The 88733-nt window shown below is 48.8% G+C and carries 81 protein-coding genes, 4 tRNA genes and 2 riboswitches (1 of these 87 cut by a window edge); of the genes, 57 read left to right on the top strand and 28 right to left on the bottom strand.

Annotation, left to right across the window (positions count from 1 at the left end; translation table 11 throughout):
* Nucleotides 1-696: 696 nt before the first annotated feature.
* The 5 genes from rpmH to K6T23_RS22055 all read left to right on the top strand — a co-directional run bounded on the left by rpmH (nt 697) and on the right by K6T23_RS22055 (nt 3209).
* A complete protein-coding gene (rpmH, locus tag K6T23_RS22075; RefSeq protein WP_079513904.1) occupies nt 697-831 on the top strand; it encodes a 50S ribosomal protein L34 in 135 nt (44 codons plus the stop codon).
* Between the two features lie 109 nt (nt 832-940).
* On the top strand, nt 941-1315 hold the full coding sequence (gene rnpA / locus K6T23_RS22070; RefSeq protein WP_053429909.1) for a ribonuclease P protein component: 375 nt from the start codon (nt 941-943) through the stop codon (nt 1313-1315).
* Nucleotides 1316-1458: 143 nt separating this feature from the next.
* Nucleotides 1459-2253, top strand: coding sequence for a YidC family membrane integrase SpoIIIJ (gene spoIIIJ / locus K6T23_RS22065; RefSeq protein ID WP_053429908.1), 795 nt, complete (start codon nt 1459-1461; stop codon nt 2251-2253).
* A complete protein-coding gene (gene jag, locus K6T23_RS22060) occupies nt 2250-2867 on the top strand; it encodes an RNA-binding cell elongation regulator Jag/EloR (protein ID WP_238283357.1) in 618 nt (205 codons plus the stop codon). Before spoIIIJ ends, jag begins: the two co-directional genes overlap by 4 nt.
* 183 nt (nt 2868-3050) lie before the next feature.
* Nucleotides 3051-3209, top strand: a complete 159-nt coding sequence (locus K6T23_RS22055) for a hypothetical protein (protein ID WP_238283356.1) — start codon at nt 3051-3053, stop codon at nt 3207-3209.
* Between the two features lie 151 nt (nt 3210-3360).
* Here K6T23_RS22055 and K6T23_RS22050 read toward each other — a convergent pair whose 3' ends face one another.
* Entirely contained in the window at nt 3361-3912 is a 552-nt protein-coding gene (locus K6T23_RS22050; RefSeq protein WP_238283355.1) for a GNAT family N-acetyltransferase, read from the bottom strand.
* 416 nt (nt 3913-4328) lie between these two features.
* Between K6T23_RS22050 and mnmE the strand changes: the two genes are divergently transcribed.
* From mnmE to K6T23_RS22015, 7 genes are all read left to right on the top strand, one after another.
* Entirely contained in the window at nt 4329-5714 is a 1386-nt protein-coding gene (gene mnmE, locus K6T23_RS22045; protein WP_238283354.1) for a tRNA uridine-5-carboxymethylaminomethyl(34) synthesis GTPase MnmE, read from the top strand.
* 45 nt (nt 5715-5759) lie between these two features.
* Nucleotides 5760-7652, top strand: coding sequence for a tRNA uridine-5-carboxymethylaminomethyl(34) synthesis enzyme MnmG (gene mnmG, locus K6T23_RS22040; RefSeq protein WP_238283353.1), 1893 nt, complete (start codon nt 5760-5762; stop codon nt 7650-7652).
* A 14-nt stretch (nt 7653-7666) separates the two neighbouring features.
* On the top strand, nt 7667-8383 hold the full coding sequence (rsmG, locus tag K6T23_RS22035) for a 16S rRNA (guanine(527)-N(7))-methyltransferase RsmG (RefSeq protein ID WP_053429903.1): 717 nt from the start codon (nt 7667-7669) through the stop codon (nt 8381-8383).
* Between the two features lie 104 nt (nt 8384-8487).
* Nucleotides 8488-9351 (top strand): nucleoid occlusion protein, encoded by an 864-nt coding sequence (gene noc, locus K6T23_RS22030; protein WP_048004577.1) that lies wholly within the window; start codon nt 8488-8490, stop codon nt 9349-9351.
* A gap of 166 nt (nt 9352-9517) precedes the next feature.
* A complete protein-coding gene (locus K6T23_RS22025) occupies nt 9518-10279 on the top strand; it encodes a ParA family protein (protein ID WP_053429901.1) in 762 nt (253 codons plus the stop codon).
* Nucleotides 10272-11111, top strand: coding sequence for a ParB/RepB/Spo0J family partition protein (locus K6T23_RS22020; RefSeq protein WP_238283352.1), 840 nt, complete (start codon nt 10272-10274; stop codon nt 11109-11111). The genes K6T23_RS22025 and K6T23_RS22020 overlap by 8 nt, the downstream gene beginning before the upstream one ends.
* Before the next feature lie 71 nt (nt 11112-11182).
* Nucleotides 11183-11890, top strand: a complete 708-nt coding sequence (locus K6T23_RS22015; RefSeq protein WP_053429899.1) for a DUF554 domain-containing protein — start codon at nt 11183-11185, stop codon at nt 11888-11890.
* 299 nt (nt 11891-12189) lie between these two features.
* On the opposite strand, the gene K6T23_RS22010 is transcribed toward K6T23_RS22015, so the two are convergent.
* On the bottom strand, nt 12190-12366 hold the full coding sequence (locus K6T23_RS22010) for a hypothetical protein (RefSeq protein WP_156450693.1): 177 nt from the start codon (nt 12364-12366) through the stop codon (nt 12190-12192).
* 88 nt (nt 12367-12454) lie between these two features.
* Nucleotides 12455-13072: a spore protease YyaC gene (gene yyaC / locus K6T23_RS22005; protein WP_053429936.1), complete on the bottom strand. Its 618-nt coding sequence runs from the start codon at nt 13070-13072 to the stop codon at nt 12455-12457.
* A gap of 214 nt (nt 13073-13286) precedes the next feature.
* Between yyaC and K6T23_RS22000 the strand changes: the two genes are divergently transcribed.
* The 6 genes from K6T23_RS22000 (at nt 13287) to rpsR (ending at nt 17171) form a co-directional block, all read left to right on the top strand.
* On the top strand, nt 13287-14210 hold the full coding sequence (locus K6T23_RS22000) for a mechanosensitive ion channel family protein (protein ID WP_053429898.1): 924 nt from the start codon (nt 13287-13289) through the stop codon (nt 14208-14210).
* Between the two features lie 14 nt (nt 14211-14224).
* The gene (locus tag K6T23_RS21995) at nt 14225-14422 is read left to right on the top strand and encodes a DUF951 domain-containing protein (RefSeq protein WP_048004584.1); all 198 of its coding nucleotides are present in this window, start codon (nt 14225-14227) and stop codon (nt 14420-14422) included.
* Nucleotides 14423-14702: 280 nt separating this feature from the next.
* Nucleotides 14703-15803, top strand: a complete 1101-nt coding sequence (gene ychF / locus K6T23_RS21990; RefSeq protein WP_048004585.1) for a redox-regulated ATPase YchF — start codon at nt 14703-14705, stop codon at nt 15801-15803.
* A 208-nt stretch (nt 15804-16011) separates the two neighbouring features.
* Nucleotides 16012-16299 (top strand): 30S ribosomal protein S6, encoded by a 288-nt coding sequence (gene rpsF / locus K6T23_RS21985; protein WP_053429896.1) that lies wholly within the window; start codon nt 16012-16014, stop codon nt 16297-16299.
* A gap of 55 nt (nt 16300-16354) precedes the next feature.
* Entirely contained in the window at nt 16355-16891 is a 537-nt protein-coding gene (gene ssb / locus K6T23_RS21980) for a single-stranded DNA-binding protein (RefSeq protein ID WP_056539912.1), read from the top strand.
* A gap of 43 nt (nt 16892-16934) precedes the next feature.
* Entirely contained in the window at nt 16935-17171 is a 237-nt protein-coding gene (gene rpsR / locus K6T23_RS21975; protein ID WP_048004588.1) for a 30S ribosomal protein S18, read from the top strand.
* Between the two features lie 108 nt (nt 17172-17279).
* On the opposite strand, the gene K6T23_RS21970 is transcribed toward rpsR, so the two are convergent.
* Nucleotides 17280-18239: an MBL fold metallo-hydrolase gene (locus K6T23_RS21970; protein WP_238283351.1), complete on the bottom strand. Its 960-nt coding sequence runs from the start codon at nt 18237-18239 to the stop codon at nt 17280-17282.
* Between the two features lie 139 nt (nt 18240-18378).
* Between K6T23_RS21970 and K6T23_RS21965 the strand changes: the two genes are divergently transcribed.
* The 5 genes from K6T23_RS21965 (at nt 18379) to dnaB (ending at nt 25507) form a co-directional block, all read left to right on the top strand.
* Complete coding sequence (locus K6T23_RS21965; RefSeq protein WP_238283350.1) at nt 18379-20418, top strand: methyl-accepting chemotaxis protein; 2040 nt, start codon at nt 18379-18381, stop codon at nt 20416-20418.
* A 191-nt stretch (nt 20419-20609) separates the two neighbouring features.
* A complete protein-coding gene (locus tag K6T23_RS21960; RefSeq protein ID WP_162244171.1) occupies nt 20610-21545 on the top strand; it encodes a YybS family protein in 936 nt (311 codons plus the stop codon).
* Nucleotides 21546-21572: 27 nt separating this feature from the next.
* The gene (locus K6T23_RS21955; protein ID WP_238283349.1) at nt 21573-23546 is read left to right on the top strand and encodes a DHH family phosphoesterase; all 1974 of its coding nucleotides are present in this window, start codon (nt 21573-21575) and stop codon (nt 23544-23546) included.
* The gene (gene rplI / locus K6T23_RS21950; protein WP_056539898.1) at nt 23543-23989 is read left to right on the top strand and encodes a 50S ribosomal protein L9; all 447 of its coding nucleotides are present in this window, start codon (nt 23543-23545) and stop codon (nt 23987-23989) included. The genes K6T23_RS21955 and rplI overlap by 4 nt, the downstream gene beginning before the upstream one ends.
* Before the next feature lie 165 nt (nt 23990-24154).
* The gene (gene dnaB, locus K6T23_RS21945; RefSeq protein WP_048004594.1) at nt 24155-25507 is read left to right on the top strand and encodes a replicative DNA helicase; all 1353 of its coding nucleotides are present in this window, start codon (nt 24155-24157) and stop codon (nt 25505-25507) included.
* Between the two features lie 602 nt (nt 25508-26109).
* Here dnaB and K6T23_RS21940 read toward each other — a convergent pair.
* The gene (locus tag K6T23_RS21940) at nt 26110-27837 is read right to left on the bottom strand and encodes an ABC transporter ATP-binding protein (protein ID WP_238283348.1); all 1728 of its coding nucleotides are present in this window, start codon (nt 27835-27837) and stop codon (nt 26110-26112) included.
* A 212-nt stretch (nt 27838-28049) separates the two neighbouring features.
* Between K6T23_RS21940 and K6T23_RS21935 the strand changes: the two genes are divergently transcribed.
* From K6T23_RS21935 to rlmH, 15 genes are all read left to right on the top strand, one after another.
* Nucleotides 28050-29342: an adenylosuccinate synthase gene (locus K6T23_RS21935; RefSeq protein WP_053429889.1), complete on the top strand. Its 1293-nt coding sequence runs from the start codon at nt 28050-28052 to the stop codon at nt 29340-29342.
* Nucleotides 29343-29710: 368 nt separating this feature from the next.
* Nucleotides 29711-30682 carry a nuclease-related domain-containing protein gene (locus K6T23_RS21930; RefSeq protein ID WP_238283347.1) on the top strand — a complete coding sequence of 324 codons (972 nt, stop codon included), beginning with the start codon at nt 29711-29713 and terminating at the stop codon, nt 30680-30682.
* Between the two features lie 154 nt (nt 30683-30836).
* Nucleotides 30837-30912 (top strand) — tRNA-Lys (locus tag K6T23_RS21925).
* 10 nt (nt 30913-30922) lie between these two features.
* Nucleotides 30923-30994: transfer RNA gene (locus K6T23_RS21920), tRNA-Glu, on the top strand.
* A gap of 280 nt (nt 30995-31274) precedes the next feature.
* Nucleotides 31275-31351 (top strand) — tRNA-Asp (locus K6T23_RS21915).
* 12 nt (nt 31352-31363) lie between these two features.
* Nucleotides 31364-31436: transfer RNA gene (locus K6T23_RS21910), tRNA-Phe, on the top strand.
* Nucleotides 31437-31752: 316 nt separating this feature from the next.
* Complete coding sequence (locus tag K6T23_RS21905; RefSeq protein WP_238283346.1) at nt 31753-33183, top strand: peptidoglycan DD-metalloendopeptidase family protein; 1431 nt, start codon at nt 31753-31755, stop codon at nt 33181-33183.
* Nucleotides 33184-33346: 163 nt separating this feature from the next.
* Nucleotides 33347-34054: a response regulator YycF gene (gene yycF, locus K6T23_RS21900; protein WP_053429886.1), complete on the top strand. Its 708-nt coding sequence runs from the start codon at nt 33347-33349 to the stop codon at nt 34052-34054.
* A 4-nt stretch (nt 34055-34058) separates the two neighbouring features.
* Nucleotides 34059-35882: a cell wall metabolism sensor histidine kinase WalK gene (walK, locus tag K6T23_RS21895; RefSeq protein WP_056539883.1), complete on the top strand. Its 1824-nt coding sequence runs from the start codon at nt 34059-34061 to the stop codon at nt 35880-35882.
* Complete coding sequence (locus K6T23_RS21890) at nt 35879-37240, top strand: YycH family regulatory protein (RefSeq protein ID WP_056539880.1); 1362 nt, start codon at nt 35879-35881, stop codon at nt 37238-37240. The genes walK and K6T23_RS21890 overlap by 4 nt, the downstream gene beginning before the upstream one ends.
* Nucleotides 37227-38039, top strand: coding sequence for a two-component system regulatory protein YycI (locus K6T23_RS21885; protein ID WP_056539877.1), 813 nt, complete (start codon nt 37227-37229; stop codon nt 38037-38039). The genes K6T23_RS21890 and K6T23_RS21885 overlap by 14 nt, the downstream gene beginning before the upstream one ends.
* 7 nt (nt 38040-38046) lie before the next feature.
* On the top strand, nt 38047-38841 hold the full coding sequence (locus tag K6T23_RS21880; protein WP_056539874.1) for an MBL fold metallo-hydrolase: 795 nt from the start codon (nt 38047-38049) through the stop codon (nt 38839-38841).
* 470 nt (nt 38842-39311) lie between these two features.
* On the top strand, nt 39312-40550 hold the full coding sequence (locus tag K6T23_RS21875; RefSeq protein ID WP_079513928.1) for a S1C family serine protease: 1239 nt from the start codon (nt 39312-39314) through the stop codon (nt 40548-40550).
* A gap of 111 nt (nt 40551-40661) precedes the next feature.
* Complete coding sequence (locus K6T23_RS21870) at nt 40662-40820, top strand: CxxH/CxxC protein (RefSeq protein WP_238283345.1); 159 nt, start codon at nt 40662-40664, stop codon at nt 40818-40820.
* Between the two features lie 98 nt (nt 40821-40918).
* The gene (gene rlmH / locus K6T23_RS21865; RefSeq protein ID WP_056539869.1) at nt 40919-41398 is read left to right on the top strand and encodes a 23S rRNA (pseudouridine(1915)-N(3))-methyltransferase RlmH; all 480 of its coding nucleotides are present in this window, start codon (nt 40919-40921) and stop codon (nt 41396-41398) included.
* An 81-nt stretch (nt 41399-41479) separates the two neighbouring features.
* On the opposite strand, the gene rluF is transcribed toward rlmH, so the two are convergent.
* Nucleotides 41480-42187 carry a 23S rRNA pseudouridine(2604) synthase RluF gene (rluF, locus tag K6T23_RS21860; protein WP_238283344.1) on the bottom strand — a complete coding sequence of 236 codons (708 nt, stop codon included), beginning with the start codon at nt 42185-42187 and terminating at the stop codon, nt 41480-41482.
* Between the two features lie 333 nt (nt 42188-42520).
* On the opposite strand from rluF, the gene K6T23_RS21855 reads away from it, so the two are divergent.
* Together K6T23_RS21855 and K6T23_RS21850 are read left to right on the top strand one after the other, a co-directional pair.
* Entirely contained in the window at nt 42521-43624 is a 1104-nt protein-coding gene (locus K6T23_RS21855) for a hypothetical protein (protein WP_238283343.1), read from the top strand.
* Nucleotides 43625-43642: 18 nt separating this feature from the next.
* Nucleotides 43643-44275, top strand: a complete 633-nt coding sequence (locus tag K6T23_RS21850; protein ID WP_238283342.1) for a copper homeostasis protein CutC — start codon at nt 43643-43645, stop codon at nt 44273-44275.
* Nucleotides 44276-44339: 64 nt separating this feature from the next.
* Here K6T23_RS21850 and K6T23_RS21845 read toward each other — a convergent pair whose 3' ends face one another.
* From K6T23_RS21845 to K6T23_RS21835, 3 genes are all read right to left on the bottom strand, one after another.
* Nucleotides 44340-44642, bottom strand: coding sequence for a nucleotide pyrophosphohydrolase (locus tag K6T23_RS21845; protein ID WP_048004609.1), 303 nt, complete (start codon nt 44640-44642; stop codon nt 44340-44342).
* A gap of 52 nt (nt 44643-44694) precedes the next feature.
* A complete protein-coding gene (locus K6T23_RS21840) occupies nt 44695-45276 on the bottom strand; it encodes an SMI1/KNR4 family protein (RefSeq protein WP_238283341.1) in 582 nt (193 codons plus the stop codon).
* A gap of 124 nt (nt 45277-45400) precedes the next feature.
* Nucleotides 45401-46399, bottom strand: coding sequence for a tRNA dihydrouridine synthase (locus tag K6T23_RS21835; protein WP_056539810.1), 999 nt, complete (start codon nt 46397-46399; stop codon nt 45401-45403).
* Between the two features lie 409 nt (nt 46400-46808).
* On the opposite strand from K6T23_RS21835, the gene K6T23_RS21830 reads away from it, so the two are divergent.
* Nucleotides 46809-48824 (top strand): alpha/beta fold hydrolase, encoded by a 2016-nt coding sequence (locus K6T23_RS21830; RefSeq protein ID WP_238283340.1) that lies wholly within the window; start codon nt 46809-46811, stop codon nt 48822-48824.
* A 236-nt stretch (nt 48825-49060) separates the two neighbouring features.
* A complete protein-coding gene (gene yiaA / locus K6T23_RS21825; RefSeq protein WP_056539805.1) occupies nt 49061-49531 on the top strand; it encodes an inner membrane protein YiaA in 471 nt (156 codons plus the stop codon).
* Between the two features lie 73 nt (nt 49532-49604).
* On the opposite strand, the gene K6T23_RS21820 is transcribed toward yiaA, so the two are convergent.
* Genes K6T23_RS21820 through K6T23_RS21810 form a run of 3 tightly spaced genes read right to left on the bottom strand, consistent with a single transcriptional unit; the run spans nt 49605 to nt 53751 of the window.
* The gene (locus K6T23_RS21820; RefSeq protein ID WP_238283339.1) at nt 49605-50453 is read right to left on the bottom strand and encodes a PRD domain-containing protein; all 849 of its coding nucleotides are present in this window, start codon (nt 50451-50453) and stop codon (nt 49605-49607) included.
* Nucleotides 50454-50473: 20 nt separating this feature from the next.
* Entirely contained in the window at nt 50474-51886 is a 1413-nt protein-coding gene (locus tag K6T23_RS21815) for a glycoside hydrolase family 1 protein (protein WP_238283338.1), read from the bottom strand.
* Nucleotides 51886-53751 carry a beta-glucoside-specific PTS transporter subunit IIABC gene (locus tag K6T23_RS21810; protein ID WP_238283337.1) on the bottom strand — a complete coding sequence of 622 codons (1866 nt, stop codon included), beginning with the start codon at nt 53749-53751 and terminating at the stop codon, nt 51886-51888. Before K6T23_RS21810 ends, K6T23_RS21815 begins: the two co-directional genes overlap by 1 nt.
* Before the next feature lie 283 nt (nt 53752-54034).
* Here K6T23_RS21810 and K6T23_RS21805 point away from each other — a divergent pair, with 283 nt between their 5' ends.
* Both K6T23_RS21805 and K6T23_RS21800 read left to right on the top strand, forming a co-directional pair.
* Nucleotides 54035-55390 (top strand): FAD-binding oxidoreductase, encoded by a 1356-nt coding sequence (locus tag K6T23_RS21805; protein ID WP_238283336.1) that lies wholly within the window; start codon nt 54035-54037, stop codon nt 55388-55390.
* Nucleotides 55391-55734: 344 nt separating this feature from the next.
* Nucleotides 55735-56268 (top strand): hypothetical protein, encoded by a 534-nt coding sequence (locus K6T23_RS21800; RefSeq protein WP_238283335.1) that lies wholly within the window; start codon nt 55735-55737, stop codon nt 56266-56268.
* A 49-nt stretch (nt 56269-56317) separates the two neighbouring features.
* Here the strand turns inward: K6T23_RS21800 and K6T23_RS21795 are convergent, their stop codons facing one another.
* Genes K6T23_RS21795 through K6T23_RS21785 form a run of 3 tightly spaced genes read right to left on the bottom strand, consistent with a single transcriptional unit; the run spans nt 56318 to nt 60061 of the window.
* On the bottom strand, nt 56318-56914 hold the full coding sequence (locus K6T23_RS21795) for a pyroglutamyl-peptidase I (protein ID WP_238283334.1): 597 nt from the start codon (nt 56912-56914) through the stop codon (nt 56318-56320).
* Between the two features lie 14 nt (nt 56915-56928).
* Entirely contained in the window at nt 56929-58893 is a 1965-nt protein-coding gene (locus K6T23_RS21790) for a S9 family peptidase (RefSeq protein ID WP_238283333.1), read from the bottom strand.
* A gap of 31 nt (nt 58894-58924) precedes the next feature.
* Nucleotides 58925-60061 (bottom strand): amidohydrolase, encoded by a 1137-nt coding sequence (locus tag K6T23_RS21785; RefSeq protein ID WP_238283332.1) that lies wholly within the window; start codon nt 60059-60061, stop codon nt 58925-58927.
* A gap of 151 nt (nt 60062-60212) precedes the next feature.
* Here K6T23_RS21785 and K6T23_RS21780 point away from each other — a divergent pair, with 151 nt between their 5' ends.
* From K6T23_RS21780 to K6T23_RS21745, 8 genes are all read left to right on the top strand, one after another.
* Entirely contained in the window at nt 60213-60704 is a 492-nt protein-coding gene (locus K6T23_RS21780; protein WP_222115318.1) for an Lrp/AsnC family transcriptional regulator, read from the top strand.
* A 22-nt stretch (nt 60705-60726) separates the two neighbouring features.
* On the top strand, nt 60727-61575 hold the full coding sequence (locus K6T23_RS21775) for a M55 family metallopeptidase (protein ID WP_238283331.1): 849 nt from the start codon (nt 60727-60729) through the stop codon (nt 61573-61575).
* Between the two features lie 31 nt (nt 61576-61606).
* Nucleotides 61607-62533 (top strand): ABC transporter permease, encoded by a 927-nt coding sequence (locus K6T23_RS21770; RefSeq protein ID WP_238283330.1) that lies wholly within the window; start codon nt 61607-61609, stop codon nt 62531-62533.
* Between the two features lies 1 nt (nt 62534).
* A complete protein-coding gene (locus K6T23_RS21765) occupies nt 62535-63476 on the top strand; it encodes an ABC transporter permease (RefSeq protein WP_238283329.1) in 942 nt (313 codons plus the stop codon).
* A 13-nt stretch (nt 63477-63489) separates the two neighbouring features.
* A complete protein-coding gene (locus K6T23_RS21760; protein WP_218246810.1) occupies nt 63490-64506 on the top strand; it encodes an ABC transporter ATP-binding protein in 1017 nt (338 codons plus the stop codon).
* Nucleotides 64506-65453, top strand: a complete 948-nt coding sequence (locus tag K6T23_RS21755; RefSeq protein WP_238283327.1) for an ABC transporter ATP-binding protein — start codon at nt 64506-64508, stop codon at nt 65451-65453. The genes K6T23_RS21760 and K6T23_RS21755 overlap by 1 nt, the downstream gene beginning before the upstream one ends.
* A 21-nt stretch (nt 65454-65474) precedes the next feature.
* Nucleotides 65475-67088 carry a peptide ABC transporter substrate-binding protein gene (locus K6T23_RS21750; RefSeq protein WP_238283326.1) on the top strand — a complete coding sequence of 538 codons (1614 nt, stop codon included), beginning with the start codon at nt 65475-65477 and terminating at the stop codon, nt 67086-67088.
* Between the two features lie 64 nt (nt 67089-67152).
* Entirely contained in the window at nt 67153-67524 is a 372-nt protein-coding gene (locus K6T23_RS21745) for a DUF3899 domain-containing protein (protein WP_238283325.1), read from the top strand.
* Nucleotides 67525-67572: 48 nt separating this feature from the next.
* On the opposite strand, the gene K6T23_RS21740 is transcribed toward K6T23_RS21745, so the two are convergent.
* On the bottom strand, nt 67573-68262 hold the full coding sequence (locus tag K6T23_RS21740; protein ID WP_238283324.1) for an FTR1 family iron permease: 690 nt from the start codon (nt 68260-68262) through the stop codon (nt 67573-67575).
* Nucleotides 68263-68524: 262 nt separating this feature from the next.
* Nucleotides 68525-68603, top strand: a riboswitch (glycine riboswitch).
* A gap of 124 nt (nt 68604-68727) precedes the next feature.
* On the opposite strand from K6T23_RS21740, the gene K6T23_RS21735 reads away from it, so the two are divergent.
* Both K6T23_RS21735 and K6T23_RS21730 read left to right on the top strand, forming a co-directional pair.
* Nucleotides 68728-70080, top strand: a complete 1353-nt coding sequence (locus tag K6T23_RS21735; RefSeq protein WP_238283323.1) for an amino acid permease — start codon at nt 68728-68730, stop codon at nt 70078-70080.
* A gap of 188 nt (nt 70081-70268) precedes the next feature.
* Nucleotides 70269-71915, top strand: coding sequence for an alkaline phosphatase (locus tag K6T23_RS21730; protein WP_238283322.1), 1647 nt, complete (start codon nt 70269-70271; stop codon nt 71913-71915).
* Nucleotides 71916-72224: 309 nt separating this feature from the next.
* On the opposite strand, the gene ahpF is transcribed toward K6T23_RS21730, so the two are convergent.
* From ahpF to K6T23_RS21685, 9 genes are all read right to left on the bottom strand, one after another.
* Nucleotides 72225-73751 (bottom strand): alkyl hydroperoxide reductase subunit F, encoded by a 1527-nt coding sequence (gene ahpF / locus K6T23_RS21725; protein WP_056539735.1) that lies wholly within the window; start codon nt 73749-73751, stop codon nt 72225-72227.
* Between the two features lie 13 nt (nt 73752-73764).
* A complete protein-coding gene (gene ahpC, locus K6T23_RS21720; protein WP_048004644.1) occupies nt 73765-74328 on the bottom strand; it encodes an alkyl hydroperoxide reductase subunit C in 564 nt (187 codons plus the stop codon).
* Nucleotides 74329-74735: 407 nt separating this feature from the next.
* Nucleotides 74736-76631, bottom strand: a complete 1896-nt coding sequence (locus tag K6T23_RS21715) for a PhoX family protein (RefSeq protein ID WP_238283321.1) — start codon at nt 76629-76631, stop codon at nt 74736-74738.
* A 216-nt stretch (nt 76632-76847) separates the two neighbouring features.
* Complete coding sequence (locus K6T23_RS21710; RefSeq protein ID WP_056539727.1) at nt 76848-77564, bottom strand: 3-ketoacyl-ACP reductase; 717 nt, start codon at nt 77562-77564, stop codon at nt 76848-76850.
* Between the two features lie 119 nt (nt 77565-77683).
* Nucleotides 77684-78679, bottom strand: a complete 996-nt coding sequence (gene pdxA / locus K6T23_RS21705; RefSeq protein ID WP_238283320.1) for a 4-hydroxythreonine-4-phosphate dehydrogenase PdxA — start codon at nt 78677-78679, stop codon at nt 77684-77686.
* Nucleotides 78672-79970, bottom strand: coding sequence for a four-carbon acid sugar kinase family protein (locus tag K6T23_RS21700; protein WP_238283319.1), 1299 nt, complete (start codon nt 79968-79970; stop codon nt 78672-78674). The genes pdxA and K6T23_RS21700 overlap by 8 nt, the downstream gene beginning before the upstream one ends.
* A 29-nt stretch (nt 79971-79999) precedes the next feature.
* A complete protein-coding gene (locus K6T23_RS21695; protein ID WP_048004649.1) occupies nt 80000-80998 on the bottom strand; it encodes a 2-keto-3-deoxygluconate permease in 999 nt (332 codons plus the stop codon).
* A gap of 165 nt (nt 80999-81163) precedes the next feature.
* The gene (locus tag K6T23_RS21690; RefSeq protein ID WP_238283318.1) at nt 81164-82840 is read right to left on the bottom strand and encodes a sigma-54-dependent transcriptional regulator; all 1677 of its coding nucleotides are present in this window, start codon (nt 82838-82840) and stop codon (nt 81164-81166) included.
* 84 nt (nt 82841-82924) lie between these two features.
* Nucleotides 82925-84055 carry a GGDEF domain-containing protein gene (locus K6T23_RS21685; protein WP_238283317.1) on the bottom strand — a complete coding sequence of 377 codons (1131 nt, stop codon included), beginning with the start codon at nt 84053-84055 and terminating at the stop codon, nt 82925-82927.
* A gap of 190 nt (nt 84056-84245) precedes the next feature.
* Nucleotides 84246-84429, top strand: a riboswitch (Lysine riboswitch).
* Between the two features lie 108 nt (nt 84430-84537).
* Between K6T23_RS21685 and K6T23_RS21680 the strand changes: the two genes are divergently transcribed.
* The 3 genes from K6T23_RS21680 to K6T23_RS21670 are packed head-to-tail and all read left to right on the top strand — an operon-like array spanning nt 84538 to nt 86896.
* Entirely contained in the window at nt 84538-85368 is an 831-nt protein-coding gene (locus K6T23_RS21680) for a transporter substrate-binding domain-containing protein (protein WP_238283316.1), read from the top strand.
* A gap of 40 nt (nt 85369-85408) precedes the next feature.
* Nucleotides 85409-86134, top strand: coding sequence for an amino acid ABC transporter permease (locus K6T23_RS21675; protein ID WP_056539710.1), 726 nt, complete (start codon nt 85409-85411; stop codon nt 86132-86134).
* An 18-nt stretch (nt 86135-86152) separates the two neighbouring features.
* Nucleotides 86153-86896 carry an amino acid ABC transporter ATP-binding protein gene (locus tag K6T23_RS21670; protein WP_238283315.1) on the top strand — a complete coding sequence of 248 codons (744 nt, stop codon included), beginning with the start codon at nt 86153-86155 and terminating at the stop codon, nt 86894-86896.
* A 168-nt stretch (nt 86897-87064) separates the two neighbouring features.
* Here K6T23_RS21670 and lepB read toward each other — a convergent pair whose 3' ends face one another.
* The 3 genes from lepB to K6T23_RS21655 all read right to left on the bottom strand — a co-directional run.
* Nucleotides 87065-87607 carry a signal peptidase I gene (gene lepB, locus K6T23_RS21665; RefSeq protein WP_238283314.1) on the bottom strand — a complete coding sequence of 181 codons (543 nt, stop codon included), beginning with the start codon at nt 87605-87607 and terminating at the stop codon, nt 87065-87067.
* 153 nt (nt 87608-87760) lie between these two features.
* Entirely contained in the window at nt 87761-88150 is a 390-nt protein-coding gene (locus K6T23_RS21660; protein ID WP_048004656.1) for a MerR family transcriptional regulator, read from the bottom strand.
* Between the two features lie 5 nt (nt 88151-88155).
* A protein-coding gene (locus K6T23_RS21655) for a DMT family transporter (RefSeq protein WP_238283313.1) crosses the window boundary here: on the bottom strand, nt 88156-88733 show its 3' portion. Its footprint extends 319 nt past the window's final position; the window shows 578 of its 897 coding nt (coding positions 320-897); the start codon falls outside the window, past its right edge; its stop codon occupies nt 88156-88158.

Below are 88733 nucleotides of genomic sequence, written 5' to 3'. Positions count from 1 at the left end.
CCCTGATCCCTCCTTTTCTCTCTTTGTATAACTTCTGTACAACATGTATAAGTGCTAAATCGCTAGTGTTCATAAAAATACAACGCTTTGAATGTGGAGAAAATATATTATAAGGAAGAAACTCGGTTTTTCGACATTATCCACCACTTGTGGACAACGTTTTACAAAGCCTCTGAATAAGTTACCCACAAACTATCCACAAATTGTGGATAAACATATTTGGTCATTCACGTTATTAAGAGTGAAAACACAATAATCATATCAAAATATCCTAAGCGGTGCAATGCTTTAAAAATTTTATCCACAACCCCTTTCCCTTGTGGAATAAATTTGTCCACAGGCAAAGAATATGTGAAAAAGTTGTCAGTATGTGTTGTGGATAATTTATAAGGGTGTCGAAATCTATCCACAGAGGCGTTTTAGAGGAATCGTGGATGATGTTTGTAGAAGGAGAAAAAGATCATCCTTTCTGGAGGAGATAGAAGTTTTTTCATTACATGCTGCTCGCAGAAAATGAATGTTTGGGTAGGAGGATCTCATCGGAACTCGCGTGAAGATTTTTTCGGGGAAAATCGATGCCACATTTCCCCACTATAAAATAATATGAGAACGGTGTTGACTTTTGATGGGGGGCATCTTTATAATGGTGAAGAATGTCTTTAACTTATAAAGATATCCTTCAGGGAGGTGTCATAGATGAAAAGAACGTTTCAACCAAATAAGCGTAAAAGAAGTAAAGTACACGGTTTCCGCGCACGTATGAGTTCTAAAAACGGCCGTAATGTTTTAGCTCGTCGTCGTAGCAAAGGAAGAAAAGTATTATCTGCTTAGACCACTGAACTGACTCAGTGGTCTTTTTTTCTCTATCCATGTGATTGAAAGGCCATGTAGTTGGGCAAGATTGAGCAGGGAAAACCATTTAGAAAATTAGGTGTGATTCATGCGCAAAGAACAACGAGTGAAAAAGAATGAAGAGTTTCAGGACATCTTCAAAAAAGGAACGTCATTTGCCAATCGGCAGTTCGTTTTGTATTTTTTGAAAAAGGATGAGCCTCAGCCATTCCGGATCGGGATCTCGGTGAGCAAGAAAATCGGCAATGCCGTATGCCGGAATCGGATCAAACGGTATGTGCGCCAGTCGTTCCTTGAATTGAGGGAAGAAGTGAAAGATCAGTACGATTATTTAATCATCGCCAGGAAACCGGCGGCCGACATGAACTTCCATGAGGTGAAAAGCAGCCTCACGCACGTTCTTAATAGAGGGAAAGTATTGAAGCGGGGTTCTTATGGCAAAAATGTTCGTAAAAAGTCATAAACTATTTGCGGGATGCACAGGATTGCTCAGCACAAACCTGTGAAAAGATGTTACAATACGAAAGATTCTATCTTTTGTCATAATAGGATGTAACCGCATCCTTTATCACACTTGATTACTTATTAGTTGGGAGGAAATAGAGGGTGAAAAAGAGAATAATAGCCCTGATGTCAATTGTTGGGCTAATGGCTATTCTATCTGGTTGTACAGAATATAATAAGCCAATCAACTCAGATAGTACCGGTTTTTGGAACGAGTACATTGTTTATCCTTTGTCACAATTAATTACATTCTTCGGAGAAAAATTGGACGGGTTCGGATCCTATGGTCTGGCCATTATCATCGTCACATTGATCATCCGTTTAGCGATTCTACCATTAATGATCAAGCAAACGAAAAATTCTAAAGCAATGCAGGCACTGCAGCCGGAAATGAAAAAGCTGCGTGAGAAATACAGCTCCAAAGATGCACAAACACAGCAAAAGCTTCAACAGGAAACGATGGCGTTGTTCCAGTCACATGGCGTCAATCCACTGGCAGGATGTTTCCCGCTGATCGTCCAGATGCCGATCCTCATCGGTTTCTATCACGCAATCAGTCGTACAGCAGCCATCAAGGAACACAATTTCCTATGGTTCGACCTTGGAAGCCCGGATCCGATCTATGCGCTTCCGTTGATTGCCGGTTTGACAACCTTCATCCAGCAGAAGCTGATGATGGCTGGAACAGCTGATCAAAACCCACAAATGGCCATGATGCTTTATATCATGCCGGTCATGATCATCATCTTTGCCATCAACTTCCCTGCGGCCCTTTCCCTATACTGGGTTGTAGGTAACCTGTTCATGATTGCTCAAACGTATTTCATCAAAGGTCCTGATATTAAAGAAGTCAAAGCGGCCAAGGCCACTGCCCAATCAGGGGGCAAGAAGAAGTGAGAGAAGTGAATGTGACAGGTCCAACGGTGGAAGAAGCCATTGAATCAGCCTTGTCTCAACTGAACATCACAAAGGACCGTGCTGAAATCACGGTCATCGATCCCGGAAAGAAAGCCTTTTTCGGCCTTTTCGGAGGAAAACCTGCCGTCGTGGCAGTGAAGGAAACAATTGATCCCGTGGAAGAAGCGAAGAACTTCCTGATAGCTGTCGCCAAAGAAATGGGCGTGGAAGCGTCGATTGAAGAGAAGCGCAGCGGGAGAGAAGTTGAATTCAATATCTCCGGTGAGAAAATGGCCCTCCTGATTGGCAAAAGGGGACAGACCCTGAACGCCCTTCAGCATCTTGCCCAGCTAGTGGCGAATCGCTCGTCTGACCAATTCGTCACCATCCTGCTCGATGCGGAGAATTACAGGGCCCGCCGCAGGGAAACTTTATCGAATCTTGCGAAGCGCCTTGCCGACAAGGCCCTCCGCATCAATCGTCCCGTTTCCCTCGAGGCCATGCCATCCTACGAGCGCAAGGTGATCCATGCTGCCCTCGTGGACAAGACCGATGTGGAAACCCACTCGGAAGGCCGTGAACCCAATCGATATATTGTGATTTCACCGAAATAAAGAAAAAACGACCCCGTTGGGACGCACTCGTTGGAGTGGGTGTCCCGATGGGGTCGTTTTTTGATTGGATGGCTGGTGGAGGAGCGAGTGGGGAGTGTGGGAGTTGGTCATAAACGTTGGAAGTTGGAAATAAACAGTGAAAGTTGATCGGAAAGGCTGAAAGTTGAAAAAAAATCCGGAAAGTTGGCAGTAGAAACGGGTGAAAAGGTGAGAGTTGGTAGAAAAAAGGCGAAAGTTGATAGAAAAACTCGAAAAGTTGATAGCAAAATTGAAAAAGTCGGTAATAAAATCTTAGCTATTCCGAAAAAAGTAGCCGAATGGGACGAAATCTCCCTTTTTTAACCTGTTCAATGGTGCAAACCCCTAAAAATCGTCTTCGCTACATCCCGTTTCAACCCTTTCGACAAATTTCGCCACCACCCCTTCCCATCAAACGTCCCCAATCAGTCAAAAAGCCGCCCGGATCAACAACCCGAGCGGCCTTTCTACCTTATCATTCACTCTTTTCTTTCCATTCATCTGAAAGAATTCCGTAAATCACATGATCCACGTACCTGTCATAAAGCCATTCTGCTTGGCGGATTGTCCCTTCTTTGATATAGCCGAGTCGTTCCGGGATTCCCCGGCTTTTTTGATTTCCGACGGCCGCGCGGATCTCGACTTTGTCGAGTGCATAGTGCTCAAAAGCATAGGTCGTCAACGTACTGATCACCCGGGTCATAATTCCTTTCCCCTGGTTGCCTTCACCGAGCCAGTATCCGATATAGGCGGTTTTATTGGACCAGTTGATGTTATTGAATCCGGCCGTGCCGACCACTTCACCTTGATAGAGGATGGCAGCGGATAGACTGCTGCGGTTGGCATATCCCTTCATCGTTCCGGCAATGAATTCTTCTGTGTCGCTCACCTTGGTGCTGAAGTCCAGCCATGGTAGCCACTCTTTCAAGTGGGAGCGGGATTTGTCGGTCAGCTCAAAAAGCGCCTGAGCATCCTGGGGTTCAAGTAGTTTCAATGATAGATCGTGATCGATTTTGTAGGTGAACATGATGTGTTGCTCCTTTCCTGGTTGGCTATAATATCGGTTCGGCCGTAGGGATATTTAGTGGTCTGAAAAAATACGATCTTTCTCGGCAACATACGTCGGGTTCCCTATGCCTATATTTTACCAAACCACAACAGAAGGAGCTGAATCTTTTTGCGTCTGCCCTCTGGATAAGTGACAATCCTGCCAATTTCACCTGCCGTTTATTGTTATTCACATGTGGATAAGTTAAAATGAGAGGGATGAAAGAATGGGGCTGTGGATAATTTGACGTATCTGCCAGTTTTCCGTTCTTTAGGTTTAAATCGGTTTGTGCTATTCTAATAATTTGGGGAAACACTGCTTAATGATAGAGGCTGCTAGAACGAGACAGCCATTTTTTTATAGATGTAAGAAGAGAAGAAAGAGAGGTGACTCATATGGAATTCGATACGATTGCGGCGATTTCCACTCCGATGGGGGAAGGGGCGATTGCCATTGTCCGTCTGAGCGGAGATGACGCTTTTGCGATCGGGGACCAGGTGTTCAGGGGCAAGAAAGGCAAACCGCTGACGGAACTGGACTCCCATACGATCCATTACGGTCATATCGTGGATCCTGCGACAGAGCAGGTGGTGGAAGAGGTCATGGTGTCGGTGCTGAAGGGACCGAAAACTTTCACGCGTGAGAACGTCCTCGAAATCAACTGTCACGGAGGTCTTGTATCGGTCAATAAGGTGCTTCAGCTTGTGTTGAAGCACGGTGCGAGATTGGCTGAGCCGGGAGAGTTCACAAAGCGTGCCTTCCTGAACGGACGGATCGATCTGTCCCAGGCGGAGGCCGTCATGGATTTGATCAGGGCAAAGACGGACCGGGCCATGAATGTGGCGTTGAATCAGATGGAAGGACGCCTATCCAAACTGATTCAGAAGCTACGCCAGGAAATCCTCGAGACGCTCGCCCATGTGGAAGTGAATATTGACTATCCGGAGTATGATGATGTGGAGGAAATGACCCACAGCGTGCTCCTGGAGAAATCGAGCTATGTCAGGGATGAGATCGAGAAGCTCATCAAGACGTCCGAGCAGGGGAAAATCCTCCGTGAAGGCCTGTCCACGGTCATCATCGGCCGCCCGAATGTCGGGAAGAGTTCTTTATTGAATAGCCTCGTTCACGAAAATAAGGCGATCGTGACGGATATTCCCGGAACGACGCGTGACGTGATCGAGGAGTATGTGAACGTAAGGGGTGTACCGCTCCGCCTCGTCGATACGGCGGGGATCCGGGAGACGGAGGATATCGTCGAGCGGATCGGGGTCGAGCGCTCACGACAGGTATTGAAGGAAGCAGATCTCATTCTTCTTGTCCTCAATCACGCGGACGACCTTACCTTCGAAGACGAGCAACTGTTTGAAGCCGTCAAGGGAATGGATGTCATTGTCATCGTGAACAAGACGGACCTTCCGAGGAAGATCGACCTGGCGAAAGTGGAAGCACTTGCCGCCAACCACAAGCTTGTGACGACGGCCCTGATCGAGGAAGAAGGCGTGGATGAGCTCGAGGAAGCCATTTCATCCCTCTTCTTTGATGGGTCCATCGAGGCTGGGGATATGACGTATGTATCCAACAGCCGTCACATCGCCCTGCTTCATCAGGCGTCGACAAGCATCAACGAAGCGATTCAAAATGTAGAAATGGGCATACCGATCGACATTGCCCAGATCGATCTGACAAGAACATGGGGGCTTCTCGGTGAAATCATCGGTGAAAGTGTACATGATAGTTTGATCGATCAGTTGTTCTCACAATTCTGCCTAGGGAAATAAATTTGTATATAGGATCATGTGATCCTTTAAGGAGGATAAATCACCATGCAATATGACGCAGGACAGTATGATGTCATTGTCATTGGTGCTGGACACGCCGGAGTGGAAGCAGGACTTGCTTCCGCCCGCATGGGGGCGAAAACGCTGATGGTCACCATCAACCTTGATATGATCGCCTTCATGCCATGTAACCCATCTGTCGGCGGACCGGCAAAGGGGATCGTCGTTAGGGAAATTGATGCCCTCGGCGGTGAAATGGGGCGCAACATCGATAAGACCCACATCCAAATGAGGATGCTGAATACAGGTAAAGGCCCGGCCGTACGCGCGCTGCGTGCCCAAGCCGATAAATTCACGTACCAAAATGAAATGAAGAAAACAATCGAGAATGAACCGAACATTACCCTCATGCAAGGCATGGTGGAAGAGCTCATCGTGGAAGATGGCGAGTGTAAAGGTGTCGTCACCATGACTGGTGCCGCCTATCGCGCGAAGACGGTCGTCATCACGACCGGGACCTTCCTACGCGGGGAAATCATCCTCGGCGAGTTGAAATATTCAAGTGGTCCGAACAATCAGCAGCCATCGATCCGTCTGGCAGATCACCTGCGCGAGCTCGGGTTCGACACCGTGCGATTCAAGACCGGTACGCCTCCACGGGTGAACGGTTCGACCATCGATTACTCCAAGACGGAAATCCAGTCAGGCGATGATGTACCGAGGGCGTTCAGCTACGAAACGACGAAGTACATCACCGATCAGCTTCCGTGCTGGCTTACCTACACGAATGAAACGACGCATCAGCTCATCGATGATAACCTTCATCGCTCGCCGATGTATTCTGGCATGATCAAAGGCACAGGCCCTCGCTACTGCCCGTCCATTGAGGATAAGGTCGTCCGTTTCAACGATAAGCCGCGCCATCAGATCTTCCTTGAGCCAGAAGGCCGTAATACGCAGGAAGTATACGTTCAAGGACTTTCAACAAGCCTGCCGGAAGATGTGCAGCAGAAGATCCTTTCCACGATCCCTGGTCTTGAGAACGTCCAAATGATGCGTCCGGGCTATGCCATCGAATATGATTCCATCGTACCGACTCAGCTATGGCCGACTCTTGAGACGAAAAAGATTAGGAATCTGTATACAGCGGGTCAAATCAATGGAACATCCGGTTATGAAGAAGCAGCAGGACAAGGGCTGATGGCAGGAATCAATGCCGCATGCCGCTCCCTTGATAAAGAGGAAGTCATCCTCGGCCGTTCCGATGCGTACATCGGTGTGCTGATCGATGATCTTGTCACAAAAGGTACGAACGAACCGTATCGTCTCTTGACCTCGAGGGCAGAATACCGCCTTCTTCTCCGTCATGACAACGCCGATCTTCGCCTGACCGATATCGGTCACAGAATCGGACTCATTTCAGACGAGCGCTACGGACGTTTCACAGCGAAAAAAGAGTTGATCGAAGCGGAAAAAGAACGTCTGAAATCAACCCGCATCAAACCGACGGAAGAGACACAGTCCGTAATCCGTGAAGCAGGCGGAAGCGAACTGAAGGACGGGATCCTTGCAGTGGATCTTCTGAAACGTCCGGAGATGAACTATTCTCATATGAAATCCCTCGTTCCGAATGAATTGGATCTTGATCCAGAAGTGGAAGAACAGGTGGAGATCCAAGTGAAATACGAAGGATACATCGAAAAATCCCTTCAGCAGGTCGACAAGATGAAGAAAATGGAGAACAAGCGGATCCCTGAAAACATCGATTATTCGAAGATCAGCGGTCTGGCATCCGAAGCGAGACAGAAGCTGATTGAAGTACAGCCGTTGTCCCTTGCCCAGGCTTCCCGTATTTCCGGAGTCAATCCTGCGGACGTTTCCATCCTTCTCGTCTACATCGAACAGGGGAAAATTGCAAAAGTATCAGGTGATCAATAAAGGATGGGTTGCGCATGAATATCAATGAATTTCAAGCCGGTCTCGAGGAGAAGGGGATTTCCCTTTCCTCTGAGCAGCTGGCACAATTCGAGAAATACCACGAGCTATTGGTCGAGTGGAATGAAAAGATGAATCTGACGGCAATTACGGATAAAGAAGAGGTTTACCTCAAGCACTTCTATGATTCCATCTCTGCTGCTTTTTACGTTGATTTCAATTCCATCACTTCCCTCTGTGATGTCGGTGCAGGGGCCGGGTTCCCAAGCATCCCGATCAAAATCTGTTTCCCGCATCTGCATGTCTCCATCGTGGATTCGCTGAACAAACGCATCACGTTCCTGAATCATCTATCAGATCAGCTGGGACTTGAGAACACGCACTTCCATCACGACCGTGCAGAAACATTCGGCAAGAATAAGGATCATCGCGAAGCATACGACATGGTCACGGCTCGTGCCGTTGCCAGAATGTCGGTACTCAGCGAGCTCTGCCTGCCCCTTGTCAAAAAGGGCGGATATTTTGTCGCCATGAAGGCTGCCAGTGTGAACGATGAGATGGATAAAGCCAAGAAAGCAATCACGACCCTCGGCGGGAAGACGGAGCAGGTCGATTCCTTCCTCCTTCCTGAAGAGAACAGTGAGCGCACGATCGTTCAGATCAAGAAAGTGAAAGATACACCGAATAAGTATCCCAGGAAGCCTGGTACACCGAATAAATTACCATTAGAATAGAAAACTGACGTAGTACTACGGAAAATGTCATGGGAATAAGGCAGGAACTTGTCATTTCTTAGAGAATAGTATTAAAGGGAGTTTCTTAAAGGTGGTGTAGGAAGATGAAGCATCCTTTCTCTCGTTTTTTTGGTCTGGGTGAAAAGGAGCAAGAGCCGGAAGAATCAACAGAATCAGCAGTAGTGGAAGATCGGGATGAAGTGAAGAAGATTCCAGTCTCTCAGATCGTACCCAACCGCTTCCAGCCTAGGACGATTTTTAATGATGATAAAATAGAAGAGTTATCGAGGACGATCCATATACACGGCATCATCCAGCCTATCGTGGTAAGGGAATACGGCGAGGATCAATTCGAGATCATTGCCGGGGAGCGGCGATTCAGGGCGGTGTCAAAACTAGGTTGGGAAACGGTCCCTGCCATCGTCAAGAATATGAATGACACGGAAACAGCCTCTGTCGCGCTGATCGAGAACCTTCAACGCGAAGAGCTGTCACCGATCGAGGAAGCCATCGCGTACGGTAAGCTTCTCGAACTTCACGAATTGACTCAGGAAGCCCTTGCACAGCGTTTGGGAAAAGGACAGTCGACGGTGGCCAACAAGCTCCGTCTCCTCAAGCTCCCCGAAGAGGTGCAGGGTGCCCTTCTTGATAAGAAGATCACCGAGCGCCATGCCCGTGCCCTCATTCCTTTGAAGAACGCGGAGAAACAGGTCCAGCTTCTTCAAGAGGTGGTCGAGAAGAACCTCAATGTAAAGCAGACGGAAGACCGCGTGAACAAAATGCAGGAAGCCTCGGACAAAAAACCGAAGCCGAAGCGCAAAGCCTTCTCGAAAGATATGAGGATTGCCGTCAACACGATCCGCCAGTCATTGAATATGGTTTCCGACAGCGGGATCAACCTGGATGCCGAGGAAGAAGAACATGAGGAATTCTATCAGTTCACCATCCGCATCCCAAAAAAGAAATAGAATCATAGAGTGAGAGACTGTAAACAGGCAGTTCTCACTTTTTTTGTGGGATTTTGGCGATCATAGTCGATGGGAACGCGCAACATAATAAAAATTGCCAGACAATTTTCCGAGAATTTTGTTAGAATAGAAGAATACTGTGAAAAAAACTAGGTAGGTGACAACCTTGGGCAGAATCATAGCCGTTACAAACCAGAAAGGCGGAGTCGGTAAGACCACGACCAGTGTCAATCTGGGGGCTTGTTTAGCTTATATTGGAAAGAAAGTCCTGCTCGTCGACATAGATCCGCAAGGGAACGCTACGAGCGGTGCCGGTGTGGAAAAAGGAGACGTGCAACAATGCATATATGATGTTCTTGTGGATGACGTGGAAGTGAAGGATACGATCAAGCAGTCGAAGGTCGAGAATCTGGATATCGTACCCGCCACCATTTCCCTTGCCGGTGCTGAAATCGAGCTGGTTCCGACTATCTCAAGGGAAGTCCGCTTGAAGAAGGCACTGGAAAAAGTGAAGGATGATTATGATTATATCGTCATCGATTGCCCGCCATCGCTGGGCTTATTGACCATCAATGCCCTGACGTCTTCGGATGCGGTGATTATCCCTGTTCAATGTGAATACTACGCACTGGAAGGTCTGAGTCAGCTGCTCAGCACCGTGCGTCTTGTTCAGAAGCACTTGAATCACGATCTGATGATCGACGGTGTCCTGTTGACGATGCTTGATGCCCGTACGAATCTCGGCATCCAGGTCATCGAAGAAGTGAAGAAATACTTCCAGGATAAAGTGTACCGTACCATTATCCCGCGCAATGTTCGACTGAGCGAAGCACCGAGCCATGGGGAACCGATCATCATATATGATGCCAAGTCCAGGGGAGCGGAAGTGTACTTAGAACTTGCGAAGGAGGTGGCGATGAGTGGCTAAAGGTTTGGGAAAGGGACTTGATGCCCTGTTCACAGCAAATAAAGAAGAGGAAACGGTTCAGGAAGTGAAGCTGAAGGATCTCCGTCCGAATCCGTATCAGCCCCGTAAGATCTTCCAGCCCCAAGCGATCGAAGAGCTGAAGTCCTCCATCCAGGAGCATGGAATCCTTCAGCCGATCATCGTCCGGAAATCCATCAAAGGCTATGAAATCGTGGTCGGTGAGCGTCGCTATCGTGCAGCGAAAGCGGCTGATCTCAAGACGGTCCCCGTTGTTGTACGGGAGCTTGATGAGAAGCAGATGATGGAACTGGCCGTACTGGAAAACCTTCAGCGTGAGGATTTGACGCCGATTGAAGAGGCAGCCGCCTATCAGATGCTGATGGAGAAGCTTGGGCTCACGCAAGAGGAGCTGGCAAAGCGGTTGGGGAAAAGCCGTCCCCATATCGCCAATCATATCCGTCTTCTTGGGCTCTCACAGCCCGTTCAGGAACTGATTTCAGATGGAAAGCTTACGATGGGGCACGGTCGGGCCCTTCTTGGTCTGAAGAACAAGAAAGGGTTGACCCAGCTAGTCAATCGGGTCATGAAGGATTCCCTGAATGTTCGTCAGCTTGAGAAGCTCGTACAGGAACTGAACGACGATGTTTCACGTGAAACGAAGAAAAAAGAGCGCAAGGATGTGTTCATCGAGGAGCAGGAGACGCGCCTTCGGGAACGGTTCGGCACGACGGTCACGATCAAGCAATCAAAGAAAAAAGGAAAGATCGAGCTTGAGTTCTTCTCGAAAGAAGACCTTGAACGGATCCTCGATCTTCTTCAACAACACGACTGATGGAGTCCGGCTCTGAAGGGAACCCCTTCAAGCCGGTTCTTTTTTGTCGAGAGCGATAGGAGAAAGAGAAAATGGTGTTATTCGGTACGATCATCAACGGAATATGTATCATCCTGGGAACACTTCTCGGGAAACTCCTCCACCGCATTCCGGAGAATGTGAAGGATACGGTATTGAAGGCAATCGGCCTTGCCGTGACGGTCCTCGGACTGCAGATGGGATTGAAAAGTGAGAACTTCCTGATCGTCATCATCTCTCTTGCAGTCGGTGCGGCCCTTGGCGAATGGATGAACCTCGATTCCAAGCTCAATGCCCTTGGGGATTGGCTTGAAAGGAAAATCGGTACAAAAGGAGATACCTCCATCTCTCAAGGTTTCATCACGGCCACCCTGATCTTCGTGATCGGGGCGATGGCTGTCATCGGTGCCCTTGATAGCGGAATCAGGGGAGACCATGACGTCCTACTCACAAAAGCGATCATCGATGGATTCACCTCCATCATCCTTGCCACGACCCTTGGGATCGGCGTCATGTTCTCAGCTGTGCCGGTCATCCTCTATCAAGGTACGATCGCGTTGTTCGCCACCCAGATCCACCGCTTTGTCCCACAGGAACTCATGGACGCCTTCATCACTGAAATGACCGCGACAGGCGGCATCATGATCTTTGCCATCGGACTCAATCTGGTCGGAATCACCAAGATCAGGGTGGCTAATCTTCTTCCTGGAATAGTAGTCGTCGGAGTGATTGTTTCGTTCCTTCATCTGTATCAAGCGTAAAGAGTGCTTTAGCCATAGCAAAACCCGAATTAATTCGCCTACTATAAAGCAAATTAGTTCGGGTTTTTCATTTGTTTCATGAACATTTACATGAAATTTTTTCTAGCGGTTGATTGGAGTGCAAGCGAAGACTCCAGCGGGAAAAGTAGCTGATGTGAGACCCCGCAGGCTTGCCGAGGAGGCTCACGGGCTACCCGCGCGCAGTTTTGCACGGAAATCATGAGCGGTATAAAGAATTCACACTGATATATTTCGTTAGTAAACGGACCCTTGGTTTTCTAACAAGATCTTCTTTTTATTCAGACCGTTAAGAACAATCCGTAGGCCGGTGTGGCGATTGCTTCCACTGCCAATAGGAATAGGAGCCAGTTGGCATTCACGTCTTTTTCCCTTGAATAAGCCGTTTTGATCGTGTGTGCAATAACGCCTACTAAGAGAGTGCCAAGTGCAATTTTAACAAGTAAGAGTATGGTCATTTACGTCTTCACCTTTTATATACGAAAGAACGGAATGGAGGTTTCGGGAAAATTCCATAAAAAAACAGTCCGCATCCGGACCGTCCTCTTATTGTAGTTCTTCCCGCCACTTTTCGATACTCACGGCGTTCCTGCGCTCGATGGTTTCGGCAGCCAGGGCGATCGACTCGGCCATGATCTTGGCCATTCGCATCACAAGGCTGAGCCGGGTATTTTGAAGTACGAAGAATTCCATGAATCCGCTCACGTTGACGATCCCGGTCAGGTGGATATTGCCGACTTCCGGAAGTTCCTTATTCACTCCAGCACCGGGTTTGAGCGGCCCGTGACTGAGCTGGATTGCCCCGACACTCTTAAGGCGGCCTAAACAGGCGTCGATTCCGATGATGAATGGATTCTTATGAATGGAGTGGATATACGCCATCTTCTCTTCCAGATTGACGGCGTGGATGGGATCATCCAGGGTCCCGTATACGTGGAAGGTCTCTAAACCCCGATCTTCCAGGAGGGTACCGATCAATGGACCGAGGGAGTCGCCCGTGGAACGATCTGTCCCGATACATATGAAGACGATCGGACGCGTCCGGTAGAGGATGGGCAGCATGGCTGAAAGGTGGACGGAAAGATCCAGTGCCGCATTTTCATCTTCATAAGAGACCCTGTATGGTTCGGTCTTGCGGTCGAAAAGTCCTCGTTTCAGATTCATCACTACCACTCCCTTGCTCCTCGTTATCGTCCAGGCATGTTTACCGCTTTTTAACAGTATACGGACAATCGCCGTCGTTCATACATAATCGGGGCAGTTTTTTCATATGATAAAAATTTTTAAACTTCTTTACAGATCGAGGTTATATCTATTCATGGAGAGGGAAAGTTGTTAAAATAAAGGGTACTTCTAATAAGGGAGGGCTGTTGAGATTATGGCAACAGAGACAAAAATTGAGGAATCCGTTCAAAAAGCGGTATCAACATTAACAGATAATCAGCTGTGGACTTCACTCGGTCTCGGCGCTCTCAAAATCGTGGCCATCATGGTCATTACGTATATCGCCCTTCGTGTCGGACGGTCTGCGATTCGCAACGTCTTCAAGGCAAGGTCGCGTTCACCGATCAAATTCTCCGAACGCCGCGAAGCCACATTATTGAAACTATTGGAAAACGTGTTGACATATGTGATCTACTTCATCTCACTCATGACGATCCTGTCGACGCTCGAAATAGATGTAAAAGGCTTGATCGCAGGTGCGGGAATCGTCGGTCTTGCCGTCGGATTCGGTGCACAGAATCTCGTGCGTGATATCATTACCGGTTTCTTCATCATCTTCGAGGATCAGTTCTCAGTAGGGGACTATGTGAAAATTGGTTCTGCCGAAGGAACGGTGGAGGAAATCGGGCTCCGTACGACGAAAATAAAAAGTTGGACCGGTGAATTACATATATTCCCGAATGGCAACGTAGCAGAGGTCACCAACTTCTCCGTTCATAACAGCGTGGCGGTGGTGGACGTCAACATTGCGTATGAAGAGAATATTGATAAGGCCGAGCGGGTATTGCAGGAGCTTCTCCTCACGCTCCCTCAAAAATATGAGGAGCTGGTGAATCCTCCGGAGCTTCTCGGTATCCAGACCCTCGGAGCGCCCGATGTGATGATGAGGATCGTCGCCGAGACGACACCGATGAATCACTGGTACATCGCCAGGGTCCTCCGCAAAGAAGTCAAGCAGTGCTTCGAACGGAACGGGATCGAAATCCCTCTTCCGCGCATGGTCATGTATTCACGCAATGATGAGGACGATGTACAGGAAGAACTTCAGAAAAAACAAAAGCAGGTTGAACGAGACTAAGGAGGTATGCGTCCATGGAGGCGAAGACGTTCGCACTAAATGATGTGGTGGAAATGAAAAAGCCCCATCCATGCGGCACCAATGAGTGGAAAATCATCCGCATGGGGATGGATATCAGGATCAAATGCGAGGGCTGCGGCCATAGCGTGATGATTCCTCGGAAGGATTTTTCCAAAAAGATGAAAAAAGTCCTTAGCTCATCAGAAAGCTGATACTGATAAGTACCCAGCTGGCACGATCCATAATCCAAACTAGTGTGTCTTTACACACAAAAACAGCTTACCGTTTACCGGCAGGCTGTTTTTTTATTTCCCGGGGAGCGGGACCGGGATTTTACGCCATGGCATCAGTGGAGCATCACTTGTCTTTTTCCCCCATTATCTCTATAATTGTGAAAGGTTCGACCGTTTGTACGGTCGTCATTCAGGTATGAAGCTGTCATGATGACAGAGATATGAATAGATAGGTAATCAATCAGGAGGAGTGACCGATATGGCTTTAACAGCTGGTATTGTAGGTCTGCCGAACGTCGGTAAATCTACGTTGTTCAATGCAATTACTAAAGCGGGTGCGGAATCTGCCAACTACCCGTTCTGTACCATCGATCCGAACGTGGGGATTGTAGAAGTACCCGATCATCGTCTGGATAAATTGACGGAGCTTGTGAATCCGAAAAAGACGGTTCCGACCGCATTTGAATTCACCGATATTGCAGGAATCGTGAAAGGTGCGAGCAAAGGGGAAGGGCTTGGGAATAAATTCCTTTCTCATATCCGCCAAGTTGACGCTATTTGTCAGGTTGTTCGTTGCTTCGCTGATGATAATATCACTCACGTAGCGGGGAAAGTGGATCCGATCGCAGATATCGAGGTCATTAACCTTGAGTTGATCCTTGCTGACCTTGAAACCGTGGACAAGCGTCTCGTGAAGGTCCAAAAAATGGCGAAACAAAAGGACAAGGAAGCGGTCTTTGAGTTCGAGATCCTTTCCAAACTGAAAGAAGTCCTTGAAAATGAGCAGCCTGCCCGTACGGCTGAATTCAACGAAGAACAGGCAAAATACGTGAAACAACTTCACTTGTTGACGTCCAAACCTGTCCTTTATGTGGCAAACGTCAGCGAAGATGAGATTGCTGATACTGAAGACAACGAATACGTACAAAAGGTACGCGAATTCGCGAGTGAAGACAATGCAGAGGTCATCGTCGTTTGTGCGAAGATTGAATCAGAAATCGCCGAGCTCGATGATGAAGAGAAAGCCATGTTCCTTCAAGAACTTGGTATTGAAGAATCAGGACTCGATCAGCTGATCCGCGCGACCTACTCCCTTCTTGGACTTGCCACATACTTTACGGCAGGTGTACAGGAAGTACGTGCATGGACCTTCCGTGAAGGCATGAAGGCTCCTCAGTGTGCCGGTGTCATCCACACCGACTTTGAGCGCGGGTTCATCCGTGCCGAAACGGTTTCCTATGACGACCTAGTTGCTGCCGGTACCATGAATGCAGCCAAGGAAGCCGGGAAAGTCCGTCTTGAAGGAAAAGAGTACCTAGTGAAAGATGGAGACATCATCCACTTCCGCTTCAACGTATAAGATCACTCAGCCCCGAATGGAGATTCGGGGCTTTTTGACATGAAAATAAAGACTTCGTTCATGTTCCGGGGTAATCTGTCTTTTTCCTCCAGCTTATTGCATTTGGACAATCCCTATGATATAATTTTAATTCGTGAGTAATGAACGCATTGCTCCTTGTTCTTTCGTAAAGAAAGGACCGCATAGACCACGAGGAGGTGACATTCAGATGAGAAAGTACGAAGTTATGTACATCGTCCGTCCAACCGTTGACGAAGAGTCAAAGAAAGCAGTTGTTGAGCGTTTTGATAACGTATTGACTACTAACGGCGCGGAGATCATCGAGTCAAAAGATTGGGGTAAACGTCGTTTAGCGTATGAAATCAACGATTTCCGTGATGGTTTCTACCAATTGGTGAAAATCAACGCTGGCTCTGAAGCTGTAAACGAGTTCGATCGTTTGGCTAAGATCAGTGACGACATTATCCGTCATATCGTTGTAAAAGACGAACAATAATTCGAACGTTTCATAGATATACACTTCTAGCAATAGAAGGAAGGGGTTGATTCTGATGATGAACCGAGTTGTATTAGTGGGCCGATTAACCAAAGACCCTGAACTAAAATATACTCCAAGCGGAGTGGCTGTTGCCTCATTCACACTGGCAGTGAATCGTTCTTTTACGAATCAATCAGGTGAACGGGAAGCAGATTTTATTAACTGTGTTGTTTGGCGCCGACCTGCCGAAAACGTAGCGAACTTCCTTAAGAAAGGAAGCCTGGCCGGCGTTGACGGTCGAATCCAGACCCGTAACTTCGAAGGACAGGATGGACGACGCGTGTTCATGACGGAAGTCGTGGCCGAAAGCGTTCAATTCCTTGAGCCTCGCAGTGCGAGTCAAGGTGGAGATCGCGGCGGAAGCCCAAGCTATTCTGGCGGCGGTGGTGGTTACCAACAGGGTAACCAAGGTGGTAACTCATTCGGCCAGAATCAGAATCAACAACAGCGCAACAACAATAATAACAATAACTACACTCGCGTAGATGAAGATCCATTCGCAAATGATGGTCAGCCGATCGACATTTCCGATGATGATCTACCATTCTAAGAGCGAACGATACTGACTTTTAAAAGGATAGGAGGCGAAAAACATGGCAGGAGGACGTAGAGGTGGACGTAGACGCCGTAAGGTATGCTACTTCACAGCAAACGGAATTACTCACATCGATTTCAAAGATGTGGAACTTCTTAAAAAATTCATCTCTGAACGTGGAAAAATTCTTCCACGTCGCGTAACTGGAACAAACGCTAAGTACCAACGTAAATTGACTCGTGCAATCAAACGTGCGCGTACAATGGCATTGCTTCCATACGTAAGCGGGGAATAAATAAGAGAGACATCCTTCTTTTGGAGGATGTCTTTTTTTTGTGCGCAAGATTTGCTTTCTCGTTACACTGTATCTTGCATAAAACGATAGACTCTTACACCCGATTTTCTACGGGTTCATTTTAGTTCCAATGATGGAAGTGAACTCATACACCTTGCGAAGATTGCCTTGAATGCCATTTATGCCGAGCCATTCCGCATATTCAGGAGGGAGTACAAAGTCTTTCACGAATGTCTCCATTGGAATTCCCCTATCGTGTGCCCTCTGTGCTCTTTCCAGGAGCATGCTGAGATAAGCCTTCATAGTATCGAGTAGCTCTCTTCCTCCTGAATCCCCGTGTCCCGGTACATAGGTCTTCACCTTCAAATCTACAATCTCTTTGATCAAGGCAAGATACGAAACGGGATCATAGATGGGTACGTGGAGCTTTCGGGTTATCAGGTCTCCTGCAAATAAGACAGAATCTTGTGGGAGGTATAGATAGGAATCACTGGGTGAGTGACCACCTCCGTGGCAACAGATAATCGCTTCTCTGTGAGAACCTTTGAATACATGCTCGGTATCGAAGATCCTATCTGGTAAGAAGAGTTTCAAGCGCGAAATGTCATGAAGGATATGCGTCATTTCCCCCATTTGTAGTTTAAGGCTCTCGATCAATACCGGATCGGCCTCCTGCGCTATACGTTGTTCTATACCGTGAAGATAGGCTTCCATTTCTTCTCGTTCTAAATCAAGGTCCTCTACATCGTTCTTTTCTTTGATCAATTGCTTCGTGAGAGCTGTAGAATAGATAGGAAATCCTTCAAACGCTTGATTTCCAAACATATGGTCACCGTGGAAATGACTATTCATAACCTCCATTTTTTTATTCCCTGTCAATCGTTCGGCATGCTTCCGAAGTTCGTATCCTGCCGACGGTGTGGACATGGTGTCGAAAATGAGGGTTTTTCCTCCCAAATCAATGATCCCCGCGTTACTCCATGCCCCCTTGCCCGGTTTGGCAATCACTTCGAATACGCCTTCGCAGAGCATGTGTATGGTGAAAAAGGCCGTTTCAATTTGATTCATGTTCACGCCCCCTTTATCTCTATCATACCAATATCCTTTATAAATATTAGAAAATTCCATATTTTTAGTAAAAAAGACTCAACCTCTCCCCTATTCTGCCGATACAACCAATACTAAGCGGTGTCTGGAGTGAGTTTTGGTGAAGAAGAAAAAGAAGGGTCTTTCGATTAGAACGAAGTTAACAGGGGTATTTTCGACATTATTTATTTTATCATTGGCAGTCATATTTGCGATTACGTCCTGGCAGACCCGGTCGAAGACGGAGGATGAAGTGATCCGGCAGTCGACCACCGTCGCGGGCGAAATGGGTGATTCCGTCGAACTCTTCCTCGGGCAGTTTGAGAAGAGCCTCATTCAGTACTCGAAGTCGAAAGGGCTGCTGGAATATGAAGCCTTCAAGATGACGGGGGAGAAGAACGGAAAATCGGAAAAAGAGCTCACCCAAGGGGTACAGGAGGACTTTGATAACTATATCGATCTTTATGATGAAGCGACTTCTATCTATATTGCTTCCCCAAACAAGAATCTCTTCATCGTTCCCGAGGCTGAATTGCCGGAAGGGTTTGATCCCACCGGTCGGGATTGGTTCAAGGCCGCTGCCGCTTCACAGAACGATGTAAACTGGAGCGAACCGTATGTCGATACGGCCACCAATCAGGACATCATTACGGCTTCCAAGGCCATTCTGGTGGATAACAAGCTTGTCGGTGTCATCGGTGTCGATATCAATCTATCGAAGCTGACGGAGCGGATTTCTTCCATGGAGTTGGGATACGGAGGCAATGCCGTACTGATCGGGAAGAATGGAACCGCCATCGTCCATCCCACCAGACGAGGAGAGAATCTATCGTCCTTTACGTTCATCAAAAAGATGCTCGATTCCAAGGATGAGAGTGGGATCATCCATTACACCCTCGAAGGGGAACAAAAAGTCATGATTTATGACACGATCCCCGGCACAGGCTGGAAGACAGGTGCCGTTTATTCCATGGAGGATATCATTGGCAATGCAAAAGAGATTGAACGTCAGCTCCTAGTGACGGGCCTCATCACCCTGGCTGTCCTCCTTGTGGTGATCGCCATCGTCTCAAGAAAGATGACGCGGCCGCTAAAATCACTTCAGGCAACGGTGAAACATGTAGCAACTGGGGATCTGACAAAGCGTTCCGATGTGAAAGCGACGGATGAAACAGGGCGTCTTGCTCATGATTTCAACCAAATGATCGATTCGATTTTCACGACGCTTCAGACTGTACAACACGCCTTCCTCCATGTGAGACAGTCTGCTGAAGGCCTCAGCGCCGTCTCAGAGGAGACGCATGCGTCAAGTGAAGAGATGGCCACGGCCATTTCGAGTATCGCCAGGACCGCCTCTGAAACGGCTTCTGATTCCGAGCGTGCCCAAAGTGGTGCTGAGAGCCTTGGAGACAGCATCAACCACATCTATGCGCAGTCCCATAAAATGTCGGAGCTTGCCGATGAGGTAGGCGAACGCAATGAACAGGGTATGAATCAGATCTCCAAGCTTCGCGGGGCGTATGATACGTCCCAGCAGTATATGGACTCGATGCAACAGGTGATTCTAGGATTCGGGGAGCACGTGAAGAATATCGAAAACGTGATGGCGACCATCACTGATATTTCCTCCCAGACCAATCTTCTTGCCCTTAACGCAAGCATCGAGGCTGCTCGTGCAGGAGAGCATGGGAAAGGGTTCGCCGTCGTGGCAGAAGAAGTACGGAAGCTTGCGGATCAATCCGTCCAGGCGACGGAGAGCGTAAAGCGCACGATCAAGGAGATCCAGGAGGGTTCCGATCAGGCAGTGAAAGAAATGAATCTGACCAAAGATACATTCGACGCCCAGCTCGGCGTGTTGAATGAAACCCATCAGGTGTTTGACCGGAATGCGGAGGTCATGAGGGCCATTAATAAAGAAATTGGTCATATGCATGAGGGGATCGAAGGAATCAATGGAGATAAAGACCAGGTATTCACTGTCATCAAGGCCATGGCGGAAGCGGCAGAAGAAACGGCAGCGTCATGTGAAGAGATGAATGCGTCCACCGATGAGCAGCTGAAAGCCGTCCAGTCCATCACGGCGGCGGCCGAACAGCTCACCGACCTGAGCCAGGAACTTCAGGCGGCCATCGACCGTTTCAAGATCGCCCAATCAGAATAAACAATGTCGGCCGGACATGGGGATGCTCCCGTGGTCCGGCCGTTTTGTTTGTTGTCTAAAGAGGTTTCAAAGCCCGGGTTTATACGCATCCTATTTAGAGGGGAAATGACTGAAGAGTCCATAAGATGAAATTCCCTTCCAAAATTGATATGATAATACTATTGTATGTATTTCGCGAGGAGAGTAATGAAGTGAAAAATGCCCGCATCATCACAGAAGGCGCCATATCGGTGGCCATCTTTACTGTGTTTCTATTGTTTACGCTATATACACCGGTTATATCCGTAGTAGGCTTGCTCTTCCTGCCGCTACCGTTCATGCTCTACAGTCAAAAATTCGCCCATCGTGATGCGATGGTGATGTTGTTCGTAGGTATTGGGATCTCGTTCTTGTTCGGTGGTTTCCCCGGATTGGGCTTCGGTGTATTGGGCGCTTCCCTCGGGACGGCTATCGGCTGGGCGATAAAATCGGATATACAGAAAACCCACATCCTTTTGCTTGGAACCTTGGTGACCACCATCAATGCCGTAGTCGCTTATGTAATCTCCATTAAACTGCTTGGAATGGATGTCATCAAGGAGAGCCTGGACATGGCGAAGACTGTGGTGCATCAGAATTATGCAGCGATGACCGATCTTGGTTTCATCCAGCCTGATGACAAAAAGCTTGAGCAGATGGATAATTTGCTTAAATTGATGAACGTGACCACGCCAGCCGCATTTGCAATCGGGGCTGCACTATACACGTTCCTCATCCTGGCGATCAGCTTCCCGATCATGAAGCGCCTCGGAAGGAATGTCCCATCGTTCCTCCGGTTCCGGGACTGGAAGTTCCCAAAAAGCATCCTGTGGTACTACATCATATTGTTTGTGCTATCATTGGTCATTCAGCCCGAGAGCGGATCGTTTACATTCAGCGCCATCATCAACGTACAGATCATCCTTGGGATGCTGTTCACCATTCAAGGGCTTTCGTTCCTCTATTTCTTCGGCCACATGAAAAATTGGTCGAAAGGTTTAATGGTAGTAGTGACCATTATTTCAATCCCACTCCTTTCTCTCGTCCGGATTTTAGGTATAATTGACTTAGGATTCGATCTCAGAGAACGCTTAAAGAATAAGTCATAGAAAAAATTTGTTGCAGGAGCTGACAGTATGCCTTCTTATTTCAATAAGCGAATGATCCGCTACCCACTGTACGGTCTTGCTGCATTAACGCTTCTCTTACTGGTAGCAATCGTGTTTTATAACTGGATCCTTGCGTTTGCGGGGCTCCTCGTGTTCGGACTTGTCTTCTTCCTTGCCTTCTATTTCGAAGGTAGGTCACACGATGAGACGGAAGAGTACATCTCCACCCTCTCCTACAGGGTCAAACGCGTCGGTGAAGAAGCGCTCATGGAGATGCCGATTGGGATCATGCTGATCAATGACGAGTACTACATAGAATGGACCAATCCATTCCTCGCTTCTTGTTTCAACGAGGATACCGTCGTCGGAAGATCCCTTTATGATGTGGCGGACTCACTTGTCCCCTTGATCAAGCAAGAGGTAGACTCGGAAATCGTGACGATCAATGAACGGAAATATCATGTTGTATTAAAACTGAAAGAACGACTGCTGTATTTCTTCGATGTGACCGAACAGAAGGAGATCGAGAAGCAGTATCATGAAGAACGAACAAATATCGCCATCATCTATCTGGATAACTATGATGAGCTCACCCAGGGGATGGATGACCAGACCCGGAGCAGCCTCAACAGCCTGGTGACATCCAACCTCAACAAGTGGGCCCAGGAATACGGTGTCTTCCTTAAGAGAACATCGTCCGAGCGGTTCATCGCCGTCATCAACGATAAAGTCCTTCAGATTCTTGAAAAAGAAAAATTCGGGATCCTCGATGATGTCCGCGATTCCACATCCAAGCATAACGTCCCCCTTACCTTGAGCATCGGGGTTGGGACAGGCGTATCATCCCTGCCGGAACTCGGTACCCTCGCCCAGTCGAGCCTTGATCTTGCCCTCGGGCGCGGTGGAGACCAGGTCGCCATCAAGCAGACGAACGGGAAGGTCAAGTTCTACGGCGGGAAAACGAACCCGATGGAAAAACGGACCCGTGTCCGTGCCCGCGTCATCTCCCATGCCCTGAAGGAAATCATGGTGGAAAGCGACAAAGTCATCATCATGGGGCATAAACATCCCGATATGGATGCGATCGGAGCGGCCATTGGGATCCGCAAAGTGGCCCAGATGAATCAGCGCGACGGGTATGTGGTGCTGAATTTCAACGAAATCGACAACAGCGTCAAGCGCCTCATGAAGGAGATCAAAGGCAACGCCGATCTTCACAGCCGTTTCATCACGCCTGAAGAAGCACTAGAGATGGCGACGGATGATACGCTGCTCGTCGTCGTCGATACGCACAAGCCTTCCCTTGTCATCGAGGAGCGCCTCCTGAACAAGGTGGACAAGGTTGTCGTCATCGACCATCACAGACGGGGCGAGGACTTCATTCAGAACCCTCTCCTTGTGTATATGGAGCCATATGCCTCTTCAACGGCAGAGCTTGTCACAGAGCTCCTGGAGTATCAGCCGAAGCACGAGAAGATTTCCATGCTGGAAGCGACTTCGCTTCTCGCAGGGATCATAGTCGATACGAAAAGCTTCACTCTCCGGACAGGGTCCCGGACGTTCGATGCTGCCTCGTATTTGCGGGCGCAGGGAGCCGATACGGTCCTTGTCCAGAAGTTCCTCAAGGAGGACGTGGCCACATATATCAAACGGGCCCGCCTCATTGAAACCGTGGAGTTCTATCGGGATGGTGTCGCCATAGCCCATGCGCCGGACGAGGTCGTTTCCGATCCCGTCCTCATCGCCCAGGCAGCCGATACGCTCCTGACCATGGACGGTGTCATCGCCTCCTTCGTCATCTCGAAGCGGGATGAGGAGACGGTTGGTATCAGTGCCAGATCCCTTGGTGATGTAAACGTCCAGATCATCATGGAGAATCTTGAAGGCGGAGGCCACTTGAGCAATGCCGCCACCCAGCTGAAACATAAAACGGTCCAAGAAGCCGAAAAACTTCTGAAAGAAGCACTAGATGATTATTTCGAAGGGAGAAGAGAACTATGAAAGTCATTTTCTTAAAAGATGTAAAAGGTAAAGGTAAAAAAGGCGAAGTGAAAAACGTGGCAGATGGCTACGCACATAACTTCCTTCTCAAAAAAGGCCTGGCGGTAGAAGCAAGCAATGCCAACATCAGCCAGCTTGAGGGTCAAAAGAACAAAGAAAAGCAAATCGCACAGGAAGAACTTGAAGAAGCGAAAAAGCTCAAAGCAGCCATGGAAGAGCTTCAGGTCGAACTGAAAGCGAAATCCGGTGAAGGCGGCCGCCTGTTCGGTTCCATCACGAGCAAGCAGATTGCCGATGCCCTTAAAAAGCAGCATGACATCAAGGTAGACAAGCGCAAAATCGAGATGAACGACGCGATCCGCGCCCTTGGCTTCACGAACGTACCGGTCAAGCTCCATACCGATGTGTCAGCTACCCTTAAGGTCCACGTCACAGAAGAGTAAGAGATTGACATCTTCATTTCCAACGAAAACATGTTAAAATAGTACTAGATTGAAAAAAGGTGATTTGGATTCGGTCCAGGTCACTTTTTTTCCGTAAACGATACATGCCTCAAACATCAGCCTATAGTGGAAACCAAGAATTCCTCGTGCAGGAGGTCATATACAATGAACGAAATGTTTCAGGACCGGATCCCGCCTCAGAACATCGAAGCCGAACAGGCCGTACTGGGTGCGGTATTCCTGGAGCCAAGTGCTCTGACGACCACATCGGAGATCCTCATACCGGAGGACTTCTATCGTCATTCCCACCAAAAAATCTACAATGTGATGCTGAAGCTCGGTGACGGAGGGAAAGCCGTCGACCTGATCACGGTCACGGAAGAACTCGCTGCCGCCAAGGAACTCGAAGATGTGGGCGGAGTAGCCTACCTGAGTGAACTGGCCGGCTCCGTCCCGACGGCAGCCAACATCGAATATTATGCCAAGATCGTCGAAGAGAAGTCGCTTCTCCGCAGGCTGATCCGCACCGCCACCGACATCGCTTCAGACGGCTATGCCCGCGAAGATGAAGTCGACGCCCTTTTGGGAGAAGCCGAGAAAAACATCATGGAGGTCGCCCAGCGGAAAAACGCCGGAGCCTTCCACAACATCAAGGACGTCCTTGTCCGTACCTACGACAACATCGAGATCCTGACGAACCGCAAAGGGGACGTCACCGGAATCCCGACAGGCTTCGCCGATCTTGATCACATGACCGCCGGATTCCAGCGGAATGATCTCATCATCGTCGGTGCCCGTCCTTCCATGGGTAAGACCGCCTTCGCCCTGAATATCGCCCAGAACGTCGCCGTCAAGGCACGGGAAAACGTCGCGATCTTCAGTCTCGAGATGGGAGCAGAACAGCTCGTCATGCGTATGCTCTGTGCAGAAGGGAACATCAACGCCCAGAACCTCCGTACAGGTGACCTGAGCGACGAGGACTGGCGGAAGCTCACCATGGCCATGGGAAGCCTCTCCAACGCCGGTATCTTCATCGATGATACACCTGGTATCAAAGTCGGGGAGATCCGCTCCAAGTGTCGCCGCCTCGCTCAGGACCAGGGACTCGGTATGATCATGATCGACTACCTTCAGCTCATCCAAGGTAGCGGCCGCGCAGGCGAAAACCGTCAGCAAGAGGTATCGGAAATCTCCCGTGCCCTCAAAGGGCTCGCCCGTGAGCTCCAGGTACCCGTCATCGCCCTCTCCCAGCTCTCCCGTGGAGTCGAGCAACGTCAGGACAAACGCCCGATGATGTCCGACATCCGTGAATCCGGAAGCATCGAGCAGGATGCCGACATCGTCGCCTTCCTGTACCGCGAAGACTACTATGACAAAGAATCAGAGAACAAGAACATCATCGAAATCATCATCGCCAAACAGCGTAACGGTCCCGTTGGCGCCGTCTCACTGGCGTTCGTGAAAGAATACAATAAGTTCGTGAATCTGGAGCGTCGGTTTGATGATGCTCCTGCTTAGAGGGAGAGATCCGGTTTTGGCCGGGTCTCTTTTTTTTTGTGATCGTGAAAGTGGGGTGGGATGGCAGGAGGATCGCGGTGGATATGGAGTTAGAGTGTTGAGTGTTTAGAGAAGGTCCAGGTAGAGGTTGGAGCAGTTGGTTTGAATGGAGCATGGCGACGGGATTCGCAAAAAAGGAAACCCATTCGTATGTACCGTGCCACACTCGCAAATGAACATTCGAGCAGAATCGCCGTTCGCAAATAAAATGTTTGGATTCACAAATAAAATTCAAATAGTCACAAATATTTTTTTGAAAGTCGCAAGTAAATCCACTACTCTAGGCCCTGGGCGTCCTCAATAGGGTCCGAACGCCCTAAAATAGCCCGCGAAATAAGTCGGAATTTGGCGGTGAAGGTACAACTGGAAAATCACATCCAGTATCTCGCTGATAAATCACCCTGTTTTCAAAGTATCCCATACCTTTCACTCGAAAAAGGAAAAAGTCGCAAATAGACACCAACCATCCATCCATAACCGACCCCACTCAATCTCGCTACGAACCATCTATCAAACGACAAAAAGGAGGAAGCCATACACGGCTTCCTCCTTTCTACTTTCATTTATGAACCGATCGTCGCATTTTGATGGGAATGCAGCCTCGTAAAGATCCCGCCTGCGTCCGAAAGGAGCTCTTCGTGGGTCCCGTCTTCAGCAATGCCGTCTTCTGTGACGACGAGGATTCGGTCGACTTTCCGGATCGTGGCGAGCCTGTGGGCGATGACCAGGGTCGTGCGGTCCTTCGCCAGGTCGTTCAAGGCATCCTGGATGATTGCTTCTGTCTCCGTATCAAGGGCCGACGTCGCTTCATCGAGGATGAGAATGCGAGGATTCTTGAGGAACATCCTCGCGATGGACAGGCGCTGCTTCTGCCCGCCGGAGAGCTTGAGTCCACGCTCCCCGATCTCGGTGTCATATCCGTCAGGCAGGGAGGCGATGAGATCCGTCAGATGGGCGCGTCTTGCCGCCTCCTCGATCTCTTCCTGTGTCGCTCCCAGACGTCCGTAGGCGATGTTTTCACGCAGCGTACCGGCGAACAGGAAGACATCCTGCTGTACAATCCCGATCTGGGACCGTAGAGACGATTTCGTCATGTTGCGAACATCGATGCTATCGATGGTGATCGCTCCGTCCTGCACATCATAGAAGCGCGGGATGAGGGAGCAGATCGTCGTTTTTCCTGCACCGGATGGTCCGACGAATGCGACGGTCTGCCCCGGCTGGATCGTGAAGGAGAGGTCGTTCAGAATCGGACGTTCCGCTTCATATCCGAACGTCACATCACGGAAGGTGATGCGTCCTTCGAGACTTTCCACTTCCACCGCATTCGGACGGTCTTCGATATCCGGCTCTTGATCCATGAGCTCCGTGAAGCGCTTGAAGCCTGCCATTCCTTTCGGATAGAGCTCCAAAAGGGCAGAGATTTTATCAATCGGTTTGAACAGTACGTTGATGTATAGAATAAAGGCGACGAGCTCCCCGTAAGAAAGGGCGCCGCTGAACGTGAGCCATGCCCCGTACACGAGGATGACCAGCGTCATGAGCCTTGTAGTGATGTAGATCCCGGACAGATTCACGCTCATCACTTTGTACGCCTTCAATTTTGATTTGCGGAAGAACAAGTTGTTCTTGTTGAAGCGTTCCATCTCATAGGACTCGTTCGTGAATGATTGAACGACACGTGAGCCCGACACGCTGTCTTCCACGCGGCTGTTGACGTCGGCGATATTCCCATACATCTTGGTCCATGCCTTGTTCATCTTGATGTTGGAGTATGAAATCAGCCAGATGAGGAACGGCACGATGATGATTGCCACGAGGGCAAGCTTCACATTGATCGTCATCATGATCCAGAATGCGCCAAAGAAGGTCATGACGGCAATGAACAAGTCCTCGGGTCCGTGATGGGCAAGTTCCCCGATATCCATGAGGTCATTGGTCACGCGGCTCATGATATGCCCGGTCTTCGTATTATCGAAGAATCGGAATGACTGGCGCTGCACGTGATGGAACAGCTCCCGCCTCATGTCCGTCTCGATGTTGATCCCGAGCTTATGCCCCCAGTAGTTCACGACGAACTGCATGGAAGAGCTTATCAGATAGAGGAGCAGGAGGCCGATGCTGACCGATACGATCGTGCTCCAATTCCCTTCAGGAAGGAGGGAATCAATAAACCATGATACGGCCATAGGGAATCCAAGTTCCAGGACTCCGACGAGTACGGCACAGAAGAAATCAATATAAAAAAGCCGTCGATGGGGACGGTAATACGAGAAAAATCGTTTGATCATAGGACCACTCCACCTTTATGTATTAGACAAAACATAAGATAATTTTACCATAGCTCCGGTGTGGTGAGGAGAAAAGATTCACCAATTTTCACGAACGTATTTGATGATTGCAATAATAAATGTTCGTGTTTTCGTTGACTTTCTTCCAGCGAATTGATAAAATAAGCTTGTTTGAAAAAAGGGGAATCACGATTCCCGTCGGAGGTGCTCACATGTCTTCAGTAGTAGTAGTTGGAACACAATGGGGAGACGAAGGAAAAGGAAAGATCACTGATTTCCTTTCTGAACATGCAGAAGTAATCGCACGATACCAAGGCGGAAACAATGCCGGACACACCATCAAATTCGATGGCGAAACTTACAAATTACACTTGATCCCATCTGGAATCTTCTATAATGAAAAAATCTCTGTCATCGGAAACGGTATGGTCGTGGATCCGAAGGCACTCGTACAAGAATTGAAATACCTTCACGACCGTGACGTGAAAACAGACAGCCTGCGCATCAGCAACCGCGCCCACGTCATCCTTCCATATCACCTGAAGCTTGACGAAGTGGAAGAAGAGCGTAAAGGTGCCAACAAGATCGGTACAACGAAAAAAGGAATCGGCCCTGCATACATGGATAAAGCAGCACGTATCGGAATCCGTATCGCCGACCTTCTTGACCGCAAATCATTCGAAGAAAAGCTTGAACGCAATCTTGAAGAAAAGAACCGTCTCCTTGAGCGCTTCTACGAAACAGAAGGCTTCAAGATCGAAGACATCCTTGATGAGTACTATGAGTACGGTCAACAAATCAAGCATTACGTCGTCGATACATCTGTCGTTCTGAACGATGCCATCGACAACGGACGCCGCGTCCTATTCGAAGGAGCACAAGGTGTCATGCTCGATATCGATCAGGGTACATACCCGTTCGTTACCTCATCCAACCCGGTAGCTGGTGGAGTAACCATCGGTTCAGGTGTCGGCCCGACGAAGATCAACCACGTTGTCGGTGTATCAAAAGCGTACACGACCCGCGTAGGAGATGGCCCGTTCCCGACTGAACTGACAGACGAAATCGGTAACCAAATCCGTGAAGTCGGCCGCGAATACGGCACAACCACTGGCCGCGCCCGCCGCGTAGGCTGGTTCGACAGTGTCGTCGTCCGTCACGCACGCCGCGTCAGCGGATTGACTGATCTTTCATTGAACTCCATCGACGTCCTAACCGGCATCGAAACATTGAAAATCTGTGTCGCGTACAAGTACAAAGGCGAAATCATGGAAGAATTCCCGGCAAACCTCAACATCCTTGCCGAGTGCGAGCCTGTCTATGAAGAGCTTCCAGGCTGGACCGAAGACATCACCGGCTGCAAAACGCTCACAGAGCTTCCAGACAACGCACGTCACTACCTCGAGCGCGTATCACAGCTCACAGGTATCCCGCTATCCATCTTCTCTGTCGGACCAGACCGTTCACAGACGAACGTGGTTCGCAGCGTGTGGAGTGTACGATAAGAATTGCTTGATTTATGGACCTGGCCCTTTGGGGTTGGGTCTTTTTTTGATTGGTGTGGGTGTGGCGCGGTGGGGTCGAGTTGGCAAAATAGCGTCGTAGTTGGTAACAAAGTGTGGAAGTTGGGAGGTATCGTACAGTAGTGGTAATAACCTTTAAGGATTAGTAATAATATTCTCGGCAAATAGAAGAGTTGGTAATAAAATTTGAATTGTCGGTAGAAAAAAATCAATTGTCGGTAGAAAAAATTTAAAAGTCGGTAATAAAATCAGACCACCAACTTGAAAAAGTAAAAATTTCGGGCCCATAAAGAGGATTTTGGTACATTTCAGCGAAAAAGGTATGAATATTGTTAAAGGAGAGTGTTGCTATGAAGATAAAAGAGTTAGAAATCCCCGTAATCGTCCACAAGTTACAAGCCCTTTCCGAAAGAATGAAAGATTCCTCGAGTAAACTTCCTCATGTGAAATCAGACCTAAGTAAATTCCTATCCGGATACAACGGAGAGAAATCCCTTGAGTTTCATCTTACTTTTTTACAAGATGATCTCTATCATATTCTTCATGATGTCCGTTTACATGATGGAGAGCGGTTCTTTCAGATCGACGTTTTAATCATTTCCCCGTTTTTTGCGGTTATTGCTGAAGTGAAAAATCTCTCAGGTCATATCACGTTTGATGGGAAGTTTAATCAACTAATTCAAACTAAGAATGGCCAAGAGAGGGCATTTCCGGATCCACTGCTACAAGTACAACGGCAGATTACCCAATTTAGAGCTTGGTTAAAGAAAAGCTCACTTCCACAAGTTCCTCTGCACGGTATGATTGTTATGAGTAATCCTTATTCCGTTTTAACGTCTACAGATTATGAGGCAGATAATCTAATAGTAAAGCCTCCTTCTCTCGTATCCAGCATCGATACCATTAAGAAGCAATACGACAAGCCTTTTATCTCTCAGAAGGAACTGAAGAAGCTAACGAAACAGATTCTCATCCAGCATGAGCTAGATGAACGGCCCATATTAGACCGTTACGGGCTTGAAATAACCGATATCATCAACGGTGTCTTTTGTCCAGAGTGCAAGAGCTTTCCAATGCGACGTATTTATAAATACTGGACATGTCCCAGATGCTCCTGCCGATCGACCAGTGCCCATTTATCTGCTCTAAAAGACTATTACCTTCTCTTCGGAAAGACCATAACTAGTAAACAACTCAGAGAATTTCTGATGATTGACTCTTATCAACTTGCGACACGCCTCCTCCAATCCACCCCCCACCTAACCAAATCCGGCCACTACAAAAGCACGATCTACACCATTTCCGAGCAAATAAACCTTTAAATTATTCCCCGAGAAATAATTTTCGACGAAAAAAGACAAAAAACTATTGCAGTAGTGTTTTGCTCTGTGATAATATTAATTTCGTTGTCACGAAAGAGGCCTGATAGATGTAAGATATAAACGGCCGAATCGTGTTTATATATATCCTTTTTTAGAGCCATTAGCTCAGTTGGTAGAGCATCTGACTTTTAATCAGAGGGTCGAAGGTTCGAATCCTTCATGGCTCACCATTATTTTTGTGGCCCGTTGGTCAAGCGGTTAAGACACCGCCCTTTCACGGCGGTAACACGGGTTCGAATCCCGTACGGGTCATTTTTTCATTCCTTCATAGGGATTTAAAAATAGACGATCCACCATGTGGGTCGCAAATTTTTATTCGTGATTTGTCGAAATTTTCCGGAATTAAAAGGTTTCGGCGTTTGATGTGGGATGCATGGCATCCATGTCGAGTATGGTTCACGAATGTGTAGTAGATTTTTCCTCGCTAACGCGAAAGGGCAATGACAGCTCTTTTGCTGAAGCAAAGCTAATGTCCTTTATCTTCGCTAAGGCGAATACTAATGATAGCTATTTTGCTATCGCAAAAAGCTCTGGTCCGGTAGTTCAGTTGGTTAGAATGCCTGCCTGTCACGCAGGAGGTCGCGGGTTCGAGTCCCGTCCGGACCGCCATTTTCATATTGTGGCTCAGTAGCTCAGTTGGTAGAGCAATGGACTGAAAATCCATGTGTCGGCAGTTCGATTCTGTCCTGAGCCATTTATAAAAAGTACTGCGACGACGTTGCCTCTCGTAGTACTTTTTTATTATGTTTTTTTGTCATCCCTCTGTAATATTCCCCGCTCGTTTTACCCATGTTTCCCCATGTTTATTGCAATGTCCTTACATTCCCAATTCCCTCTATGACAGGCTTCAACACCTTTCTATCAATCGATTGTCCTAGTCGTTGCTACAGTTTTTTTACAATCATGATACATCAGCCCGGAATTCGTTGAAATATGGTAAATTGGGTTGGTATGAGTGATTGAAAGACTACTACGATAGACATGTATGTCTTGTAATAGGAGGAAAATCAATGAAATTCGGGTTACCATCATCACCGTTTCCCTCGCTAAAAAGAGCAGGTGCGATTGCCCTTGTGTTGGGAGCTTTTACGACGGCGTCGAGTGCTTCTGCCGCTGAGGATTTTAAGACGGTGTATCATGTATATATGGGTTCTGAGTATGTGGGGGCCGTGACGGATAAAGGGGAAGTAGATGCTGTGCTTGAGAAGAAGCTTTCCAACGCCATGGAAGAACATAAGGATGTCGATCTTGATTTTAATAAAGAAGTAACATACATACCTGAAGATGTATTTACGATTGAATCACAGGATCAGGACGTGTTGAATACGATCCAGAAGTCGGTTTCTGTCGAGGCGAATGCCTATGCCGTGGAGGTGGACGGTGAGCCGGTTGCATATGTGAAGGATGAGAAGGACGCTGAGGACGTGCTCAAGGCGTTCAAGCTCAAGCATGTGTCGAAGGATGAATTGAAAGAGTACGAGAATCGTAAGGACGACGAGTCCCTGCCGAAGCTCGGGGAGAATGAGTCCAGGATCCTGGATCTTTCGTTCAAGGAGCAGGTAGAGACGAAGGAAGCGAAGATCGATCCGGATGAAGTGGTTTCGGTGAAAGAGGCTGCGAAGGATCTTGAGTCTGGTAAAGTCGAAGAGAAGGATTACAAAGTGGAGCGAGGAGATAGCCTCGGGGAAATTGCCAAGGAGCATGACCTTTCCATGGATGACATCCTTGACTTGAACAAGGACGTGAAGGCAGACGAGGCGCTGAAGGTCGGCGAGAAGCTTGTGATCAAGGATTCTGAACCATTTCTTCATATGGTGGTGAAGAAGGAAGTCAACAAGCTTGAAGCAATCGACTATGAGAAGAAAGTAAAAGACGATGCGTCCATGACGAAGGGCGATACGAAGGTCGAGCAGGCCGGTAAAGAAGGCGAGAAATCCGTGACCTATGAGGTGACCGAGGAGAACGGCGCGGTTGAATCGAAGGACGTGAAGGATGAAGAAACGCTGAAGAAGCCGGAGGACTACATCGTCCTTAAAGGAACGAAGGAGATCCCGGGCCGTGGGAACGGAGACTTCATGTGGCCGACGAACGGTGGATACATTTCTTCCAAGCAGGGTGAGCGCTGGGGTAAATTCCATAAGGGAATCGACATCGCGCGTCCGACCGATCGCACAATCAAAACCGTTGATAACGGCGTTGTCGAGTCGGCCGGCTGGAATGACGGCGGATATGGCAACAAGATTGTCATTGATCACCAGAACGGATACAAGACAGTGTACGGACATATGGCATCTCTGTCTGTGAAGGCGGGTCAGAAGGTCGAGCAGGGCCAGAAAATCGGCGTGATGGGGGATACGGGGCAATCAACCGGTGTCCATCTGCACATCGAAGTGTATAAGGACGGAAAGATGCTGAATCCATTGGACGTACTTCATCAATAGATTTCATCACGAGGGGACTGACATCCATTTTGCAATGTCAGTCCCCTTTGTTATATTGGGAAAAAGGGGTTTTCTGAGTAAAAGATGATTTAATATGAAGAAAGTGATAAATTTAAAGAGAGAATCCTGAATCAAATTCGTTTAAATAAGGAGATCAATTCATATGGATAAGAAAATTCTAGTCGTTGACGATGAAAAACCCATTGCTGATATACTGCAGTTCAATTTGAAAAAGGAAGGATATGAGGTTCACTGTGCGTATGACGGAGATGAAGCCGTGCGTATGGCAGAGGAAATCAAGCCGGACCTTGTACTTCTTGATATTATGCTTCCAAACCGTGACGGCATGGAAGTGTGCCGTGAAATCCGGAAAAAATATGAGATGCCGATCATCATGCTGACGGCGAAGGACTCAGAGATCGACAAGGTCCTCGGTCTTGAGCTTGGTGCGGATGATTATGTGACCAAGCCATTCAGTACACGCGAGCTGATTGCCCGTGTGAAGGCGAATCTTCGTCGTCACCAGCAGGGTGCTGCCCAGGTGGAAGAGGATGAAAATAACGAAATCACGATTGGTTCACTCACGATCCACCCTGATGCGTATGTCGTGTCGAAGCGCGGAGATACCATTGAGCTGACTCATCGTGAGTTCGAGCTGCTTCATTATCTTGCGAAGCATATCGGACAAGTCATGACCCGTGAGCATCTCTTGCAGACGGTGTGGGGCTATGACTACTACGGAGATGTCCGTACGGTCGACGTAACGGTGCGTAGGCTCCGTGAGAAGATCGAGGATAATCCGAGCCATCCGACGTGGATCGTGACGCGACGGGGTGTCGGGTACTACTTGAGAAACCCAGAACAGGATTGATCGGATGAAGAAAGTCGGATTGACCCGTTCCATCCATCTTAAGTTCGTGATGATCTATGTACTCCTGATCCTGCTCGCCATGCAGATCATCGGGGTGTACTTTGTCCGCTCCCTTGAGGAACGGTTTGTGAATAACTTCAAGACCTCCATCCAGAATAGGGTGGAGATCCTTCAGTATACGGTGAAAGAAGAAATGCTCAAAACCCGGACCGACACAGATCCGAAGCTTGAGGACGATCTGAACCGGATCCTCCGGGATAGCAGAACGAACGATATCTCGGAAATCCGGGTGATCAACTCGAAGAGCCGGGTCATCGGGACGTCTGGACAGAATGAGCAGAACCTCATCGGCCAGGCAGCCGGGGAGAAGGAAGTCAAACGGGCCCTTGCCCTCGGTATCAACCATAATGATATTTATTTTGATAAAAAATCAGGCGATCGGATCTGGGTGTTCACGGAACCGATCGAGAGCAATAACGAAGTGATCGGAGCGATGTTCGTCGTCGGTCAGATCGAGACGGTCTATGATCAGATGAATGAAATCAATGCCATCTTCACGAGGGGGACGATCATCGCCCTTGTCATCACGGCGATCCTCGGGGTGCTCCTCGCCCAGACGATCACGCGACCGATATCCGATATGCGGAAGCAGGCCCTGGCCATGTCGAAGGGGAATTTCTCCCGGAAGGTCAAGGTGTACGGGTATGATGAAATCGGTCAGCTCGCCATCACCTTCAATAATCTGACGAAGCGGCTCCAGGATTCCCAGGCCTCGACGGAAGGGGAGCGAAGGAAGCTGTCGTCTGTCCTTTCCTATATGACGGACGGGGTCATTGCCACCGACCGGAAAGGCCGGGTCATCCTCATCAACGATCCCGCAGCGAATATGCTGAATGTTTCACGTGAAACGGTGGTGTCGCAGCCGATCGTTTCCCTCCTGGGGATCGAAGAAGAGTATAGCTTCGAGGACCTTTCCAATACCCAGGATTCGATCATCCTGGACTATAGTACAAATGAAAAGCCTTATATCCTGCGCGCGAATTTCTCCATCATCCAGAAGGAGACGGGCTTCGTGAACGGTCTGATCACCGTGCTTCATGATATTACGGAGCAGGAGAAAATCGATCTGGAACGCCGTGAATTCGTGGCGAACGTGTCCCACGAGCTGCGGACGCCGCTCACGACGATGCGAAGCTACCTGGAGGCCCTTGCAGAAGGAGCGTGGCAGGATGAGAATATCGCACCGCGATTCCTCGATGTGACCCAGAATGAAACCGAGCGGATGATCCGCCTCGTCAATGATCTGCTGCAGCTGTCGAAGATGGACAGCAAGGACTACCGGTTCAACCGGGACTGGATGGACTTCATCGGATTCTTCCATAAGATCATCGATCGCTTCGAAATGTCGAAGAATCAGGATGTCCGATTTGTGCGGATCCTTCCTGATCAGGCGATGTTCGTCGAGATCGATCAAGATAAAATCACGCAGGTTCTGGATAATATTATTTCCAATGCCCTCAAGTACTCACCGGAAGGCGGGACGATCACGTTCATCGTCGAGGAGAAGAACGGGTTCATTGAAATCAGTATTTCCGACCAGGGGCTCGGGATTCCGAAAGATAATCTCGGTAAAATCTTCGAGCGGTTCTATCGCGTCGATAAAGCGCGGACCCGTCAAATGGGTGGAACCGGCCTTGGTCTTGCCATCGCGAAGGAAATGATCACTGCCCATGGTGGCGATATCTGGGCGGACAGTGTAGAAGGAAAAGGGACGACCATCACCTTTACCCTGCCGTATGACGCTCTTCAAGAGGATGATTGGTCATGAACTACGAAAAATTTAAATCCATACTGCTGACCGTCCTTGTGGCGATCAGCATCTTCCTGACCTATAGCCTATGGACGTATCAACCGCGTTACGAAACGATCGAGGACCAAGATAGCCCCGTGAAAGTGACCGTCGGGGAGAAGCGCCCGGAAGATGAGCTTGTGCCTTCCTTGATCAAGCCGTTCAAGCTTCTTTACCATCAGGCCGATAAGACCCTAGGTACGTCGAATCAAAAAGAGATCGATAAGGTGATGGAGGATATCGGGACGTGGAACGTCTACGATTTCTCCCAGGTGCAATTGAATGAACAGGACTTGAAAGAGGTGTCCAAGGGAGAGAATCGCATCGAGATCATCTTCCCGGATAACGTCCCTCTATCGGTCTACAGCCAGATCTTGAATCTGGACAGTTCGTCTGTTCCGAAAGCTGATTTTGATCGCCTCATCATCGACTTGAATGATAAAGGCCTTGATTCCAGTGCCGTCTTCTTCCTACCGAAGGAAGCGGATAAAGGGGGGGCAAGCGTCTACACAGCCCGTGTCGATCAGAACAGTGTCAATACGTTCGCCAGTCGATACTTGAAAAAGCTTTCCCTTCAGTATACAGAGTATATGGAATATCCATTGACGGATGACCGGACGATCTATCTGCCGCTTGCCAAGGATGAATACATCAGCTACCAATATTTCACCGATCTTGATTCCATAGAGGACTATAAGAACGCCCTATTTGTGGACGGGAAGAGCATCAATCTGTCCTCGAACGGAAACGTTGACACGTATATCTCGGTGTACAACCTGTTGACGGTGAATAAAGATTACAACACGCTCTCCTTCGTGTATCCGACGGAGGAAAAAGCCGATCCGTGGCCGTCTTCCTACCTCCTGACAGAAACCATGAGCTTCGTCAATGATCACGGCGGATGGACGGATAAGAACTTCCAATATTTCTCCATCAATCCGGATCAGAATAAAGTCACTTATCGACTCTTCGTTCAGAATCTCCCGGTATTCAATGACCAAGGGATGGCGGAAATCACCGAAACGGTGGGGAATTCTTCAGTCAGCAAGTACAGTCGGCCGTATTTCACCCTGGACTTCTCATCCAGCGACTTCTCTTCAAGTGCGGTGTCAAAAGAGAAGCTTCCGAGCGGATCTTCTGTCATCACGATGCTCCAAGACGCGAAGAGTATCGATCTGGATTCCGTGCAGGATATCGTGGTCGGGTACAAGATGACCCGAAACCCGGAGGATAGCCGGAAGTTGAACTTTGAGCCTTCCTGGTATTATAAGTACGACGGTAATTGGATCAGGTTGGATACGGAGCAAAAGGAGGATGTCTTGAATGGATTGGAGTAAGACGAAAACGATCTTCATCGTCGTATTTCTCATCTTGAACGTCTTCCTGGTCTCCACGTTCATCAGAAAGGTTTCTGAAAGCAACCTTGATACCCTCGGTCAGTGGACAATTGATGAACAGCTGAAGTCTGAGAATATCAAGTATCCGAAGGACCTCTCCAATGAAGTCGTGAGGGAACCGTATATCGAAGCGGTGGCGAAGAAGTTCAAATCAGAGGATCTGAAGGACTTGAAAAATCAGGATGCTCGAATTATGAACGAGAATACGATAAACTCAGTATTGAAGGATCCTTTACCGATCAGTGAGAAATTCAAGCCCGAAGAACTCAATGAATTCATGAAGGTGAACATGATCGATGGGGACAAGTACAGCTACTGGGATTTCGATAAAGAAAAAGGAACGATCACCTATTTCCAGACGTACAAGGATAGGAAGATCTACAATAATACGAACGGGATGATCGTGTTCCAGCTCAATCAGAACAATGAAATCGTCTCGTACACCCAGACGATGTTCGATAGCATCAAGGAACTGAGCGACGAGCAAAAACCGATCATTACCCCGTTTTCGGCGTTCAGCAACCTCTATAACACCCAGCGCATTCCTGCTGGCAGCACAGTGGAACGGCCGGTCCTCGGCTACTCCACCTTTGTCCCTTGGGAGGAGTCCCAGGTGCTGGCCCCCACATGGCATTTTGTCGTGAAGAACGGGGATGAGGAAGAGGATTACTATCAGAACGCCTTCGAAGGTCAATTCTTGGAGACGAGCACGACAGATAAAGACAAACCATTGGAGTGAGAGAAACATGAGCATGCATTTTAGTGTACTTGCTTCCGGCAGTACAGGAAATGCCATATTCGTTGAGAACGAAGAGCACTCCTTCCTCGTCGATGCCGGCTTCAGCGGCAAGCAGATGGAAGGATTGTTCAGCCAGATCGGACGGAAGATCGAAGACCTGTCCGGCATCCTCGTCACCCATGAGCATAGCGATCACATCAAGGGACTCGGCGTCCTTGCACGGAAGTACAAGCTTCCCATCTATGCGAATCAGAAGACGTGGAACGCCATGGACGGTCTAGTGGGGAATATCGACACCGAGCAGAAATTCACCTTTGACATGGAAACGGCCAAGCATTTCGGTGGCATAAGCATCGAGTCATTCGGTGTGTCCCATGATGCAGCGGAGCCGATGTTCTATGTGTTCCATCAAGGGGAGAAGAAACTCGTCCTCATGACGGATACAGGCTACGTGAGCGACCGTATGAAGGGCATCATTGCGAATGCCGATACGTATGTGTTCGAGAGCAATCATGACGTGGGGATGCTCCGTATGGGACGTTACCCGTGGAACATCAAGCGACGCATCCTGAGCGATGTGGGGCATGTGTCGAATGAAGATGCGGCGGTTGCCATGGCCGAGGTGGCTGGCGACCGGACGAAGAATTTTTATTTGGCGCATTTGAGCTTGGATAATAATATGAAGGATCTGGCAAGGATGAGCGTTTCGCAGACGTTGGAGACGAAGGGCATTCTTGTTGGGGAGCAGTTTGATTTGTTGGATACGGATCCAAAGGTTCCTACGCCGCTTGTGGCTGTGTGATGGAAGGTTTATCCTTTGTTTGGCAAGGGGTAGAGTAAGGGTGGAGGCTTTCGGGTCTTCATCCTTTTTTGTATTTTAATCAGGTATAGCTGATAGAGAGCGTTTTGAGATGGGATGTTTCGTTCCGCTTCGGCCGACCGCTTTCCTGCGGAGAGGAAGTCGAGCCTCCTCGTGCCTGCGGGGTCTCGACCTTTCCTCTGGTTTCCGCGGGAGTCGGTCGGCCTTCGCTGCACTGCACTAGTGGTTGATATGAGGTGTTAGTGTATTGATCAATCCTCTTTCCCCCAATCTTAGTTGTGTGTTGAATAGAAAATATGGGTTTTTGCACCTTGAATGTTCACAAAATTGCCTCTATATCATCATGGTTTTCTTACTTTTTTTTCATCAGTTTCTAATTTAATCTGACTATAATGAGGGTAGTAAAGAAAAACTAACGAATGGACTAATAATGGAGAAAGGATGAAGAATAGATGGGATATTATGATCAGGGCCCCTCTTCGGAGAATAGGGAAAGAAGGAGACGAGGAGGCGGTGGGATTTTCTTCTCGGGTTTGATTGGTGTGATTGTCGGTGCGCTTTTGGTGCTGGTGGCGGTGCCTCAGTTGACCGGGACCGATTTGTTCGGTTCGAATAATAATGCGAACGGTGTGACCACTGAGAATAAAGTGGACAGTGCAAAAACGGAGAATGTGGCCGTTGATGTCTCGTCGGATGTCACGAAAGCCGTTGAAAAAGCCGGGGATTCCGTTGTCGGGATCAGCAACATCCAGTCTCAGAGCTTCTGGGGTCAATCCGGTAATGACGGATCTCAAACCCAGGAAGCGGGATCGGGTTCAGGTGTCATCTACAAGCGTGAAGGGGACAAGGTCCTCATCGTCACGAACAACCACGTCATTGAAGGGGCCGATCAGCTTGAAGTCACCCTTTCAGATGGGTCCAAAGTAAAAGCGAACGCTCGCGGTGCCGATCAGTGGACGGATCTAGCCGTCATTGAAATCGATGGCAGCAATGTTAAAGACAGTGCCATCGCGAAATTCGGTGACTCTGATAAATTGAAACAGGGTGAACCGGTCATCGCCATCGGAAACCCCCTTGGTCTTCAATTCTCTGGTTCCGTAACACAAGGAATTGTGTCAGGTGTGAACCGTACCATTCCGGTTGATATCAACCAGGACGGCGTGGAAGACTGGAACACCGAAGTCATCCAGACGGATGCGGCCATCAACCCTGGTAACAGCGGTGGGGCCCTCGTCAATATTTCCGGACAGCTTGTCGGAATCAACTCCATGAAGATTGCTCAGGACGCCGTTGAAGGAATCGGCCTTGCCATCCCGATCAACTCGGCTCAACCAATCATAGAAGACCTTGAGCAGCATGGAGAAGTGAAACGTCCTTCAATGGGAATCACACTTCAAGATGTGAGCGAAGTATCATCGTATCACCAACAAGAAACGTTGAAGCTTCCTAAAGATGTGAAATCAGGCGTGTTGGTTCGTCAGGTAATGCCGAATTCACCGGCAGCACAAGCGAAGCTGCAAGAGCTTGATGTCATCGTTGAGCTTGATGGTGAAAAAGTCGAAAGCACAGTCGACTTGCGTAAACATCTTTACACCAAGAAAAAAGTCGGTGACTCCATGAAGGTGAAATTCTACCGGGATGGAAAACTCCAGGAAGTTACCATGAAATTAACGGATGAATCACAATTGTAATTTGTGGATAAAGAAAAAGAAGGAAAAGGGCTTCCCTTTCCTGCTTTTTCTTTACGTGTTATGATAACCTGTGGATAAGTATAAAAACATAGTAAAAGGAGTCGATTCAGCATGATAAACTGCTGCCTGGAACACGTGGAACTCGCACTCGACATCGCCGTCGATGAGCATGAGATCGCGCCTAAACTGGAAGAGCTTTCAAAGGAAAAACAGTTATCCACAACCTGTGAATATTGTGGGAATAACGCAATATATGTAGTGGCGAACTAATATTCCCCCACGACATATGGATGGGTTTTGTGGATATGTGGATAATTTCTGTGGATAATCTGTTTGTAATCTGTTTGTAAAGAGAGTGTGGATAAGCCATGAACATCACCATCATCACCGTCGGTAAACTGAAAGAAAAATACCTGAAGCAAGGAATCGCCGAATACACGAAACGACTCGGTGCCTATGCCAAAATTGAGATCGTCGAGCTCGCCGATGAAAAAGCACCCGAAGTCCTCAGCGACTCCGAAATGCAGCAGGTCAAAAACAAAGAAGGCGAGCGCATCCTCTCCAAGATCTCCCCGGACCACCACGTCATCGCCCTCGCCATCCAGGGCAAAATGAAATCCTCCGAGGAACTAGCAGACACCCTCGATAAACTCGCCACCTACGGCAAAAGCAAAGTCGCCTTCATCATCGGTGGATCGCTCGGACTCAGTGATGATGTATTGAAACGTGCCGATGAGAAACTGTCGTTTTCAAAGATGACGTTTCCTCATCAGCTGATGCGATTGGTGCTGGTGGAGCAGGTTTATCGGGCTTTTCGGATAAATCGGGGGGAACCGTATCATAAATAAAACACAAAAAATAAAAGAGCCACGTTCCAAGATAAAGGAACGTGGCTCTTCTTTTTCAAAAGAAAGAAGTAAATATTACACTCACCACTCCCGAGCCTCATAATCCAAATCCCTAAACAACTGAGTCTTCTCTTTCTTAGACAGATCCCTCCACTGCCCAGGAGGAAGTTTCCCCAATTGGATATTCATAATCCTTGTCCGCTGCAAGCGATATACGTTATATCCCAATACCTCACACATACGCCGGATCTGGCGGTTCAATCCCTGTGTCAGTGTAATTTGGAAGTCGAATTTTGATAGTTGCTCGACTTTACATGGGAGCGTTGTGGTCCCTAGGATTTTGACGCCCTCTGACATCTTTTTGACGAATTCGGGTGTAATGGGCTTGTCGACTGAGACGATGTATTCTTTTTCGTGTTGATTTTCTGAGCGCAGGATTTCGTTTACGATGTCACCGTCGTTGGTCATGAGGATGAGTCCCTCTGAGTCTTTGTCGAGTCGTCCAATGTTGAAGATCCTCAAGGGATGGTTGACTAGGTCGACGATGTTTCCTTTTACGCCTTTTTCTGTTGTGCTTGTGATGCCTACTGGTTTGTTCAGGGCGATGTAGACGTTGTTTCGTGCGACCCAGATTGGGTTTCCGTCTACGACGACGTTATCTCCGGGGTTCACTTGGTCGCCGATCGTGGCGCGTTTTCCGTTGATGGTGACCCTTCCGTCTTCGATGAGTTTGTCCGCACCGCGCCGGGACGCTTTTCCGGCTTCGCTTATATATTTATTAATACGCATGGTAGCACCTCTTTTAATCCGATTGTTATCTTAAATACTAATATATTTTTGAGGAATCACAAAATGTTTTTAGGTAAAAGGGATTCATTTACATTTCACCGGTGGTTTTCAGTATTGGTTTAAGCATAGATAACTAAAATAATCAAAAATATGTGAAAAATCTAAGAGAGATGATTATCCCTTTTCTCACGTGGTATGGTAAATGGTAAGGTCTCTACAAACTAGATACATTTGATATTCTGATAGAATTATAGTAAAAATGGTAAAGAAATCATTTGTGGTGTGGACGGATCATCATACATATGAAATACGTGTTGAAACAGGTGGGATAATGTGAAAAAACTAGTGATGGCAGGAGCTTTCTTTGGTGTGGTCCCGGGTTTGCTGTTAGCGGGCTGCTCTGAGGAAGCAAGTACGGAGAAGAAAGAGCCGAAGACTGAGCAAACCTCAAAGAAAGAGAATGAGAAGAAGAAAGAGGAAGCTGCGAAGAAGGAACCTGAGGCGAGCTATGAAGCGATCAAGCCATCTGAGGGTGCAGAGCCGATTGAGAGCCATTATACGAGTGAGCAACAGTCGGATATGCCGACTTCCGAGGCGCATGGTGATGACACGAAGAGAAGTGTGCCACTTGGGCAGACATTGGCTAAGGATAAGGAAGATCAGACGGATGGTCCACTTAAAGGGAACAGGATCGTTTCCTACTATGGAACTCCCCGTTCCAAAAACATGGGGATCCTCGGTGAGTACAGTCCGGATGAGTTAATGACCAAATTGAAGGAACAGACGAAGGCCTATTCTGAGCTGGATCCCGATCGTCCGGCCATTCCTGCGATTGAACTGATCGCAACCGTGGCGCAGCGGAGTCCCGGGGATGATGGTCTGTATATGGTTCCGACATCGGAAGAAGATATCGAGACGTATGCGAAGCTCGCAGAGGAAAATGATGCGTTGTTGATCCTGGATATCCAATTGGGAAAAGACACGATCATGCATCAGGTGAAACTGGTAGAGAAGTATTTGAAGCGCCCGAATGTTCACTTGGCCATTGATACCGAATTCCATGTGACAGACGGACAGGTTCCCGGTGAAGATCTGGGGCATGTAGATGGAAGGGAAGTGCAAGAGGCGATTGAGTATATTTCCAAGCTGACTGCCGAGAATGATCTTCCAGACAAGATGGTGGTTGTGCACCAATTTGCCGATATCATCCTGAACAATAAAGAAGCGATCCAGCCTACAGAGAATGTGGAAGTGGTGCTGAATAATGACGGCCACGGAATCGCTGGATTGAAGCGGGCAGGCTACCATCAGCTCGTTCATAATCAGCCGATCCAGTACGGCGGGTTCAAAGTATTCTACAAGAAGGATGAACCGGTCATGACGCCTGAAGACGTCCTGGAACTGGACCCTGCACCGGCTTTTGTAAACTATCAATAAGAAGTAAGGTGAACTAGCATGTTGAAGGAAGTCTGTGTTGAGAATTTCACGAAGGTCTCTGAAGCCATTGAAAAAGGTGCCCAGCGCGTGGAGTTATGCGATAATCTTGCTGTTGGTGGAACGACGGTCAGTCCCGGTGTGGCACAGGTCACGATGGATTACTGCCGCAGTCGGAACGTGAAGGTCATGAGTATGATCCGCCCTAGAGGCGGCGATTTCGTCTACAATGTCGATGAAATCGAGATCATGAAGCAGGATATCATCCATCTGAAAGAGATTGGAACCGATGGCGTCGTCTTCGGCTGCCTGACTCAAAACGGTTGGATTGATGAGGAAGCCATGAGCACACTGCTTGAAGCAGCCAGTGGTCTTGAAGTTGTCTTTCACATGGCGTTTGATGCGATTACGGCTGATTCTCAGGTGAAGGCCATCGATTGGCTCGTGGAGCATGGTGTCCACCGCATTCTGACCCATGGCGGTCCGTCTGATACGAAGATTGAAGATAATCTGGACCGGTTGAAAACGTATATTACCCATGCAAATGGTAGGATTGCGATCCTTCCTGGTGGAGGGGTGACCTCACGAAATCTGGAGGAAATTACATATTCGTTAGGCGTCAGGGAAGCTCACGGTACAAAAATCGTTGATTGATGGGATAAAATAACGGAAATACCCCTTCTCGCTATGAGGAGGGGTATTTCTGATGGTACTCTATTCATTTTACAGGGTACTTCAACCCATTCTTCACAATCTTTTCTTCCACGATCTCCTTCACATCAAATCCGAGCTCTGAGCACAGGGTAAGGGAATAAATCAGGATATCGGCAATCTCTTCGCGGATATTTTCAGTGTTTTCTTCCAGCGCTTCTTCACTTGTGACCCACTGGAAGTCTTCGAGCAGCTCGGCGGCTTCGATGGAAATGGAGATGGCGAGATCTTTTGGATTGTGGTTCGGTCTCCAGTTTCGGTCGTCCCGGAACTGGTCGATCTTGTTCATTAATTGTTGGATATCACTCATGGTTGTTGTCTCCTTTTGCTGGTTGTTTTTCTGCGGGGCACATCGTTCTCGATCACTCTTCCTCCTCCAAAAACACAAACCCGCCATCAATCAACCCCTGCACATACTCATCAAAACTGTTAGCAATCACTTTAAACTCATCCGGATCATGCAAAAAGCGGACAATCTGCCCGGAAACGCCTTGGTCGGTCGGGTTGAAATCGATGAATAGGCTCGAGGTGCCTCCGTTATTCATACAGTCGGAGAAGTGGATGTACGTGCCGGGATATAGGCCGTCTTGATTGACCCTGGGATCGACGTCTTCTTCTTCGTACTCGGAGAGATAAGAGGTGTCTACTTCTTCTTTTGAGCTGTCGATCATCTGCTGGGTGGAGAGGAGGTAATAGGGATATCTGCCATCTTCCACATCGGAACCGAGGATGCAGACGGCGATCTTTTCTTCGCCGTATTGTCTCCAGAACGTCCCGTCGATGTTTTCAAGCAGGGACAGGAGGGATTCGGGACAGTCTGGGTAGAGTCGTCTAAGCTCCTCAAGGTCTTGTGGGCTGGCACCGTGTGATTTTTGGAGTTCTTCCAATTCTTCTGGCAATAGATGCTCTTGTAATCCTTTGATGAAGTGGTTAATCAGTTCCATCGTTCCGCCTCCTTCACTGGTTGGATGCATTCAACCAAATCTATGTAACTATTTGGAATAGTAGTGAAAAAAGGGGATAAAGTCAATGAAAAAAAGAAGAGCCCGTGGGCTCTTCTTCATCCAATCAGGTGACCGAGAATCCCTTCTCTTCCTGAATCCCGATTTTCTCTGCATATTCATCCAATAACGCACGTACTTCATCTGTCGATTCGGTTTCCATGAGGCGGTTGCGGAGTTCGCTTGCGCCTTTGAAGCCGCGGACGTAGATTTTGAAGAAGCGGCGGAGCGGTTTGAATGGGCGTGGTTCGAGTTCGTCGTTGTATTTGTCGTGAAGGTCGAGCTGGAGGCGGAGGAGTTCAAGGAGCTCCTGGCTGCTGTGCTCTTTCTTCTCGGTTTCGAAGGCGAACGGGTTTTGGAAGATTCCGCGTCCGATCATGATGCCGTCGACTCCGTATTTTTCGGCGAGCTCAAGCCCTTGTTGACGGTCGGCAATGTCTCCGTTGATTGTCAGAAGCGTGTTTGGTGCAATTTCGTCGCGCAGCTTCTTGATCTCGGGGATCAGTTCCCAGTGGGCGTCCACGTTGCTCATTTCTTTTTTCGTCCTGAGGTGGATGGATAGGTTGACGATATCCTGCTCAAGGAGATGCTTGAGCCAGTCATGCCATTCGTCCACTTCAGTGTAGCCGAGGCGGGTCTTCACGCTCACGGGAAGTCCGCCGGCTTTTGCAGCTTGGATCAGTTCGGCTGCTGTGTCGGGACGGCGGATGAGGCCGGATCCTTTCCCATTGGCGGCCACATTCTGCACGGGACATCCCATATTGATGTCGATGCCACTGAAGCCCATTTCCGCCATTCCGATGCTCATCTGACGGAAGTATTCAGGCTTGTCTCCCCAGATATGGGCGACAAGCGGCTGCTCGTCATCGGTGAACGTGAGACGGCCGCGAACGCTGTCCTTGCCCTTCGGGTGACAGTAGCTTTCTGTATTCGTAAACTCTGTGAAAAATACATCAGGTCGTGCCGCTTCACTTACGACGTGGCGGAATACCACATCGGTCACGGCTTCCATTGGTGCCAGTATAAAAAACGGCCGAGGTAACTCATGCCAAAAATTATCTTTCATTGTATCGTTAAACCCTTTCCTTGAGGGAAATCGCATTTCCCAAAATTAAAAAGTAACATGCTAATGGTCAAAATCCAACCAGTATATACTTTAATGGTTCTACAGGAAAAGTGCAAGGGAACCGGGCGCTCTGGCCCTTTCTTTGACCCCATTTGGATCCAGTTAGTGTGCATTTTAACAGGTTTGCAGGTGAAACGTAATGGGTTAAAAGTTACCATTTTTATTGACAGCGTTTTCTTTCGAGTATAGAATTAATTTCAAGTTGATACGCCGTGAGGAGACCGTGAGACACATTCATGACCTTGAATTCCTTATTCAAGGGGCTTGGTGTGTCTTTTTTTCGCTGGGTATGGGCTAATATTTCGTATATCGGAATAAATATAGAAATAAAACGTCACAGGGGGATAAGATGGGAAAATCAAAGAAAACCGTCGTTCTGTTGCTCGTGTCACTGGTGTTGATTCTCGTTGGAAGCGTGGGAGCATCCCGCTTCAATAACTCAAACGGCAAGGTCGATGTATCACGCATCTACTTTGACACTCCAAGGGGGGAACTGTCGGGGCTGCTCTATAAACCTGACGGGGCCGATGAAAATCCAAGGCCCGCCATCGTCGCGACCCATGGGTACCTGAACTCTGCCGAGATGCAGGATGCCCAGGCCATTGAAATGTCGAAGCGGGGCTATGTGGTCCTTGCCCTCGATCAGTATGATCACGGGCATTCGACGGGTACGATGGAAAAGCCGGTTCCGTTCTTCTCGTTCTGGCCGTTTTCCATGTATGATGCCGTGCAATATATGTATGATCAGGACTTCGTGCTGAAGGACGGTGAAGGCAATGGGATCATCGCCGTGTCCGGGCACTCCATGGGTGGATTCTCCTCTACGCATGCCGTGATGCTCGATGAAGCCGACTTCCAGAAGACAGGGGTCAGGAAGATCTTCAGTTCCCTGACCATGGGGTCTGATTATCAGTGGCTGAAAACGATGGAGTACAGCCTTGAGGCCATCAATCAGTCGTATGGCCCGAGATTCTCAGGGAAGATTGCCGGAAAGTATGATGAGTTCTTCTTTGATGCCGATGCGACTGCTGCCGGGGCATCCGTTGTGAAGAAGGATTATATCAACACAGAGGAAGGAAAAAGCTTCGTCGGTGATCTAAGCGCTCCAAAGGCAGGGAAGATCTACGATGTGAACGGTGGCAAAAGGGTCATCTATGAACCGAATGAGACCCATCCGTGGAATCACTTCTCCAAGACCTCAACGGGATATGCCATTGATTTCTACAGCCAGGCATTCGCAGACTATAGCGATACGCTTAACGACACGTCAGGGCAAAGCTGGATGTACAAAGAGTGGTTCTCTTTCGTCGCCCTGGTCGGATTCTTCCTATTATTCGTGCCGCTCATTTCGCTCCTTTCACGTCTTCCGTTCCTGAAGAATGTGAGGACGAAATTCCCGGAACCGCTGCCTGGTCCAACGTCGAACGGGGCAAAGGTCGCCGGATTGATCCTAGTGGTGATCGGCGGTCTATTCCCGGCCCTCTTCTTCTCGGCTCTCTATAGCGGTGATGTATCCGGTATGAGGCTGTTAAGGCAGATCAGCATGGTCCTCATTGCCCTGTCTGCCATCGGGGTCATTGCCTCCGTCATGAAAAAGACCGACCGCAACATCGGGGTGCTGGCACCAATTATGCTGATGTTGAGCATCATCCAATACGTCTTCCTCCGCTATCAAGGTAAGTTAACGGAAACGACGCAGTTCTTCGGCGCACCGACTGTGAATCCGATCCTCTACTGGGCCATCAATGTGGCATTAATCACCCTTATGATGATGATAGGGTATCACTATATTTCGAAAAAACCCGAGGGCGCTACCATCTCAAGCTATGGCGTGAAGGCTAGTGTGAAATCGGTCGTGGCTTCCCTTGTGACCGTCCTTATCGCAGTCGGGATCGGCTACGGGATCCTTTACCTTATCGACGGGATCTTCAAGGTCGACTTCCGTATCTGGACGGTGGCCGTGAAGACGTTTGAAGGGCATCATCTCTTCGCCCTGCTCAAGTATGCGCCGCTCTTCTTCATTTATTACTTCATCGTCGGTTTGTCGGTGAATATGAATACGGCAACCACCAAGTACGATGGATTCAAAGGGTATGTGATTTCTGCGCTCCACTTCATCGGAGGATTAATCTTGTACCTTGTGTATCAATACGGATTGTTGTTTACCACAGGAACAGCCGGATACCCGTCTGAATCACTGTCTTCCATCATCGTGATCGGACTCGTACCCGTCCTGCTTGTGGCATCGATCTTCAATCGCTACTTCTACCGTAAGACCGGTAACGTCTATGTCGGGGCGTTCCTCAATACCGTGCTTATCACCTTGATCACGGTGGCCAATACGACGCTGTATACCATTTTATAAGGTCCACACAAAAGTCCCCCTGAATCCTATTACGGAATCAGGGGGACTTTTGAATCAAGTAAAGGTTTACCAATTGCTAAAATAAGGTACTAGAACAAGGAAGCAAGAGAATATCCTAAATAAGGGCACATCAAAAGTCACGAATTGTCCCCTGTTTAAACAATTTATGTAAAATAATTGCTATAATATGTTCTGGAATACGCATTTATCATGCTTTTATAAAAGGAGAGAAACGAATGGCAGACTTGAATGATAACCCGTTTGTACAGAACGAGGAGAAGAAGCCGAAACCAAAGGTGGAACGCAAGGAAGGGGAACCTACTGCTGCGTTTAAAGGCGCAAGCTGGGCGGCCCTCATCATCGGATTGGGCGCTTACCTGATCGGCCTTTTCAACGCCGGTATGGAGCTCAATGAGAAAGGTTACTACTTCGCTGTCCTCATCTTCGGCCTGTACTCTGCAGTATCCCTGCAAAAAGCGGTGCGCGATAAAGAAGAAGACATTCCCGTATCGGGCATCTACTACGGTCTCAGCTGGGTCGCGATGATCATTGCCATCGCCCTCGTCGGAATCGGCCTTTACAACGCGGGAAGCATCATCCTCAGCGAAAAAGGCTTCTATGCCATGTCCTTCGTGCTGAGCCTGTTCTCAGCCATCACGATCCAGAAGAATATCCGGGATACCCAGCAGGCAAGGGACCGGGATTGATGGGAAGCTGGTACTCAATGGAGTGCCGGCTTTTTTCATGAAAAAAAACCAGCGATAACCGCTGGTCTTTCTTCTATTGATCCTGGTAATTCGTGAAGCGGATGAGGTGGATGAGGAGATAAAAGACTTCTTCATCCGTGCTGGGTTTACCGGTCATTTTTTCTCCGTACGTTGATATGGACTGTGCACATTGATATTCTTCGGGATATTCACTTCGATATCGATCGAATAATAGAACATCCTTTGAATTGAGCTGTTGGTCTTCCATCAAACGCCGGATGTAGTACTGCAGGTGGGTGATGAACCGGTTATATCGTGTAGAGGTTGGATCCAGCGTGATATTCAGCTGATAGCGGACGATGTTTTGAATGTCCTTGAGCATGGAGACCGCTAATATCGTATTCTCGAAGTGAGCCTCTTCATTTCTCGCATTGACGAGGTGAAAGGCGATATTACCCGCTTCTTCTTCAGGAAGCTCCATAGGTAACAGCTTATTTAGATCGGAGAGGAGCACCATGGCAGCGGTGAACTCTTCCGGGTAGTGCAAGCGAATCTCGTTCAGTAATTTATTTTGTAAGATGATTCCCTTTTCGTTACGCTCGATGGCAAAGGCGAGATGGTCGAAGAGCATGAGCGTGGCATGTTGATCGAGTTCGTATGTCCAGTATGCCTTCATGCGTTCTAGTGAATCATTGATAGCCTCCAGATGTTCTTTCGGTATGCTTTGGAGTAAGTGGATATATTCCTGTCTCGAATGACGATCATTGGGGACGAAGACCTTTTCGATGGCCGCCTCCGGAATCGTATCGCCTTCTTTGCTCTTAAACCCGAGTCCCTTGCCCATCACGATGATTTCTTGTCCGTGGTCATCTTTTGAAAGAACGAGGCTGTTATTCAAGATTTTCACTACTTTCACTTTCATCACCATCTTCTATCGCAGTCTTAGATGTCTTTCCCATTCGTGGAAATGAGTCGTTGATACCAATAATAGCTGTCTTTTTTGATGCGGTCCATTCCTTTTAAATCAAACTCGCCACGGTCTACATAAATGAAACCATATCGCTTCCCATATCCCTGGTGGGTGCTGACGACGTCCATGGCAGCCCACGGACAGTATCCGAAGACATCGACACCGTCGGTTATGGCCAGTTGGATCTGCTCGATATGAGAGCGGAGGAATTGAATACGGTAGTCATCATGGACGTTTCCTTCTGCGGTCAATTCATCTGGAGCACCGATTCCATTTTCCGTGATCACGATGGGAAGGGCGTAACGTTCATAGATCTTTCGTAAGGTCAGTCGTAAGCCGACGGGATCAATCACCCATCCATACTGTGTTTTATCGACATACCGGTTTTCTTCTGGACGGTATACCCCTATTTCTCCCAGCATGATCTGCTGATCACCTGCACGGGGGCTGACATCTTCCGCTGATCCTGTACTCTCAGCAATGGTGGCAGTAGAGTAATAATTCATGGCGACGAAATCGGGTCTTCCCTTCTGCATCACGTCGAAGTCATCCGCCTCGATGCGAGGAAGCCAATCCCGTTCTTCGAGGTAACTCCATAACAATGGGTTATAGCGTCCGTGTACGGCCAGGTCAAGGAAGCTGTACCCTCTCAGGGTTTCCCAGTTGTGGGCGGCGATGGCATCCTCAGGTTTACTTGTGGCCTGGTACATGGACGTCATATTCAGGGCCGGCCCGATCTTGGCATGAGGGCAGAGTTCCTTGCATAGACCCATGACCTTGCCTTGTGCGACCATCATGTTGTGGTTTTGCTGGTAAAGCTCTTTCTTGGTAGGCAGTGTTCCGCCTTTGGGAATACCAACGGCTCCGGGGTGAAGGATCAATGTATTTTGCTCGTTGATCGTGATCCAGTAGTTTACTTTGTGCCCGTAACGTTGGAAAAGGGTTTTAGCATAATGGGTAAAGGCATCGACGGTTTGACGGTTCAGCCATCCGCCTTGTTCCTCAAGGGCAAAGGGCAGATCAAAGTGGTACATGGTCACCAAAGGTTCAATGCCGTTTGCTATCAGTTCGTCAATGAGCCGGTCATAGAAGGCAAGTCCTTCTTCGTTTGCTTCTCCCGTTCCATTGGGGAAAATTCTTGTCCATGCAATGGAGAAGCGGTACGATTTGAGGCCGAGCTCGCTGAAGAGACGGATATCCTCTTGATAGCGGTGATAATGATCACTGGCAACGGTGAATCCCGCTGTTCCTTCGGGGTGATCCATCGCATCAATGACGGACATTCCTTTACCGCCCTCATTCCAAGCTCCTTCTATTTGATAGGCAGATGTAGAAGCTCCCCACAGGAAGTTCTCTGGAAAGTCTTTTGGTGTTTTATAATGCATTATTCTTCCTCCTTCTTTGAAAGCTCCATTAGTGTGTCCCCTATGGATACGGCTGTCGTTTCATCGGTCATGAGCGGACCGAAGTCGGCATGATTGGTAATGATGACCGGTGTCACCGTTTCATACCCTTTCGCCTGAATGGCTTCGATATCGAATGTAATAAGCAGGTCCCCTTCTTGAACGCGGTCGCCTTGTTGGATATGGGTTTCATAGAATTCCCCTTGAAGATTCACTGTGTCGATCCCCACATGGATCAACACTTCAATACCTGATGTGCTCCGTAGTCCGACGGCATGCTTGGAAGCCATCAGTGTGACGATTTCTCCAGTGAAGGGTGCACGTACTTCTCCTTTGGAAGGCAGGATGGCAAGTCCTTTGCCGATGAGTTCGTTGGAAAATACATGATCATTGACTTCGTTCAGTGGTAGCGCTTGTCCCTCCAGTGGGCTCTTGATTACATGGTCTTGAGTGCTGACGGTCTCTTCTTTTTGAGGGGATCCATCAACAGGATCTTCAAAGCCGAGGATCCATGTAGCTGCAAACGCAACGACGAAGGCAATCACGATCGTAATGAATGCATGGACGATATTCATTGGATTTTCTCCGATGAAAGCGGGAATGGCTGCAAGTCCCGGTGATACAAATGCGTAACGGACTAGTCCAGATAATCCTGCGTAAATCCCACCGCAGGCGCCTCCAATCATGGCGGCAATGAGCGGTTTCTTCAGTTTAAGTGTGACTCCATATAGAGATGGCTCTGTAATTCCCACAAGGGCTGTAAACCCTGCGGAACCTGCGAGCTGTTTCAATTCCTTATTCTTCGACTTGACTGCAACGGCAAGGGTGGCGGCACCCTGCGCGATATTGGATGCGAGCATCCCAGGACCGTTGATCATCTCCGATCCGTTATTCGACAACTGGGTCGTGGCAATCGGTGTCATAGCCCAAGCCGTCCCGGTGATCAGGAGGAATGGCTGCAATCCACCCATCAGCATCGGGATCAGCCAGCTTGCGTGGTTGTTGATTCCGTCTGCCCCTGCAGCTACCAGGTCGTTCAAATATGTACCGATCGGCCCGATGATGACCACGGCAAGTGGAGCGGTAATAATCAGGATAAGCAGTGGCTTTAAAAAGAATTTAATGACCGATGGGGAGACCCATTCAGCGAATCGCTCAATATAAGACATGATCCAGACCGTGATGATGATCGGCAGGACAGAACCAGCGTAATCAGTCAGACGCACCGGGATGCCCATGAAGAATAAATCATCACCTGAAGTCAGGAAGGTTCCCCAATTCGGATGAAGAAGCACACCGGCGATGGTCATGGACAGCACCGGATTGGTCTTGAACTTGATGGATGCCCCGTATGCAAGGAGCATCGGCATGAAGAAGAAGGCAGCATCTGCAACCGTATTCAATATAAAGTACGTTTGACTTTCTTCGGTCAATACCCCGGTCAAGACGAGTACAGCCAAAACGGCCTTGATCATACCAGCCCCGATGATGGCAGGGATAAACGGAGTGAAAGTAGTCGAGATGACACTGATGAGACGGGTGATGTATCCTTTTTTCTCTTCTTTATCCCCTTCGCGAGGCTCTTTTGAAGAGGTTACGCCCTCACCGAGCTCTTCCTTGATCGCACGGTAGGCCTGCTGTACTTCGTTGCCGATGATCACCTGGTACTGTCCACCTTTATTAACGACGGAGATCACGCCCGGAAGGCCTTCGATTTCTTTACCTTTTACCTTTGAAGAATCATAGAATTCGAATCTCAATCTAGTGGCACAATGTGTGACCATGGATACATTATCCTTCCCTCCGGATAATGCCAGGATCTCTTTCCCCAATTTAGAATAATTCATGTTTTCATCCCCTTGAAGCGGCCTGGTAGGACAATAAAAAAAGACCAAAACAATGTGCACCGATTCCACGGATGGAATGGAGCAAATTATTTTGGTCTTGCCTGCTTTACCAGTAACACGCCAATTAATAGTATTTGTTTAAAACGCTTACAGGTACTATAGCACAGGGTTCCCGTCTTGACAAGAAGGTAATTTTCACCTCATAGTACCGGACTTCCCCGCACCTTTCTACCAGCCATGAATACGATACTAGTAGTTATAAGTATTCATAGAGGTGAAAGGTATGAAGTTAGAATCATGGTTTTTTGAAGGACTGACGGGTGAAATTGTGACCCCGAAATCGCCAGAATATGAAGAGTCCCGCCAGGAGTGGAACCGGGCAATCAATAAATTCCCACTTGTCATCGTCTACTGCGGGGACAAGCAGGATGTAGCGAACGCGGTGCGCTGGGCAAGGAAGCGGTGTGTGCCAATCCGTATCCGGTCGGGCGGGCATCACTATGAGGGATATTCCACCGGGAACTGCGTCCTCGTCATCGATATCAGCCGTCTGTACAGGCTCGAGCTTGATCGTGAGAAGAATCTCCTCAGGATGGAGGCCGGTGCAAAGAACACGGCCGTGTATGATTTTGTCGGGTCCAACGGTTATGCGTTTCCCGGTGGGACATGCCCGACGGTGGGGGTGTCGGGATTCACCCTCGGGGGAGGCTGGGGATACTCGAGCAGGCTCCTAGGACTCGGGTGCGATAGCTTACTTGAATTGGAACTGGTTAACGATCAGGGAAAGCTGATCAAGGCGAATAAGGACACGAATGCCGACCTGTTCTGGGCGTGCCGTGGGGCAGGGAGCGGGAACTTCGGTGTCGTGGTGGGCATGACGTTCCAGTTGCCGGAACCGACCAATCCAACCGTTACATTGGTTCAGTTTTTCTATGTCGGCACCACGAAGGACAAACAGGCAAACGTCATGGATATCTGGCAGAAGTGGCTTCCGGACCTCGATCCCCGTATGACCGTCGTAGCAAGCTTCTACAACGCCGAAGGGGAAGGACTCGGCATATTCGCGCGGGGGTTCTTCTACGGGACACCGGCAGAAGCAAGTGCACTCCTCCAACCGTTCCGGGCGGTGGAAGGATACCGGGAAGAGCTGGAAGAATCCTCTTTCCTGGAAGCCGTGAAGAAGGTGGAGGCGACCTATCCTCCATCAGAAAAGTTCAAGTCCACAGGTCGATTCGTACAGAGGGACTACTCAGAGAAGGAACTCTCAAAAATCGCTGACCTTGTCCAACATCCCGCAGAAGGATCCGTCTACGCCGCCGTTTCGTTCTATGCCCTGGGCGGTGCCATTGAAAGCGTCGGAAAACGGGACACCGCCTTCTTCTTCCGGGACGCCCGCTATATCCTCGGCATTCAATCCGTCTGGACGGACGACTGTGTCGCCAAGGTCAACCGCGAATGGGTCCAGGAACGTTTCCGATCCATCAAACCCATTACGAGGGGATCGTTTGTTAATTTTCCCATTAGCAATCTACCGAACTATGAGAGGGAGTATTTTGGAGGGAACGCCCCGGCGCTCAACCGGATCAATCGAAAATATGACCCGTTCAATGTGTTTACGTTTCCGCAGGGGTTGAAGTGAGGAGCATAGGATTCTATGCTTCTTTTTTATGAGTAGATTATGAGTTTTGGAAGAGGAATAACGTTTGGTAAAAAGAAACCAAAAACGATACAATCATGATAAAGATGTTAAAAAATTGGAAATAAGCATTTATTTCATACAAGATTATCAAAATAAGAGGTGACCCTGGAGTGAATAAACCGAAAAAACAAGAGAAAGATTTACCCGACTTTTACCTGACTCATATGCAATTCCCTAAGGAAAATCGGCAGAATGTAGTTGTATTCTTACTACTATTCATGGACTTACTCGGGGTACTCCCTCTCCTTAGTGACCCTTTTCATAGAGGATTCTTTTGGGCGGGCATGATCCCAGTCATACTCATGCATATATGGGGGATCGTCTACCTTGTGGCACCCTTTAAGTTTGAAAAATCCTATTTCTTGTACATGGGTGTGTTGGGTGTCGCCGTAGCTTACCTTTATTTCATCGTTTCCCAAAAATTAATGTATGTGCATGTAGGAGTGGAGGGGCCACTTTATGGTGTGATCAGTGCCGTCCTTCTGGTTGCTGCCCTCGTATTTTTTCAAATCTTCAATTACCGGATGTTGTATTCCGGGACTTATGACAGGTTGGATGAGAATCCTTCAAGCCTCAATCTGTCCCCGATCATTACTGCATCAAGTATGGGATACATCGGGGCTCAATTCCTGCTCTCTTTAACCGTGTCGAAATCCTTTAAGATGATGGTATTGGTTGGCGCTTACTCTGTACTAATCTTGATCATGGCGTACATAGCTACATACCTGCATCGATACATGTATATCCTCCAAAATCCGGAGCAATTGAAGAGTATGTATTCAGGTTTTGGCCGGCCGAAAAAAGAACGAATGAGATAAAAAAAGAGCGGGAGCACATAAGCATCCCGCTCTTTTCGTTTAACGAATCTTACAAAATACCCACCATCACCCGCACACTCTCTACTAAATCCCCTACAGACCAAGATGGAAGCTTTTTATTATCCAAAGCAAGTCCGTGATGCGCCGGAATATGGACGAATCCTGAGCGGATCTTCAGCTGATGTGTTTCGATATGATGCCTGGCGGCGTACATGATCTGGTTGCACAGATAGGTCCCGGCCGTATTGGAGATACTGGCGGGCAGTGATTGCCTGCGGAGCTCCATTTCAAACTCCTTGATGGGCAGGGTCGAGAAGTACGCATCGGGGGCATCTTCGATGATTTTTTGCCCGTCATAGCGGTTTCCTGCGTTGTCGGGCTCTCCGTCCATACAGTTGATGGCGATCCTCTCTGGGGTGATGCGGTTCCTTCCTGCAGCAAGTCCGAGGGACAGGACGACGTCAGGTTCATGCTCCTTGATGGCGTCGAGGAGGATGCCCGCCGACTGGGTGAAGTCGACGGGAAGTACTTTTCCGATGATGGTGTTCCCGGCCACGGTCGATCCGTCCAGCTGACGGACGATGATCTCAGTCGGGTTGGACTCCATGCCGAGGAAGGCTTCAAATCCTGTGAGTAAGACGTTCATCTCGCATCTCTCCTTTATTTCAGATACTGATCGAACCAATCGGTGATTTCATCGAGGCGGATGAGTCTCAGACCTGGTTTGCCGCTTCGTGACAGCTCGTGATTGGATTCAGGGAACCGGACGAAACGCGTTTCCTTCTTCAGTTGCTTCAGTGCAATATACAGCTGTTCCGCCTGCTCGATTGGACAGCGAAGGTCGTTCTCGCTGTGAAGGATCAGGAGCGGTGTGTCTACGTTCTTCACATAGCGCAAAGGGGAGATGCGCCAAAGCTCATCGGGATCCTCGAGGATGGTCGTCTTATGCTCCCATTCCGTAAAGTAATAGCCGATATCGCTGACGCCGAAGAAGGAGATCCAGTTGCTGATCGAGCGCTGGGTGGCGGCTGCCTTGAAGCGGTCAGTCTGACCTACGATCCAGTTTGTCATGAAGCCGCCGTAGCTTCCTCCGGTGACACCGAGGCGATCCGGATCGATCCAGTCGAAGGTCTCGAGCGCCTGGTCCAGTGTCGTCATGATGTCTTCATAATCAATCCCCCCGTACCGGCCCCGGACGGCATCGACGAAGGTCTGACCGTACCCGTGGCTTCCCCTCGGATTTGTATAAAGGACGCCATACCCCTTGGATGCAAGCACCTGAAACTCGTGCATGAATCCGTAGCTGTACATGGCATGGGGACCACCGTGGATTTCCACGACAAGGGGGTGGGATGTTTCATTGCTGCCAACAGGCTTCATGATCCATCCTTGAAGAACCGTTCCGTCCTCTGCCTGAATCGGGAATTCTTGAGGGATGGAGAGCTCGATATCCTTTAAAGCATCCTCGTTTTCCCACGAAAGTCTCTTCTCACCAGTAGAATCCAGGAGGAATAGATCTCCCGGAATATCATATTGGCTGACGGCAAACAGGATGTTGTCCTGAGCGGAGTCCATGCTGAAGCCGTACACCTGCCGCTTCCCATCGATGATCGTGGTGATCTCACGCTCCAATGTGATGCGGTAAAGGTTGGTGGCACCGCGGTCGCTCGCAGCGAAGTACAGCGCATGGCCATCCTTTGACCATACCGCACCGACGGCCGTTCCCGTCCCCATATCATTGATGGCCACATCGCTGCATTCCACGTCCCAGTCCTCAGTAAGACAAGTCAATTCCCTCGTCTTTCGATCAAGCGTCCAAACCCTTGTGAGCGTTGAACCGGCATATGTCATATCATCTCCGAGAAGGGAAAGGGTATCGCCTTTCGGGGAATAGTTCGGCAAGCGCAAACGAAGGTCGCCGCTGGTGAGGACTTCCGCCTTCAGGGTTTCCAAGTCGAGCTCATAAACGTCAGAGAAGAAGGTCCTCTCATGATCGGCAGAGCGGTTGGCACAATAGGCTACCGTGGATCCGTCGGGTGAGAAGGCCGGAATTCCATGGTCATACGGTCCGCCTGTCAGCACGGTTTCCATCCCCGTTTCAAGGTCTAAAAGGACAAGCTGGCGATAGGTGCCATCGGAAAATCCTTCGGCATCGGACTTATATTGCATGCTCGTGGTGATAAAGGGCTTGAGCGTTGATTCTTCTTTGTTTTCTTCCGCTTTCCGCAATCCTTCTCTCTCACGTAACGGGGCCGTGACGATGATCTTCTTTCCATCAGGCGACCAGACTGGCTGGGAAGCACCATGTTTGAACGAGGTAACCTCTCTTGCTTCTCCTCCGTCCGTGGCCATGCGCCAAAGCTGGCGTTTACCTGACCGATCTGACACGAATACGATGTTCTTTCCGTCGGGAGACCACCTCGGCTGCGTATCGGAAGCATCCCCGTGGGTGAAGGGAGAAATCTCTCCGGTCACGAGGTTGATATGATACAGATTGGACCGGTAACGTTCGTCATTGAGCACGGTCCTTTTGACAAACAGGGCCCGTTTGCCGTCGGGTGAAATCTGGGGATCGGAAATGAATGAAAAGTCGAGTAGATCCTTGGATGAAAGTCCTTTGGTCATCTTGAAGTCCTCCTTATAATGACGGGTACGGTCACTCGCCGAAAACCCGCACTCCGTTGATATAGGTATGTTCCACTTGGTTCCTGAGGTCGAACGGCGTCCCATTCCACAGGACAAAATCCGCATCCTTGCCGGCTTCCACGGTCCCTACCCGGTCGTCCACGCCGAGATGCTTAGCAGCATCGGATGTGATGGCCTTCATGGCCTGCGCTTCGGTCAGTCCGTATTTCACGGAGAGAATCACGCTCGTCATCAGGTGCTCGATGGAAATGACAGGGTGATCGGTCGTAATCGAGAACGGTACGTCTGCTTCGGCAAGGGCGAGGAGTGTGTTCCATCCCTTATCGGAGAGCTCTACTTTTGAACGTGGCGTCATGGTTGGTCCAACGGATACGCGAACATCGTGCTTCGCGATGAACGGGGCGATCTGGTGACCTTCCGTACAGTGTTCGATCGTCACATCGAAGTCGAACTCCCTTTTCAGTCTCAGCACCGTCACGATATCATCGGCGCGGTGTGCGTGGACCCGCAGTGGGATCTCTTTATCCAGCACTTTGACAATAGGCTCGAGCTCCACATCGCGGCCGGTTTCCCCTGATGATACTTTCTTCTTATAGTTCTGCGCCTCGATGAACTTCTTTCGCAGGAGGCCGGCCACGCCCATACGCGTCGTAGGCATCCGGCCCTTTTCCCCGTGGAATCGCTTCGGATTTTCTCCCGTAGCTGCTTTCAGACCCGATGGATTCCGGATGACCATCTCATCGACGATGTCCCCCACCGTCTTCAGTACGCACATTTCCCCGCCGATCACATTGGCGCTTCCCGGCATAACCTGAACCGTGGTTACCCCTGCCCGTCTTGCGTCTTCAAATCCTCGGTCCTTTGGATTGATCCCATCAATCGCCCTGACTCCCGGGGTGGTGGCGGAGCTCGTTTCGTTGAAATCCTGCCCTTCCTTTCCAAGTCCCTCTTCGTGGACCCCGAGATGGGTGTGCACGTCAATCAACCCCGGTGTGAAATACTTGCCCGCGGCATCAATTACTTCATATCCTTCTGGTACGGAATCCGCATCCACCGATACGAACTTCCCCTCTTTAATAAGAATGATCGAATCTTTCAGTTCTCTCCCCGTCCCATCTACACCTGTTACGTTCGTTAAAGCTATCATGAAATAAATTCCCTCCTATTATCCAGAATTATCATTGCTTTCTGAAAATTAATTTTATATAATACCCTCTATACTCAAAATTTCCTTATAACGATAGTAATTGAAAAATTTAGTATTGTAAATGTTCGTTAATTTCAGATTGTGTACTGATATGGGTAATAAGTTTGAGAAATACGTTCGGGGAGTAGGGAAGCAAGTGGACTATCAGATCGATGAATTAGATCGTGGAATTATCAAAATGCTATCGAGGGATGGGAGAATTCCCTTTTCTGAAATAGCAAATGAACTGGAAGTAACAGAAAAGACCATCCGGCTCAGGTATAAAAATCTTGTGCAAAACGAAATCATTGAAGTCGTTGGTGTCGTCAATCCGATTGCCTTGGGGTTAAAGGCAGGCGCGATTATACAGCTGAAGGTGGGACAGGGGATGATCGAGAAGGTGAAAAACTCCCTCAGCCAGATCCGGGAGGTACGCTATATTACAATCACTTCCGGGGAGTATCCCCTCCTGATCCAGATCAACGTCCAGAATCAGGAAGACATCAGGGATTTCATCTTCAAGCTGGATAAGATCGAAGGGGTCATTTCCTACAACACCATCATCCAGCTCGAAAACTATAAGAATACGTTTGAATACTTATAAAAAAATGAAATGAGGGTTTCCTATGAAAATCTTTATCTCTGCAGACATGGAAGGAATATCAGGAGTGGCAACCAATCAGCAGCTGAAGACGCCTTCTGAATATCAGCGCTTCCGGCACCTGATGACCGCCGATGTGAATGCGGCCATTGAAGGAGCATATAACGGCGGGGCAACGGCCGTTGTCGTAGCCGATGGGCACGGGAATATGTCGAATCTATTGATTGAAGAACTGGATCCCCGTGCCACTCTCGTATCCGGCAACAACCGCGTCATGTGTCAGCTCGAGGGACTGGATGAAAGCTTCGACGGCATCATGTTCGTCGGCCATCACGGTCGTGAAGCGGGATCGGAACGGGCGGTCATCAGTCACACCCTTGCCGGCATTTGTGTAAACGAAATGAAGATCAATGGACAGGTTGTCGGGGAAACAGAGATGAATTCTCTCGTGGCAGGAAGCTTCGGAGTACCGGCCATCTTCATCTCGGGTGACGATGCGTACGTCGCTGAAGTGAAGGAAACGTTGCCTTCAGTGAAAGCAGCCGTCACAAAACGTGCCGTGGACCGATTCGCAGCCGAGCTTCTCCACCCTGAAGTGGCACGGAAGGAAATCCGGGAAAAAGCGGAAGAAGCCGTGAAAGAAACCAAACAGGGCGTACCACTGCAAACCGAGGGGCCCGTCACCTTCGACCTTGTACTGAAGGGATCACAGCAGGCGATGATGACTACGACGCTTCCGACGGTGGAACTGACCGGGCCGAGGAGCATCCGTTTCACCTGTGATGATATGGTTACGGCGTACAAGCATATGTGGGGATGTGTGATCATTGCCATGTCGGCGACCAATGGTGTGCTCGGCAGTGTGAACGCCTGATACAGAACAAAAAAACCTTGGAGGTGAGTGGATGTACATAGTTAAACGATTGTTCACCATGCTGATGACCATCTGGGTCATTGCCAGCTTGACGTTCCTGATCATGAAGATGATCCCGGGGGATCCGTTTGCTTCGGATGCCGATGTCCTGCCGCCTGAAGTGCTGCAGAATATGCGGGCGAAATACAATCTCGATGAGCCGATTGCCGTTCAGTATCTTCTATATATGAAGGACTTGGCCACTTTTGACCTCGGCATTTCCATCCAGTCGGAGACGCGTTCGGTCAATACGATCATTGCAGAAGGAGCACCGGCATCGGCCCTCTTGGGACTGCAGGCGCTTGTCATCGCCTTGGCGTTCGGTCTGCTGCTCGGCATTGTGGCTGCGCTCCATCATAATCGGGCACTGGATTATCTGTCCATGTTCGTCGCCATCATCGGGATATCGGTTCCGAGCTTCATCCTGGCGCCGCTCCTGATTAAGTATTTCGCAGTAGAATGGGGTATTTTCCCCGTCGCTTCTTGGGGAACATGGCAGCACTCCATCCTCCCGTCACTGGCCCTGGCTGCGACACCACTCGCCGTCATCGCACGCTTCATGCGCTCAAGCATGCTCGAGGTGCTGAACCAGAACTACATCCGGACCGCCGATGCCAAAGGGTTATCGACGACCAAGCTTGTCATCAGGCACGGGATCCGGAATGCCATCCTTCCCGTGATTTCCTTCATCGGACCGCTGTTCGTCGCCTTGATCACCGGTACCTTCGTCATCGAGAAGATTTTTGCCATACCGGGTATCGGCCGCTACTTCGTCGACAGCATCTTCAACAGGGATTATCCCGTCATCATGGGGACGACGATTTTCTTCAGCACCCTTTTGGTGGTTACCCTGTTCTTGATCGACATTTCCTACCGATTCATCGACCCGAGAATAAAACTTACGAGTGGAGGGGAGTAACATGGAAGCCAAACGAGTCGACGACTCCCTATTCCGTCCATTAGCCAACAAAACAGAACAGGAAGCAGCCGAACGCCCAAGCATGGGCGTATGGAAGGAAATGCTCCTGAATGTGATCAAGAACAAGATGTCCATTTTGGGGCTATCACTGCTATTCGTCATCATTCTATTAGGTATCTTCGGACCCCATCTTGTACCGTATGACCCAGCAGGGCAGGATCTTGAGAAAACGAATATTGCGCCGAACGGGGATCACTGGTTCGGTACGGATGACCTCGGACGGGATGTGTGGTCACGAACCTGGTACGGAGCGCGAGTCTCCCTTACCATCGGTCTCATTGCTGCTGCCATTGATATCATCCTCGGTGTGACCATAGGCGGGATTTCCGGCTACATGGCAGGCCGCGGCAAGGTCGGTGACCGCATCGACAGCATCCTGATGCGGATCGTGGAGATCTTATACGGAATCCCTTATCTGCTCATCGTCATCCTCCTCATGGTCATCATGGAACCAGGCATCACGTCCATCATCATTGCCCTTTCCGTCACGGGCTGGGTAGGGATGGCGAGGATCATCCGGGGACAGATCCTGCAGCTGAAGTCGCAGGAATATGTACTCGCGGCAGAAAAACTGGGCACCTCCCATTCGAAGATCATCTGGCGGCATCTGATCCCGAACACAGCCGGGATCATCATCGTCAACTTGACGTTCACGATCCCACAGGCCATTTTTGCCGAATCGTTCCTGAGCTTCCTTGGACTCGGTGTCCAGGCTCCTTTTGCCAGCTGGGGGACAATGGCAAATGATTCACTTGGTGTCATCCTAAGCGGCCAGTGGTGGCGTCTATTCTTCCCAGGCTTGATGATTTCCCTCACCATGTTCGCATTCAATGCGTTTGGCGACGGTCTTCAAGACGCACTGGATCCTAAATCGAATAAATAAGGAGGTGAACAGGATGGAACGTCTACTTGAAGTCAACCATCTGGAAGTCGGTTTTAAAACATACGGAGGCGAGGTCCAGGCAGTACGGGACGTATCCTTCCATGTGAATAAAGGAGAGATCCTCGCCATCGTCGGGGAGAGCGGAAGCGGGAAGAGTGTGACGGTGCAAGCCGTCATGGGGCTCATCCCAACCCCTCCGGGACGGATTAAGCAAGGAGAAGTGTTGTTTGACGGGAGGGACCTCCTGAAGCTTTCCAAACGGGAGATGCAGAAGGTCAAAGGATCCAGGATCAGCATGGTCTTCCAGGATCCCATGACGTCCCTGAATCCGACGATGAAGGTCGGGAAGCAGATCGAAGAAAGCATCATCACCCATCAGAGCGTCAAACGGGATGAAGCGAAGAAGCGGGCTGTCGAGATGATCAGGAAGGTCGGGATCCCGAACCCTTCCGAACGCTACGAACAGTATCCCCACGAATTCAGCGGTGGGATGAGGCAGCGGATCATGATTGCCATCGCCCTTGCCTGTCATCCTGAAATCCTGATTGCCGATGAACCGACCACGGCCCTTGATGTGACCATCCAGGCCCAGGTTCTTGATCTTATGAAGGGACTGAAGGATGAGATGGGTACGTCGATCATCCTCATCACCCATGATCTCGGCGTCGTGGCCGAAACGGCCGAGCGTGTAGCCGTCATGTACGGTGGGCTGATCGTAGAGACGGCCACTGTCGAAGAGCTGTTCCATCGTCCGAAGCATCCCTACACCTGGGGGCTGCTGGAGTCGATCCCGGATATTGAGGCAGCAGAAAAGGAGCGACTTGTCCCGATTGAAGGTACACCGCCTGACCTATTCTCTCCGCCGAAGGGATGTCCGTTTGCTCCCCGCTGCAAGTACGCCATGGAAGTATGTGTCGAAGAGATGCCGCCTGCCTTTGCCATCGGGGAAGGTCACGAAGCGAAGTGCTGGCTGAACGATCCAAGGACCCCGGCACTCACGGAACTTGTCAGCGCAGGGAGGGAAGAGTGATGACCCACATCATAGAAGTAGACAAGCTGAAGAAGCATTATCCGATCGGAAAAGGAGCCGTCGTCAAATCGGTCGATGATATCTCCATCCAGATCAAGAAAGGTGAAACGTTTGGACTCGTCGGGGAAAGTGGAAGCGGGAAGTCCACCCTCGGGAAGACGATCGTAGGTTTAGAGGGGCCGACGTCAGGAACGATTCATTATAACGGTCGCGATATGACCAAACTCGATAAGAAAGAGAAGAAGCGGGCCAACCGGGAGATCCAGGTGATCTTTCAGGATCCCCACGCATCCCTGAACCCCCGCATGAGGGTAGGGGATATCATTGCTGAAGGAATTGATGCTCATCGATTGGCAAGGGGAAAAGCCCGACAGGAAAGGGTGTATGAGCTCCTTGAAAAGGTCGGCTTGAAGCCGGAGCACGCCAAGCGATACCCCCATGAATTCAGTGGTGGACAACGTCAGCGGATCGGGATTGCCCGCGCCCTGGCGGTGGAACCGAAATTCATCGTCGCCGATGAACCGATTTCCGCCCTCGATGTTTCCATCCAGGCCCAGGTGATCAACCTCTTGGAGGATCTGAAGCAGGAAGAGGAGCTCACCTATCTCTTCATTGCCCATGATCTGGGAATGGTGAAGCATATCAGCGACCGTATCGGAGTCATGTATCTCGGTCGGATGATGGAGCTTGCAGACAGTGATGAACTGTTTCGCAACCCTCTTCACCCGTATACGAAAGCTCTGCTTTCAGCCATCCCCGTTGCGAATCCCACTGCAGCGAAAAGAGAGAAGATTGTCATTGAAGGGGATCCCCCGAGCCCTGTGAACCCGCCGAGCGGCTGCCGGTTCAGGACCCGTTGCCCCTATGCGACGGAGATTTGCGCACAGCAGGTACCGGAGTGGAAAGAAGTAGAAACGAACCACTGGACAGCGTGTCATCTATATTAAATGATTGAAGGAGGAACCCCGATGAAAAAATGGACACAGAGTTTGCTTTTGGTCACATCCCTCGCCCTTGTGGCCGCAGGATGCAGCAGTAAGGAGTCAGGAAGCGGAGCCGATGGAAAGGTGGCACAGGAAATTACGGTCAATGCCATGAGTGAGCCGCCTGATCTCGACCCGGCTCTTGCCACCGATACCACATCCGGATGGGTGATGGATCATGTATTCGAAGGACTGTATACGAAGGACAAAGAAGGAAAACCGGTCCTTGGAACGGCAAGTAAGGCCGATGTATCAGAAGATGGGAAAACCTATACCTTCACGATCCGTGACGATGCCAAATGGTCCGACGGCAGCAATGTCACGGCAGAAGATTTCGAATATGCATGGAAACGTGTGCTGAACCCTGATACAGGAAGTTCGTTCGCATTCTACCTTTATTACCTAAAAGGCGCCGAGGATTATAACAAAGGCAAAGGAAAAGTGGAAGATGTAGGCGTAACAGCGAAAGATGAAAAAACGCTTGTTGTGGACCTCGAAGCTCCCCTCAGCTACTTCGATGAACTATTGACCATGTGGACGTTCTATCCTGTGAAGAAGGATACGGTCGAAGAAAATAAAAACTGGGCGGCAGGCGCAGACACGTATGTGAGCAACGGGCCGTTCAAGCTCACGAACTGGAAGCATGATAGTGAAGTGGTCATTGAGAAGAATAAGGAATACTGGGATAACAAAGTCGTCAATCTTGATAAAGTCACCTACAAGATGGTCAATGATGCTACCACCTACTATCAGATGTTCAAGACAAAGGAATTGGATTTGATCCAGACCCTTCCATCTGATGTGGTAGCCCAGGAGAAGGACTCCAAGGAATATAGTGAAGTGCCATACTTCGGAACATATATGTACATGTTCAATGTCGACAAGGAACCGTTTACCAATGAAAAAATCCGTCGTGCGTTCACTTTAGCCGTTGACCGCGAGTCCCTCACCAAAAACGTCACGAAAGCCGGTGAAACACCTGCTTATGCCTTTGTACCAGGCGGGGTGGATACAGGCGATGGCGACTTCCGTGAACAGGGCGGAGCCTATTTCGAATCGAATGCCGAAGAAGCGAAAAAGCTCTTGGAAGAAGGCATGAAAGAGGAAGGCTGGAGCGAGCTGCCGGCTGTGACCCTCACGTATAACACATCCGAGAACCACAAGAAGATCGCAGAAGCCGTCCAGTCCATGTACAAGAAGAACCTTGGCGTCGATATCAAGCTTTCCAATCAGGAATGGAAGACCTATCTTGATACGACCCAGCAAAAGAACTTCCAGATGGCCCGTATGGGATGGATCGGGGTCCTGGTGGATCCGGTCGTCATCCTTGACTACTACCTCGGAGACAGCCCGAACAACCGAACAAACTGGGTAAATGATAAGTACGACAAGCTGATGGCAGACGCCAAAGTGGAGCAGGATACAGCGAAACGCTACGATCTCCTTCATCAGGCAGAAGAAGTACTAATGGAAGACCTGCCGTTCAACCCGATCTATCACTATACCAACAACTATATGACCGCACAGAACTTCAAGGACATTGTGTATCCGGTCAACCGCTATCCGTACTTGAAGTGGGCGGAGAAAGTATCGGAATAACAAAGCCTGTTTTCAAGTCATTTGGTGGATGGAGAGCGTAAGGATAAAAAAGGGGGGATTCTTGATGAAATGGAAGATGGGTCTTGCGATGGTCACCGTTTCCGGATGGGTGGCTGCTATCGGGTTGAAGCTTGGATCCAAAGCTGATTTAGCCGACTCTGCCTTTCTGATCGGTCTCTGCCTTTTGATCCTGGGTGTCAGCTCGTTGATCATGAAGACAGGGTTCCTGACACCTGTCGCAGAGGGGTTTAAGATCATTGGCGAGCGGATGATCCGGAGGTCGCGATCCATGGAGCGAACGGATGACCTGATCAAGGGAGATCATGATTTCCAGGCATTCAAATCCACTCTTTCCACGCGGATCACCCAGAGTACATTCATCATGGGGGCTTGCTCCATTCTGATTTCGGTTGGAATACTGATCATCAAGCAATAAAAAGATCCCATCTCGATTGAGATGGGATTCTTTTTGTTATGCCGCTCGTCAGAATCTCGCTACATCATCCTTCAGGAGGATAAACAATGCCGGAACGATGAAGACGGCCAGGAATAGGATTTCCATCGCTTCAGAGTGCGTTTCCAGAAGCTCTACGATTCCTTCGGCAAACATTTCTCCGCCAAGGAAGACGAGGATGAGGCCCAGTGCTTTGAAGATCAGTGAAAGGTTAAGCTTGATCGTCGTTTTGAAGATCACATAGGCAACGAGTGCAGCCGCTACGATTCCGATGATGCTACCGAGAGCCACGGTACCGGCGCTTTCTGAGATCTTGGTCATATTAAATACCATAAGCTCCATGCCTTCGCGGATGACAGACAGGAAGGCCAATAAGAATAAGCCGATTTTGGATGTAGAAGACTTCTCCGTTTGCCCTTTGATTTTGCCGGCAACCTGCTGATTGCGGTGGAGCCAAAGGATGAAGTAGGCAATCAAGCCTGCGGCCACGATCCTCATGACGGCCTCCATGATTTCTTCTGCTTCATGGGAAATGCTTTGTGCAAACGTGAATAGACCCCAGCCCAGGATCAAACTGCTGATGACGCCTGCAATGGTACCGAATCCGACAACCTTGGCAAGATGCTTCCGGTTCAGCTGTGAGAGCGTTGCCAAAATAATGCCGATGATCAAGGCCGCTTCCAGGCCTTCACGAAATGAAAGAAAAAGCGAATCCAACATATGTATTCCCCCGTATGGTATGAGTGCGTTTCTAAGCTTTATAATAATGAGAATGATTATCACTGTCAATGCAAAAAATAAAAAAAGATTTGGTCGATCTGGAGAGCTCAACCAAGTAACTGACATCATCTGGAGGAATCAGTTGCGTGGCTTCTGCACAAGGAGGATCTTCCTTTGACAAATCCATTCAACGGGTCTACAATATATAACTATTCAAACATAACAATATCAAGCTACGATCGCTGTGGGTCACACTACAGCAGGAGCAGCTTCTGGAGAGACCGCTATTCAAGCGGCGCCGAAGGGTTCACAATCTCAGGCAAAAGGACAGAAGGGTACCGGGTATGGATTTTCCGAACGAGGGGAGATCTATATTTGATATTCTTTTCGACTCAGAGATTGGATGCTTCCAATCTCTTTTTTTTATTTTCGTTTCACGTGGAACATGTTGAGGAGGAGTTTGTTTTGGCACAACAAGAGTTAAAGAGGGATCTTTCCAATCGCCATGTACAGCTGATTGCCATCGGGGGTACGATCGGGACCGGGCTGTTCCTTGGGTCCGGTAAGGCGATACAATCGGCGGGTCCTTCCATCATCTTTGCGTATTTACTCGTTGGAATCGCACTGTTTTTCGTCATGAGGGCACTCGGCGAACTATTGCTTTCGAAAGCAGGGTATCAATCCATCACCGATATAGCGGAGGACTATCTCGGGTCATGGGCTTCGTTTGTCACGGGCTGGACGTATTGGTTCTGCTGGATCATGACGGCAATGGCCGATGTGATCGCAGTCGGGGTGTATGTGAATTATTGGTTTGACATTCCCCAGTGGATTCCGGCCCTGATCTGTCTGGTCATTCTTCTTGGGTTCAATCTTCTGACGGTCAAGCTGTTCGGTGAACTGGAATTTTGGTTCGCCCTGATCAAGGTGATTACGATCCTCGCCCTCATTGCAGTGGGCGTGGTCCTGCTTGCCATCGGGTTCAATACGGATGCAGGACCGGTGACCGTGACGAACTTATGGGAGAATGGCGGCTTCTTCCCCAATGGGATGAGTGGCTTCCTTCTCTCCCTGCAGATGGTGATCTTCGCCTACGTCGGTGTGGAACTCATCGGGGTGTCGGCGGCGGAAACGTCCAATCCCCAGAAGAATATCCCTTCTGCCATCAATAAGATACCGTTGCGTATCCTCTTCTTTTATGTAGGGGCTATCATCGTTCTGCTGTGCATCAATCCTTGGATGGAGCTGACGGCAGCAGAGAGCCCATTTGTGAAAACATTCGGTCTGATCGGGGTTCCCGTGGCTGCCGGAATCATCAACTTCGTGGTTCTCACATCGGCGGCGTCCGCCTGCAACAGTGGAATGTTCTCCACGAGCCGGATTCTTTTCAATCTTAGTAAAGGTAAACAGGCGCCGGCCAGACTGGGAAGATTAAACCGGAACCATGTCCCCAGTTCTGCCCTATTGGTCTCCACGGTGGTCGTATCGGTCGGTGCGTTGCTAAGCAAGCTCATCCCGGATCAAGCCTTTGGGATCGTCACGACGATCAGTGCCATCTGCTTCATCTGGGTGTGGGGGATCATCCTCGTTTGCCATATTTTATACCGGAGGAAGCGTCCTGACCTCCATGAGAAGTCGAGCTTCAAAGCACCGTTCACCCCGTTGGTGAATTATCTTGTACTGGTGCTTTTCGCTGCGATACTCGTCATTATGCTGTTTGCCGATGAGACAAGGCCGGCACTGTTATTGACACCACTATGGTTCGTCATCCTGTTTGCAGTCTATCGGATCAGGCAAAAAGCTTCACTTTCATCATAAAAACAACCCCGTACACGTTTGTGCGGGGTTGTTTTATGAATGGTAAAACCTGAATCTATGCCATAGGTAATACGAGGGGAATTGGGTCAGCTAAACACATTTACAAAATAATTACATATACACTTGTTCCTTTTTACAAAAGCCTTCTAGTATGGAGATGAAGATGGATGACAGAGGAGGAGATTGGAATGGGACGAATGAGTACGAAAAAGGTGACCGGCCTATCATTGGCCGCCGCTCTGGCTTTTTCATCACTGGGCTTTGCAGGATCAGTGAAGACTGAGGTGGAAGCTAAGGACAAGAAGAAGGAACCGACCAACGTGATCATGATGGTCATGGATGGGACAAGTGCCGGGGCAACATCACTCGCCCGTTGGTACAAGGGGGAGGACTTGGCTATGGATGAGATCGCCATCGGCGGCGTCCGTACATATTCAGCAGAGTCGGCGATTACGGATTCAGCACCCGCAGCCACCGCTCTTGCAACAGGGAACAAAAGCAATGATAAGGTCGTTGGCCTTCTTCCTAAAGTGGTCAGTTCTCCGGGAGTGGAACAGATCAAAGAGGAAGACCAATTACGGCCTGTGGCCAATGTACTCGAAGCAGCCAAACTTAAAGGGAAATCCACGGGAATCATTTCTACATCCGAGATCCAGCACGCCACTCCGGCCGGTTTCTCTTCTCACGCACCACATCGCAGCAACTACAATGACATTGCCGAACAGCAGGTGTATCAAGGGATCGATGTCGTTCTAGGCGGTGGGAAGGAATCCCTCACTCCAGCAGGTAGAAAAGATGGGGAAAATCTCCTCGATGTGATCGATTCCAAAGGCTATGACGTCGTGGAAACACGCAAAGACCTCATGAAGTCGAACTCCAAGAAGCTTTGGGGAGCGTTTGCCCCTTCTGCCATGGCGTATGATATCGACCGTGAGAAGACGCGCAAAAACGAACCGACGCTTGCCGAGATGACGAAGAAAGGGATCGATACCCTTTCCAAGAATAAAGAAGGATTCTTCCTATTCGTAGAGGGAAGCAAGGTCGACTGGGCGGCCCACGCCAACGATCCAATCGGTATGATCGGGGATGTACTCGCATTCGATGATGCGGTCAATGAAGCGCTGGAATTTGCCAAAAAAGATGGCAACACCATGGTCATTGCCGTATCCGATCACGGGAACAGCGGGGTCACCATGGGGAATGTCAACACGAACGCAAGTTACCCAAGCACACCGGTTTCAGCTTATATCGATCCTTTGAAAAAGGCGAGCATGACCCTTGAAGGAGCGACAGGTAAGCTCAAAGCCGATCGCTCGAATATGAAGCAGGTCGCCGCTCTCTATGGGCTGGATAACCTCACGAAGGAAGAGATTGAAGCCCTGAAGGCATCGAAGAACCTGAACGGAGACCTTTCCAAAATGCTTGCAAGCCGTGCGAACCTTGGCTTCACCACAGGCGGGCACACGGGTGAGGATGTATTCCTGTACGCCTATGGACCGTCCAGACCATACGGAATGGTAGAGAACACCGACCTGCCGAAGAAGATGGCTGATTTCATGGGTGTGAACCTGGAGAAGACAACGGACAAATTATTCGTCAATGCAAGGGAATCCTTTGAGAAAAAAGGCTACAAAACCCGTATTGATGTAACGGATGAGAACAATCCGGTATTCGTGGCCGAGAAGAATAAGAAGAAAATTGAAGTGCCCGCGAATAAGAATATCGTCACGGTGACGGATAAGAAAAAGTCTAAAACGAAGACCCTCGATGGGGTAACGGTGTATAACGGAAAAGACTTCTATGTGTCGGAGAAAGCGTTGAAGGAAGCGAAATAGCTCCCTTTTCAAAATCCACAATAAACTGGCGCACACTATCAGTATAGGCTCTTTATACCGCTTATGATTTCCGTGCAAGACTTCGCTTTCCGCGGGTAGCCCGTGAGCCTCCTCGGCAAGCCTGCGGGGTCTCACATCAGCTACACTTCCCGCAGGAGTCTTCGTCTTGCACTCCAATCAACCGCTAGAAACAAGTAAATAGTAATGGTCATGAAATAAATGAAAAACCCGAATTATTTTGCCTGATCGTCGGCAATTAATTCGGGTTTTTCTATGACTAAAACACGTTTGTCCCAGCCCTTATTGTTGTTAGTTCCGGATCATGTAATCAAACGCACCAAGTGATGCGGTTGCACCTGATCCCATGGAGATGATGATCTGCTTGTAGGCACTGTCCGTGCAGTCTCCGGCAGCGAAGACACCAGGCATACTGGTTGCACCATGCTTATCGACAACGAGCTCACCCATGCGTGTTTTCTCAAGGGAGTCACCGAGCCATTCCGTGTTCGGCACGAGACCGATTTGAACGAATACGCCGGCAAGTTCCACGTGATGTTCTTCCTCTGTCGCACGATCGATGTAAGTGATTCCGTTCACCTTATCGGTTCCCGTGATCTCTTTCGTTTGTGCGTTTTTCACGACCGTAACGTTCGGAAGGCTGTTAAGGCGTTCCTGCAGTACAGCATCGGCTTTCAGCTCAGGCATGAATTCAAGGACAGTCACATGCTTGACGATCCCTGCAAGGTCGATGGCTGCTTCCACGCCGGAGTTTCCTCCGCCGATGACCGCTACATCTTTCCCTTCGAACAATGGTCCGTCACAGTGAGGGCAATAAGCGACTCCTTTGTTCTTGAATTCTGCTTCGCCAGGGACGCCGACGTTGCGCCAGCGGGCACCTGTTGAAAGGATGACGGTCTTACTCTTCAGGACCGCTCCGTTTTCAAGTTCCAATTCGACGAGGTCTTTCTTCTCGAGGCTCTTCGCACGCTGAAGATTCATCACATCGATGTTGTAATCTTTCACGTGTTCTTCGAGGCTTGCGACAAGTTTCGGACCTTCCGTCTTGGTCATGCTGATGAAGTTCTCGATGCCGAGGGTGTCCATCACCTGTCCACCAAAGCGTTCGGCTACAAGTCCGGTGCGAATACCTTTACGCGCAGCGTAGATCGCAGCACTTGCACCAGCGGGACCGCCACCGACTACGAGGACATCATATGGATCTTTATCGGCGAATTCAGCTGCATCAGGGCCGCTGCCCATTTTGTTCAGCATTTCTTCAAGGGTCATACGACCGCTTCCGAACTCTTCACCGTTAAGGAATACAGTCGGGACCGCCATGATTTCTTTGCTTTCGACTTCGTCTTTGAACGCAGCGCCGTCGATCATCGTATGAGAGATTCCGTCATTGAGGAGACTCATGATGTTCAGGGCTTGTACGACATCAGGGCAGTTGTGGCATGTGAGGCTGATATACGACTCGAAGTGGTATTCACCCTTCACATTTTTGATCTGGTCGATCACGGTTTGATCGACTTTCGGTGCCCTGCCGCTCACTTGCAGCAAAGCAAGGACCAATGAAGTGAACTCGTGCCCCAGCGGGACGCCGGCAAATGTGATGCCGGTGTCTTCGCCGATGCGATTGACGCTGAAGCTTGGTGTGCGTTCCAATTCAGTGTTCTCCACTTTGATGCGGGGAGACATGGTCGCAAGCTGGTCCACCAATGAAAGCATGTCATGCGATACCTTGTCGTCTCCAGCACTTACCTTGAGCAAAATATCGCTCTCTAACATTTGAAGATACTGTTCTAGCTGTGCTTTGATATTTGCATCCAACATGTAATCGAACTCCTTAGATTTTACCTACTAGGTCAAGTCCTGGTGTAAGGGTTTCGCTTCCTTCTTCCCATTTAGCCGGGCAAACTTCACCTGGGTTTTTGCGCACATATTGTGCTGCTTTGATTTTGTTTACGAGTGAGCTTGCGTCACGTCCGATACCGCCGGCATTGATTTCAACTGTTTGGATCACGCCGTCTGGATCGATGATGAATGTACCGCGGTCAGCAAGTCCTTCTTCTTCGTCCAACACGTCGAAGTTGCGTGAGATTTTTTGTGAAGGGTCACCGATCATCACGTACTCGATTTTGTTGATTGTATCTGAATGGTCGTGCCATGCTTTATGAGTGAAATGTGTATCTGTAGAAACGGAGTATACTTCAACGCCTAAATCTTTAAGCGTAGCATATTGATCTTGAAGGTCGCCAAGTTCAGTAGGGCATACAAATGTGAAATCTGCAGGGTAGAAGCAGACTACGCTCCATTTACCTTTGAAGTTTTCTTCAGTGACCTCTACGAAATCACCTTTGTGGTAAGCTTGTGCAGTAAATGGTAGAACTTCAGTTCCGATTAATGACATATCGAAATTCCTCCTTGGTTAATTGTAATAATTCTAATTCAATACTCATTATTATATACATTGGGTTATTTGTCAAAGGAAAAGTGGCACTTCCGGTGAAAAAATCTCCCCATCTTCTGATTTTGCCTAAATCGAAGGGTTTTATACGGGATGACTCTTTATATTTTAGCATTACACGGCACGGGATTTCTAATGATACGATTGTATAATCTGGGAATCCGCTTATCTGCAAAACGAAAGGGTCCCTGGCCAATTTGAAAATTAGCAGGGGATGATTGAGAATGCTTGCTTGCAACCAACCCTTGAATCTTTACCGCTGTCGGTTAACGGGATAGAGTCATGCTTACCATTGGGAATAGAGAGAAAAAATCCGAACGATTTGAATCATCGTTCGGATTTTCTTCTGTTTATTGTTTCTTATGCTGTGGTCCTTCATTGGAAGGAAGGCCGGATACATAGCCGACTCCACCTGTTTCCTGGATTCCGATGCTGTCGCGCATGGCTTTTTCCAGAGCGTCGCGATCAACGGCTGTGATGTCTTTCTTACCGAGTTTCTCCCCTGGGTGCTGGTAGTTGCTCAGCAGGTAGCGGGAGTTCTCGATGTTTTCGACGGCACGCAGGCCTGTTGCTTCAGCTCCAACCGGAACGAATAGGATGCGGGATAGTTTCTTCGTCTTCACGTTGTACGCCCAGACGAAGTTATTCGTATGCATGTCACTATCTTCACCGATGAAGAGGGTATTCATATCTTCTGAGTACGTCAGGTTGTCCGGATTGGCGATTTTATCAGGGTTAGCCGTATTTCCATAGGCATCCGCTCGTTCAAGGTCTTCACCGATGACGAGACCTTCCATGCTGGCAGGCACATAGCGACTGTCGATCTTCCCTTTGGACTGGTCTTTTTGGCCGGCAGCCATATTGAGTTGGTAAGTGACTCCGGACTCAAGGTGAGGCAGCTGGATGTCATCCTGGACGGCATCCGGTTGTTTCAGCATGGCACTGTTTTGGTATGAGATGGCCATATAGGCTTTCTTGTCCTTCTTGTTCACGCTCAGGCCTTCCATCTTGTTGAACTCGCTTGTGGCACCTAGGATGGCCCCGTAACGGCGGGACTCAAGGAATGCCGCTGCTTTTTCCATGCCTGGTTTCACTTTCAGGTATTCGACTTTCTTGCTTGCTGCCGTCTTCACGGCTGTGAATCCTTCTTTAGGCTCATCGGATGTTTCAAAGATGTCGCTGAATGTCACGCCTTTGTCGATGATGGATTTGACCTCATCATCTGTGGAGTGTCCGAGCTTGATCCATTGAAGATCCCCTTTACCACCGTTTTCACCGCTTTTTTGCTTGAACTTGGCTGCATAAAGCGTTCCGGCAGAGAAATCCTTCTCTTTGTCTGCGACATACATGAACATCATGGTGTTGTTTCCGTCATCTCCGAAGAGGGCGGTCTTGTTATCAGGAAGGACCTGCATCATTTCATGAGAGAAGCGACCCGTGCTGTAGTGCTTCACGACTGAAGCGTCACCGTTGTCATCCACGGAAATTTCCGGGATCCAGCCGTAGAAATAAGGATTGGCTTTTGATGCATCGCCGAAGTATCGCTCAGCGAAGCTGTTGACGTCTTTGTAAGCGTCTGATGAAGGATCTTCTTCAAATGCCCTGGCGTCAGGCTCGTACTCTTCGGAACCAAGGTGGGTTCCCCATTCGGTCGTGGAACCATTACATGGTGTCCAAAGGCCGTTCACGTTTGCAAAGTCGATTTTTTTCGCATGATTGACGGTCAGTTCACCGGTTTCATCATTGCGGTCCACTTGAGTCAGGGTCATGGATGCAGGGAGTCCGCCAAGCTCTTCTCCTGCGTTATCAATGGACTCATATTCATAATGGGAGATGATATAAGACTTCCCGTTGATGGTGATGAAGCTATTGGAATCGGGTGCGTCTGAGACGTAAGGGGTCGGTTGGTCCGGTACGCTCCGGTCGATGATCGGGTCTCCGTTGACATCAATGGGTGTACCGGCATCGATCATTTCCCCTTTGTTATCAACGATTTTATCTTTTGAGAGGAATAGCTGATTGTATTTAAGCGGCGTTTCTTTCACGCTGCCATCTTTATAGGTTACCTTAACGGAAGCATTGGTATAGGTTTTGATCATATCTTCGATGGTGGTCGGTGCGTTCATAGATTGGAACTCGACATTCTTGATCTGTTTCGGATGTGGGTGATGCTCTGAAGCAAAAGCAGATGTTGTACCTGAAGCAAGAAGAGTGATGGTTAGGCCAATGGACACACGTTTTTTCATGGTTGACTACCTCCCAATGTAAGCTTAGCTTCATTTAACCATCGGAATGTTGAGGAAGTTTTAAGGGATTTGATGCAATTGTAAAGGAATGTGGACAGTTCTGTGACGAAGGGTCCTCTTATTGGAATTAATGGATGAAAGAAGGGTTTTAGGGGTTATATAGAAACAGGATCCGCCGTTTTACTCAGCGGATCCTGTATTTCAGTAGGAATGAGTTTAAGGATTATTCGACCACAGGCCGGCATGCTTCAATACCACGCGAGGATGGAGTTTGAGCTGTGCCACCATGAGGTCGGCCATATCTTCTGCTTGCATGACCTTATCCGGGTTTCCGTCAGTCAGCTTCAGATCCACTGCCATATCGGTTGCCACGGTGCTAGGTGTCAGGGTCGTCACGCGGATATTCTTTTTGCGTACTTCCATCATGAGGGATTCGCTCAATCCGATGACGGCCGCTTTGGAAGCAGAGTAGGCGCTTGTGACCGGAGCCCCTTTTTGGCCTGCTGTAGAGGAAATATTGATGATGTCGCCGGTGTTGCGCTCGATCATTTCCGGCAGGACGGCACGGGTCGTATAGTATACGCCTTTGACGTTGACATCAATGATGTTCGTCCATTCCTCCGGTGTGAGCTCCATGAAGCCACCGAATTTCGAGATTCCCGCATTGTTTACGAGGATATCGATGGGGCCGAGTTCACCGCGGATCGATTCCACTGCTTTTGTGATGGCATCGAGATCCGCCACGTCAGCAGCCGCAATGGCCACATTGACATCATACTGCTTCAATTCGTCTGCTGCTTTCTCGAGGTTCTCAATAGTACGTCCCACAAGTCCTACATGGACACCTTCTTTGGCGAAGGCCTCCGCCGTGGCGCGGCCGATACCGCGACCAGCTCCTGTGATCAACGCTACTTTTCCTTTAATCGATTGCATGGTACCACTCCTTTGGTTCAGATTTTTTTATTGTATCGAACTTTAGGAGATGAAGCGAATAAACTGTCTGCTCTGTATATAAAATGGCCCTCGAGAATATCGAGGGCCAACACTACTGTTTATTTAGGTGCAAGTTCAATTGCCTGACGAAGGGCTTCCAACATGCTGCCTTCGTCTGCGATACCTTTGCCGGCAATATCAAACGCCGTTCCGTGATCAACGCTTGTCCGGATGATCGGGAGTCCGACGGTAATGTTGACACCTGATTCTAATCCGAGAACTTTGATCGGTCCGTGGCCCTGGTCATGATACATGGCGACGACGATATCAAAGTCGCCCCTTTGGGCACGGAAGAAAAGTGTGTCCGCTGGGAGAGGGCCTTCTACGTTAATCCCGTCTCCTTGGGCACGTTCGATTGCGGGAATGATTTTCTCTTCTTCTTCCCCATAACCGAATAGTCCATTTTCGCCAGCATGAGGGTTGATTCCGCACACGCCGATTTTCGGAGCTGTCACACCCGATTTAGAAAGGGTGTCATGAGCGAGTTTGATAACCCTCAGTACCCTTTCTGGTTCAATCATATTGATTGCATCCAATAGGCCTACATGAGTGGTCACATGGATCACTTTCAGTTTAGGTGACGATAGCATCATAGAGAAATCGGCTGTACCTGTCAGCTCAGCTAGAATCTCTGTATGGCCAGGATACTGATGTCCTCCTTTATGGAGGGCTTCTTTATTCAATGGTGCCGTGCAGATTGCACTGATTTTCTGCTGGTTGGCCAGTTCGATTGCTTTTTTTAGATAATGGAAAGCTGCGTTTCCGGCTTCAGCCGACACTTTCCCAAATGGAAGATCCTCAGGCAACAGGTGCAGATCCAGGCAATGAACGGTTCCGTACTCCGTTACATCGAACGCGTCTGTATCTTTCAAGCGTACGATTTTGACTTTATTGCCGAGGATGTCATTCGCTTTATCCAGTCTTAAAGCATCCCCGATGACGATGGGATGTGCCTGCTCATATAGATGTTGGTGCTGGAGGCTCTTCATGATAATTTCCGGGCCCACACCAGCTCCATCCCCCATTGTGATGCCGACGATTGGTTTCTTACTCATATACGATATCCCCCTTCAATTCACAGGCAGCTCGGTAGATTGAATCATCATCTCCGAATGCCCCTGCTTTTGTTACGACAGTCAAAGGCCTTGACGCCCCGATTAACTGACCCACCGGGATTCCGGGTTCAAGCTGCTTGATCAGCCTTATTCCATTGCCCCCTAATTGTTTCGCCGTTTCTTTCGCCGTATCTCCTCCAGTTAAGACAAAGCTGTTTAGGTGGTGATAGGTGCTTGCAAGGGTCCGGACGATCTCGGCCAGGGCGTTGGAGATCTCTTCTCCTATTTGATAGGAAGAAAATCCGAGGGATTCTCCAGCCTGCTTGACCTTCTCCCGGATTTCAACGTTCGAAGGCACATAGATTGCAACGTGCTTACCCTCTTCAATGGCTGACTTGCAAAGATTGAGATAGACTTGTTTAGCCTCCACCCAAAGAGGTGAGAAGATTTTCAGTGTATCTACTTCTACGCCGATCACATCATCTTTGGCAGCAGCTGTCCGCACCTGTTTTTGCGTGGTGAGCGATAGGCTTCCGCATACGATGACCACTTGTTCAGAAGGAGTGATCGTCCGTTCTGCCGGTATAGAATGTAATTGAAGTACGTCTGGTAATACCTCTGCCAGTCCTGCTGAACCTGCCCAGATCACCTTTGATGATAGCTGCAGCATCCATTTGGAGAACAGTTTGAGGTCTTCTTCCGTTTCCGCATCACAAACCAAGTAGCATATCCCTTGAGATTGAAAGGACCTGACGATTTGTTCAAACGTTTCTCTATTTATTAGCGCTGATTTCTTTAGTAGGCCGACTTTTTCTCCAATCTCGTTTTCAATCAATGTAGGAATGGAAGATTCTTTCACGGGATGCTTAGGGTCCCGTGAGATTTCAGTGTCTGATACTCGCTGATCTTTGATGTAATGGATTCCATCCTTTGTTGTGCGGTGAAGGGCTGGGAAAGCCGGGGATATGAATACGAATTCCGGTTGAAAGACGTCTTTCATGGCCTTTAATTCCGTACCGATATGTCCGCGTAAAGTAGAATCCATTTTTTTATAGATCGTCTGATATCCTGCTTCTTTAATAAATTGCGCTGCCTCTTTTGTTTTTTTATAGGCTTCTTCTCTAAGAAGTGCGCGTCCGTTCGTGTCAATGACAATACCTTGGTCAAGCGTTTGAGAATGATCCGGAAGGTCAAACAGGACGGAGGTAGGTACCCCTTTTTCCGTCAACTGAACCCCGCTGTCGTTTGCCCCCGTCAGATCATCTGCTACGATTGCAATCCATTTTTCCATAGTGTAATCCCTCATTTGAATCTCATTTTCTACGATGCTGCTTTTTCATCTGTTGAGTAGTCCTCTGGTAACCGGACTCCTTTTTTCTCCAGTCGTTTCACTAGGAACGCTATATAAAGTGGCAGGAGGACAGCTGTCGTCACGACAGAAGCTGCGACTTGCACGGTGGCGATTTCCACATTGGCTGCAAATCCTGCACTGGCGGCTGCTATGGCCGCCGGCGTTGCAACGGCGTTACCCGCAGTAGACCCTTCAGCAGCTCCTGCGATTGGATTCCACTTCAACGCTTTGAACACGAGGTATCCGGCAGTCCCTGTTATGAATACCGTCATGAGCCCGAGTGCAACACCTGATAATCCGCCTTCCACAATAGCCTTGAAGTTGATTCCCATCCCTAATGCAAAGGCGAAGAACGGAATCAGCATAGAGCTACCGGTATTAAGGAAATCTCTCATTTCTCCATCGAGATTACCCAAGATCATTCCGATGATGATGGGAAGCAGGACCGAAATGAATGCAGTGACAGAGAATAATCCGTCCACAAAGCCCATGGCTCCGAAGATAGAGAGCGCTACCATTGTAAGGAAGGGTCCGTCATTCAACGCAAGTAATGAGTATGCCGCCCTGTCTGTTTTATCTCCGTATTGGCCAACAAGCGCCATATAAAGTCCACCGTTACTATTCGTCATGGAGGCAATGACGGCAATAGGTGCCAACCCCAGCCAAAGTCCATTCTCACCAGCAAACATATAGGCTAACAATCCAACTGCCGCTCCTACTAGCCATTTTACGGATAGCAGCACTGCTCCTTTGCCAAGACTGACCCCTACATTCCTGACGTTGATCTGTGCGCCGGTACATAATAGAAATAATGCGATAAGCGTACCGGCACCGTCTACGAACAATGCCTGTGTGAAGTTCCCGATCCTCAGCAGATCTGGAGCAATGGTGTTGATTGTTGCAGAAAGCAACAAAGGTACAACCATCATCCCGCCTGGGATTCGGTTTAAGGTTGATTTGATCTTCATTTTAACATCCCCTTATGTGTATGTCGTGAATAACCCCTCGGTAAACCGCTTACAATTTACATAATAGAACTTTGTATCTAATTTTGCAACACTAATAATATATTTAATTTTATTTAATCATAACTGTTGCAAAATTAAACAAAAAAGAAGAGCCCCAATGGCTCTTCAATTCTCTTCATTCAGTTTTCTCCACAATGTAGATCGATTAATACCCAGACGCTTTGAAGCACGGGATTGATTCCCGTTTTCCTCAGCCAAAACCGTTTCAATGATCCTTTTTTCGATCTGTCTGAGTGTCCCATCGACTGATGTGGAAGGAATCGATGCTTTTTTGCATGAGAGCAACATTTCTGTTTGTGCTTTTTCTATATAATATCCGTCTGCTTTCTGTGCCAATTCATGGATCGCTTGCTTCAGTTCATGGAGATTCCCGGGCCAATCATATTCCTTCAACAAGGTCATGGCTTCCGGCTTTATCCCTACGGTTTCACTTCCGTTTTGAGCATGTAAGGCCGTTAAGAAATAATGGGCGAAGACCGGGATGTCCTCTTTTCGTCTTGATAATGGGGCTAAGTGGATACTTTGCGTTTCAATCGTTACATCCTGCCCGGCATTTTCCTGGATAAATATGATCTGCACACGATGAGAATAGGATGTCAACAAACTTGTGAATTCTTCCACGTGCTGGCTTTTATCCTGGTTTAGAACCACAATGCTCCCTGCCTGGATGGGCAAAAGGATTTGTTTCAATTCGCTCAAAGCATGTTCATCGAGCAAAGCGGCGTCGATGCTGATTAGAGGAGCAGCATGCCCAAATCGTTGGTGGTGAATGTTTTCTGCCACCGTCGATTTCCCTGTTCCTTTATCACCGATGATGGAGAGTGGCATTGAGCCCAGTCGTGTCAATTGTCTAGCCAGATTCCGTGAATAGAGGCTTTCTCCTATTATTGGAGAGGCCTTCGGTCCAATATCAATCGATATCGGCTTCCTGTCGGATGGGTTCCCTCTGACAAAGCACATCATTCCGGCCTTCGTATCCGTGAGTTTGAAAAGTTGAACCACTAAAAACTGGTTCCCGTGTTCAAGTTTCAACCACTGGTTCTTTCCTGTACTCAACACTTCTTCCAGTGGACGTTTAATGGTTGATTGGGTTAACGCGTTGTCATCAAGGTACGCACGGTAAGCCGCATTTTGCTCATGAATCAGAAGGTCTTTTCCGATTACGGCAGTTGGGTAAGGGAATTCATGGAAAAGCTGATGGAAGATATCGTAATTATGCCTTACCTTTTTGGAAAGCTGGAAAGCACGTCTTCCTTCCTCAATTGCTTGGATCAATGCCTCTTTTCCTGAAGTGATAAGCACTCCATGAAGGCCCATGGATTCGGCAGCTTGCACGGTTACCACATCGCCTATGATGGATTCATAACCGGCTTCCTTGAGGGATTCGAGGAGGGCCTTCACTTCCGTCCTGTTGGCAATGGTCTTTACTTCAATGTCGTATTCAAGGATATTGCATAGAGTTGCGGCCCCTTGTGTAACAGACGCAAATCCGACTAGCGCGACTTTCTTTCCGATGTTTTTAATCAGCGTAAAGACGCGTAGCATATCGTAGCCTGATATTTGAATATGGATCACCGGTAGGGAAGCCACCTGTTCGATTGCCAGTGCCGTGCCTCCGCGACTGATGATGATATCGTACTCCTCCAGCATCGTTTGACGTGCAAAGTCAGCCCCCTCCTCGAGGTTGGCGACAGTGACGTCCATCTTCACGTCTGGAGGGAGGTCAAGCTGCTTGCTGACTTCAGCCATCCCACTATAAGGTGCTATTAAGAGAACTTTCATGTCCGACATACTCCTAATCTGTTGCATATTTAAACACTATTATGTCACACCTGGGTACTGATGTCACGAGGAGGTATCCGCCGGTCACCATCTCTTGAATTGATTACGACCCGCTTTTTTTGCTTCATACAAGGCTTCATCACAACAGGCATAAAGCTCTTCCAAAGTTGAGGTCTTGAAGGTGGTGATGCCTATACTGACTTGATATGGGACGGTGCTCTTGGTTGAGTGGAGAGAAGAAATCAATTGTTCAGTGAAGCGATTTGAGGCCTCTATCCCTTTATCAACAAGCAAGATGGCAAATTCATCTCCACCATATCGTCCAAACAGGTCCTTATCCGTTAATTGACCCTGTATCGTTGTGGTCATATCTTGAAGGACTTGATCCCCTGCCAAGTGACCATATGTATCGTTGATCTGTTTAAAATGATCGACATCAAAGAGAAGGAACGAGTGTTGCATCCCTTTTTTGTTGTGACGAATAAGTTCTTCTGCGCTTCTGGTGAATGCCCGTCTATTCAGTACTCCTGTCAGATCATCCTGATTTGCCAAGATGACGAGTTCCCGGTCGACCTTTTCCTTCATCAAAAGAAGGAAGGCAAGATTCATCAGATTCGATAATACATAAAAAGTTAGCAGGACAACCAATTGAAGGACTCCGGGATTATATAGAGTAAAGGATTGGATGGGGATGAAGAATGAACTGAAGCCCCGGACGATGGAGAAGATGACGCCAACCCCATAAAGCAGACCCACAACCTTCATCAGAAGGGATGAACTCCTGAAACCGACCAGACAAACCGGTGAAAGAAGGATGGCCGTCACGAACGAATAGTAAGCGATGCGGATAGGCTCTGTGCTGCCAAAGATAAATAAGATGGAAAAGCCCATAATCCCGACGATCGTCACATATATATAGATGAGCCTCATCTTAGGACGTAAAAAGCCCTGAAGATTCACTAGCGCTGCAACTTCCAAAGAGGTCCCGGCATATAAGGCGATGTTTGCCAGCCAAATCGACAGTACATCCGGAATATCCCCACGGAACACCATTAGGGAAACGGCCGTGATCTGGAGGCACTTGGCCAAAAAGAATCGATTCAAGGTCGAATCCCTTTTGTGGGTGAATCCGTATGCTCCAACCATGATCAAGGTGAACAAGAAGCCGATAAACAAGACGGCTGTGATGATGGTGGAATTCACGTAGATTTCCATGCCAGCACTCTCCTAACTCGTAAACGTTCAGATGCTTCATTATATCAGACCCAGGACTTTCTATGTGTTTGTCGGTTGTCAGGGATCATAATCTTTCAGAAATCAGGATAAATGACTAGTTCAATGGATTGACAGTTTCCTGGTTTAGTTGTAGACTGTTAGAGAAAATTTAATAAGACCTCGCTATGAATAGTGAGGTAGAGGTGCGAGATTTAACAGTCCTTGACGGAGCTTGAGAAGCGTCGATGTCAGGGAGAAGGAAATGTCGCCGAAGTGGGATCATATTTCTCGGTATGACTTGCTGGGTCTGTAGTTAAGAGCTGCAGGACTGTCTCAATAAACGTCCCGGTTTATTGAGTTGTGCTATCTCATTGGGGAATAGAGAGGACTTATGGGTGACTTCGTATACTACGGCCTGAGTTGATCTCAGGCCGTTTTTTGTTTGTCCAAAAGCATTTACAAAAAACAGGGGGACGAAAAGAATGAAAAAAAGAGTAACGATCTTCGCATTATTGTTGGTTTCGGCACTGGTTATGTTGGCAGGCTGCGGGAAAAGCGGTGCTTCCGGATCTGAAGACAAAGACACTTTCACTGTAGGTCTTGAAGCAGGATATGCACCATTCAACTGGTCTCAAAAAACGGACGCCAATGGAGCAGTTAAAATCAAAGGAAGCAAGGAATATGCCGGCGGGTATGACGTGGAAATGGCGAAAAAGCTTGCAGATAAAATGGGCAAAAAACTCGTCGTTGTGAAAACAGAGTGGGACGGACTCGTTCCTGCCCTGAACTCAGGTAAGATCGACGCCATTGTCGCAGGGATGTCCCCAACGGCTGAGCGAAAAAAAGCCATCGACTTCTCTGATAACTACTACAAGTCCGATCTTGTCATGGTCGTGAAAAAAGGCGGTAAATATGAAGGAGCCAAGTCGATCCAAGACTTCAAAGGGGCTAAGGTGACTGCCCAATTGAATACGTTCCACTACTCTGTGATCGATCAGATCAAAGGGGTTTCCAAAGAAACGGCAATGGATAACTTCCCTGCCATGAGGGTTGCCCTTCAATCAGGCATCATCGATGGATATGTATCGGAACGTCCGGAAGCAGTGAGTGCTTCGACAGCCAATGACGACTTTGCCATGGTTGAATTCAATGACGGGTTCAAAACGTCAGAAGATGATACGGCCATAGCAGTAGGAGTGGAAAAAGGAAGCGACCTGACGGAAGAAATCAATAAAGCATTGAAGGATATTTCAGAAGACGAACGTACGGAAATTATGGATCAGGCCATCAAGAATCAGCCTGCAGAGCAGTAATCATGTTGCTGGTCAGGCAATATGAAGAAGGAGGAGAACAATGAGCTTAGAGTGGGTCATCAGAATTATTACAGACAACTGGGCCATGTTCTTGCGAGGAGCGGGTGTGACCCTGTTGATTGCCTTTGTCGGTACCGTGATCGGTGCCGCCATCGGCCTGTTGGCAGGTGTCATCCGGACCATCCCAGTCCCTGAAAGCGGACCGAAGAAGGTCATCCTTAAAGTAGTGAACATCGTACTATCCATCTACATCGAATTCTTCCGGGGCACGCCGATGATTGTACAGGCAATGGTCATCTATTACGGTTCGGCCATGGCCTTCGGGTTCGATATGAACGTCATGGTAGCGGCTTTCATCGTCGTCTCCATCAATACGGGTGCCTATATGGCCGAAATCGTCCGCGGTGGGATCATCTCCATCGATAAAGGACAATTCGAGGCTGCCCAGGCCATCGGGATGAACCATGTGCAGACGATGTGGAACGTCGTCATGCCGCAGGTCGTCCGTAATATTCTTCCGGCAACGGGAAATCATTTTATCATCAATATCAAAGATACATCCGTCCTGAATGTCATCTCTGTATCGGAGCTGTACTTCCTGACCAAATCCGTGGCAGGGAACAACTTCCGTTACTTCGAATCATTCTTCGTCGCATGTATGATCTACTTCGTCATGACATTCGCCGTGACCAAGATCCTCCGTCACTTCGAGAAGAAGCTCGACGGACCGGACAGCTACACAATGGTAGATGCGAAAGCCAAATAAGGAGAAGGAGGAAGCCCTGTGGAAAACGTCATAGACATCCAGCATTTGAACAAATCCTTCGGCACCCATGAAGTGCTCAAGGACATCGACTTTTCAGTGAGAAAAGGGGAAGTGGTGAGCATCATCGGTTCCTCTGGTTCCGGTAAATCCACCCTTCTCCGCTGCATCAATCTATTGGAAAAACCGAGCGGCGGACAGATCATCTACAACGGGGAGAACATCCTCGACAGCAAGCACGATATCTTCGCATACCGCCAAAACCTGGGCATGGTATTCCAGCAGTTCAACCTGTTCAACAACCACAACGTCTTGAAGAACTGCGTCGTTGGCCAAGTCAAGGTGCTGAAGCGCTCCAAAGAGGAAGCGGAGAAAGTTGCTTTGAAATACTTGGACGTCGTTGGCATGAGCCAATATGTCAACGCCAGCCCGAAACAGCTCTCAGGGGGCCAGAAGCAGCGTGTCGCCATCGCGCGCGCCCTTTCCATGGAGCCGGATGTCATGCTCTTTGATGAGCCGACATCCGCACTCGATCCTGAGATGGTCGGTGAAGTATTAAGGGTCATGAAGGAGCTAGCCGAATCCGGCCTCACCATGCTCATCGTGACGCACGAAATGGAATTCGCCAAGGAAGTATCCGACCGCGTCGTCTTCATGGACAAAGGCGTCATCGCCGAAGAAGGCCCGCCGGAACAGATCTTCAACCATCCGAAGCAGGAGCGTACGAGGGAGTTCTTGAAGCGAACGTTGAAACAACTCAGCTGATTCATAAAGTTCAACTGAAAAGCCGAATTCTCTTTTTTATAGGGAGTTCGGTTTTTTGCTACCCGGAGGAACATCGAGCCTCCTACATTACTCTCCTTCCGCTTTCCTGAATGGAAACCTTCAATTAATAAGAAAGAAGCGCGGGGATGAGAATCCCGGCGCTTCTTATCAGTTATGAATAATCTTAAAATCCTTGAACGGATAGTAGATCAAGTTCGTTTTCCCTACGATCTGATCCATCGGGATGGCTCCGATCATGCGGCTGTCTTCGCTGTTCTGGCGGTTGTCCCCCATGACGAAGACGGTGCCTTCCGGGACGGTCTTTTGGCCGACTGCCGTATCTTCCAGCTTGAACGGTTCGGTCAGGTCGCCTGCTCTGGCTGCTTTTTGGTCGTCGAGGTAGGGTTCATCATAGGCCTTGCCGTTGACGTAAAGGGTGTCATTTTTAAATTCGATCGTATCACCGGGCAGCCCGATGACGCGCTTGATGTAATCCTGCTGCTCATTGGCGTGGAACACAACGATATCGAATCGCTTCGGATCCCCGATTTTCGTTACGATCATCCGGTCTTTATCCTGAAGGGTCGTATTCATGGATGCCCCTTCAACCACAATCGGGGTGATAAGGAAGGAACGTGCGATGACCACCAGGATGATGGCGATGGCCAGTGCCTTGATCCATTCCAGGGATTCACTTTTTTTCTTCGTCACAGGTTCAGTCTCTCCTCTCCATGTCCACACTCTGCTTTCGGGTGCGGGATGGTCTCTCTCCATTCATTCTACCACTTCTTCCATGATTCCTTCTAATCCTATCAGGCCATTTTGCTTATTTTCCATTATTAACCTGAGTTGGAGGGAGAGGAATTACTGAATCAATCCTTCATAGTGCCTGATCTTTTCCTCGCTAGCCTGGATGATCTTCTCGATTTCCTGCTTCTGTAGTTCCATGACGTGGATGTGCTTGTGAAGGATCGCAATTTTCTTCTGTACGGAGTTACGGTATTCATCGTTCTTTTTCTCCCTGTTGGGTAGGGCAATCTTTCTCGCCTTCACGATATCAGTCATCTCTTCAATGGATAGACCCGTGGACTTCAGGCTTGATAGAAGAAGAAGCGTCTCGATGTCATCATCGGTATAGACTCTTCTCCCGTTTTCGAGCCTTGACGGTGGTGGAATGAGCCCGACCTTTTCGTAATAGCGCAGCGTATCCCGGGAGAATCCCGTTTTCTCAGAGGTTTGACCGATTGTATACACAGCTATCACCCTTTCATTGGTTTCTTTTTGGGTAGGGATGTAAACAGGATGCCGAGGCAGACGAAGATCGCCCCAATGATGACATTCTGTGTGATCGCTTCATGAAGCTGAATGGCTCCGAATATCAGTCCGAGGATCGGCACCGACATCAAGGAGATGGAGGCAATGGAAGCCTCAATGTTCCCAAGCACCCAGTTCCAGCCGACGAATGCGACGGCCGTACCAAGTATGCTGCTATATAAAAGGGCCAGCATAGAAGGCATATGGATACTTAGATGAGCAACTTCATGGTGTTCTTTCAGCAGGGAGATGATTAGGAGAATGATTCCCCCGTCAATCAGTTGCCATAGGGTCATCTTGATCTTATCGTGATCACGTCCGATCTTTTTCGTATACACATTGGCTGAAGACCAGAAGAAGGCCGACACGACGATGACAATCTCGCCAAAGAGGGCAAGATTCCAAGACAGATGAAGAAGCTTTGGCCCGATGATGGTGGCAAGGCCTGCCGCACCGACGAGCAGTCCGAAGCCCTTCAGCCAGTTCAGGCGCTCATTCAGGAAGAAATGGGCGAGGATGCTGA

This window comes from Rossellomorea marisflavi, assembly GCF_022170785.1.
GTDB classification, from domain to species: domain Bacteria; phylum Bacillota; class Bacilli; order Bacillales; family Bacillaceae_B; genus Rossellomorea; species Rossellomorea marisflavi_B.
Note: the sequence above shows the minus strand (reverse complement) of the source record. Positions and strands in the feature narration are given on the sequence as shown.

Coding starts and splice junctions, on each gene's coding strand:
- rpmH (WP_079513904.1), top strand. CDS start 697: ATGAAAAGAACGTTTCAACCAAATAAGCGTAAAAGAAGTAAAGTACAC.
- rnpA (WP_053429909.1), top strand. CDS start 941: ATGCGCAAAGAACAACGAGTGAAAAAGAATGAAGAGTTTCAGGACATC.
- K6T23_RS22050 (WP_238283355.1), bottom strand. CDS start 3,912: ATGTTCACCTACAAAATCGATCACGATCTATCATTGAAACTACTTGAA.
- mnmE (WP_238283354.1), top strand. CDS start 4,329: ATGGAATTCGATACGATTGCGGCGATTTCCACTCCGATGGGGGAAGGG.
- mnmG (WP_238283353.1), top strand. CDS start 5,760: ATGCAATATGACGCAGGACAGTATGATGTCATTGTCATTGGTGCTGGA.
- rsmG (WP_053429903.1), top strand. CDS start 7,667: ATGAATATCAATGAATTTCAAGCCGGTCTCGAGGAGAAGGGGATTTCC.
- noc (WP_048004577.1), top strand. CDS start 8,488: ATGAAGCATCCTTTCTCTCGTTTTTTTGGTCTGGGTGAAAAGGAGCAA.
- K6T23_RS22015 (WP_053429899.1), top strand. CDS start 11,183: ATGGTGTTATTCGGTACGATCATCAACGGAATATGTATCATCCTGGGA.
- K6T23_RS22010 (WP_156450693.1), bottom strand. CDS start 12,366: ATGACCATACTCTTACTTGTTAAAATTGCACTTGGCACTCTCTTAGTA.
- yyaC (WP_053429936.1), bottom strand. CDS start 13,072: ATGAATCTGAAACGAGGACTTTTCGACCGCAAGACCGAACCATACAGG.
- K6T23_RS22000 (WP_053429898.1), top strand. CDS start 13,287: ATGGCAACAGAGACAAAAATTGAGGAATCCGTTCAAAAAGCGGTATCA.
- K6T23_RS21995 (WP_048004584.1), top strand. CDS start 14,225: ATGGAGGCGAAGACGTTCGCACTAAATGATGTGGTGGAAATGAAAAAG.
- ychF (WP_048004585.1), top strand. CDS start 14,703: ATGGCTTTAACAGCTGGTATTGTAGGTCTGCCGAACGTCGGTAAATCT.
- rpsF (WP_053429896.1), top strand. CDS start 16,012: ATGAGAAAGTACGAAGTTATGTACATCGTCCGTCCAACCGTTGACGAA.
- ssb (WP_056539912.1), top strand. CDS start 16,355: ATGATGAACCGAGTTGTATTAGTGGGCCGATTAACCAAAGACCCTGAA.
- rpsR (WP_048004588.1), top strand. CDS start 16,935: ATGGCAGGAGGACGTAGAGGTGGACGTAGACGCCGTAAGGTATGCTAC.
- K6T23_RS21970 (WP_238283351.1), bottom strand. CDS start 18,239: ATGAATCAAATTGAAACGGCCTTTTTCACCATACACATGCTCTGCGAA.
- K6T23_RS21955 (WP_238283349.1), top strand. CDS start 21,573: ATGCCTTCTTATTTCAATAAGCGAATGATCCGCTACCCACTGTACGGT.
- rplI (WP_056539898.1), top strand. CDS start 23,543: ATGAAAGTCATTTTCTTAAAAGATGTAAAAGGTAAAGGTAAAAAAGGC.
- dnaB (WP_048004594.1), top strand. CDS start 24,155: ATGAACGAAATGTTTCAGGACCGGATCCCGCCTCAGAACATCGAAGCC.
- K6T23_RS21940 (WP_238283348.1), bottom strand. CDS start 27,837: ATGATCAAACGATTTTTCTCGTATTACCGTCCCCATCGACGGCTTTTT.
- K6T23_RS21935 (WP_053429889.1), top strand. CDS start 28,050: ATGTCTTCAGTAGTAGTAGTTGGAACACAATGGGGAGACGAAGGAAAA.
- K6T23_RS21930 (WP_238283347.1), top strand. CDS start 29,711: ATGAAGATAAAAGAGTTAGAAATCCCCGTAATCGTCCACAAGTTACAA.
- K6T23_RS21905 (WP_238283346.1), top strand. CDS start 31,753: ATGAAATTCGGGTTACCATCATCACCGTTTCCCTCGCTAAAAAGAGCA.
- yycF (WP_053429886.1), top strand. CDS start 33,347: ATGGATAAGAAAATTCTAGTCGTTGACGATGAAAAACCCATTGCTGAT.
- walK (WP_056539883.1), top strand. CDS start 34,059: ATGAAGAAAGTCGGATTGACCCGTTCCATCCATCTTAAGTTCGTGATG.
- K6T23_RS21890 (WP_056539880.1), top strand. CDS start 35,879: ATGAACTACGAAAAATTTAAATCCATACTGCTGACCGTCCTTGTGGCG.
- K6T23_RS21885 (WP_056539877.1), top strand. CDS start 37,227: ATGGATTGGAGTAAGACGAAAACGATCTTCATCGTCGTATTTCTCATC.
- K6T23_RS21880 (WP_056539874.1), top strand. CDS start 38,047: ATGAGCATGCATTTTAGTGTACTTGCTTCCGGCAGTACAGGAAATGCC.
- K6T23_RS21875 (WP_079513928.1), top strand. CDS start 39,312: ATGGGATATTATGATCAGGGCCCCTCTTCGGAGAATAGGGAAAGAAGG.
- K6T23_RS21870 (WP_238283345.1), top strand. CDS start 40,662: ATGATAAACTGCTGCCTGGAACACGTGGAACTCGCACTCGACATCGCC.
- rlmH (WP_056539869.1), top strand. CDS start 40,919: ATGAACATCACCATCATCACCGTCGGTAAACTGAAAGAAAAATACCTG.
- rluF (WP_238283344.1), bottom strand. CDS start 42,187: ATGCGTATTAATAAATATATAAGCGAAGCCGGAAAAGCGTCCCGGCGC.
- K6T23_RS21850 (WP_238283342.1), top strand. CDS start 43,643: ATGTTGAAGGAAGTCTGTGTTGAGAATTTCACGAAGGTCTCTGAAGCC.
- K6T23_RS21845 (WP_048004609.1), bottom strand. CDS start 44,642: ATGAGTGATATCCAACAATTAATGAACAAGATCGACCAGTTCCGGGAC.
- K6T23_RS21840 (WP_238283341.1), bottom strand. CDS start 45,276: ATGGAACTGATTAACCACTTCATCAAAGGATTACAAGAGCATCTATTG.
- K6T23_RS21835 (WP_056539810.1), bottom strand. CDS start 46,399: ATGAAAGATAATTTTTGGCATGAGTTACCTCGGCCGTTTTTTATACTG.
- K6T23_RS21830 (WP_238283340.1), top strand. CDS start 46,809: ATGGGAAAATCAAAGAAAACCGTCGTTCTGTTGCTCGTGTCACTGGTG.
- yiaA (WP_056539805.1), top strand. CDS start 49,061: ATGGCAGACTTGAATGATAACCCGTTTGTACAGAACGAGGAGAAGAAG.
- K6T23_RS21820 (WP_238283339.1), bottom strand. CDS start 50,453: ATGAAAGTGAAAGTAGTGAAAATCTTGAATAACAGCCTCGTTCTTTCA.
- K6T23_RS21815 (WP_238283338.1), bottom strand. CDS start 51,886: ATGCATTATAAAACACCAAAAGACTTTCCAGAGAACTTCCTGTGGGGA.
- K6T23_RS21810 (WP_238283337.1), bottom strand. CDS start 53,751: ATGAATTATTCTAAATTGGGGAAAGAGATCCTGGCATTATCCGGAGGG.
- K6T23_RS21805 (WP_238283336.1), top strand. CDS start 54,035: ATGAAGTTAGAATCATGGTTTTTTGAAGGACTGACGGGTGAAATTGTG.
- K6T23_RS21800 (WP_238283335.1), top strand. CDS start 55,735: ATGATCCCAGTCATACTCATGCATATATGGGGGATCGTCTACCTTGTG.
- K6T23_RS21795 (WP_238283334.1), bottom strand. CDS start 56,914: ATGAACGTCTTACTCACAGGATTTGAAGCCTTCCTCGGCATGGAGTCC.
- K6T23_RS21790 (WP_238283333.1), bottom strand. CDS start 58,893: ATGACCAAAGGACTTTCATCCAAGGATCTACTCGACTTTTCATTCATT.
- K6T23_RS21785 (WP_238283332.1), bottom strand. CDS start 60,061: ATGATAGCTTTAACGAACGTAACAGGTGTAGATGGGACGGGGAGAGAA.
- K6T23_RS21780 (WP_222115318.1), top strand. CDS start 60,213: ATGGGTAATAAGTTTGAGAAATACGTTCGGGGAGTAGGGAAGCAAGTG.
- K6T23_RS21775 (WP_238283331.1), top strand. CDS start 60,727: ATGAAAATCTTTATCTCTGCAGACATGGAAGGAATATCAGGAGTGGCA.
- K6T23_RS21770 (WP_238283330.1), top strand. CDS start 61,607: ATGTACATAGTTAAACGATTGTTCACCATGCTGATGACCATCTGGGTC.
- K6T23_RS21765 (WP_238283329.1), top strand. CDS start 62,535: ATGGAAGCCAAACGAGTCGACGACTCCCTATTCCGTCCATTAGCCAAC.
- K6T23_RS21760 (WP_218246810.1), top strand. CDS start 63,490: ATGGAACGTCTACTTGAAGTCAACCATCTGGAAGTCGGTTTTAAAACA.
- K6T23_RS21755 (WP_238283327.1), top strand. CDS start 64,506: ATGACCCACATCATAGAAGTAGACAAGCTGAAGAAGCATTATCCGATC.
- K6T23_RS21750 (WP_238283326.1), top strand. CDS start 65,475: ATGAAAAAATGGACACAGAGTTTGCTTTTGGTCACATCCCTCGCCCTT.
- K6T23_RS21745 (WP_238283325.1), top strand. CDS start 67,153: ATGAAATGGAAGATGGGTCTTGCGATGGTCACCGTTTCCGGATGGGTG.
- K6T23_RS21740 (WP_238283324.1), bottom strand. CDS start 68,262: ATGTTGGATTCGCTTTTTCTTTCATTTCGTGAAGGCCTGGAAGCGGCC.
- K6T23_RS21730 (WP_238283322.1), top strand. CDS start 70,269: ATGGGACGAATGAGTACGAAAAAGGTGACCGGCCTATCATTGGCCGCC.
- ahpF (WP_056539735.1), bottom strand. CDS start 73,751: ATGTTGGATGCAAATATCAAAGCACAGCTAGAACAGTATCTTCAAATG.
- ahpC (WP_048004644.1), bottom strand. CDS start 74,328: ATGTCATTAATCGGAACTGAAGTTCTACCATTTACTGCACAAGCTTAC.
- K6T23_RS21715 (WP_238283321.1), bottom strand. CDS start 76,631: ATGAAAAAACGTGTGTCCATTGGCCTAACCATCACTCTTCTTGCTTCA.
- K6T23_RS21710 (WP_056539727.1), bottom strand. CDS start 77,564: ATGCAATCGATTAAAGGAAAAGTAGCGTTGATCACAGGAGCTGGTCGC.
- pdxA (WP_238283320.1), bottom strand. CDS start 78,679: ATGAGTAAGAAACCAATCGTCGGCATCACAATGGGGGATGGAGCTGGT.
- K6T23_RS21700 (WP_238283319.1), bottom strand. CDS start 79,970: ATGGAAAAATGGATTGCAATCGTAGCAGATGATCTGACGGGGGCAAAC.
- K6T23_RS21695 (WP_048004649.1), bottom strand. CDS start 80,998: ATGAAGATCAAATCAACCTTAAACCGAATCCCAGGCGGGATGATGGTT.
- K6T23_RS21690 (WP_238283318.1), bottom strand. CDS start 82,840: ATGAAAGTTCTCTTAATAGCACCTTATAGTGGGATGGCTGAAGTCAGC.
- K6T23_RS21685 (WP_238283317.1), bottom strand. CDS start 84,055: ATGGAAATCTACGTGAATTCCACCATCATCACAGCCGTCTTGTTTATC.
- K6T23_RS21680 (WP_238283316.1), top strand. CDS start 84,538: ATGAAAAAAAGAGTAACGATCTTCGCATTATTGTTGGTTTCGGCACTG.
- K6T23_RS21675 (WP_056539710.1), top strand. CDS start 85,409: ATGAGCTTAGAGTGGGTCATCAGAATTATTACAGACAACTGGGCCATG.